Origin of the sequence: Actinomyces sp. HPA0247 (genome assembly GCA_000411415.1) — a bacterium.
Taxonomy (GTDB): Bacteria; Actinomycetota; Actinomycetes; order Actinomycetales; family Actinomycetaceae; genus Pauljensenia.
Genome location: KE150452.1, coordinates 222,683 through 308,199, shown reverse-complemented (window position 1 = coordinate 308,199; position 85,517 = coordinate 222,683). Strand labels below are relative to the sequence as shown.

The 85,517-nt window shown below is 64.3% G+C and carries 66 protein-coding genes, 5 tRNA genes and 1 pseudogene; 45 read left to right on the top strand and 27 right to left on the bottom strand.

The features are described from left to right. Window positions 1-366, top strand: a 366-nt coding sequence (locus HMPREF1478_RS10900; protein ID WP_232207467.1) for an excalibur calcium-binding domain-containing protein, incomplete at its 5' end; no start/stop codon positions are given. Window positions 367-503: 137 nt separating this feature from the next. Here the strand turns inward: HMPREF1478_RS10900 and pepN are convergent. Both pepN and HMPREF1478_RS09420 read right to left on the bottom strand, forming a co-directional pair. Then, complete coding sequence (gene pepN / locus HMPREF1478_RS09425; RefSeq protein WP_016461842.1) at window positions 504-3,068, bottom strand: aminopeptidase N; 2,565 nt, start codon at window positions 3,066-3,068, stop codon at window positions 504-506. Window positions 3,069-3,183: 115 nt separating this feature from the next. Beyond that, the gene (locus HMPREF1478_RS09420) at window positions 3,184-5,217 is read right to left on the bottom strand and encodes a M13 family metallopeptidase (protein WP_016461841.1); all 2,034 of its coding nucleotides are present in this window, start codon (window positions 5,215-5,217) and stop codon (window positions 3,184-3,186) included. Between the two features lie 266 nt (window positions 5,218-5,483). On the opposite strand from HMPREF1478_RS09420, the gene glpA reads away from it, so the two are divergent. From glpA to HMPREF1478_RS09400, 4 genes are all read left to right on the top strand, one after another. Further along, the gene (glpA, locus tag HMPREF1478_RS09415; protein WP_016461840.1) at window positions 5,484-7,070 is read left to right on the top strand and encodes an anaerobic glycerol-3-phosphate dehydrogenase subunit GlpA; all 1,587 of its coding nucleotides are present in this window, start codon (window positions 5,484-5,486) and stop codon (window positions 7,068-7,070) included. After that, a complete protein-coding gene (gene glpB, locus HMPREF1478_RS09410; protein WP_016461839.1) occupies window positions 7,067-8,317 on the top strand; it encodes a glycerol-3-phosphate dehydrogenase subunit GlpB in 1,251 nt (416 codons plus the stop codon). Before glpA ends, glpB begins: the two co-directional genes overlap by 4 nt. Next, on the top strand, window positions 8,314-9,597 hold the full coding sequence (locus HMPREF1478_RS09405) for an anaerobic glycerol-3-phosphate dehydrogenase subunit C (protein WP_016461838.1): 1,284 nt from the start codon (window positions 8,314-8,316) through the stop codon (window positions 9,595-9,597). Before glpB ends, HMPREF1478_RS09405 begins: the two co-directional genes overlap by 4 nt. A 63-nt stretch (window positions 9,598-9,660) precedes the next feature. Further along, a complete protein-coding gene (locus HMPREF1478_RS09400) occupies window positions 9,661-10,416 on the top strand; it encodes an SDR family oxidoreductase (protein WP_016461837.1) in 756 nt (251 codons plus the stop codon). Window positions 10,417-10,501: 85 nt separating this feature from the next. Here the strand turns inward: HMPREF1478_RS09400 and HMPREF1478_RS09395 are convergent, their stop codons facing one another. Next, a complete protein-coding gene (locus tag HMPREF1478_RS09395) occupies window positions 10,502-11,545 on the bottom strand; it encodes a hypothetical protein (protein WP_016461836.1) in 1,044 nt (347 codons plus the stop codon). A gap of 200 nt (window positions 11,546-11,745) precedes the next feature. Between HMPREF1478_RS09395 and HMPREF1478_RS09390 the strand changes: the two genes are divergently transcribed. After that, complete coding sequence (locus tag HMPREF1478_RS09390) at window positions 11,746-12,465, top strand: hypothetical protein (RefSeq protein ID WP_016461835.1); 720 nt, start codon at window positions 11,746-11,748, stop codon at window positions 12,463-12,465. 42 nt (window positions 12,466-12,507) lie between these two features. On the opposite strand, the gene HMPREF1478_RS09385 is transcribed toward HMPREF1478_RS09390, so the two are convergent. The 8 genes from HMPREF1478_RS09385 to HMPREF1478_RS09345 all read right to left on the bottom strand — a co-directional run bounded on the left by HMPREF1478_RS09385 (window position 12,508) and on the right by HMPREF1478_RS09345 (window position 22,371). Continuing rightward, window positions 12,508-13,308, bottom strand: coding sequence for a sulfite exporter TauE/SafE family protein (locus HMPREF1478_RS09385; RefSeq protein ID WP_016461834.1), 801 nt, complete (start codon window positions 13,306-13,308; stop codon window positions 12,508-12,510). Continuing rightward, window positions 13,305-14,570: an anaerobic sulfatase maturase gene (locus HMPREF1478_RS09380; RefSeq protein ID WP_016461833.1), complete on the bottom strand. Its 1,266-nt coding sequence runs from the start codon at window positions 14,568-14,570 to the stop codon at window positions 13,305-13,307. Before HMPREF1478_RS09380 ends, HMPREF1478_RS09385 begins: the two co-directional genes overlap by 4 nt. Continuing rightward, window positions 14,567-15,784, bottom strand: coding sequence for an ROK family transcriptional regulator (locus tag HMPREF1478_RS09375; RefSeq protein ID WP_016461832.1), 1,218 nt, complete (start codon window positions 15,782-15,784; stop codon window positions 14,567-14,569). The genes HMPREF1478_RS09380 and HMPREF1478_RS09375 overlap by 4 nt, the downstream gene beginning before the upstream one ends. 153 nt (window positions 15,785-15,937) lie before the next feature. Beyond that, on the bottom strand, window positions 15,938-17,458 hold the full coding sequence (locus HMPREF1478_RS09370) for a sulfatase family protein (protein WP_016461831.1): 1,521 nt from the start codon (window positions 17,456-17,458) through the stop codon (window positions 15,938-15,940). A 42-nt stretch (window positions 17,459-17,500) separates the two neighbouring features. Continuing rightward, window positions 17,501-18,946 (bottom strand): sugar porter family MFS transporter, encoded by a 1,446-nt coding sequence (locus HMPREF1478_RS09365; RefSeq protein WP_016461830.1) that lies wholly within the window; start codon window positions 18,944-18,946, stop codon window positions 17,501-17,503. 310 nt (window positions 18,947-19,256) lie between these two features. Continuing rightward, entirely contained in the window at window positions 19,257-20,378 is a 1,122-nt protein-coding gene (locus HMPREF1478_RS09360; protein WP_016461829.1) for a hypothetical protein, read from the bottom strand. A 113-nt stretch (window positions 20,379-20,491) separates the two neighbouring features. Beyond that, the gene (locus HMPREF1478_RS09350) at window positions 20,492-21,364 is read right to left on the bottom strand and encodes a TIGR03943 family putative permease subunit (RefSeq protein ID WP_016461828.1); all 873 of its coding nucleotides are present in this window, start codon (window positions 21,362-21,364) and stop codon (window positions 20,492-20,494) included. Then, the gene (locus tag HMPREF1478_RS09345; protein WP_016461827.1) at window positions 21,361-22,371 is read right to left on the bottom strand and encodes a permease; all 1,011 of its coding nucleotides are present in this window, start codon (window positions 22,369-22,371) and stop codon (window positions 21,361-21,363) included. The genes HMPREF1478_RS09350 and HMPREF1478_RS09345 overlap by 4 nt, the downstream gene beginning before the upstream one ends. A 394-nt stretch (window positions 22,372-22,765) precedes the next feature. Here HMPREF1478_RS09345 and ileS point away from each other — a divergent pair, with 394 nt between their 5' ends. Continuing rightward, window positions 22,766-26,041 carry an isoleucine--tRNA ligase gene (gene ileS / locus HMPREF1478_RS09340; RefSeq protein WP_016461826.1) on the top strand — a complete coding sequence of 1,092 codons (3,276 nt, stop codon included), beginning with the start codon at window positions 22,766-22,768 and terminating at the stop codon, window positions 26,039-26,041. 118 nt (window positions 26,042-26,159) lie between these two features. On the opposite strand, the gene HMPREF1478_RS09335 is transcribed toward ileS, so the two are convergent. Both HMPREF1478_RS09335 and HMPREF1478_RS09330 read right to left on the bottom strand, forming a co-directional pair. Further along, window positions 26,160-26,639 (bottom strand): hypothetical protein, encoded by a 480-nt coding sequence (locus HMPREF1478_RS09335; RefSeq protein ID WP_016461825.1) that lies wholly within the window; start codon window positions 26,637-26,639, stop codon window positions 26,160-26,162. Window positions 26,640-26,962: 323 nt separating this feature from the next. Continuing rightward, window positions 26,963-27,469 carry a coiled-coil domain-containing protein gene (locus HMPREF1478_RS09330; protein WP_232207466.1) on the bottom strand — a complete coding sequence of 169 codons (507 nt, stop codon included), beginning with the start codon at window positions 27,467-27,469 and terminating at the stop codon, window positions 26,963-26,965. An 86-nt stretch (window positions 27,470-27,555) separates the two neighbouring features. Here HMPREF1478_RS09330 and HMPREF1478_RS09325 point away from each other — a divergent pair, with 86 nt between their 5' ends. The 7 genes from HMPREF1478_RS09325 (at window position 27,556) to HMPREF1478_RS10735 (ending at window position 36,100) form a co-directional block, all read left to right on the top strand. After that, a complete protein-coding gene (locus tag HMPREF1478_RS09325) occupies window positions 27,556-29,223 on the top strand; it encodes a bifunctional folylpolyglutamate synthase/dihydrofolate synthase (RefSeq protein WP_016461823.1) in 1,668 nt (555 codons plus the stop codon). A 120-nt stretch (window positions 29,224-29,343) separates the two neighbouring features. Next, window positions 29,344-30,336 carry a dihydroxyacetone kinase subunit DhaK gene (dhaK, locus tag HMPREF1478_RS09320; RefSeq protein WP_016461822.1) on the top strand — a complete coding sequence of 331 codons (993 nt, stop codon included), beginning with the start codon at window positions 29,344-29,346 and terminating at the stop codon, window positions 30,334-30,336. 28 nt (window positions 30,337-30,364) lie between these two features. Further along, window positions 30,365-31,006, top strand: a complete 642-nt coding sequence (gene dhaL, locus HMPREF1478_RS09315; protein ID WP_016461821.1) for a dihydroxyacetone kinase subunit DhaL — start codon at window positions 30,365-30,367, stop codon at window positions 31,004-31,006. Beyond that, window positions 31,003-31,761 carry a dihydroxyacetone kinase phosphoryl donor subunit DhaM gene (dhaM, locus tag HMPREF1478_RS09310; protein ID WP_016461820.1) on the top strand — a complete coding sequence of 253 codons (759 nt, stop codon included), beginning with the start codon at window positions 31,003-31,005 and terminating at the stop codon, window positions 31,759-31,761. The genes dhaL and dhaM overlap by 4 nt, the downstream gene beginning before the upstream one ends. Continuing rightward, window positions 31,758-32,228, top strand: coding sequence for a nucleoside-diphosphate kinase (gene ndk, locus HMPREF1478_RS09305; RefSeq protein ID WP_016461819.1), 471 nt, complete (start codon window positions 31,758-31,760; stop codon window positions 32,226-32,228). The genes dhaM and ndk overlap by 4 nt, the downstream gene beginning before the upstream one ends. 20 nt (window positions 32,229-32,248) lie before the next feature. After that, on the top strand, window positions 32,249-35,836 hold the full coding sequence (gene smc, locus HMPREF1478_RS09300; protein ID WP_016461818.1) for a chromosome segregation protein SMC: 3,588 nt from the start codon (window positions 32,249-32,251) through the stop codon (window positions 35,834-35,836). Window positions 35,837-35,938: 102 nt separating this feature from the next. Further along, complete coding sequence (locus HMPREF1478_RS10735) at window positions 35,939-36,100, top strand: hypothetical protein (RefSeq protein WP_016461817.1); 162 nt, start codon at window positions 35,939-35,941, stop codon at window positions 36,098-36,100. On the opposite strand, the gene HMPREF1478_RS10455 is transcribed toward HMPREF1478_RS10735, so the two are convergent. Both HMPREF1478_RS10455 and HMPREF1478_RS09295 read right to left on the bottom strand, forming a co-directional pair. Then, window positions 36,080-36,253 carry a hypothetical protein gene (locus HMPREF1478_RS10455; RefSeq protein ID WP_016461816.1) on the bottom strand — a complete coding sequence of 58 codons (174 nt, stop codon included), beginning with the start codon at window positions 36,251-36,253 and terminating at the stop codon, window positions 36,080-36,082. The two genes, HMPREF1478_RS10735 and HMPREF1478_RS10455, sit on opposite strands and share 21 nt — an antisense overlap. A gap of 393 nt (window positions 36,254-36,646) precedes the next feature. Continuing rightward, window positions 36,647-36,862 carry a DUF7455 domain-containing protein gene (locus tag HMPREF1478_RS09295; protein WP_007590381.1) on the bottom strand — a complete coding sequence of 72 codons (216 nt, stop codon included), beginning with the start codon at window positions 36,860-36,862 and terminating at the stop codon, window positions 36,647-36,649. Between the two features lie 236 nt (window positions 36,863-37,098). Between HMPREF1478_RS09295 and HMPREF1478_RS09290 the strand changes: the two genes are divergently transcribed. From HMPREF1478_RS09290 to HMPREF1478_RS09270, 5 genes are all read left to right on the top strand, one after another. After that, window positions 37,099-39,219, top strand: a complete 2,121-nt coding sequence (locus HMPREF1478_RS09290) for a DNA gyrase/topoisomerase IV subunit B (protein ID WP_016461814.1) — start codon at window positions 37,099-37,101, stop codon at window positions 39,217-39,219. A gap of 186 nt (window positions 39,220-39,405) precedes the next feature. Beyond that, window positions 39,406-40,344 (top strand): GNAT family N-acetyltransferase, encoded by a 939-nt coding sequence (locus HMPREF1478_RS09285; protein WP_083940096.1) that lies wholly within the window; start codon window positions 39,406-39,408, stop codon window positions 40,342-40,344. A gap of 18 nt (window positions 40,345-40,362) precedes the next feature. After that, on the top strand, window positions 40,363-41,385 hold the full coding sequence (locus HMPREF1478_RS09280; RefSeq protein ID WP_016461812.1) for an N-acetyltransferase: 1,023 nt from the start codon (window positions 40,363-40,365) through the stop codon (window positions 41,383-41,385). Between the two features lie 218 nt (window positions 41,386-41,603). Next, window positions 41,604-43,070, top strand: a complete 1,467-nt coding sequence (locus HMPREF1478_RS09275; RefSeq protein ID WP_016461811.1) for a sugar porter family MFS transporter — start codon at window positions 41,604-41,606, stop codon at window positions 43,068-43,070. Continuing rightward, window positions 43,063-44,013, top strand: a complete 951-nt coding sequence (locus tag HMPREF1478_RS09270) for a PfkB family carbohydrate kinase (RefSeq protein WP_016461810.1) — start codon at window positions 43,063-43,065, stop codon at window positions 44,011-44,013. The genes HMPREF1478_RS09275 and HMPREF1478_RS09270 overlap by 8 nt, the downstream gene beginning before the upstream one ends. A gap of 140 nt (window positions 44,014-44,153) precedes the next feature. On the opposite strand, the gene HMPREF1478_RS09265 is transcribed toward HMPREF1478_RS09270, so the two are convergent. Then, window positions 44,154-46,622, bottom strand: a complete 2,469-nt coding sequence (locus HMPREF1478_RS09265; protein ID WP_034475676.1) for a DNA gyrase/topoisomerase IV subunit A — start codon at window positions 46,620-46,622, stop codon at window positions 44,154-44,156. A gap of 67 nt (window positions 46,623-46,689) precedes the next feature. Here HMPREF1478_RS09265 and HMPREF1478_RS09260 point away from each other — a divergent pair, with 67 nt between their 5' ends. Continuing rightward, on the top strand, window positions 46,690-47,226 hold the full coding sequence (locus HMPREF1478_RS09260) for a DUF5998 family protein (protein WP_016461808.1): 537 nt from the start codon (window positions 46,690-46,692) through the stop codon (window positions 47,224-47,226). Beyond that, window positions 47,219-48,367 (top strand): alkaline phosphatase family protein, encoded by a 1,149-nt coding sequence (locus HMPREF1478_RS09255; RefSeq protein WP_034475614.1) that lies wholly within the window; start codon window positions 47,219-47,221, stop codon window positions 48,365-48,367. The genes HMPREF1478_RS09260 and HMPREF1478_RS09255 overlap by 8 nt, the downstream gene beginning before the upstream one ends. 66 nt (window positions 48,368-48,433) lie before the next feature. On the opposite strand, the gene sepH is transcribed toward HMPREF1478_RS09255, so the two are convergent. Next, entirely contained in the window at window positions 48,434-49,672 is a 1,239-nt protein-coding gene (gene sepH, locus HMPREF1478_RS09250) for a septation protein SepH (RefSeq protein WP_016461806.1), read from the bottom strand. 166 nt (window positions 49,673-49,838) lie between these two features. Between sepH and HMPREF1478_RS09245 the strand changes: the two genes are divergently transcribed. Genes HMPREF1478_RS09245 through HMPREF1478_RS09230 form a run of 4 tightly spaced genes read left to right on the top strand, consistent with a single transcriptional unit; the run spans window position 49,839 to window position 51,833 of the window. After that, window positions 49,839-50,141: a DUF4193 domain-containing protein gene (locus HMPREF1478_RS09245; protein ID WP_016461805.1), complete on the top strand. Its 303-nt coding sequence runs from the start codon at window positions 49,839-49,841 to the stop codon at window positions 50,139-50,141. Window positions 50,142-50,150: 9 nt separating this feature from the next. Continuing rightward, a complete protein-coding gene (locus HMPREF1478_RS09240) occupies window positions 50,151-50,783 on the top strand; it encodes a DUF3710 domain-containing protein (RefSeq protein ID WP_016461804.1) in 633 nt (210 codons plus the stop codon). Window position 50,784: 1 nt separating this feature from the next. Beyond that, entirely contained in the window at window positions 50,785-51,165 is a 381-nt protein-coding gene (locus HMPREF1478_RS09235) for a hypothetical protein (protein WP_016461803.1), read from the top strand. Next, window positions 51,165-51,833: a DUF3159 domain-containing protein gene (locus HMPREF1478_RS09230; RefSeq protein WP_016461802.1), complete on the top strand. Its 669-nt coding sequence runs from the start codon at window positions 51,165-51,167 to the stop codon at window positions 51,831-51,833. The genes HMPREF1478_RS09235 and HMPREF1478_RS09230 overlap by 1 nt, the downstream gene beginning before the upstream one ends. Here HMPREF1478_RS09230 and HMPREF1478_RS09225 read toward each other — a convergent pair. Further along, on the bottom strand, window positions 51,782-52,480 hold the full coding sequence (locus tag HMPREF1478_RS09225) for a potassium channel family protein (RefSeq protein ID WP_016461801.1): 699 nt from the start codon (window positions 52,478-52,480) through the stop codon (window positions 51,782-51,784). The genes HMPREF1478_RS09230 and HMPREF1478_RS09225 overlap by 52 nt on opposite strands. A gap of 2 nt (window positions 52,481-52,482) precedes the next feature. Further along, window positions 52,483-53,133, bottom strand: coding sequence for a potassium channel family protein (locus HMPREF1478_RS09220; protein WP_048677650.1), 651 nt, complete (start codon window positions 53,131-53,133; stop codon window positions 52,483-52,485). A gap of 105 nt (window positions 53,134-53,238) precedes the next feature. Here HMPREF1478_RS09220 and HMPREF1478_RS09215 point away from each other — a divergent pair, with 105 nt between their 5' ends. Both HMPREF1478_RS09215 and HMPREF1478_RS09210 read left to right on the top strand, forming a co-directional pair. Continuing rightward, window positions 53,239-55,317, top strand: coding sequence for an APC family permease (locus HMPREF1478_RS09215; protein WP_016461799.1), 2,079 nt, complete (start codon window positions 53,239-53,241; stop codon window positions 55,315-55,317). Beyond that, window positions 55,314-56,663 carry a class I SAM-dependent RNA methyltransferase gene (locus tag HMPREF1478_RS09210; RefSeq protein ID WP_016461798.1) on the top strand — a complete coding sequence of 450 codons (1,350 nt, stop codon included), beginning with the start codon at window positions 55,314-55,316 and terminating at the stop codon, window positions 56,661-56,663. The genes HMPREF1478_RS09215 and HMPREF1478_RS09210 overlap by 4 nt, the downstream gene beginning before the upstream one ends. Here HMPREF1478_RS09210 and HMPREF1478_RS09205 read toward each other — a convergent pair. Together HMPREF1478_RS09205 and HMPREF1478_RS09200 are read right to left on the bottom strand one after the other, a co-directional pair. Beyond that, window positions 56,660-58,501: a chloride channel protein gene (locus HMPREF1478_RS09205; RefSeq protein WP_016461797.1), complete on the bottom strand. Its 1,842-nt coding sequence runs from the start codon at window positions 58,499-58,501 to the stop codon at window positions 56,660-56,662. The two genes, HMPREF1478_RS09210 and HMPREF1478_RS09205, sit on opposite strands and share 4 nt — an antisense overlap. After that, complete coding sequence (locus tag HMPREF1478_RS09200; RefSeq protein ID WP_016461796.1) at window positions 58,498-60,498, bottom strand: alpha/beta hydrolase family protein; 2,001 nt, start codon at window positions 60,496-60,498, stop codon at window positions 58,498-58,500. Before HMPREF1478_RS09200 ends, HMPREF1478_RS09205 begins: the two co-directional genes overlap by 4 nt. 134 nt (window positions 60,499-60,632) lie before the next feature. Here HMPREF1478_RS09200 and dxs point away from each other — a divergent pair, with 134 nt between their 5' ends. After that, a complete protein-coding gene (gene dxs, locus HMPREF1478_RS09195) occupies window positions 60,633-62,534 on the top strand; it encodes a 1-deoxy-D-xylulose-5-phosphate synthase (RefSeq protein WP_016461795.1) in 1,902 nt (633 codons plus the stop codon). 10 nt (window positions 62,535-62,544) lie between these two features. Here the strand turns inward: dxs and HMPREF1478_RS09190 are convergent, their stop codons facing one another. The 3 genes from HMPREF1478_RS09190 to glgX all read right to left on the bottom strand — a co-directional run bounded on the left by HMPREF1478_RS09190 (window position 62,545) and on the right by glgX (window position 66,568). Then, on the bottom strand, window positions 62,545-63,789 hold the full coding sequence (locus HMPREF1478_RS09190) for an HRDC domain-containing protein (protein WP_016461794.1): 1,245 nt from the start codon (window positions 63,787-63,789) through the stop codon (window positions 62,545-62,547). Next, entirely contained in the window at window positions 63,790-64,314 is a 525-nt protein-coding gene (locus HMPREF1478_RS09185) for a DUF3000 family protein (RefSeq protein ID WP_016461793.1), read from the bottom strand. A gap of 142 nt (window positions 64,315-64,456) precedes the next feature. Further along, window positions 64,457-66,568: a glycogen debranching protein GlgX gene (glgX, locus tag HMPREF1478_RS09180; RefSeq protein WP_016461792.1), complete on the bottom strand. Its 2,112-nt coding sequence runs from the start codon at window positions 66,566-66,568 to the stop codon at window positions 64,457-64,459. Between the two features lie 153 nt (window positions 66,569-66,721). On the opposite strand from glgX, the gene HMPREF1478_RS09175 reads away from it, so the two are divergent. From HMPREF1478_RS09175 to HMPREF1478_RS09145, 7 genes are all read left to right on the top strand, one after another. Next, a tRNA-Gly gene (locus HMPREF1478_RS09175) sits at window positions 66,722-66,794 on the top strand. Window position 66,795: 1 nt separating this feature from the next. Beyond that, a tRNA-Val gene (locus tag HMPREF1478_RS09170) sits at window positions 66,796-66,867 on the top strand. Window positions 66,868-66,923: 56 nt separating this feature from the next. Then, window positions 66,924-66,996 (top strand) — tRNA-Gly (locus tag HMPREF1478_RS09165). Window positions 66,997-67,030: 34 nt separating this feature from the next. Further along, window positions 67,031-67,101: transfer RNA gene (locus HMPREF1478_RS09160), tRNA-Cys, on the top strand. Between the two features lies 1 nt (window position 67,102). Continuing rightward, window positions 67,103-67,177: transfer RNA gene (locus tag HMPREF1478_RS09155), tRNA-Val, on the top strand. Window positions 67,178-67,664: 487 nt separating this feature from the next. Further along, window positions 67,665-69,293 (top strand): DUF5979 domain-containing protein, encoded by a 1,629-nt coding sequence (locus tag HMPREF1478_RS09150; protein WP_016461791.1) that lies wholly within the window; start codon window positions 67,665-67,667, stop codon window positions 69,291-69,293. Window positions 69,294-70,029: 736 nt separating this feature from the next. Then, window positions 70,030-71,928 carry a DUF5979 domain-containing protein gene (locus tag HMPREF1478_RS09145; RefSeq protein ID WP_016461790.1) on the top strand — a complete coding sequence of 633 codons (1,899 nt, stop codon included), beginning with the start codon at window positions 70,030-70,032 and terminating at the stop codon, window positions 71,926-71,928. Between the two features lie 142 nt (window positions 71,929-72,070). Here HMPREF1478_RS09145 and HMPREF1478_RS09140 read toward each other — a convergent pair whose 3' ends face one another. The 3 genes from HMPREF1478_RS09140 to HMPREF1478_RS09130 all read right to left on the bottom strand — a co-directional run bounded on the left by HMPREF1478_RS09140 (window position 72,071) and on the right by HMPREF1478_RS09130 (window position 75,472). Then, on the bottom strand, window positions 72,071-73,840 hold the full coding sequence (locus HMPREF1478_RS09140; protein WP_016461789.1) for a glycoside hydrolase family 13 protein: 1,770 nt from the start codon (window positions 73,838-73,840) through the stop codon (window positions 72,071-72,073). Between the two features lie 19 nt (window positions 73,841-73,859). Further along, complete coding sequence (locus tag HMPREF1478_RS09135; protein WP_016461788.1) at window positions 73,860-74,633, bottom strand: hypothetical protein; 774 nt, start codon at window positions 74,631-74,633, stop codon at window positions 73,860-73,862. Between the two features lie 107 nt (window positions 74,634-74,740). Further along, a complete protein-coding gene (locus tag HMPREF1478_RS09130; RefSeq protein WP_016461787.1) occupies window positions 74,741-75,472 on the bottom strand; it encodes a hypothetical protein in 732 nt (243 codons plus the stop codon). Window positions 75,473-75,543: 71 nt separating this feature from the next. Here HMPREF1478_RS09130 and HMPREF1478_RS09125 point away from each other — a divergent pair, with 71 nt between their 5' ends. From HMPREF1478_RS09125 to HMPREF1478_RS10895, 10 genes and pseudogenes are all read left to right on the top strand, one after another. Beyond that, window positions 75,544-76,821, top strand: a complete 1,278-nt coding sequence (locus tag HMPREF1478_RS09125) for a carboxylate--amine ligase (RefSeq protein WP_016461786.1) — start codon at window positions 75,544-75,546, stop codon at window positions 76,819-76,821. 103 nt (window positions 76,822-76,924) lie between these two features. Beyond that, window positions 76,925-77,950 carry a lipid II:glycine glycyltransferase FemX gene (locus HMPREF1478_RS09120; RefSeq protein ID WP_016461785.1) on the top strand — a complete coding sequence of 342 codons (1,026 nt, stop codon included), beginning with the start codon at window positions 76,925-76,927 and terminating at the stop codon, window positions 77,948-77,950. Between the two features lie 72 nt (window positions 77,951-78,022). Continuing rightward, complete coding sequence (gene thrS, locus HMPREF1478_RS09115; RefSeq protein WP_016461784.1) at window positions 78,023-80,056, top strand: threonine--tRNA ligase; 2,034 nt, start codon at window positions 78,023-78,025, stop codon at window positions 80,054-80,056. A gap of 5 nt (window positions 80,057-80,061) precedes the next feature. After that, window positions 80,062-80,655 (top strand): HIT family protein, encoded by a 594-nt coding sequence (locus HMPREF1478_RS09110; protein ID WP_016461783.1) that lies wholly within the window; start codon window positions 80,062-80,064, stop codon window positions 80,653-80,655. Further along, window positions 80,655-81,281, top strand: a complete 627-nt coding sequence (pgsA, locus tag HMPREF1478_RS09105) for a phosphatidylinositol phosphate synthase (RefSeq protein ID WP_016461782.1) — start codon at window positions 80,655-80,657, stop codon at window positions 81,279-81,281. The genes HMPREF1478_RS09110 and pgsA overlap by 1 nt, the downstream gene beginning before the upstream one ends. Next, window positions 81,278-82,204 (top strand): phosphatidylinositol mannoside acyltransferase, encoded by a 927-nt coding sequence (locus tag HMPREF1478_RS09100; RefSeq protein ID WP_016461781.1) that lies wholly within the window; start codon window positions 81,278-81,280, stop codon window positions 82,202-82,204. The genes pgsA and HMPREF1478_RS09100 overlap by 4 nt, the downstream gene beginning before the upstream one ends. Further along, the gene (locus HMPREF1478_RS09095) at window positions 82,201-83,379 is read left to right on the top strand and encodes a glycosyltransferase family 4 protein (protein ID WP_016461780.1); all 1,179 of its coding nucleotides are present in this window, start codon (window positions 82,201-82,203) and stop codon (window positions 83,377-83,379) included. Before HMPREF1478_RS09100 ends, HMPREF1478_RS09095 begins: the two co-directional genes overlap by 4 nt. Further along, window positions 83,376-83,999, top strand: coding sequence for a hypothetical protein (locus HMPREF1478_RS09090; RefSeq protein WP_016461779.1), 624 nt, complete (start codon window positions 83,376-83,378; stop codon window positions 83,997-83,999). The genes HMPREF1478_RS09095 and HMPREF1478_RS09090 overlap by 4 nt, the downstream gene beginning before the upstream one ends. Window position 84,000: 1 nt before the next feature. Further along, window positions 84,001-85,296, top strand: coding sequence for a PrsW family intramembrane metalloprotease (locus tag HMPREF1478_RS09085; protein ID WP_016461778.1), 1,296 nt, complete (start codon window positions 84,001-84,003; stop codon window positions 85,294-85,296). A 15-nt stretch (window positions 85,297-85,311) separates the two neighbouring features. Next, window positions 85,312-85,517: pseudogene (locus HMPREF1478_RS10895) on the top strand (hypothetical protein); the annotation flags it as partial.

Here is an 85,517-nt window from a genome sequence, read left to right as displayed (position 1 = left end):
ATTGGCGGCACCTGGTACTACTTCAATGAGTCTGGTGCGATGGTGACCGGCTGGCTCAGCCAGGGTGGTGCCTGGTACTACCTCAACGCCTCCGGAGCGATGGTGACGGGCACCCAGTGGATCGGCGGTGAACGCCACTGGTTCTATGACTCGGGTGTGTGGTGGGGCCTCTACCCCGAAACGTCGGGTTCCTCCGCGAGTGGCGGTAGCGGCTCGTCGTCCTCTGCGTACTACAAGAACTGCGACGAGGTGAGGCGTGCAGGCAGGGCTCCGCTGCATAGGGGCGATCCGGGCTACAGTCTGGATCTCGACCGTGATGGTGACGGCATCGCTTGTGAGGCTCAACCCTGGCATCGGCGTCACTGAGTGAGTAACCCGGGCCTGGTCGTAAGCCGAGCCCGGGTTCTCCCTTGACATGGAGCCGTGACAAACCAACGCACGGAATGGTCAGACGAGGGGGCGTGGCCGCATGGCCACGCCCCCTGACGCTAACGAAAGGCTGATCAGCCCGCATCCACCGCCTGGTTGGCGATCTGACGCTCACACACGTCGATGAGCTCGCGGATGATGCGGATCGTGCCGGCGGAGGCATCCGCGTGAGCTTCGATCCAGGCCTTGCCGGAAGCGACCACGTCGACCTCGGGGGCGTAGCCCGCGATGGCGTTCGGGAACAGCAGCGTTGTGAGGTCTTCGGCGGTGTGGAAGGTGAAGGTCTCCCAGATGCCCGCCAGCGCTTCGAAGTATTCGCCCACGTAGGTTGCGTAGGCCGACGGGTTGGTGCGTGCCTGCGCCCAGAAGCCCGAGATCATCGCCCAACGGGTGTCGTTGGGGATGGAGGTGTCGGTCAGGACCTTGTCCCACACGTCGGCCTTGATCCATTCACCGGCGCGAGCCGCTCGAGCGGCGGCGGCATTCTGGTGGCCGGTCATCGTGTCGTCGGTGGCCTCCAGGGCTGCGATGTCCTCCTCGGTCGCAGCGTTGCCGCGCACGAGGGCGATCAGCAGGCCCCACTTGAGGTCAACGTCGAGGTCCAGGCCGTCCAGGGTCTGGGTGCCGTCGTAGAGGGCGCGGATGGCTTCAAACTGCTCGGTGCTGGTCGCGTTGCGGGCGGCGGCAGCGACGAGCATGCGCTGTGCATCGGAGCCGGAGGCAGCGGTGCGTGCCAGGAGGAGCAGGCGACGGCCGGTATCTTCGGCAGCCTCGGCGCGGAACTCGGGTGCGACGAAGGTACGCACGGCCTCGTCGATGTGACGCAGGGTGAGCGTCAGGAGGCTCATGTTGTCCTCGACGGGCACGGCGCGCAGCGCCAGGTTCAGGTAATCGCGCGCCGGCATCTCGCCGTCACGGGTCATGTCCCACGCGGAGGCCATGACGACGCCGCGGGTCAGCGAATCCGTGAACTTGGTGATGTTAGCAACCGCGAAGGCCAGGGACTGCTCATCGAGGCGTACCTTGGCGTAGCCGAGGTCGCCGTCGTTGACAAGGATGAAGTCCGGACGAGCGATACCCGCGGCAGCTTCGACCACCGTGGAGGCGCCGTCGACGTCGAGCTCCTCGCGGAAGACCTGCGTCAGCGTGCCCTCCTCGGTCAGTGAGTAGCCGGCCACGCCCATGCGGTGCGGACGCAGGGATGCCCCTTCGGAGAAAGCTTCCTGCGTGATCTCAAGGCGCTCGATCGTGCCGTCCTCGGCCGTGGTAATGACCGGACGCAGGAGGGTGACGCCGGCTTCCTCCAGCCAGACCTTCGACCACGAGGCCAGGTCTCGGCCCGAGGCCGCGGCCAGCTCGGAGAGCAGGTCGTCCAGCGTCGCGTTGGAGTAGGAGTGCTTCGTCAGGTACTCGTGCAGGCCCGCGAAGAACGCGTCGCGTCCCACGTAGGAGACGAGCTGACGCAGCACGGAGGCACCCTTGGCATAGGTGATGCCGTCGAAGTTGACCTCAACATCGGCCAGGTCGCGGATCTCAGCCGTGATCGGGTGGGTGGTGGGCAGCTGATCCTGCTTGAGGCCCCAGTCCTTGCGGACCATGAACCCGGTCCAGCCCTCGGTGTACTTGGTAGCCTCGGCCAGAGCCAGGTGGCTCATGAACTCGGCGAAGGACTCGTTGAGCCACAGGTCGTTCCACCACTTCATGGTGACAAGGTCACCGAACCACATGTGCGCCAGCTCGTGCAGGATCGTGTTGGCGCGAGCCTCCATCTGAGCCTCGGTGGGACGCGTACGGAACACGTAGGCGTCGCGGAAAGTCACGCAGCCGGCGTTCTCCATGGCGCCCGCGTTGTATTCGGGCACGAAGATCTGGTCGTACTTGGTGAAGGGGTAGGCGATGCCGTACGCGCCCTCGAAGAACTCGAAGCCGCGTCGAGTGATGTCGATGATTTCGTCGGCATCCAGGTGCTCAACGATCGAGGCGCGGGCGTAGACACCCAGGTCGATCGTGCGGCCGTCGGAGGAAGTGAGTGTGGCCGTCGTGCCCTCGTAGGGGCCTGCGACGATCGCCGTGATGTAGGTCGACATCACCTCGGTGGTCGCGAAGCGGTAGATCCAGGCCTCGCCCTCTTCCTCAGGGGAAGGGGTCGGAGCGTTCGAGAAGACCTTCCAGCCCTTGGGGGCCTTCACCGTCAGCGTGAAGGTGGACTTCAGGTCGGGCTGCTCGAAGGTGGTGTACACGCGGCGAGCGTCCGGAACCTCGAACTGCGAGTAGGTGTAGGCCTGGCCGTCGGCGGGGTCGACGAAGCGGTGCAGGCCCTCGCCCGTGTGCATGTACTGGCAGGACGCCTCAACTTCAAGGACGTTGTGCTCGGCCAGGTTCTCCAGCGCGATGCGGTTGTCCTGGTGAACCGTGAAGGGGTCCAGGGCGTTGCCGTTCAGCGTGATCGAGTGGACGTTGTTGGACACGAGGTCAGCGAACGTGGAGGCGCCTTCGCGCGCGTCAAACTCGATGCGGGTGAATGAACCGAAGTCGGTGTCTCCGCGCGTGAGGTCCAGTGAGATCTCGTAGCGGGTCACAGAGGAAATGATCGAGGCTCGCTCGGTCGCTTCCTCGCGAGTCAGGTTCAGGCCTGGCATGGGGTGCCTTTCCGTCGATGGAATGGGGGCGCTGTTGCGCTCAACATTCCTATGTTGTCATGTGTTGGGGGTGATTGCGCGGGGCGCGCCGAAATTTGTCGGCTGGGACACGCTTCTACCAGATGGTGACGCGCTGGGAGGGGTCGAGCCACATGTCGTCGTCAGAGGTGACGTCGAATGCCCGGGCGAAAGTGTCAAGGTTGCGAAGTACCTGGTTGCATCGGAACTCTGCGGGGGAGTGTGGGTCGATTGCCAGCATTTGGCGCGCAAACTGGGGGCGCGTGGCCGTCCGCCAGGCGCGAGCCCACGAGTAGAAGAAACGCTGCGGTCCCGAGATTCCATCGATGACGGGCGCCGTCTGGGGCGTGAGGCCCTGCTCTGCGAGCGCGGAGGCCCAGGCCTTCCATGCGATCGTCAGGCCGCCGAGGTCGCCGATGTTCTCGCCGATCGTGAGCGCGCCGTTGACGTGGGGGAGAGCGCGTTCAGTGTCCTCGCCCGCCTCGGATTCCTCGTTGTCGTGCTGCTCGAGGAGGATCGCGGGGGTGAGGGCGTCGTACTGCGCGATAAGTGCGTGAGTGCGTTCTTCGAAGGCAGCGCGGTCCTCGTCCGTCCACCAGTTTGAGAGGTTTCCCGCTCCGTCGTAGCGCGACCCCTGGTCGTCGAAGCCGTGACCGATCTCGTGGCCGATCACCGCGCCGATTGCCCCGAAGTTCACCGCGTCGTCAGCCTCGGTGTCGAAGAATGGGGGCTGGAGGATCGCGGCGGGGAAGACGATTTCGTTCTGCGTGGGGTTGTAGTAGGCGTTGACCGTCTGAGGAGTCATGTACCACTCGTCGCGGTCGACCGGGCGGCCCAGCTTGGCCCATTCGCGGTCGGTGGCGTGGGCGTTGGCGGCGCGCACGTTGTCGACGATGGAAGCCTTCGGATCCAGGTGCAGGGTCGAATAGTCGCGCCACTTGACGGGGTAACCGATCTTGGGGTTGAAGGTTGCCAGCTTGTCGAGCGCTTTGACCTTCGTGTCTTCGCTCATCCAGTCGAGGCCGCGGATCGACTCGCCGTAGGCATCGAGGAGGCGGCGCACCAGTGAGTCCATTGCCTCCTTGGCGTTGGGCGGGAAGTGGCGTGCAACCCACGCGCGGCCCATGGCCTCGCCCAGGTAGGCCTCGATGAGACCGAGAGCGCGCTTCCAGCGCGGACGCAGCTCTTGCGTGCCCGACAGCGTGCGACCGTGGAAGTCGAAGTTTTCGTTCACGAAGTCGCCAGAGAGGAGGGAAGCGTGGCAGTCGATGGCCGAGGCGCTCAGCCACTCCTTGAGGACGGACAGGTCGGTGGTGGCCCACAGGGCGGCGGCGGCCTTGAGGAAGTCGGGCTGGTCGACGTTGACGACGAGGCCGGCGACGGGCATGCGTGCGCCGCTCGCCCACGCGTCCCAGTCGAATCCGGGCGCGAGTGTGGCGAGCTCCTCCCACGGTGTGGGGTTGTCGGAGAGCAGGGGATCGCGGTTGGTCACGGAGTCGCGGTGGTGTGAGGCGAGCGCGGTCTCGAGCTCCATGATGCGCGTGGCCGCTCCTTCGGCGTCGTCCACGCCAGCGAGGGCGAGAAGACGAGCTGTGTGCGCGACGTAGGCCTGTCGGATCGGTGCGTAGTCCTCTTCGCGGTAGTAGGCCTCGTCGGGCAGTCCGATACCTGACTGGACGAGGGAGATCATGTAGCGGGAGGAGTCGTGGGGGTCCGTCCCCACGTATGCGCCGACGAGGCCTCCGATGCCCTCGCGCATGAGGCGGCCCATTTCGCGGGCGAGCTCCTCGTGGGTGGCGCACGCGTTGATCGCGTCGAGGTCGGGGCGCAGGGGGGTGGCACCGGCTGCCTCGATGGTGTCTTCGTCGAGGAATTGGGTCCACAGGGTGGCGATGCGATCGGCGTCCGGATCGTCCAGGGTGCCTGCCGCCGCGTCTTGAGCAATCGCTCGGGCATACTTTTCTGAGGCGTCGCGTAGCGCGTGGAAGGCCCCGTCCATGGGGCGATCCGCGGGGATCGTGTGCGTCGCCAGCCAGGTGCCGTTGACGTGGCGGTAGAAGTCGTCCTGGGGGCGCACCGTCGAATCGGTGTACTCGGTGTCGAGGACTCGTGCCAGCAGTGTATTCGTCATGCCTTAACTCTAGGGGGAGAGGGGCCGATGGCGTGGGATGAGTGTCCACGGGGCGTGAGTCATCCGAAATTACGTGATGTGCATGGTGTGTAATTCCCTGATTTTGCCCAGAGTTGTGCGGATGAGTGCGGATGTCATTTTGCTAGCACAGTGCCGTGCACATATGTGCAGAGTCGTGTGTGCATTCGTGCAATCGGGCTCATAAGGCGCATGATGGAGGCAGCAATGAGGCACTTCCTCATCAACAGGTGAAGGGATTTTTAACGGTGAAGACACTTCGCACTGACGTGTGTGTCATCGGTGGCGGATCCACCGGTGCCGGCGTCGTCCGCGACGTCGCCATGCGCGGCTTCTCAGCCGTCCTCGTCGATCGGGCCGATATCGCTCAGGGAACCTCGGGTCGCTTCCACGGTCTGCTCCACTCGGGTGGTCGCTACATTGCGTCCGATCCTGAGTCGGCCACTGAATGCGCCGAAGAAAATGAAATCGTCAAGCGCATCAACGCCAACGCGATCGAGGCGACCGGTGGCCTCTTCGTGGTGACGGCCCACGACGATGAAGAGTACGCGGACCAGTTCCTGGCTCGTGCAGCGGCTGCAAAGGTGCCCGCTGCGGAAATCTCCATTGCCGAGGCCCTGCGCCGCGAACCCCGGCTCGATCCGCGTATCAAGCGAGCCTTCGAGGTCCAGGACGGCACGGTTGATGGCTGGCAGATGACCTGGGGAGCGATCCGCTCCGCGCAGGCATACGGGGCGCAGGTCCTGACCTACCACCGCGTGACCTCCGTCGAACGCGAGGGCGATCGCGTCAGCGCCGTCATCGTTCACGACGAGCGCGGCGGCGAGGACGTGCGCATCGAATGCGGGTTCGTCCTCAACTGCGGCGGCCCCTGGGCCGGACAGATTGCTGCCATGGCGAACTGCCACGGCGTCGACGTCGTCCCGGGCGCCGGCATCATGATCGCCATGAATCACCGCTTGAGCCACTCAGTCATTAACCGCTGCGTGTGGCCCGCCGACGGCGACATTCTCGTGCCCGACCACACCGTGTGCATCATCGGCACGACCGACCTGAAGGCCGACGACCCGGATCGCCTCTCCATCCCCGCCGACCAGGTCCAGCAGATGCTCGACGCCGGTGAAGCCATGATCCCCGGCTTCCGCAAGTCCCGTGCCGTGCACGCCTGGGCCGGAGCACGCCCCCTCGTCAAGGACTCCCGAGTGTCCGCGACTGACACCCGCCACATGGCGCGCGGCATGAGCATCATCGACCACAACACGCGCGATGGCGTTTACGGCATGCTCACCATCGCGGGCGGCAAACTCACCACCTACCGCCTCATGGCCGAGCGCATTGTCGACATCATGTGCGAGGAGATGGGCGAGCAGCGCGCCTGCAAGACAGCCGACGAGGCCGTCCCGCCCGCCAAGGAAGCGCGCCTGTACACGATCGGCCACCGCCTCGACAATGTCGAATCGCGCAACGAATCCCCCTCCCACGAGCAGATCATCTGCGAGTGCGAGATGGCCACGCGCGCCATGCTCGAGAACGTCATGGACACCCTGCCCAAGGGGCAACTCGACGACGTGCGTCGCCAGATGCGCCTGGGCATGGGCCCCTGCCAAGGTGGCTTCTGCTCTCAGCGAGCCGCGGGCATCGCCCACGAGCGTGGAGATATTGACTCGATGCGCGCCAACTCCCTCCTGCGTCTCTTCCTGAAGAACCGCTGGATCGGCCTGTGGCCCATCATGTTTGGGAAGCAAGCCAGGCAGGCAGCACTGGACGCCTGGATCCACGAGGGCACGCTCGACGTCGAGCACCTGCCCGCACCCAGCGAGGAGGTTGTTCGATGAGAGACGTCGTCGTTATCGGCGCGGGCCTGGCAGGCCTGGCCGCAGCAATCAAGGCAGCTGACGCAGGCCTGAGCGTCACCCTCATCACGAAGGGCATCGGCGGCATCCAGCTCGGCACGGGCACGGTCGACATTCTCGGCTACCGTCCCGAGCCGGTCGAGGCGCCCCTCGAGGCGCTGGAAGCCCACGTGGCCTCCCGCCCCACCCACCCCTACGCGCACGTCACCCCCGACTTTGTCGGTGCATCCGTTGCGTGGCTTCGAGACCTGGTCGGTTCCGATGTGCTCATCGGCGATGAGGCCCGCAACGTGCGCATCCCCACCGGTGTCGGTGCGCTGCGCCCCACCTGCCTGATTCCTCCCTCCATGGAGGCCGGCATCCCCCAGGCGGGCGCGCGCTATGCGATCGTGGGACTGGCGCGCTTGAAGGACTTTTACCCCAGCCTCGTCGCCGAAAACCTGACGCGACAGAACGGACCTGACGGCGCACCGATCAAGGCGCGCGCCCTGTCCGTCGACTACGTCGTGCGCGAAGGAGAGGTCGACTCGACCGGCACCAACCACGCGCGCAGCCTCGACCGCGAGGAGAATCGCGCACGCTTGGCAGACCAGATTCGTCCCCTCCTGGAAGATGGCGAGATTGTCGGCCTGCCCGCCGTCCTCGGCCTCGACGACCCGAACGCGTGGCGCGACCTGGCGGATAAGCTCGGCCACCGAGTCTTCGAGATCCCGATTCAGCCCCCGTCGGTACCCGGCATGCGCCTCAACGCCCTGCTGACCCGCATCGCCTCATCCACGTGCCGCGTCATCCTCGGATCCCCGATCAAGGCCGTGCACACGGCAGACGGACGCGTGAGCGGAGTCGAATACGCCAGCGCGGGACGCTCCACGACCGTGGAAACCCGATCCCTCATCCTGGCCGCCGGCGGCTTCGAATCCGGCGCCCTCGACATGGACTCCTACGGCACCGTGCGCGAAACCATCTGCGGCCTGCCCGTCATGGGCGCCTCCGGACAGCTCCTGCACGCCGACTTCTGGGGCGAGGATCAGTCCCTCTTCCTGGCCGGCCTCGCCATCGACGACAACATGCGCGTCCTGAACGAGGAAGGCGCGCCCGTCTGCCCGAACCTGTACGCGGCCGGAGGAAACCTGGCCGGCGCTACCCGCTGGCGCGAAAAGAGCGGCGAAGGAATCGCGCTGGCCAGCGCACTCGCGGCCGTCGACTCGATCGTGGAGGAACTGAAATGACCCTGGAAATGTCAACGCTGATGGGACCGGGCGTGGAGGAAGAGGACGTCTTCGCCCTCGCCGGTGACGCCGCGCTGCGCGCAAGCCTCGACTCCTGCGTCAAGTGCACGATCTGCGAGACCCAGTGCCCCGTCATGCGCGTCACCGACCTGTTCGCCGGCCCCAAGTACTCCGGCCCGCAGGCCGAGCGCTTCCGCAAGGACGGGCAGATGGTGGACAAGTCCATCGACTACTGCTCCTCCTGCGGCACCTGCTCGCTCGTGTGCCCCCAGGGCGTGAAGGTCACCGAGATCATCCACCACCGCCGCACCGCCATGAAGGAAGCGCACGGTATTCCGCTGCGCGACCGTCTCATTGGCCGCACCTCCCTGATCGGCACCATGATGACCCCGGTCGCCCCGATCGCGAACTGGGCTCTCGACGTCAAGCCGATCCGCATGGCGATGGAGGCCGTTATCGGTGTGCACCGCTCGGCCCCCATGCCGCGCGCCTATGGGCGCACCTTCGAGTCCTGGTTCAAGAAGCACACGCCGCTGCCGAACTCCGGCACGCGCGGTCAGGTGATCTTCTTCCATGGCTGCGCCGGTCAGTACTTCGAGGTCGAGACCTCGATCCACTCGGTCATGGTGCTCGAGCACCTGGGATACGAGGTCCTGGTCCCCAAGCACGGCTGCTGCGGCCTGGCTCTGCAGTCCAACGGCCTGTACGACGACGCGCGCAAGTACGTCTCCAAGCTGACCAACGATCTGCGCAGTGTCAATCGCGATGCGCCGATCATCTCCGCGTCTGGCTCGTGTGGTGGCATGCTGCGCCACGAGGCCCACGAGATCCTCGAGATGGACACCCCGGAGCTGCGCGACGTGGGTAGCCGCACGTGGGATATCAGCGAGTTCTTGCTGCACCTGTACGACAAGGGTGAACTGGACACGAACTTCCAGCGCATCGACGTCACCATCCCGTACCACGCCCCCTGCCAGGTCAAGTCCCAGGGTCTGGGCAAGCCCGCGATCGAGCTCATGAGCCTGATCCCCGGCGTGACCGTCAAGGATTCCGAGCAGCCCTGCTGTGGCATCGCGGGCACGTACGGCATGAAGAAGGAGAAGTACGCGATCGCCCAGGCTGTGGGCGCCCCGGTCTTCGACTTCATCAAGCAGGTCAACGCCGAGCTGGCGGCCTGCGACACGGAGACGTGCCGTTGGCAGCTGCGCACGGCCACGGGCGCGAACGTCGTCCACCCGATCTGGCTGATCCACAAGGCCTACGGCCTGCCCAACGGCTGAGACACCAGCGAGTATCCCCGGGTGCGTGCGACGGTGCGTACCCGGGGATATTACTGTTGAGCTATGAGCACTTCTCGCCGCGTCGTCGTCACTGGAGCCTCCACCGGAATCGGGCAGGCCACCGCCCGCCTGTTGGCGCAGCGGGGGTGGAAGGTCGTCGCCGTGGCCCGGCGCCGCGAGCGCCTGGAGGCCCTCGCCGCTGAAATTGGCTGCGAATACTGGGCGGCCGACCTCACGGATGAGGCGCAGGTGGAGGAGATGGCCGCACACGTCCTGGCGGGCGGCCCCGTGGACGCGCTGGTCAACAACGCCGGTGGGGCAATCGGCGTGGACCGCGTCGCCGACGGCGATCCTGCCAGGTGGCGCGCAATGTTCGAGCGCAACGTGCTCACCGCCCTGCACTGCTCGCGCGCCTTCCTGCCGGGGATGCGCGAGCGCGGGGGAGACCTCGTCTTCCTGACCTCGACCGCCGCCCACGACACCTACCCGGGTGGCGGTGGCTACGTGGCCGCTAAGCACGCCGAGCGCGTTATTGCCAACACGCTGCGCCAGGAGCTGGTGGGCGAGCCCGTGCGCGTCATTGAGATCGCGCCGGGCATGGTGCGCACCGAGGAGTTTTCGCTCAACCGACTCGGCTCCCAGGAGGCCGCTGACCGCGTCTACGAGGGAGTCGCCGCCCCACTCGTTGCCGAAGACGTCGCCGAGGCGATCGTGTGGACCCTGGAGCGCCCCTCCCATGTCAACATCGATTCAATGATCGTCCGCCCGGTGGCCCAGGCGACGAACACGCTCGTGGCCAGGAATACCATCGGACAATAGGTCCGCTGAGTCTGTCGCATACATGGGACGAGGCCGGGGCCGCTCGCGCGATGGGGTGCGCGTCGCGGTCCCGGCCTCGCGTCTTTTACTGAGTCCAGCCCAGGATGCTCACGACGCCCGGGACGTCCTCGGTGGTCGTCGTGATCTGGGTGGCCTCGCCGCCTGTGACGGGGGCGACGAAGAGGTGTAGTGAGAGGTCGGAGTAGGGGTCCTTGGGCGACGCGTACAGTGCCATCTGCGTGCCATCGGGGCTCACGGCGAGCCATCCCTCGATGGTGTGAGTGCTCTCCAGGCTCGGCAGGCTGACCTTTGTCCAGTTGGAAACGAGCAGTGTCTGGTCCTCCGGGGTGGTCTGGGCGAGAGGCGTGCCCGGCTTGGAGTAGATGGTGCCTTGGTCGATCGTCAGGCACGTGCCGTCGGGGGTGACGGCGTCCGCGCCGAAACATCCAACGCCGGCCTCGTTGGCGACCCACACCGCGGTTTTGGTGCGACGGATAGACAGGTCGGGCATGACTTGGAATCGCGCGTAGTTTTCGACCGTAAAGTCGGTGGGAACGGCCTCGGGCGCTTCAGTTTCTGAGGGGAAACGGTAGATTGTACCGACGCGATCCGATGCGGCGTCCTTGTCGATGTGGGCCACGTAGATGGCTCCGTCGGGGCCGAATTGGGCGAAGTGATTGGACACGGGGGTGTGTCCGCTCGGCGTCGGGATCGCGTCATTGAGGACGGTGAGCGTGCCGTTCGTGGAGACCACGGCGACCTTTTCGTTCTCGCCGTCGTCGTTCGCGATGATCATGCGTGAGAAGTCGGGGGAGTAGCACTGCATATACTCACACATGTACCCCGGTGCGGACAGGTACTCGCTCGGGAAGGTGAAGGTACGCGTCGCCGTGATCGTGCCCGATTGCGGGTCGATGGCTCGCACGGTGGTGACTGTCGTGTCGATGCCGTAGTCGGCGGCGGCGAAGATAATGCCGGACATGGGTGCGGTCGACGGGTCTGTCGCAGCCGCGGAGGAGGCCTCGGCGCTCGCGGCGGGGGTGGAGGGGGTCGAGGCTGACCCACAGGCGCTGAGAGCGAGTGCGGTTGCCGTGGCAAACAGGATTGTGGCGAACGGTTTGATGGACATGTGTCACCTCGTGAGTGTGATCGTCGGGTGGCGAACGTTGCAGGATAGTTGTGAGCTGACAAATAAATCAAGCTCCAAAAAGTGATGTGCAACACCGGTTATTTCACAGTGTTTTCACAGTTTCGTCATAACGTCCGCTTATGTGTCGCTCCTAATCTGCGAGGCAATGATTCATGCATCAGCAGAAAGGAGCGTCCCCCATGGCGGACGACAACAAGAACCCGGCAGGTGACACCGAGCGCACCTCGATCCTGCCCCAGTCGGAGGCACAGAGCGCAGATCAGACCGAAGTTCTGCCCACTCACGTGTCCCAGGCGGAAACGGCACAGATGCCTCCCGTCGCCCAGGAGGACACCGACAATGCGTTTGCTGGCACGCCCCTGGAGTCCGTCGCGGGATCTTCCGCCGACGACCTATCGGGTGACGAGGCCGTGGCAGCTAGCGCCGCGACGCTCGAGCCTGCACCGAAGAAAACCTCGTGGGGTAAGCGCGCGGCCATCGCCGGAGCGGCAGCTGCCATCCTCTCCGTCGGCTTCGGCGCGGGCATCATTACCCATGCCGCCGTGATGGGGGATGGACAGGACTACTACGAGCAGGGATACGAGGACGGCTCCAACGATCGGGGTAACGGGACCGAGGATGAGGATTCCGGTCGCGGAAGTGATCAGCAGGGTCCGGGTAACGGCCAGCAGCAGGGGCCCGGCGGCCAGCAAGGTCCCGGTAACGGTCAGCAGCAGGGTCCAGGTGGTCAGCAGGGGCCTGGTAATGGCCAGCAGCAGGGGCCGGGCGGTGAGCAGGGCGATACCGGTAGCACCCGCCCGGGACCCCCTCCGGAGGGTGGTCGAGGCCCCGGCAGCAAGCCTGGAAGCCAGGGGAGTGCTGACACCTCAACCGAGAATGAGGGGTCGACCGCCAGCTAAGCGATGAGGGCGCGCGAGACGACATCTGTCTCGCGCGTCCTTTTACGCAACCGTGGCTATGAGGGTTGAGGCGGCTACGCCTACGAGGAGAGCCGCAAAAACGAGGCCGAGCACCCGGTTCGACACTCGCTTGGTGAGCTTGGCTCCCACGATGCCGCCTCCCATCGATGCCGCGGTGAACAGCGCGACCATGACCCCGGCCTCGGCGGTGATCGTCAGGGTCCCGGCGACCGTGCGTGAGGCCAGGCCGAAGGCGGCGGTGATGACCATGACCAGCAGTGACGTGGCGGATGCGCGTTTCATCGGGTAGCGCAGCGCCAAGTGCAGTGCTGGGACGATGGCGAACCCGCCGCCGACGCCGAAGAATCCCGTGAGGAAACCCGTCAGCGTCGCCAGGGCGACGACGCGGAACACGGTCGCGAGCGTCCAGGAACCCTTGTCGTCGCAGGTGGCCCCGGCCTCGTCCGAAGAGGAAGGGGCGGATGCGCGCAGCTGGGAGCGCACCATGAACACCGCGACCGCTCCCAGGAGAGCGCAGAACAACAACATGAGGGTGCGCGCCGAGACGAGCGGACCGAGCGTTGACCCCGCCCATGTGCCGACGAGGCCCGCGAGCGCGAAGACCGTTCCCTCGCGCCATGCGACATTCCCGCTGCGAGCGCGCGTCGCCAGCGAAACGGCGGCTGTCAGCCCCACGATGATGAGGGACAGGCCCGTCGCCTGGTGGGGGTCTTGGTCGAGGATGTAGACGAGGATCGGTACCGACAGGATGCCGCCACCTGCGCCGAGTGAGCCGACGACGATGCCGACGAATGCGCCGATGAGGAGCGCTTCAATGATCATTGGTGATTCCGGGTTGACGTGGACAAGGAAAGTCCGAGTGAGGAAGCGACTGTGGGATCCATGATGTCCGAGGCTGGCCTGCCCGCTGCGATCAGCATGCCCATCGCGCGTAGGGCCGGGGTGGCGTGCTCGTAAAACGCCCGGTATCCCTCGCACAGGTAGTTGTGCACGCTCTCACCCCGGCGGACGAATCTGTCTTTCGGACAGCCGCCCCAGCACAGTCGCAGGTGCGGGCAGGACCGGCACTCCTCATCGAGGTCGGGCTTCAGGCGTGCAAAGTCGCGCATCTTGTCCGATGCTGCCAGCTGCGCGAATGATGAGGAATTGATTGAGCCGACCAGCCAGTCCGGCTCCACCCAGTGATCGCAGGCGTACACGTCGCCGTTGAACTCCATTGCCATGTTCGCACCGCATTGGGGCGCGTGGACGCACACCGTGGCCGATCCAAAGAGAGCGGAGAGCGTCGAATCCATGTCCTGGATGAACACCTCGCCGACGTCGGCGGCGATCCACTGGTCGAACACCTCGCACAGGAAACGCCCGTAGGAGGCGGGGGACGTGGAACGGCTGGTCACGCAGTCCCCGTCCTGGCGGTACAGGAGCGCGGAGGTGCCAGACCTCCAGCCGCGCTCGGCCTGGGCCAGGTCGGCCGCGCGCACGCGCTCCACAATGGGGATGAACTGCAGGTAGCGGGCCCCAAGCTCGTCGCGGAAGTAGCGGTACACCCGCTCCCCGTGGTCCTCGTTCGCTGCGTTGACCGTGCACAGGATGTTCGTCTCCACGCCCGCGCGCGCGAGGGCCTCCCAGCCGCGCACAACCATCGCGTGCGTGCCGCGCCCGCCGCGGTTGAGGCGGTAGGCGTCGTGCAGGGGAGCGGGCCCGTCGATGGACACGCCCACGAGGAAGTTGTGGTCTGCGAAAAAGCGCGCCCACTCGTCGGTCACCAGCGTGCCGTTCGTCTGCAGGGCGTGACGCACGCGCTGGGTGGGCCGGCGGTAGCGCTCACACAGCGCAATGAGGCGCTCGAAAAAACCCAGGCCTCGCAGGGTCGGCTCCCCGCCCTGCCACAGCATCGTGACCTCGCCGTCGGGACTCGACTCGAGAAAGGCCTCCACGTAGCGCTCCAACGTCTGCTCCGACATGGTCTGCGCAGCCGTGTTATAGAGCAGCTCCTTAGACAGGAAGAAACAGTACTGGCAATCCAGGTTGCAGGCGGCACCCGTCGGCTTCGTGACAACGGAGAAAGGGATCGAGCGGGTCACGGCCTGCCCCCGTGATCGGTGCACGTGCGCATTGACGAGGCCGACCCCACCTCGCGGGTCGGAGCATCCTCAGTGTAACGGGGGAGGGGACCCTCATCTTCGGAGGGGTGAGCAGCGATGTACGCGCTGGCCTGAGCGGCGCCTAAGGGCCCCAGTGATGCCCCCACGACATCGATGTCCCACTCCATCACGGGAAGGAGCTCCTTGTACATGGAAGCCGTAATATCGGCCCGCAGAGAGGGAAAAGCGTCGACGACCTCACCCGCCACGATGATGGCTCGCGGATTAATGAGGAGCGCGGCCGAGCCGAGGACGTAGCCGACAGCCTCCGCCGCCCGGTCCAATGCCTCGCGCGCACGTGCATTGCCGGACAGGACGGCGCCGCGTAGCTCCGCAATGTCACCAACTCCAGCGCTCTCACACAACGCCGAAACGGAGGCCAACGTCTCCAGGCAACCGCGCTTGCCGCAGGCGCAGGGTGAGTCATTGGCGCCCACCGTCATGTGTCCTAGTTCTCCGGCCAGGCCGCCCGCTCCGCCAACCAGGCGGAAATCGGAGACGACGCAGCCGCCCACGCCGCCCGACAGGCGCAGGTAAATGAACGATGACATGTCCGCTCCTGCGCCCCACATGGCCTCCGCGAGCGCAGCCATGCGCACGGTGTTATCAACCACCGGAGCGGGAGACCACCAGCGACGCGTCAGAGCTGCGAGTTCCTCCACGCTCGGGTACGCATCCGAGGACAACCTCGCGTTACGCCCCATCGGAATCGGAGCGCCCACACCCACCGCGCGCACGGTCGACGTGTCAATACCCTGACGGGCCGCGCTCGCGGCCAGTGCTTCACAGGTTTGCTCGAGAGAGAGCTGGAGAGACGGGGAAGCGGGGGAAACGATATGGACAGCGGCAAGGACCGCGCCGCTGCGCGAGAGCATGACGCCCGCACACGACGTGCGCGTGACGTTGAGGCCGACGCAGTGGGCGGCCGATGAGTTGAGGGTGAGAAGCTGGGTGGGGCGGCCTCGTCCGGGGGCATTCGTACGCACCGGCGTCACCGATCCCTCATCGAGGAGGGTCGTGAGCGCGCGCCCCAGGTTTGTGCGCGAGGTGTCGAGTGCTTCGCACAGCTGGGAGCGTGTGGCCGGGGCTTTGGCCAGGTGAGCGACGATGCGGTCTTCCAGGGTTGGCAGGGGGCTGCGGGTGGGGTAGTGCATGTCTCTCCTTCCCGGCGCTTCGTCGTTGATGTCCGGTCGGTGCGTTTCGGCCTCGTTGATACTTTCTATGATACGCGTCACTGCGTGGGGTGTGCAGAGGGCGCGTTGCCTCGGCGGCGGAAAGTTGCATGTTCCCGCCGCCGAGGCGTTGCGTCAGTCGCTCGTGACCTCGTCGAGGTCGGAGCGAGCCGTGTTCACCAGCGGGATGTCGAAGTCCGTCATCGCCGCCATCCACTTGGCGAAGGAGTGATCCCCGCGCTCACGCAGCTGCAGGTAGAGGTTCGTGGCCAACTCCCTGCGGATCTCGTCGTAGACGGGCACGGGGTACACGTTGTTCATCTCGGCCGGATCCAGACGCAGGTCGTAGAGCTCGTTGATCGACTCGGGGTTGATGACGAGCTTGAAATCCCGCGTGCGCAGCATGCGCTGCTGGAGGGGGAAGTGATGGCCGTGGAACTCGCACACGATGTTCTCGCGCCAGCCCTCGACGTCCTCGCCGCGCGTCAGGTCCACGATCGAGCGGCCATCCTCGACCAGCGAGGTGTCCAAGCCGGCGATGTCCAGGACCGTGGCCGGCAGGTCGATGAGGGAGACGAACGCGTCCGAGCGGCCCACCGTCGAGACGCCGGGGATGTGGGCGATGAACGGGACGTTGTAGATGTCGTCGTACATCATCGGGCCCTTGTCGTTGAGGCGATGCGAGCCCGTGAACTCACCGTGGTCCGCGCAGAAGAACACCGCCGTGTCGTCCAGGATGCCCAGCTCGCGCGCCACGTCCATGATGCGTCCGATCTCGAAGTCGATCATGGCCGTGTAACCCCAGTAGACCGCGATGAGCTTCTTCCACTGCTCGTTCGTGAACGAGGACGTGGACCAGTAGGTCGCGTAGTTCTCCTGAATCGGGGGCTTACCGATGAGGGAGTCGCCGAAGTTTTCCGGCAGCTCGACGTCATTGGGATCAATGAGATCGAACCACTCGTCGGGCAGGAAGTAGGGCAGATGAGGCCCGAAGAAGTGCACGTCGAGGCAGAAGGGCTGAGAAGAGTCCTTCCAGTCGGCCGCGTACTCGCGCAGCTTCTCGATCGCACGGTCCGCCAGGAAGCGCTCGAAGGTAGCTTCCTCGGGCTGGTCAAGGCGCGCGGCGATGATGTGGCCGTCTCGTCCGCCGGGCAGCTTGCCGCGCCACAGGTCGTGGGCGCGCACGGGCGGGAGGTTGTTGGCCTCGAGCCAGGCGACGTACTTTTCGTTGGCCACCGGGTTTTCGGCGCCCCAGTAGGTGTCGTCGTCCGCGCCGAACTTGTCGGGCAGATTGTAGCCGCAGTGGTACTTGCCGACGATGCCGACGTTGTAGCCGGCGTCACGCAGCTCCTGCGTGTACGTCCACGTGCCCTCGGGGATCGAGACCTGGTAGGCGATGTTCCACTCGGGGTTGGCCAGCACCTGGTGCTTGCCCGGGCGCTTGCCGGTGAGCAGTGAGGCGCGCGCCGGCGTGCAGATCGCGGTCGGGGTGAAGCAGTGGGTGAAGGCGAAGCCCGATTCGCCCATCGCGTCGATGACGGGGGTGCGCGCGTGTGGGTTGCCCAGGCAGCCGATCGTGTCGGTGCGGTGCTGGTCGGTCATGATGACCAGGACGTTGCGCACGTTATCGGGAATATCCCGCGTGTTGTCAGTCATTGCAATGCCTTTTCGTCGTTGAAATCAGGGGATGGGCCGCTGCTACTGGGCGACTACCTTGTCCATGTCCTCAAGTTCGGCGCCGCTGGTCTCGGTGAGGAACTTCGCCGTGAAGATGACCGCGAGGACACCGAAGGCGCAGTAGATCCAGTAGGTGCCGGCGGGCGACCAGCCGATGAGTAAGGGGAAGAGGAGAACAACCAGGAAGTTCACGAGGAAGTCGGCGCCCGAGGCGAGCGACATGGCGCCACCGCGAATCGAGTTGGGGAACATCTCTCCCATGACGATGGAGAAGATGGGGCCCCACGAGGAGGTGAATCCCAGGAGGAAGGTGCACAGAGCCGCGACCGCCAGGAATGCCAGGACGGGGGAGTCTGCGACGTCGGGCTTGCCGTCGACGGTGGGGGCGATCGTAAAGACCGTTGCCACGACGCCGAGCGACACGAAGATGAGCGTGCCTCCGTAGATGAGCATGCGCTTGCGGCCCACGCGGTCCACCAACATGATGCCCGATAGGACGCCGACGATCTTGAACGCGGTGATGAGCAGCGTCTGGGCCAGGGCCATCGACTCGGTGAAGCCGACGGCGGCGAACAGGGAGTTCGAGTAGAAGAAGACGCCGTTGATGCCGGTGAGCTGCTGGAATGCGGCGATCGCCATGCCGACGAACACGAGGCCGCGCCACTGGGAGGACAGGATCTGTCCGATCGACAGCTTTGCGCCACCCGTGATCGTCAGGGACTGGGTGATGGCCGTGACTCGATCAGCAGGGTCTTCCTCGCCGGACAGCTTGGCCAGGATCTGCTCGGCTTCCTTGGTGCGCCCCACGGAGACGAGGTAGCGCGGAGACTCGGGGATCTTCGCCGTGAAGATGACGAAGAGGAGGGCCGGGATGATGAGGCACGCGAAGAGGACCTGCCAGGTCATGAGTCCGCCGAACGCTGGCTTAGCAGCACCGCCCGTGATCGAGACGACCGCCGTGTTGATGAGGCCAGCGAAGAACAGGCCCAGGATGATCGCGAGCTGACGGAAGCCGATGAGACGTCCGCGGATCTCAGCGGGAGCGATCTCCGCAACGTAGCCGGGGGCGACCGTGGTCGCCGCGCCAAAACCGATGCCGCCGACGATGCGGGTCAGGAGCAGGAAGGGGTAACCGAAGCTGCCCAGGAGGGGAGAGATGGGGCCGAGGAGGGCCTCGAAGAGCAGGAAGGGGCCGACCCACATGAGCGTGGTCTTGCGGCCGATCTTGTCGGAGATGCGTCCCGCGGCGAGCGCGCCGATGAGGCCGCCGATGACGCCTGCTGCGCCTGCAACGCCCTGCAGGATTGGGCCAAGCTCGAAGGTGGATCCCACCGCCTTGATGGCGGCGTTGAGGACCATGCCTTCGAATCCGTAGAAGAAGGGCCCGAGGGTGGCGATCAGAGCGAGGGACGTCGCGTAGCGCCTCGCTTGCTTTTCGCGGGGAGTAAGTGTTGTTGTCGATGACATGTCTTCATCCTTGAAGGTGAGATGGTGCGCCCGCGCCTGCCGTGTGCGCTTCATTCACCGTACGCGCGCCATTTTGTGTCCGAGGTAACGGGCATAAACAATCTAAGTGATCCGCACCACTATTAATTGTGCATTTAGCGCGACTGAATCACAAACTCCGGATTCGGCGCATCGGTCACCTCAACCGAATCGGCATCGATGCTGAACGGCTCCACCTCTGAGTGCGTCGCTCCAGTCGCCTCAACAATCACGCGCTCTCGGATAGACGTGGATTGTGGGGGCGGTGTTCACCTCGCGACGAATGGTGGGATCAGTCGAGCCAGGCGACTGGACCATAGCCGTTGATACCGTCATCCACGACGGGGATCGTGTGATCGCCGGTCCCATCAACGTTGAGGATGTGCAGATAATAGTCTGTATGCGTTTTGTCCCACATGACAAACGCGAGCTGCTGAGCGTCGGGACTGACAATAATCCTGTAGCCGTCGAACAGTCGATATTTCCTCGGGTCGTCGTAGGGTTTGTAGAGACTCTTTTCCTCGTAGTAGTAGCCCTGCTCCACTTTGATGCGAGTAGCAGCGTCCGTCGCGGTGTAGCTGAAGATTCCGAGGCGGTCGTCTAGGTCGAAGCACTTGTTATCTTTTGAGATGCTCGAGTTGATGGTTGCGCACAGGTGGTTCACGTCGTTTCCTTGCGCCCATCCCGTATCTATGTCCGTCGTGAGATCTGTTCCAGCCAGCAAATTGAGATGACGATCTCGGGGGTCTGACGGTTCGATAGTGAGCACGAGTTCCGGCGTTGAGCTGCCGATTGCGACGCGATAATACATGGAGCGTGTGCCGTCATCTTCAAGGTATTCCCGCATGAAGTAGAAGTAATTGTCGGCTGAGAAGGTTGGGGCAGTATCGTAATACTCTGCGTCTTTGTCGAGGAGCGGCACCATGGCAGATACGTCCGTGATGTTATCGTCGGTATCGTAGTATCCGACGTGCTCGGCAGACGTCAAACTCTTGGCCCATATGCGCGTGTGGTACGAATAATCACGGGAATAGCAGTCGTTAAAGGCGCAGTCGTGGCCAGTGATGAAATCGTCGTTTTCGTCGACAGGTTTCGATCGAAAAATGCGCATGGCGACCACCTGCCCCGTGGTGGGGTCGATTGCTCGGAAGCGTGCGTCAGTTCTGCGAGGGTGATAGGGGTCGACGAGGGAGTCCCCGATGATGAGTCCGTGCATCGGTTTGTCCTCGAGCGGGTCGCGAGCTACGGTGCTCGGCGACGGGGAGGCGGGTTGTGCGCTCGGTGTCGTGGGCGTAGGTGTCGTCGTGGTCGCCGGGGATGGTGCTGCCTCTGGCGCAGTGGTCTTGGGAACGCAGGCGCTCATTGCGAGCACGCAGGAGAAGGCGAGTGTGACGGCGAGAGCGTTGCGGAACATGGCGACCCTTGGCATGTAACTGTTGATTCGATGGATGAGAGTATACGTATCTCTGACCGCGCGCGGGGCTGTTTGGAGATATGAGCCGACGCCCGGATTGTCGCCTCAGCATGTCAGCGCGACTGAACCACGAACTCCGGATTCGGTGCATCGGTCACCTCAACCGAATCAGCATCGATGACGAGCGCCTTCGTGCCGCGCAGGCGCAGCGTACCGCTCACGTGAACCCAGCTATCCGCCTCGGGCGCGGGGCCGGACCATCGAACAACGAAACCAATCGGGTATGCGTCAGCAGCACAGCACCAGATGGCCATGCGGGCCACCGCGAAGCTGTCATCCTCCGTCACGCGAGGAATCGACGCCTGTGCGCGAGCCGCCTCCGGGCTCATCACAAAACCAACGAGATCGATGTGATCACCGTCGTGCGCGCGCCCGTGAGCGATCAACTCCTCAACCTGATCGTAGAAGTTATCTGTCGTCAGCTCCAGCTTCCCCGACGACGAGGCCGATGCGCCGTCCCCGCTCTGCGGAGTAGCGCCCGCACTCTGCGGAGTAGCGGTGGGGGAGGCCTCCCCCTGGGTGGTGGACGTCGACGCAGAGTCGTCCCCATCGTCTCCAGCGTCGAGACCGGGGCTCGTGCCTGCGTCGGCTGCGCGAGCGTTCCATGCGGTCGATGCCAACTCCGAGGGAGAGACTCGGAAAGGCAGAACGAGGAGAGCACTCGCAAGGAGTGCCACAAGGGCGCGCGAGAGGGCACGATGAGTGTGAGTGCTGTCGGTGTGCTCGTGGTTGCTGGAGCCGAGCCGAGCGGACAGGGCAAGCGAGCATGCGAGCAGACAAACTCCCGAGGCGATAATCCCGAGACGCGCGGAAGACGGGACGAACGACGCATAGCGACCCGACAGTGACAGCCATAGCAAGCCAGCGCCGAGGCAAGCCAACGACAAGGACTCGGCGACCGGGACCAGACGATCCACAACCTTCACGACAGCACCCCCGCCCACCAAGCGCAGCCGATCACGGTGGCAGCAGCCACGCTCACCGTCACGAACAAGCGGACCACAAACGCGCCCCGGAACTGGGAGGCCAGGAGAGCCACGTTCTTCACATCCATCATCGGCCCGTACACCATGAAACCCATCAGCGCGCCAGTGGGCGCCAACGAAGCGAGAGAACGGGCAATCACTGCGTCAGAGGATGAACACAGAGACAACGCAAAACCGGCACCCATCATCAGGGCCAGTGCAGCGGGAGCGGGAAGCCCCGCGAGCAGAGAAGACACTGGCCACAGCACTTGAGCCAGCGTCGACGCCGCAACGCCACCCAGCAGATACGGGAGAATCCTGCCAAAAGACTGCCCCGTCGCGCCCAGCACGCCCGAGAAGGACCGATCCGGCACCGCACAGCCACCCGCGCAGCCGCACGCGTCGCCGTCATGGAAGGCACTATCCGCCCGCAGCGCTCGCGGAGAAGCAACCAGCATCGATAGGCCAACCGAGAGAGCAACAATAGCGCTCAGTCCGATACGCGTGGCGACCAATGACCACGAGCCAAACGCGTAGTAGGTCGACGCAATCACCAGCGGGTTGATAGCGGGAGAAGCCAGCATGAGGGTCGTGGCTGCCGAGAGTGGAACACCCTTGCGCAACAGGGAGCGGAAGATCGGTACCGCCGAGCAATCGCACACCGGAAGCAAGAAAGCGACGATGAGTGCTGTCGCTACGGAAGCGAGCGGGTTCGTCGGAAAGACGCGAGCGATCAGAGCGGGGGAGACGAAAGCCTCGATGAGCTCAGCAACGAACACGCCCAGGAGCAAGAAAGGAATCGCCTGCAGCGTCATGCCGACGGCGATCGTTGCTGCGCGGCCGACGGGTAGACCTGTTCCAGACAGAGTCCCCTGCGCCGCCCACACGGCGACCAACGCAATGAGAAACAGTACGCCAATGAACGCACCCCAGGGGCGCGCAGGGCGTCTCGTATCCGTCGAACTCACCCCACAACTCTAGGACAGGAGGCCCACGCCTCCTTGGTCACGCGCCGACTACGGCCCACCAGACCATCGTCTGCGCGTGCGTCGCCGAGCACTCGCGGGTGCGCTGTGGGCAGGCAGACGCTCCGCCCGGTGGGCGCCGCGCATTTTCTTCGCTACACTTGTTTCTCGCTATGATCCGGCCCGCTCCAGCGGGGTATCACCGGGGAGCATCCGGAAGAAAGAGGAACGCGAAAGCCGGCCACGGCCTCGTCCCCTCCAGTAGAACCGGACGGGAGGGCCCGATACAGCCCCAACGAAGCGGCCGCGCCCGGTGTGGGAGCGGCAAGCGGGGTGGTACCGCGGGTGCCGGCGACGCCGGTCCTCGTCCCTGTATAGGCGCGAGACGAGGACACTCATGACGAAGCACGGCTTCTACCCCCGCCACCGGCAAGACGAGGTGGACCCCAGCCCTTCCTTCCCCACGATGGAAGAGGGCACCCTGGCGTTCTGGGCCAGCAACGACACCTTCCGCAAGTCCATCGAGATGCGCGACGCCGGCGAGAATGGCTCCAACGAGTTCGTGTTCTACGATGGCCCGCCTTTCGCCAACGGCCTGCCCCACTACGGTCACCTCCTGACCGGCTACGTCAAGGACGTGGTGGGCCGCTACCAGACCATGAAGGGCCACCGCGTCGAGCGCCGCTTCGGCTGGGACACGCACGGCCTGCCCGCCGAGCTCGAGGCCCAGCGCCAGCTCGGCATCGAGGACGTCACCGAGATCACCCGTGAGGGTGGCGTCGGCATCGAGGCGTTCAACGCTGCCTGCCGCTCCTCCGTCCTGCGCTACACGAAGGAATGGGAAGAGTACGTCACCCGACAGGCACGCTGGGTGGACTTCGAGAACGACTACAAGACGCTCGACATGTCCTACACCGAGTCCGTGATCTGGGCGTTCAAGCAGCTCTATGACAAGGGCCTGGCCTACCAGGGCCACCGCGTCCTGCCCTACTGCTGGAACGACCGCACGCCCCTGAGCAACCATGAGCTCAAGATGGACGATGACGTGTACCAGGACCGCACCGACAACACGGTGACCGTGGGCCTGCGTCTCGAGACGAAGCTGCGCGAGGACTCGGCGCGCCCCGAGCTGGCCCTCATCTGGACGACCACGCCCTGGACCCTGCCCTCGAACTCGGCCGTCGCCGTGGGCCCGGAGATCGAATACTCCCTCGTCGAGGTGGCTGCCGACCACGAGGGCGTCCTCGCGGGCGAGCGCGTCCTTATCGCCACCGACCTAATCCCCGCCTACGCCAAGGAGCTGGGCGAGGAACCCGCCGTCGTGGCCACCTACAAGGGCTCGGAGCTGGTGGGCATCCACTACTACCCGATCTACGACTACTTCGACACCCCCGAGCGCCGCGCAGAGGGTGGCGCCCCCGGCCCCAACGGCTGGTCGATCATCGCCGCCGACTACGTGACGACCACGGACGGCACCGGCCTCGTCCACCAGGCCCCCGCCTTCGGTGAGGACGACATGTGGACGTGCATGGAGTACGGCATCGGCGTCGTTCTGCCCGTCGACGAGGGCGGCGTCTTCACCTCCGAGGTGAGTGACTACGAGGGCATGCAGATCTTCGACGCGAACCGCTACGTGGTCGCCGACCTGCGCGAGCAGGGTGGCCCGATCGCGCGCCGCGCCCCCGAGATCCGCGCCGTGCTGGTGCGCGAGAAGTCCTACGTGCACTCCTACCCGCACTGCTGGCGCTGCCGCAAGCCCCTCATGTACAAGGCCGTGTCCTCGTGGTTCGTCCGCGTGACCCAGATCCGCGACCGCATGGTGGAACTCAACCAGGAGATCACCTGGACCCCCGCTCACACCAAGGACGGCATCTTCGGCAAGTGGCTGGAGGGTGCCCGCGACTGGTCGATCTCGCGTAACCGCTTCTGGGGTGCGCCGATCCCCGTGTGGGTGTCGGATGATCCGGCCTACCCGCGCACGGACGTCTACGGCTCCATCGCGGAGCTTGAGGCCGACTTCGGCGTGAAGGTTACGGATTTCCACCGTCCGTTCATTGATCAGCTCACGCGCCCAAATCCGGATGACCCGACGGGCAAGTCGACGATGCGTCGTATCTCCGACGTGTTCGACTGCTGGTTCGAGTCCGGTTCGATGCCCTTCGCGCAGGTGCACTACCCGTTCGAGAACCAGGAGTGGTTCGAGAATCACTACCCGGGCGACTTCATCGTCGAGTACATCGGTCAGACGCGCGGCTGGTTCTACACGCTGCACGTCCTGGCGACCGCGCTCTTCGATCGCCCCGCGTTCCGCTCCTGCGTCTCCCACGGCATCGTCCTGGGTGACGACGGCCTGAAGATGAGTAAGTCGCTGCGTAACTACCCGGACGTGGCCGAGGTGTTCAACAAGTACGGCTCCGACGCGATGCGTTGGTTCCTCATGTCGAGCCCGGTCGTGCGCGGCGGCAACTTGATCGTCAAGGAAGAGTCGATCCGCGATACGGTTCGCCAGGTGCTGCTGCCGATCTGGAACACGTACTACTTCTTCACGCTGTACGCGGGTGCCTGCAACAAGGGTGAGGGCTACGAGGCCAAGCGTATCGATCTGTCCTCGCCCGAGGCCGTGGCCGCGCTGGCGCAGATGGATCGCTACCTGCTGGCCCACACCCGTACCCTGGCCGAGGACGTGCGCGGCGCGCTGGACGCCTACGACGTTGCCGGCGCGTGCGAGGCGGTGCGCGACTACCTCGACGTTCTGACGAACTGGTACGTGCGTACCCAGCGTCAGCGCTTCTGGGACGAGGACAGCGCGGCGTTCGACACGCTGTACACGGCTCTCGTGACGCTCATGGAGCTGGCGGCGCCCCTGCTGCCGCTGCTGAGCGAGGAAATCTGGCGTGGCCTGACGGGTGGGGAATCCGTGCACCTCGTTGATTTCCCCGTCATCGACGAGGCCGTGGATGCCCCCGAGCTGGTTGCCGCCATGGATGAGGTTCGCTCCATCGTGTCGGCTGCCCACGCGCTGCGCAAGACGCATCAGCTGCGCGTGCGCCAGCCGCTGGCGTCCCTGCAGGTCGTCTCCGAGCACTTTGCGGCCCTGGAGCCCTTCGCGGAGCTGATTGCTTCCGAGGTGAACGTGAAGTCCGTGGTGTTCTCCGCTCCGGAAAACTCGGGCCTGAGCGTTCGCACCGAGCTGGCCCTGAACCCGCGCGCTTTCGATCCGGCCGTCCGTAAGCTGACGAGCCAGCTGTTCAAGGCGCAGAAGTCCGGGCAGTGGGAGGTCGTGGACGGCGAGTGCCGTTTCGCCTCCGTCGAGCTGGACGGGGCGCCGCTGGTGCTCACGGGCGACATGTTCTCCGTGTCCACCTCCGTGGACGCCGCCGAGGGCCAGGTCGCGGACGTGCTGGCGTCGGGCACCTTCGTCGTGCTCGATACGGAGCTAACCCCCGAGCTCGAGGCCGAGGGCTACGCCCGCGACGTCGTCCGCGCCGTTCAGGACGAGCGTAAGAACGCTGGCCTGCACATCGCGGATCGTATCGACCTGTCGCTGACCGTTCCCGCCGATCACGTGGCCGACGTGGAGACCTGGCGCGACATGATCGCCGCCGAGACCCTCGCTCTGTCGCTTGAGGTCGAGGCCGGCGACAAGCTTCACGTTCGCGTCGCCAAGCACTGAGTGCTGTTACTGAGGCGGGCGGGCTGTGTGAAAGCGCGGCCCGCCCGCCTGTATAGGTTGGGGCCGGGAGGAAAACCTCCCGGCCCCAACCTTGTGTGTTGATCAGATGGAATTTTCGTTAGGGAACATCGATGTCAGCACGCTCCAAGATGACCTTCTTGGTGACTCCCAGCGCTGTCACGCTGTAGGAGATAGTGTCGTCGGAGTAGGTGAAGGTCTTGGTCTCGTCAGAGGATGCAAGAATTGCAGATCCGGTTTTTTCTGTATCGTTGACGGAATCCCACGTGTACGGTGTCTTCGAATCTGTCGGGGCAATGAAGCTACCCGCCCAGTACAGAGCGTCACTGTCGGACGTGTGCCAGTAGATCTCGATGGTGTCAGCGGTGACTCTAGCGATCTGGTAGCTGTCTTCGTTCGGGTTCTTTCCTTTCCAGGTGCCCGTCAGGTTCGCCGGTGTGGCCGGGGATTCGGTAGTAGGTGCGGCCGAGCTAGCTGGCTGGTTTGGCGTGTTCGAAGCCGAGCTTTCAGTAGTGTTTGAGCATGCTCCGAGGGTAGCGAGTGCAATGATGCACGCTCCAGCAATGATCGCTTGTTTCATGGGTGCCTCCGTGGCAATTGATGCGTGATGGGGTCACGCGCCTGCGTGGATTGCGTGGATGATGACACACTAACCTGAATAGTTAATGTGTAATTACTGTTGTGACGGCGTGTTGTTCATACCCGTGAAGCAGTCTGAGAATGTGGAGGTAGCCTCGTGGCCATTTTGTCGTTCGGAGTGCTGCAGTGCCTCCGGAAAGTGGTGGTGACGATGATGCGGATAGGTTACGAGCATGTGGATAGGTTAATAACCTATCCGTATCTGCATAACCTATCCGCAAGTGCACAACCTATCCGCATGAGCTAGCGTCACCGGGGAAACGGTCACCTATTTGCCGACGCTCTGCGGGCCGCGTCGATTGCCGCCTTCGCCGTCTTGAGGTCGACGCCGGTGCGGTCCTTGTAGTTCTTGACGGCGTAGATCATCCTGCCCTCGGCGATCATCTGGATCTCCACCGCGTTCAGCTCCGGGAGCGAGACTGAGGCCGGGGAAGGGGTAGCAGGAACCGGGGTGGGGGCTGCTGCCTCGAAGGCGGGGGAGGCGGATCTGGCGAGCGCCGTGACCCCGGCGTCCGCGTAGGCGGCACGCAGTCGCGCCTCGAGGTTCGCGACCTGTTCCTTCAGCTGGCGGTTTTCGGCTCGCAGCTCTTCGATTTCGCTAGCCTGACCAAACCACTTACCCACGTGCTGCCTCCTTGAGGGGATTACCTTGATGTAAGCAATCCTATGCGTCTTCGCCAACCTGGTGCCGACGATCGGCCTGCGGCGAATACGAAGGTTCGCGGAGAAACCCGCCCCGGCCTCGTCGATGACGATGCGCGGACTGTGCACGACAACGCGCCGTGACCGGTGGAACAAGCCGCCCGCGCGACCCAGCCCGGTAAAATAGCGAAGACACTGTGAGTAGCGGAGGAAACATGGCAGGCGAATCGTTCTTCGGACAAGACCCCACCCACGACGAGCAGGGCGGCATCCCGGCCGACCTGATCCCGTACCTGGAAGCGGCCGACGAAGTCGAAGACACGGAGGCGGGGGAGAGCGTCGACCCTCAGGCTGAGGAGAGCGAACGCGAGGCCGCACTGCGCGCCCTCGTCGAGAACTCACTGCTGCTGGGCCCCGACCCCTCGGTCCTCGCCGAGATCGAGGGCGAGGTGGATGAGGACTTCGCCGATGATGCGGCAGAGGCATGCGACGAGCGCGCCTCCCACGAGGCCGCGCTGGCGAAGGCCGAGGACGAGGTCGCCCTTGACACTCGCGTGCAGGAGATCTACCAGTCCATCGTCGCGCGCGCGCCCGAGCACGACATCGACCCCACGCTCGACCGCGTCAAGCTCGCTCTCGATATCCTGGGCGACCCGCAGAACTCCTACCCGTCGATCCACATCACGGGCACGAACGGTAAGACCTCTACGTCGCGCATGATCGACTCTCTGCTGAGCGCTTTCGGTATGAAGACGGGCCGATTCACGAGCCCGCACCTGCTCGACGTGCGCGAACGCATCTCGCTGGAAGGCCACCCGATCACGCGTGAGGGCTTCGTGCGTGCCTGGGAGGATATTGCCCCGTACGTTGGCATGGTCGACGAGCGTAGCCAGGAAGAGGGCGGCCCCCGCCTGTCCTTCTTCGAGGTCTTCACGATCATGGCGTACGCGGCCTTCGCGGACTACCCGGTCGATGCGGCCGTCGTCGAGGTCGGCATGGGCGGGCGCTGGGACGCCACGAACGTCATCGACGCAGGCGTCTCCGTCATCACGCCGATCGCCCTGGATCACACGAAGTGGCTCGGCTCCACGATCGAGGAGATCGCCCACGAAAAGGCAGGCATCATTAAGCCCGGCCAGGTCGTCGTCATCATGGCTCAGGAGGAGGAAGTCCTCGACATCCTCCTCGAGCAGGCGCGCGCTGTCGACGCGATCGCGCGCGTCGAGGGCCGTGACTTCGAGGTCATGGATCGTCAGATGGGGGTCGGCGGTCAGATGGTTACCATCCGCACGCCCTCCGCGGTCTACGAGGACGTGTTCGTCCCGCTGTTCGGCCAGTATCAGGCGCATAACGCCGCAGCGGCGCTCGTGGCCGTCGAGGCCTTCATGGGCGGGCGCGGTCTGGACGGTCGCATCGTCGAGCAGGGCCTCATGAATGCCTCCAGCCCGGGTCGCATGCAGGTCGTGCGTCATTCGCCCACGATCATCGTGGACGCCGCGCACAACCCCGCGGGTGCGGCCACCCTGCGCGAAGCCGTGGAATCCTCCTTCGCCTTCGCGCGGATCGCGGGCGTGTATGCGGCGATGGGGGACAAGGACGTCGAGGGTGTCTTGTCCGAGGTCGAACCGTTCATCGATCACCTTGTCGTGACCCAGATGCCGGGAGAGCGTGCCGCGGATGTTGCGCGCTTGGCTGAGATCGCAGGGGAGGTCTTCGGTCCCGACCGGGTAGATGTGCGCGAGTCGCTCGCCGACGCGGTCGATCGTGCAGCGGAGATTGCCGAGGCCGGGGCCGAGCCCGCAGATCGCAGCGGAGTTCTCGTGTTTGGCTCGGTCATGCTGGCGGGCGAAATGCTGGCACTCGCTGGCCACTCTCCGCGCTAGGATGTCATCCAACCAGGGCGGCCGCATCGTGGCGGCCGCCACGGTTGGGAAATCGTGCTCGATGGTGGCACGATTGATCATGCGTACAAGTACAGATGAGCAATGTCGCAAGGAGGCATCATGAAGAAGCTCGTCAATGATGTTCACGCCGTCGTTCGCGAAACCCTCGAAGGTTTCGCCCTCGCCCACCCTGACCTCGTCGACGTCCACTACTCGCCGGATTTCGTGACCCGGCGCGCCCCCAAGGCCGAGGGCAAGGTCGGCCTCGTCTCCGGTGGTGGATCCGGACACGAACCCCTGCACGCGGGTTTCGTCGGTGAAGGCATGCTGGACGCGGCCGTACCCGGCGCGGTTTTCACCTCGCCCACCCCTGACCCGATTCTGGAGGCCACGAAGGCCGCCGATCACGGCGCGGGCGTCCTGCACATCGTCAAGAACTACACGGGCGACGTCCTCAACTTTGAGACCGCCGCCGAGCTGGCCGACATGGAGGACATCAAGGTTTCCACGGTCGTTGTCAACGATGATGTGGCCGTCGAGGATTCCCTCTACACGGCGGGTCGCCGTGGCGTCGCCGGCACCATCTTCGTGGAGAAGATCGCGGGCGCCGCGGCAGAGCGCGGTGACTCCCTCGAGGAAGTCACGCGGATCGCAACCAAGGTCAACGATCAGACTCGCTCTATGGGCCTGGCCCTGGGGCCCTGCACGGTGCCCCATGCTGGTAAGCCCTCCTTCGAGCTGGGCGAGGATGAGATTGAGCTGGGCATCGGTATCCACGGTGAGCCCGGATACCGCCGCGGTGCGATGGAAAGCGCCGACGCTCTCATCGCCGAGCTCTACGAGCGGGTGCGCGAAGATCTCGGCCTGAGCGAAGGTGAGCGCGTCGTCGCCCTGGTCAACGGCATGGGTGGCACCCCCATCTCCGAGCTCTACATCTGCTTCCGTGCACTCGCCGCCCTCCTGAAGAAGGACGGCATCGAGATCGCCCGCCAGATGGTCGGCAACTACGTCACCAGCCTGGAGATGCCCGGCGTCTCCGTAACCCTCATGCGCGCCGACGACGAGCTCCTCGAGCTCTTCGACGCACCCGTGAACACGGTCGCCTGGAAGTAAGCAACGAGGCAGGACAAGGAGAATCACAATGAGCCTAGATGCAGCGTGGGCACAGCGGTGGATCGAGCTGGCGGCGGCAGATATCGCCGAGCAGCGCGACTATCTGGTGGACCTGGACCGAGCGATCGGGGACGGCGACCACGGCGAGAACATGGATCGCGGATTCAAGGCCGCGCTCGAGGCCCTGGGCCAGGCCCAGCCGGGCAGCGTCGCCGAGGTACTCAAGACCGTCGCCAAGACGCTCATGTCCACGGTCGGCGGCGCCGCCGGACCCCTGTACGGGACCGCGTTCCTGCGCGCATCGAAGGCCGCCGGTGACGGCGAGCTGGACGGCGCCGGCGCTGCCGCGGTGATCGCGGACGCGCTCGAAGGGATTCAGGCGCGCGGCAAGGCCACCACGGGCGAAAAGACCATGGTGGACGCGTGGACACCCGCGCTCGAGGCAGCCCGCGCAGCCGCTGAGTCCGGTAGCGACGCGACCGCCGTCTTCGAGGCCGCCGCCACTGCCGCCGAGGCCGGAGCAGCCGCCACCGAGCCGATGCGGGCCACGAAGGGACGCGCCTCCTACCTGGGAGAACGCTCCATCGGGCACCTCGACCCGGGCGCCGTCTCCACCTCCCTCATCCTGCGAGCCGCCGCGCGCGCGGCGGGTGAGGTTGGCGCAGCATGAGCGTGCGCGTCTCTTATGTGATCGTTTCTCACTCTGCCTCCCTGGCCTCCGGCGTGTGCGAGCTCGCCGCCCAGATGGCCCCCGACGTTCACTTCGAGGCTGCCGGAGGCACCGACGACGGCCGCATCGGCACGTCTTACGACCGCGTGGAGGCAGCCCTCGAGGCAGCCCTTGCGGCCGTGGACGGGGAGGGCAGCGGCGTCATCGTCCTGACCGACCTGGGGTCAGCCACGATGACCATCGAATCCGTCATCGACATGAGCGACGAGCCCGAACGTATTCGCTTCGTCGACACCTGCCTCGTCGAGGGGGCCGTCGCATCCTCCGTGCGCGCCCAGCTCGGCGAAGATCTCGACCAGGTCGCCGACGTTGCAGCCGCCCTGGCCCCCCGCGTGGACAACGTACCCGCCCAGGAGGCACCCAGCCCCGCTCCCGCGCAGCCCAGCGGGGGAGCGGGAGGGGCCACGGCCTCGTCGATGTGGGCGCAAGGGGACGCGGTCGTCGCGGACCCCGTCGGCCTGCACGCGCGCCCGGCTGCCGCATTCGTGCGCCTGGCGGGCACATTCGACGCCGAGGTCACCGTGAACGGGGCGGATGGCGGGTCGGTCCTCGAGCTCATGGCTCTGGGCATCACCCAAGGTCAGAGCGTCCACATCGAAGCCAATGGGGCCGACGCCACAGCCGCGGTGGCAGCGCTGACAGATATGCTTGAAAGCGCAACACCGCAACCGCCAGAATCAAAGGAGACAATGTGAGCGCTAAGAGTGTTCTGCTGGAGCCCCAGCACCTTCTCGACCCCACCCTCGAGCACACCCTCATCGTCGTCAAGCCCGACGGCTACGCCCGCGGCCTGACCGGTGAGATCCTGCGCCGCATCGAGGCCAAGGGCTACACGATCAAGGGCCTCAAGCTCATGGTCGCCTCCCGCGAACTGCTTGCTGAGCACTACGCCGACCACAAGGACAAGCCCTTCTTCGAGGGCCTCCTGGAGTTCATGAGCTCCGGCCCGGTCGTCGCGATCATTGTCGAAGGCCAGCGCGTCGTCGAGGGCATGCGCGTCCTCATGGGCTCGACCGACCCGACGACGGCACCCGCGGGCACGATCCGTGGCGACCTTGGTCGTGCATGGAACAGCCCCCACATGGAGAACCTGATTCACGGTTCGGACTCTGTGGAGAACGCAACGCGCGAAATCTCCCTGTGGTTCCCGGAGATTTACTGAGTCACGGCTAACCTGCAAGGGTGTACCTCAAAAACCTGACGCTGCGGGGCTTTAAGTCCTTCGCCAGTGCGACCACGCTTGCCCTTCAGCCGGGCATCACGTGCGTCGTCGGCCCCAACGGGTCGGGTAAATCGAACGTCGTCGACGCGCTCGCCTGGGTCATGGGCGAGCAGGGTGCTCGCGCTCTGCGCGGCGGGCAAATGGCGGACGTGATTTTCGCGGGGACATCTGGGCGCGCGGCGTTGGGGCGCGCCCAGGTGGACCTCACGATCGACAACACCGACGGGCTACTCGACATCGAGTATTCCGAGGTGACGATCAGTCGCACCCTGTTCCGTGGGGGCGGCTCCGAGTACTCCATTAACGGAACTCCGGCGCGCTTGCTGGATGTCCAAGAGCTCCTGTCTGACACGGGCATGGGCCGTCAGATGCACGTCATCGTCGGCCAGGGACAGCTCGACGCGATCCTGTCTTCCACGCCGGAGGAGCGTCGCGGCTTCATCGAGGAGGCCGCGGGCGTCTTGAAGCATCGGCGCCGCAAGGAGCGCGCGCTCAAGAAGCTGGCCGACATGGACGCGAACCTCGTGCGCGTCCTGGACCTGACGAACGAGATTCACCGCCAGCTGGGGCCCCTGGCCCGCCAGGCGCGGGTGGCCCGGCGCGCCTCCCTCATTCAGGCGCGCGTGCGCGACGCGAAGGCCCGCCTGCTCGCCGATGACCTGTCCTCTGCGCTTTCCAAGCTATCGGTGCTCGAGGCATCGGATGAGTCTGCGGCCGAGCGCCGGGCTTCGCTCGAGGAGCAGATAGCCGCCGCGCGCGCTGAGCTTTCGCGTCTGGAGGATGCGGAGCGCGCGTCCTCGCCTGCGCTCGACCAGGCGTCCTCCGACTGGCAGTCCCTGACCACGATCACCGAGCGCCTGCGTGGCACGCTGATGGCCGCGACCCAGAAGGTTTCCCTGCGTGCGACCCCCGAGCTGCCCCCGGGCGGCGAGGATCCCGACGTCCTCGACGAGCGCGCCCGCGTCGCCGGTGCCGAGGACGCTGCGCTGGTCGCTCACGTCGAAGAGGCGCGCAGTGCCCTGACGTCCGCGACTCGCGCGCGCGAGGCCGCCGAGGACGCCGACGATTCCGCGTCCCGCGAGCTCGCCCGCGTCAACCGCGTCATTGCCGATCACCGCGAGAAAGTCGCGCGCCTGACCGGAGACGCGTCCACCGCCGCGTCTCGCCTGGAGGCAGCGATCGCCGAGGCCGACCGCGCGTGGGGCGCATACCGCGCGGCTCAGGAGCGCGCCGAGGCCGCCGAGAGGGCCGTGCCTGCGTCGTCTGTTGGAACCGTTGACGTGGACGCTTCTGGCGCTGAGGGAGCCTCATCCGAGGAAGAAGACGACGGGGGAGCGGCCCGCGCACACGCCGAGGCCTCTGCCCGCCGCGACGCCGCGCGCGCCCGCGTGGACGAGCTGCTCGGCGTCGAACGCGAGGCCCGCGCTGACCGCGCGCGCTGGGAGGCCCGCCGCGACGCCCTTGAGCAGCTGCTCGCCCCCGAGGACGGCACCGCCGAGCTGCTGGGACGCCCCGGTGTGCTCGGCCAGGTCGCGCCCCTCCTACACGTCACACCCGGTTTCGAAGACGCCGTCGCCGCCGCGCTGGCTCCCTTCGCTGACGCCGTCGTCGTCGACTCCTTGGCCCGAGGCCTGGGCGAGCTGGACGCTGCCCGCGCGGCCGGGCGCTCGCTGCGGTTGGTCGTGGCATCTGATTCTTCAGGTTCTTCCGACGATCCTGCGGATAGGACCGGCGGTGGCGCCCGCGCCGAGCTGCCCGAGGGCGCGACGTGGCTCGCCGACGTCGTCGCCTGCGAGGGGGCCGCCGCGCCGCTGGCCTCTCTGTTGGATGGGGTTGTCGCCTGCTCGCTTGAGACCGCCGCGGCTGTGCTCGATGTGCTCGGCGTGCGCGCCGTCGTCACGTCGGGCGGCGACGTGCTGCGCTCCTGGTCGGTGGAGGGGGGCCGCCAGGCGTCCTCCGTACTGTCCGTGCGCGCTGACTACGAGGAGGCGTGCGCGCAGGCCGAGGCCGCGCAGGCCCGCATGGCCGAGGTCTCCGAGCAGCTCAGCGAGGCAAACGCACACCTGGACCGCTGCATCCGCGAGGCAAACGACGCCCTGAAGGCGCTGCGCGAGGAAGACGCACAGCGCGCCAAGGAAGCCCAGGAGCTGGCCCGCGCCCAGTCGGCCGCGCAGGCAGCCCGAGCCGAGGCCGAGCGCGCCCACGATGTGGCTCGCCGCGCCGACGAGCAGGTCACGTGGGCCCGTGAGCAGGATGTGGCCGCCCGCGCACGCCTTGACGGCGCCGACACCGTCGGCCCGCCCGAATCACTCGAAGACGCGCAGGCCCGCGCGGATGCTGCCTCCCGCGCCGCGCGCGAGGCCCGCGAGGCCGAAAACGAGGCTCGCCTGAGCCTGCGTGCCCTCGAAGAACAATCGCGGCGCGCCGCCTCCCGCGCCCGCTCCCTGCGCCAGGCCGCCGCAGCCGAGCGCGAGGAACGCGCCCGCTACGCCCGGCGCGAGGCCGCGCGAAAGACGGAGCTGGCAACGGCCTCGGACGTGGAGGCAGCCGCCCGCGTCGCCCTCGAGGCCGCCGAGCGAGCCCTGTCCCAGGCCGCCGCCGAGCGCGACCGCCTGAGCGAGCGGCGCTCCCAGGTCTCCCAGGAGGTCTCGGACGCCCGCCGCGCCCTGGACCGGCTGAGCGCGGAGCTGTCGGAGGCCACGGCCTCGGCTCACCAGGGGCAGATTGCGGCCGAGCAGACTCGCCTGCGCGTCGAGGATCTGCAGCGGCGCGCCCTGGAGGAGCTGTCCCTCGAGCCCGAGCAGCTGCTCGCCGAGTTCGGGCCGCAGATGCTGGTGCCGATGCTGCCGCTCGACCCCGATCAGGTCGAGAAGGCCGCGGCTGTCGAGCCGAGCGCGTATGTGCGCGCTGAGCAGGAACGCGCGCTCGCCAAGGCGCTGAAGGACTTGGAGAAGCTGGGGCGCGTGAACCCGCTGGCGCTCGAGGAGCACGAGGCGCTGGCCTCGCGGCACAAGTTCCTCGTGGACCAGGTCCAAGACCTCAAGGCATCGAAAGCGGACCTGCTGCGCATTGTGCAGGACGTGGATCGCCTGGTGGAGGAGGCCTTCGCGTCGGCCTTCGCCGAGACGCGCGAGCAGTTCGAGCACGTGTTCGGCGTGCTGTTCCCGGGCGGCCAGGGCGACCTGGTGCTCACCGACCCGGATGACATGCTTTCGACGGGCATCGAGATCGAGGCCCGGCCCGCGGGCAAGAAGGTCAAGCGCCTGTCCCTGCTCTCGGGCGGCGAGCGTTCCCTGGCCGCGATCGCGTTCCTGGTCGCGATCTTCAAGGCGCGTCCGTCCCCGTTCTACGTCATGGACGAGGTTGAGGCCGCCCTGGACGACATGAACCTGACGCGCCTGCTCGCCATCTTCAAGGAGCTGCAGGAGACCTCGCAGCTGATCGTCATCACCCACCAGAAGCGCACGATGGAGATCGCGGACGCCCTCTACGGCGTCACCATGCGCGACGGCGTCACGACGGTGGTGTCCCAGCGTCTGGCGGACTAGGGGGCAGCGTTCTCGCGCGGATGGAGCCGTTGCATCTGGTCGCAATGGCCGCGCCTTCACAGAAAATGATGACAGAAATATTTGGACCTGAGAGGAGAGGCAATGAGCACGAAACCAGAAGAAACCTACCGCCTTGCTGGAGGAATCACTGTTACCGACGCCGATCTTGAAGCAGATGCGCAGCGCTTCGAAGCGGGCGAATGCGACGGAGCGTGGAAGGTTCTCCCGGTGCGCCCGACGCTCTCAGGCTTCGATCTTCGTTAGCGTGCCGTGCGTGAGCTCGTAGATAGTGCCCACGTAGGGGAGGATCGAGCGATCATGCGTCACCATGAGGGCACGAACCTCGGCCTGACGCGCGGCCTTGTCCTTCTGGCCCTTGAGCTTCGCGACCAGCTCAAGCTGATCGCCGATGCGCATGTAGGGGTGGGCTTGTCTGCACGTTGTTGGTCGTTCGTTCAACCGGCTTTGTCGAGGCTACGTAGTGTCGTTCGTCGTGGAGTGAGATTGTTGCCGGGATTGCTGATTGTTGATCTGGATAGGATGCGGCCTTCTGGATAGGTTATGAGCATCTGGATAGGTTAATAAGCTATCCAGATCTGCGTTTCCTATCCAGAACTGCGTTTCCTATCCAGAACTGCGTTTCCTATCCAAGAGAGTGGGCGTATTCGGCGGAGCGCAGGCTCACTCATGCGCACGTTGACCCGCCGGGTGGAGCAACGGCGGTTCGAGTATGAAAACGCGGGCGGGGACCCCGTCGGTCCCCGCCCGCGCCTCACAGCCGTGCGTCCCGCCGCTGCGGGAGGCTCGCTCTCAGTCGTTCATGAAATGACGCTCGTCCAGGATCTGCGCGCCGCCGCCCACCAGCGAGGGCAGGTGTTCATTTGCGTGGTGGCCGCAGAAGTACAGCTGGCCACCCGAAGGCATCGTCGCACGAACCCAGGCGCGAGCGCCGCAGGCGTCGCAACGATTCGCCGCATTCAGCTGCGGCTCGTCCAGTACGGGGCGTTCAAGAGTCTGTGCGTTCATGCTTCCATCACACACCATCACCCCGCGCCGCGCACCCCTGTTCACCCGGGGCGCAATCGACCGCCCGACCGCTGGCACAGTGGAACGGGGGAGTGGAAAACCCTCCAACCACAGACCCGATCCGCCCCGAAAGCGTGCCCACCAGCGCGATCCGGCCCCGGCCTCGTCAATCGTGGAAAGCATCCCAGAACCCGCGCCACGCGCACCGTTGGCCACAAACGAGCGTTGACCCACATATGATGCACATCGTGACTCCTACCGACGCATCCGACTACAACGCACGGCACCTCTCGGTCCTCGAGGGGCTCGAGGCCGTGCGCAAGCGCCCCGGCATGTACATCGGCTCGACCGACCACCGGGGCCTCATGCACTGCCTCTGGGAGATCATCGACAACGCGGTCGACGAGGCCCTGGAAGGCCACTGCGACACGATCGACGTGCGCCTGCACCCCGACCACTCCGCCTCCGTCGCCGACAACGGCCGAGGCATCCCCGTCGACATCGTGCCCGGACAGGGCCTGACGGGCGTCGAGGTCGTCTACACCAAGCTCCACGCCGGCGGTAAGTTCGGCGGCGGCTCCTACGCGGCCTCGGGCGGCCTCCACGGCGTCGGAGCCTCCGTCGTGAACGCCCTGTCGGCCCGCCTCGACGTGCAGGTCGACCGCGGCGGCAAGACCCACGAGATGTGCTTCCGCCGCGGCGAGCCCGGCGAATTCGACGACTCGAAGCAGCGCACCCCCAACTCGCCCTTCACGCCCTTCGTGGACGGCTCGACCCTCAAGACGGTCGGCAAGGTGAAGAAATCCCAGACCGGCACGCGCGTGCGCTTCTGGGCGGACTTCCAGATCTTCCCGTCGACCGAGGGCTTCTCCTGGGAAAACCTGCTGGCGCGCGCCCGCCAGACCGCGTTCCTCGTGCCCGGCCTGACCATCAACTGCTACGACGAGCGCGGCGAAGAGGAACTCCACGAGAGCTTCCGCTTCGACGGCGGCGTCGTCGACTTCGCGAACTGGCTGGCCTCCGACGGCCCCGTCACCGACACGTGGCATATCACGGGCGAGGGCACCTACAACGAGACCGTGCAGGCCCTGGACTCCGAGACCGGGCACCTGCGCGCCACCGAGGTCGAGCGCACCTGCGAGGTCGACATCGCGCTGCGCTGGGGCATCGGCTACGACACGACCGTCCAGTCTTTCGTTAACATCATCGCCACCCCCAAGGGCGGCACCCACGTCACCGGCTTCGAGCAGGCTGTCCTCAAGACGCTGCGCGCCGCGATCGACAAGAATGCGCGCAAGCTGAAGGTCGGCGCGAAGGACGGGCGCCCCGAGAAGGATGACGTCCAGGCCGGCATGACCGCCGTCATCACCGTGCGTTTCCCCGAGCCTCAGTTCGAGGGCCAGACGAAGGAAACGCTGGGCACGCCCCAGATTCGCACCGTCGTCAACCGCGTGGTCTCGGACTGGCTGAAGGCCAAGTTTGCGTCCTCCAAGCGCGATGACAAGCAGCAGACCTCCCTCCTCATGGAGAAGGTCGTTGGCGAGATGAAGGCCCGCGTCTCCGCGCGCATCCACAAGGAGATCTCGCGCAAGAAGAACGCGCTCGAGACCTCGTCCCTGCCCGCTAAGCTCGCGGACTGCCGACTCGAGGACGTCGAGGAGACCGAGCTCTTCATCGTCGAGGGCGACTCCGCCCTGGGCACGGCCAAGGCTGCGCGTAATTCTCAGTACCAGGCCCTCTTCCCGATTCGAGGCAAGATCCTCAACGTGCAGAAGGCCTCGACCGCGGACATGCTGGCCAACGCCGAGTGCGCCAACATCATCCAGGTGATCGGCGCGGGCTCGGGTCGCACCTTCGACCTGTCGCAGGCTCGATACGGCAAAGTCATTCTCATGACCGACGCCGACGTCGACGGCGCGCACATCCGTACCCTGCTGCTGACCTTGTTCTTCCGCTACATGCGTCCCATGGTCGAGGCTGGCCGCATCTACGCCGCCGTCCCGCCCTTGCATCGCATCGAGGTCGCGGGCAAGGGGCGCAAGAAGCGCGAGTACATCTACACGTACTCTGAGGACGAGCTGCATCGCAAGCTCGCCTCCTTGCGTCGCTCGGGGCGCACTTGGAAGGAGCCCATCCAGCGCTACAAGGGCCTGGGTGAGATGGACGCCGACCAGCTGGCGGAGACCACGATGGACCGGGCGCATCGCTCGCTGCGTCGTATCACCTTGGCCGACGAGGAGGCTCTGCGTCAGGCTGAGGACGTGTTTGAACTGCTCATGGGGTCGACCGTGGGCCCTCGTAAGGAGTTCATCGTCGAGGAGTCTGCGGGGCTGGATCGCACGCGTATTGACGCGTGACGCGAAGCGGAAAGCGCTGATTCATTGCACAAACGTTCAGGCCTGTTGGTCATATGTCAGGTCCCAGTGTGACTAAAGGCCCTATCAGCCGGTAGGATGTTACGCATGACAGGACTTGCGCAGCGCCTCACGCCGCCCGGGTCCGTCCCGTACCCGGGCAATCACCTCGGGTTGCGCTGGCGGCCCCTGATCGGCCGCGACGCGCCCGCCGTGTATGCACTCATCTCCCTGATCGAAGACGACGATAACGCCATCCGGCGCACGTCCGTCGACGATATCGCGGACATGATGGAGGGCGAGAACGGACGCGACTGGGTCGACACGATCGTCGGCCTCGATGCGAAGCGAAACATTTGCGCGGTGGCATCCGTGCGCGTGCTACGCGGCATCCACGAGGCTGCGACCGCCATCGTGAGCGCCTACATTCACCCGCACTGGCGTGGCCGAGGCGTGGGCCGAGCCCTGCTGTACTGGCAGGACGGACGCGCTCGCCAGATGCTCGTCGAGGCATTCGGCGCCGAGTCCGAGGTCCCGGTGTCCATCTCGAACCTCGTCGACGCGCACATGACCGACCGTCGCCGTCTCTACATCGCTGCCGGTTTCTTTGCCAAGCGCACGTACCAGGTCATGTACCGCGACCTTGCCGGTGGTGAGGTCGCCCCGCAGCCGCGCCACGGCTACCGCGTCCTGCCGTGGACTCAGGTTCCGCAGGAACAGATCCGTGCGATCCACATGGAGGCTTTCCAGCAGGCGTTCCGTTCACCGCTGCGTGCTCTGTGGTGGGATGACGCCATGAATCACTTCGATCCGCGGTGGTCCTTCGTCGCTGTCGACTCCGAGGGTGAAGTGGTCGGCTACGCGATCACGGGTCGTCCCGCGCAGCGCTGGGTGGCCACGGGTCGGCCGGAGGCGTACATCTACCTGCTGGGCGTTGCTGAGGCTCACCGTGGCCGTTCCGTGGCGACAGCTCTCGTTGGGCACACGGTCGCGGCAGCGTCGGCCTCGGGAGTGAGCCGGATCGGCCTGGATGTCGATATGTCGAGTCCTGACGGCGCGCATAATATCTACGAACACCTTGGCTTCGTTGATGAGGCCGCCGAGGTTTATTACACGATCGACCAGTAGAGCCGGAAGGAGGCGAGCATGAGCATTCCTCTCGCACAGCGAGCAAATGCCCCCGAGTTCGTCCCCTTCCCGGGCGAGCATCATGGGATTGAGTGGGAGGAGCTGACGCTTGCCCACCACACAGGTCTTGCTGCCCTGTTTGCTCGCATGGAGGCCCGCGATAACCCGCCGTATCGCACGAGCCCGGACGAGGTCGAAGAGATGCTCTCGAGCGCCTCGCAGTGGCGTGGCCTGGTCGGTATTGCGCGCAGAGGAATTGCAGCAGGACGCATCGTTGCTTTCGCGCAGGTCGTCTTGCGTTTTCCGGGGCGTGTGGAGTGCGTGTGCGTTGGGGGAGTGGATCCCGACTTCCGCCGCATTGGCCTCGGTAATGCGATCGTGGACTGGCAGGAGGGAACCGCGCGCCAGATGCTGGCTGGGGTCGAGGGGGACGGTCCCGCACAGATCACCTGCCACGTCGAGACCGGACAGGATGATCTCGAAGCGCAGCTGAAAGTCCACGGATTCCGTTGGACACGCACCTACTACGAACTGCGCGCGTCGCTTGAGGGGCTGCCGCAGCTGCCCGATCTCGGTTCGTACATGAGTGTCGAGGCCTGGGATCCCCAGTGGGAGGAACCCGCCCTACGTGCGGCGAACCGTCTCAACGAGTTCGAGTGGGGGCGTCCCCCGCTCACGCAGGAGCAGTGGATGCAGGGGCGCACGGCTTTTGCCCCAGAATGGTCGTTTGTTGCTGTTGACCGCACCGGTGATCGACCGCGCGTCGCAGGGTTCCTCCTAGCTTCCCGCTACGAACAGGACTGGGCGGCCCTCGGTTGGCGCGAGGGGTATATCGACCAGTTGGGCGTTCTGTCTCAGTGGCGTGAGAGTCGTGTCGCGGATGCACTGATCCTCGCCTCGATGAGGGCGCAGAAACGCGATGGAATGGACCGCGCGGCGACGGGCGTGGGGTCAGCGAATCATACGGGTGCCCTCGCCATTTATGACTATCTGGGCTTCCGCACGGTGGGCCAGACGAGGCTGTACGCGATTGAAATTTGATTGTCGTTTCACATGGTGGATATTTCCTCATATCTTCTTGTGTAAGCGTCGTTACTTTTTTCTTTCTTGCGGACGCATTCGTGCGCGACAGGTCAGGGCTTTTCGTGTAATCGCTGCCTAGGTCCTAATTGTCCGACCAATTGAATTCATAGGCTCGCGTCAGAGGCAGGAACGGCCTCGGCGCCACGTGCGTCCCATCTCCACAGCGCGGAGCTAGCATGACAACAAAGACGTCAGCATCATCGACTTCCATTCCGCCCTTGGTCATTCGAAGCGCGATCGTCGCATCCCTCGGAGGCCTGCTCTTCGGTTTTGACACTGCCGTCATCTCGGGTGCGGAAGAAAAACTCACCGAGCTTTACGCCCTCTCCTCCATGGGTGAGGGCATGATCGTCGCCATCGCGACCATCGGCACCATTTTCGGCGCCATTATCGCCGGTAAGCTCGCCGACCGCTTTGGACGTAAGCCCGTCCTCTTCTGGATTGGTATTCTCTTTGGTGTCGGCGCCCTGGCAACCGCCCTGGCACCGGTTCCTACACTGAGTCCGGTCGGGGACGGTAAGTTTGTGGCGGCGTCCTCTTTCCCGATTGCCTTCTTCATGATCTTCCGCTTCCTCGGAGGCATCGGCGTCGGCCTGTCCTCCGTGGTCGCTCCCATCTACACCGCCGAAATCGCCCCCGCCCGCGTGCGCGGACGCCTGGTCGGCCTGGTCCAGTTCAACATCGTCTTCGGTATCCTCCTGGCCTACGCCTCCAACGCGGTCATCCGCGAAATCGCGCACGAAGACACCGCGTGGCGCTGGATGCTCGGCGTCATGGCGGTGCCCGCCGTCTTCTTCCTGATCTTCCTGGCCACCGTCCCCGAGACGCCGCGTTGGCTGCTCGCCCACGGGCACGAGGAACGCGCCGTGGAGATTTCCGAGCGTCTCACCGCCTCTCAAGCCGAATGCGACGAGCAGATCGGCGAGATGAAGGCGCAGATCGCCGAGGACGCCGCAGGCGGCAAGGTCGCTTTCTTTACGCGCCGCTACCGCAAGGTCATCCTCATGGCCTTCTGCATCGCGATGTTCAACCAGCTCTCGGGAATCAACGCGATCCTCTACTACGCGCCCAAGGTCATGAAGCTCGCAGGTGGTGAACAGGTACTCGGACCGGCATTCCCCTATGTCGCATCCGTCATTGTCGGCCTCATGAACCTGATTGCCACGATGGCCGCCCTGACCGTTATCGACAAGCTTGGTCGCCGTCAGCTCATGATTGTTGGTTCTATCGGCTACCTCGTGTCGCTGGGCTTCCTGTCGGCCATCATGTTCGCCTACAAGGGAGGAGCGTTCGAGCAAGGCAGCGCTGTCCCGGTGTGGCTGATCCTGATTGGTCTGCTTGCATTCATCGCCTCTCACGCGTTTGGGCAAGGGTCCGTCATCTGGGTGTTCATTTCGGAGATCTTCCCCAACCGCGTGCGCGCGCGTGGCCAGTCCCTCGGTTCGCTCACGCACTGGGTGTTTGCTTTCATTACCACCTATGCCTTCCCTGTGCTCACGGATAAGCTCGGCGGTGGATTCGCCTTTGGACTGTTCTTCCTCGCGATGGTTGGTCAGCTATTCTGGGTCCTGAAGGTCATGCCCGAAACCAAGGGCATCCCGCTCGAAGAAATGGAAGAGAAACTGGGGTTGACGAATGACTAGGATCGTGAACATCGGGGAAGCTCTCATCGATGAGATCACCCGCCCGAACAGTGAACCCGTCGAGGTCGTCGGGGGATCGATGCTCAACGTCGCAGCCGGACTGACCCGGCTAGGGCATGAATCCGAACTGGCAACATGGTTCGGCCGCGATGCCCGCGGCAACAAGGTCCGCGCTCACGCCGAAGCGGCGGGGGTGACCCTGACTCCCGGCTCCGATGGGGCTGATTTCACGACGGTCGCCCATGCGACTCTTGATGAGCGAGGCCGCGCCACCTACGAATTCGATCTGTCGTGGGACGTGCCCTCCGTGGAGGAACCCGACACTGTCGGACACGTGCACACCGGCTCCTACGCAGTCGTCCTCGAGCCGGGCGCCGACAAGGTCCTGGCCGCTGTTAAGCGTCAGGCTATCCGAGGCACCGTCTCCTACGATCCGAACATCCGCCCGGCCCTGCTGGGCACGCCCGACGAGGCCCGCCCGCACATTGAGGCGATCGTGGCCCTCTCGGACGTCGTGAAGGCGTCGGATGAGGACCTGGAGTGGCTGTACCCGGGCCGCCCCGTTGAGGACGTTATCCGCGAGTGGTCGCAGTCCGGTCCGTCGCTGATCCTGTGCACGCGCGGCCCCTGGGGCGTCTACATCAAGGCCGCCGCCGAGCGCGACATGCTTGTCGTCGACCCGCTGGACGTTGAGCTGGTGGACACCGTGGGCGCGGGTGACTCGCTCATGGCTGGCCTGATCTCGGGTCTGGTGGATGCGGGCCTCCTGGGCTCGGGCGAGGCGAAGCAGCGTCTGCGCGAGGCCTCGTGGGACCAGATCCTGCCGGCCATCCACCGCGGCATCATCACCTCCGGCATCACCATCCTGCACCAGGGTGCCTACTCGCCCACGCGCGAGGAGGTAGCCGACATCCTGGCTGCTGATCGGACGCTGCGAGGCTGATGGGGGAGCGTTCCTCAACTGATGGGTGTGGGCCCGGCCGTTTGGCTGGGCCCACACCCATATCATCATGACGACAGAGAAAGTGGTGGGGTGGCCGGGAGCAATCCCGGCCACCCCACCACTCAAAAAACAGCGGAGCATCAGCCAATCGACGCGATCGCGAAGGTGATCGGCACACCCGAGCCGTCGCGGCGCTCGTCTTCCGCGGGCAGCTCGATGGGGGAACCGTCCGCGGACGCTGCGCGGCCCGGCTTCGTTCCCACCCAGGCGATATCGAGCCGATCCTCGCCGCGCAGGAAACGCTGGCAGCGCACGCCCTGACCACCTCGGCCCTTCGCCGGGTAGCACTCGAAAGGCGTCACCTTGACGGTCGTCTGACCTGTGCCAGGCAGTGCGCCGAGCGCCGCGGCGACCGTCACGACGACCGCATCGATAGGTGCCTCGACAACCCAGAATCCCAAGGCCTCGGCGCCTGCGTTGAGCTTCATGCCCGCCATGCCACCGGCCGTGCGGCCCTGCGGGCGCACCTTCGCGGCGGGGGTGCGCAGCAGCTGTGCGTCCGACGAGATAAACACGAGGTCCGCCCCATCCGTGCAACGATCAAAGCCCACGAGACGGTCCCCGTCCTCCAGGGCGATGACCTCCCACTCGTCGCGCTGAAGCACATCCGGGCGCAGGCGCTTAACGGTTCCACGGGCCGTGCCCATCGCGACCACGTCGGTGCCCTCGGGGTCCAGCAGACCCACCGCGGGAACGTCCGTGTGTAGCAGCAGGGATGCGGGCATCGCCCCGGCGAGCGACAGTCCTGTCTCGAAGCGGGGGAGCGCCGGCAGGTCCACGACGTCAATACGGTGCGCGACACCGTCCTCCGTCACCACCGCCACCTGCGAGCGGGCAGTCGATGGCAGCTGCGCACGCCACCCGTCCGATGCGGCGCGCGGCCCGGGTTCCAGCGGGTCCCCACCCTCGACGCGGGCGAGCGCGCCCGTCGACGAGAGGACCACGACGCACGGGTCGTCCGGAATCTGAAGGTCCAGGCCCTTGCCCGAACGAGATACCGAGGGCAGCGCAGCCAGCGCGGCGTCGTCGGCTGCGGCTCCCACAGGCGTCCCCGTCGAGGCCAGCAGCAGCGTACGACGCGGCGTACCCAGGCGATCTGAGACCTCGCGCAGCTCTTTCTTGACGAGCGCGCGCAGCAGCTGCGGATCCTCCAGGATTTCACGCAAGGAAGCGATCTTCGCCAGCAGTTCGTCGCGCTCGGTCTCCAGCTCGATGCGCGAGAACTTTGTGAGGCGGCGCAGGCGCAGCTCGAGGATGTAGTTCGCCTGAGCCTCGGACAGGTCGAAGGCCGTCATGAGTCGCTCGCGAGCGATCTCCGCGTCGTCCGAGGACCGAATGATCGCGATGACGTCGTCGATGTCCAGGATCGCGATGAGCAGGCCCTCGACCAGGTGCAGGCGATCCTCGTACTTCTTCAAGCGGAAGCGGCTGCGGCGCGTCGTCACGTCCAAGCGGTGATCCAGGAAGACCTGCAGCATCTCCTTGAGGCCCAGGGTGCGCGGCTGGCCACCGACCAGAGCCACGGCATTGATCGAGAAAGAATCCTCCAGCGGAGTGCGCTGGTAGAGCTGCTGGAGCACGGCCTCGGGGTTGAAACCGTTCTTTACCTCGATGACCAGACGCAGGCCGTGAATGCGGTCCGTGAGGTTCTGCACCGAGGAGATGCCCTTCAGGCGACCCGCGTTCGCGTTTTCCTTGATCTTCTCGATGACCTTTTCCGGGCCCACCATGTAGGGTAGCTGCGTCACGATAATGCCCATCTTGCGGGCGGTCACGCGCTCGATCTGGACCTTCGCGCGGGTCTTAAACGCGCCTCGACCAGTCTCGTAGGCCTCCTTGATCCCATCGAGGCCCACGATGACGCCGCCCTCTGGCAGGTCGGGGCCGGGAATGTAGCGCATGAGGTCGGCGACGGACGCCGAGGGGTTATCCAACAGGTGGATAGCGCCCGCGATCGTCTCCGAGAGGTTGTGCGGCGCGATGTTCGTCGCCATGCCCACCGCGATGCCCGAGGCGCCGTTAACGAGCAGCTGCGGAAAAGCGGCCGGCAGGACGTCCGGCTGCATGAACTGATTGTCGTAGTTCGGGACGAAATCGACCGTGTCCTCGTCCAGACCCGTCACCAGGTCCAGCGCAGCGGGCGCCATGCGCGCCTCGGTGTAACGCGCGGCAGCCGGGCCATCGTCGAGAGAGCCGAAGTTACCGTGCCCATCGACCAGGGGGACGCGCAGGTTAAACGGCTGAGCGAGGCGCACCAGGGCCTCGTAAATCGCGGAATCGCCGTGCGGGTGAAGCTTACCCATGACCTCGCCGACGACGCGCTGGGACTTCACGTGTCCCTTGTCGGGGCGCAACCCCATCTGATCCATCTGGAACATGATGCGGCGCTGCACGGGCTTAAGGCCGTCGCGCGCGTCGGGAAGTGCGCGCGCGTAGATCACCGAGACGGCATACTCCAGGAAGGACCCACGCATCTCATCAGACACGTCGATCTCTGAGATGTTCTCGTCCTTCTCGGGAATATCGACGACCTGGTCCTTCTTAGCCATACGCGCCATTATTGCGCGGGTCGGCGCTCATTTCGACTGGCGCGCCGCTTCGGGGCACAATTGGAGGATGGACACATGGACCCGTATCGAACGTGGGGGCTTTTACCCCAAGGCGGTGCAGCGTGCGCTGCGCCGGGCTCTGGGCAGCGCGGAGCCGCTCGCGACGCTGTGCCAGGTGGACACGGGTTTTGACCGGGGGTCGGTGTTCCGCCACCTGACGATCGCCTCGTTGACGGATCGTGCGATCGTCCAGCTGCACGTCGACGAGATGGACGGCGGTTCCGCGACGATTGCGACGGCCGTCCACCGCGTGGGAGACATCGCCGGATACTCGACGATGGAGGTCTACACGGACCCCGAAAACGCCACAGGTTTGTCTGAAATGACGATTGCGCTCGACCTGAAGGGTGCGCGCCGCCTCGAGCTTGAGCCCGCCCACTGTGACGACCCGAATTGCATGGCGGACCACGGTTTGACAGGTTCGTCCTTCCCCGACGACCTGACCTTCCGTATCTCGGCGGCAGCCGACGGGCGAGATGCACTCGATGAGGCCATGGCGTTCGTGGATCGACTGGCACAGCTGATGGGGACCCACAGTGAGTGAGGGCGCAGTGACGCTGCATCTGCCCGGCGCTGACCTGCCTCGTGTTGGTGATCCGCTCATCACGGACGTTGTTGCGGGTGGCCTCGCCACGATCGATCCCGCCCTGCCCGGCGCGTCCACTCAGGCCGCCGCCTCACTCGGTATGGAGACGGGCGCCCACCAGCTGCTTCTGATCCTCGTGGATGGCCTCGGGTATGAGCTTATTGAGGAGTACGTGGGTCACACTCCGACGCTGCGCCGCGTGCGAGGCGATGTTCGTTCGATTCATACGGTGGTCCCCTCGACGACGGCAGCGGCGATCACCGCCTTTGGGACGGGAGAGCGTCCGGGCGCCACGAACATGGTGGGCTTTTCCGTCGCATATAGGGGCACCGTCATGAACCTGCTCGCCATGGAGGGCGGTCCTGCGCCCAGCGAGTGGCAACCGGTCCCCACGTACTTTGAGCGCCTGGCCGCCGCGGACGTTGCTTCTGCGGTCGTCTCCCCGGCGCGTTTCGCGGGCTCCGGTCTGACGGGGGCAGCCCTGCGGGGAGCACGTCACGTGCCCGCAGAGACGCTTGATGAGCGCGTCAGCGCTGCCCTGCGCGAACTGCGCGCCGGCACGCCCGTTGTGTACCTGTACTGGTCTGAGATCGACCACGCGGGCCACGGATCGGGCGTCGGTTCGGACAGTTGGATCGCCAATCTGGAAGAGTTCGATGCCGGGCTCGCGCGCCTGCTCAGGTCGCTGCCTGCGGGCGTGCGGACTGTCATGACGGCCGATCATGGAATGATCAACGTCGATGCGTCGCAGATCGTCGATGTGGCGTCCGCCCCCGCCCTGCGCGAGGGCGTGCGCATCGTCGCGGGAGAGACTCGAGCCGTGCACGTTCACGCTGATGCAGGACGTGCCGACGAGGTGGAGGCGCGCTGGCGCGATGTCCTGGGAGAGAGCGCATGGATCGTCTCAGGAGAGGCGATCAGCGCCCTCATCGGCGCCGGCGACGGTGCGGCGGTCATCGGAGATTTCCTCGTGCTCGCACGAGGCCGTGGCGGAGTCGTCGACTCGCGCACGCAGAGCGCATCGGCGATCGCAATGCCGGGTGTCCACGGGTCGCTCACCTCAACGGAAATGCGCATCCCGGTCGTGGTTCTGTCCTAGGAATTCACCGGGAGGCGGCAAACGGCCGCTCTGCGCTAAGAGCGACCGCCTGCAGAGAACGAGTGCTTAGGGCTTTGATCCGAACAGGATCTCGTCCCAGCTGGGTACTGACCTGCGGTTTTTCTTTGAGGATGCGCGGGCCATACGCGAACCGGTGATGCCCTGCGCGGGGACGGCCCCTGTCGCGCCTTCTTCAGCCTTGTCGGACGTCGAATCAGTCGGCGCAACGGCCTTCATAGGAATCGCCGGGGTCTGCAGCTCTTCAGCCTGTGGTTCGGTGGTTTTCTCTTCGTCGGAGGAGCCAGGAGCCTCCGATAGCCACGGGAGGACGCCCGACGAGGCCGGGGCCTCGTTCCTGGGCGAGCGCGACGCAACGGGGATGGATCCGGTCGCCGCGGGGCGAGCCGACGGGATCTGGCCGGTTGCGGGGAACAACCCATCCTCGGACGCTTGGGCCGGTGCTTCGGCCTTTGTACGCGCGGAAGCGAGTGAATAGATGCGCGCAGAAATGGGGCCTGTAGAAGCATCTGGTTCGGTGGCCTCGGGTTCTTCTTCGCTGGCGATCGCAGCGAGGTACTCGGCTTCCTCGTCCACCTCGTCGTCCAAGTCCAAGTCGATCTGCTGACGCTTGCCGCGCACAGCGTTGAGCTGATCGAGGATCGCCTCGCGGTTACGCAGATCCTCCTCGTCTGGATCAAGGGCGGCAGTAGACGTAGTGCGCGGCAGGGGAGTGAAGATCGACGCCGTCGGGGACGCGGATACCTGCTCGGTCAGCCACTGCGCCTCCTGGTCGATGGCCTCGAGGGCCCCGGAATTCGACAGATGCCAGTGCGCAGCGTGCTCTGCTGCGCCCTGCACGAACGTGACGATAATCTGCCAGGGCTCTCCGGCCTCGCGCGTGGCAGCCCACTCCAGGGAGGTGGGATCAACGCCACGAGCCGCCAGACGATCAACGACAAGATCGCCCATCGTCGGACCGCCCTCACCGATGCGAACGGCGCGCGCACGGGTGAGCGCATAGTCCTTTTCCGCCTGAACGGGGGCCTCAAAGCGCTCCACGGCGCTGACTTCCATCCCGTGCTCGGAAGCGATTTCCGCAGGAGTAGCACCCGCACGCAGCAGTGCCTGAATGTCGCGAGGAGCCAAGGTGGGACGAGCGGGGGCAAGCTCCACTCGCGGACGGTCACGGCGCGTCGCACCGCGGAGCTCGTCCGAGATCAACACCGAGTAGCGTTCACCCTGGGCATCGGTGAGCACCAGGGACTCGCCATCGGCGCTGGTCCCGAGCAATTCGAGCTCAATCATCACTTCCTCCTCATACGTCTAGGTCGAATCGTCTCAAATAATGCCGAGAATGTCGCGTAGCTGGGCGCGTGTCACACATACGATGGCACATTCCTCTCACAAGTGTTATCCTCCCTGCGCATAGACCACTCGCGCAAACCGGCTCGAGAGGCGAAAGGGGAGAACCATGGCAACCGATTACGATGCGCCGCGCAAGAACGAAGACGAGGTCGCAGAGGACTCGATCGAAGAGCTGAAGTCCCGTCGCAACGACGCCGGCTCCGCTGAGATTGAGGAAGACGAGAACGAGGCCGCCGAGAATTTTGAACTTCCCGGCGCTGACCTGTCAAAGGAAGAACTGACCGTTCACGTCGTTCCCCGTCAAGAAGACGAGTTCACCTGCTCGCAGTGCTTCCTCGTGCACCACGCGTCGCAGCTCGACCACGTGGACGCCAGCGGCGCTCCCGTGTGCACCGAGTGCGCGATGTGAGGTAGGACGATGTTCGGACGCAAGAAGAAGACTGCAGAAGACGACGTCGAAGAGGTTGAGGTTCTGCCTCGCCTCAGCGACGAAGACGCGGAGATCTGGAGCGAGCCCGGCCCTCGCAACTACGGTGAGGTCGACGCCTCCGAAGGCTACGTCGACATGGGATCCATCCTGTTCCCGGCGGTTCAGGGCATGCAGCTGCGCACGCAGGTCGCTGACGACGGTACGACCGTCCTGCAGATCCTGGTCGTGCTCGGTAGCTCCGGCATTCAGATGAGCGTCGCCGCCGCGCCCCGATCCGGAGGCGTGTGGGAGGAGCTGCGCGAAGAAATCCGCAAGGGTTTCGAAGAGCAGGGCGCCAAGGTCGCCGACTATCCGACGCGCTACGGAGACGAGCTGCTCGTCGATATGCCGATGCAGATGCCCGATGGTCGTTCTGCGACCTCCCGCATGCGTATCATCGGTCGCGAAGGCGACCGATGGTTCGCGCGCATCGATATCCTCGGCCCGGCTGCCGCGAACGCCGACGCCGGCGTCGAGATCGAGAAGGTCATCGATCGCATTATCGTGCGACGCGATGACCACCCGCGCACGCGCCTGGAGCTGCTCCCGGTGCACCTGCCCGCGGGTGCTCAGGAGGCCTGACATGGCATCGTGGATCGCTCGGGTCGGCGCCGCGCTCGGCCTCGATAAGGATGCGCGTTCTCTGGACGCAGCTCTCGACGAGGACTCGGCGCGCGCCGCCCGCGGGGTCACGCCTATCCGCGACGTGACGGACCGCTCGCACGTGCTCGTCTTCGGCACGCTCCTCGGCATGACCTACCCGCCCGAGGAAGGCACTCAGCGGGTGCTCGTCGCCACGCTCTACGACGGCACCGACACTCTGGAGCTGCGCTGGCCTGGGCGCACGTCCATCCCCGGGCTCAGCGTCGGCCAGCGCCTCGAAGTTGAGGGCACTGTCGGGCGTACGGGGGACCGCCTCGTGATTATCAATCCCCTGTATCGCGTCATCGCAGGGGAAGGCTGATGCCCACTCCGCGTTGGATGGACCAGGCAACCTCCGAGGACTTCTCCTGGTCAGACGCGCTCGGAGGTACGCGCGGAGTCATCGAGGCGACGGCTCCCGGCCTTGTTTTCGTGATCGTCTTCGTCGCAACCCGCGCCCTCGTGCCGACACTGGTAGCGGCGTCGTGCGTGGCGTTGCTCGCCTGTGTGCTCCGGCTTGTCCAGAGACAGGGGCTCCAGCAGGCCCTCTCGGGGCTGTTCGGCGTCGCCATCGGCGTCATTTTTGCCGCGGCCACGGGACGCGGGGAGAATTACTTCGCGTGGGGCATTGCCACGAACGTGGCCATGGCCCTCGCCTTCGCCCTGTCCGTCCTGCTCAGGCGAGGCCTCGTCGCCCAGTTCTACGGGCCACTGACGGGCCTGGCTAAGGGATGGCAGTCCGACCCGGCACGCGCGGACCTCGCGCGCAGGTGCAACCTACTCACGTGGATGTGGGCGGGAATCTTCGCGGCGCGTGTCGCAGTCCAGGCCCCTCTCTGGCTCGGTGGCCAGGTCGCGGCGCTCGGTATCGCCAAGCTGGCCCTGGGCCTCCCGCTCTTCGCCCTGGGCGCCTGGGCCACCTGGTGGGGGCTGCGCGGCTACTCCTCGTCCTCGGAGGATGCCTCGGACTCAGGAGAAGCGACCAACTGACGAAGCTTCGTCAGCTCCTCGGCATCCGCATCGGGGACGAGCAGGAGTAGCTCGTCCGCGGCCTCGAACACGTCATCGGCGCTCGGAGTGATCGGACGGCCATCGCGCAGGAGCGCAGCTAGCACCGAGCGCGCAGGCAACTCGAGGGAGTGGACGCGCTTGCCGACGACCGGAGAATCGTCCGGCAGGATGAGAGCGTGCATAGATACGGCAGCGGTATTGAAAGAGAACAGGCGCACCGGGATACCCACCGACACGGCCTCTTCGACGAGAGACGTCATGATGCGCGGCGTCGACACCGACACATCCACACCCCATGCCTGATCAAAGAGCCACTCGTTCTTCGGGTTGTTCAGGCGGGCGACGACGCGAGGAACCGCAAACTCCGTTTTGGCCAGCAGAGAGATGACCAGGTTCGCCTTGTCGTCCCCCGTGGCTGCAACCATCACGTCGGCCTCGGCCACGCCAGCGTCGCGCAGGGCATCGGGCGAGCACGCATCTGCGAGCACCCAGTCAGCGTCAGCAACCGAGGAAATACGCAGCTTTTCGGGCATGTTGTCGATCAGGGTAATGTCGTGACCGTGAGCGAGGAGCTCCAGGGCAACGCTGCGCCCGACCGAACCGGCTCCAGCAATGACGATCTTCATGCTCACTCCTCCGTCTTGGGCGGGCTGGCCAGCTGATCGCGCAGCGCGGCCGTATCCGTCCCATTGATCGCAAAGTACAGTTGGTCGTGCTCCTGAACGACCAGGTCAGGCGATGCCGTGCGAATCGACCCCAGGCGCGAGGTGAATGCAATCCGGCACCCCGTCAGCTCCTCGACGAGCTGGAAGCTCAGCCCATACCAGGGCGCAGAGGGCGTTGCGTTGACGAGAGCGACCTCACCGGTCGGATGTGACCAGATCAGTGAGGCATCCGGCGGCAGCAGGCGACGCAGGACCGACTCCGCAGTGCGCTGGACAGACGCAACAGTGGGAATGCCGAGGCGCTCATACAGGTAGGCGCGAGTCGGGTCATAGATGCGCGCAACCACGTGTTCAACGTGAAAAACCTCACGAGCGACGCGCGCGGCAATAATGTTCGAGTTATCACCCGATGAGACTGCCGCAAACGCATACGCCTCCTTGATGTTCGCTTGACGCAGGCAGTCACGGTCCATGCCCACGCCCGTCACACGACGGCCGGAAAAGTCCGGTGACAGGCGAGAGAAAGCCTTGGAATCCTGGTCAATAACCGCCACGGAATGACCCGCAGCGTCCAACGTCGATGCAAGGCGAGCGCCGACGCGCCCGCAACCCATGATCACAAAGTGCACGACTACCAAAGTACTCCGGTCCCCGCGTAATAGCCATGCGTGAAGTTTCGGCGTTCCCATGCTCGGCAACGTGGACTAGGCTTGTTATTCGTGACGAACTTGTTGGCCTACGCAAAGCGCGTGCTCATCGGACGCCCGATGCGATCGGACGCGATGGGCCACCAGCTTCTCCCCAAACGTATTGCTCTGCCAATCTTCGCGTCGGATGCGCTCTCGTCGGTCGCCTACGCGCCCGATGAAGTCCTCCTGACGCTTGCGCTCGCCGGATCCATGGCCGCCCTTCAGTCGGTCTGGGTGGGCGTTGTTGTTGCTCTCGTGTTGGCTGTCGTGGTCGCGTCCTACCGCCAGACGGTTCACGCCTACCCCTCAGGTGGCGGCGATTACGAGGTTGTGACCACGAACTTGGGTCGGTCGTGGGGGCTCCTCGTCGCCTCGGCCTTGTTGGTCGACTACATCCTCACCGTTGCCGTCTCGATTTCGTCGGGCGCCAACTACATCACGACGGCAGTCCCCGCGCTCCTCGGCCACGAGGTTCCCATCGCGGTGGCGCTCGTCATTATTCTGGCGACTCTGAACCTGCGCGGTACACGCGAGGCCGGTGGCGCGTTTGCCGTGCCCACCTACCTGTACATGGGCGCGATCGGCCTGATGGTCGTCGTCGGTTTCGCAAAGATGGCAACCGGGCACCTGGGTGCGGCTCCGACGGCCGCCTACGAGCTCGTTGCTGCCCCCGCTCACGCGGACGGCCTCGCCGGACTCGCGGGCGCTTTCCTCCTCATGCGCGCCTTCTCGTCGGGTTGCGCGGCCCTCACCGGCGTTGAGGCGATCTCTAACGGCGTGCCGATGTTCCGCCGCCCCAAGTCGCGCAACGCGGCCACCACGCTGGCGATGCTCGGCCTCATCGCGGCTTCGATGATGATCTCAATCCTAGTGCTGGCCCGTGCGACCGGCGTGAAAATCGTCGACGACGCGGCGAGCCAGTTGACCTATCAGGGCGCGCCCGTCCCGGAGAAAACGCCGATCGACCCGGCGATCTCTCAGATTGCGTCGGCTGTTTTCGGACAAGGGTCGATCCTGTTCATTGTGATCACCGTCGTCACCGGCTTCATCCTGGTTCTCGCCGGTAACACGGCGTTTAACGGATTCCCGACGCTGGCCTCGGTCCTGTCGCGTGATTCTTTCCTGCCTCACCAGATGGTGCGCCGTGGCGATCGCCTGTCGTATTCGAACGGCATCGTCGTTCTGACCATCGCGGCGATCGCGCTCATCGTCGGCTTCCAGGCACAGACGACACGCCTGATCCAGCTCTATGTCGTCGGCGTCTTTATTTCCTTCACGCTCTCGCAGCTGGGCATGATCAAGCACTGGAACAAGCAGTTGCGTTCGCGTCAGTCCGGTCAGGAGCGTATGGCCGTTCTGCGCTCGCGCGCCGTCAATATCGTTGGCTTCATGATGACGGGCATCGTGCTCCTCATCGTGCTGGCCACGAAGTTCACGCACGGCGCGTGGATCACGTTGCTCATGATCGCCATTGCTTTTGGCGTCCAGATTTCGATTCACCACCACTATGAAACCGTTCGCACGCAGCTGCGTGTGGACGACTGGAACGCTCGGCGTGCGCTGCCCACTCGCGTGCGCGCCCTCGTGCTCGTCTCCTCGCTGTCACGCCCCGCGATGCGTGCGATCGCGGCTGCTCGCGCGTCGTCACCAACGTCGATCGAGCTCGTGTCCGTCGTCGCGGACGATGAGGAAGAAAACAAGATTCTGCGCCAGTGGAAGGCCTCCGGTGTTCCCGTGCCTCTGACGCTCCTGTCAGCGCCCTACCGTGACATCGCATCGGTGATCTTGCAGTACGTGCGGGGGCGTCGTCGCTCGATGCCCACCGAGATGCTGGTGGTCTACATGCCCCAGTTCCTCGTCACCCACTGGTGGGAGAACTTCGTGCACAACCAGTCCGCGCTCCGCCTGCGCGCCGCGCTCCTGGGTGTCCCCGGGGTGGTGATTACCATCGTTCCGTGGCAGCTGGGCGAGGACGACGTCGTTGAGGGACGCCAGCGTGTCAACGACCCGTTCTTACGTGTCGGAGCACCGGCACCGAGTGAGTCGAATCCCCGCACTGAACAGCCCGGCGACGCCAGCGCCGATGCTACCGCCGAGGAGAGCGCATGAGTCCCCGTCCGTCCCGTCGCCGTCCCTCCCCGCGTCGACGCCCCGTCTCCGCGCAGCCACGGGAGGGGATTGGCGAGATTCTCGAGCTGACGGTCGGGGAACCCGCTCACGGTGGAGCGTGCGTCGCCCGCGACGAGAGCGGGCGCGTTGTCTTCGTGCGCCACTCGGCGCCCGGTGAGGTAGTCCGTGCGCGCGTGAGTGCCGTCCAGAAGAAGCTCGCATGGGCGGATGCCGTGGAGGTTCTTGAGCCGTCACCTGATCGCGTCGAGTCCGTCTGGCCCCAGGCGGGTCCGGGTGGCGTTGGCGGCGGCGAGCTCGCTCACCTGACTCCGGGTGCTCAGCGTGATTGGAAGTCTCGCGTGATCGCCGGGCAGCTGCGCCGCGTGGGCGGCGAGGCCCTGGCCGAAGCCGTGGATGCCCTCGGGGGAGTGCGCGTCGCACCTGCGCCCGGCGACGAGGACCCGAACGATCCGCTGACCGGTCGCCGCTCGCGCATCGATGTTGTCATCGACGCGGATGGCCGTGCTGGTATGCACGAGTTTCGCGGCCGCCGAGTGATTGCGCTCGATGATATGCCGCTGGCTGTTCCCTCGATCCGTGAGCTCGGCCTGTTCGACGCGGATGCGCCGTGGCGTCGCCTGTGGAAGCCGGGGGACCGTGTGCGCGCTGTGGCCCCGTCCGGTGGCGATCCCGTCGTTCTGATCGGCGATGACACCTACGCCGCTGACGGCGTGCGTATTGACGCCGACGTCTTGCGTTGGAACGTGCCCGTCGGCTCCGGTGTCGAGTCGTACTACGTGCGCCCCTCTGGTTTTTGGCAGACGCACGCGCGCGGCGCCGAGGTGCTTGCGAACGCTGTGCGTGCTGCTGCGTTCGGTTCGGACGAGGCTGGGGCTGGCCGTGCGGTCATGGAACTCTACTCGGGGGCGGGCCTGTTCTCCGTGCCGCTCGCGCGCGCTCTTGGCGAGACGGGGCGTATGGTGACGCTTGAGGGTGACGAGGCCGCCGTGCGTGACGCGGGCGAGAATCTCGCAGCCTTTGATTGGGTGGATGCGTTCGCTGGCAACGTGGATCGCGAGGGTATTGTCGACCTGGCCGGCCAGCTCGGCGCTGTGCCCGACGTAGTCGTGGCGGACCCGCCGCGTGCCGGCGCCGGTGCCGAGGTGTGCGAGGCGATCACCGCCACGGGTGCTCCTCGCGTCGTCCTGGTCTCGTGTGACCCCGCAGCGGGTGCGCGCGACCTGCGCGCCCTCACCGAGGCCGGATACGAGCTCGAATCACTGCAGGCGTGGGACCTCTTCCCCCACACCCACCACGTCGAGACGGTGTCGGTTCTGAGCCGCTAGCGGGTCTTCCTGCGCTCTAGCATGCGCGAGCCCCACGACGTCTGCGTGCGCGCCTCGATTGCGCGGCGCTGATCGCGGTACATGCGATCCACCAGGTCGCGTTCGGATACCCAGCCCACGACGTGTCGATCCATATCCACGACGGGCAAAGACTGCAGGCCTGTGCGCCGCAGCGCCCCGAGAACCTCGGACGGGGGAGCGGAGGCGGCCACGGCCTCGTCGATGAGAGGCAAATCCGCCAGGGGAGCATCCAGAGAACCATCCTCCTGCGTGAGCTCAGCCAGGCGCAACGAGGACACGAGGCCGACGAAACGCCCTTTGTCGGACACGACGGGCAGAACCGTCTCCCTCGTGCGGCGCAGGGCAGCGATGGCGGAGGCAGCGCTCGTGGTCGATGCCAGTGTCTCGGGGACCTCCATCATCCACTCGGACGCCGCGCGGGTACCCAGCAGAGTGCCGTCGACCGGGTCGTCAAGCACGTCACCGCGGCGGCGCAGTTTCTCCGTGTAGATCGTCGCGCGCGTGAGGAAACGCGACGCCCCCGTCGCGATCACGACTGCGAGCATCATCGGCAGAATCAGCGAGAACTGGCCGGTCATCTCCACGATGATGAGAACGGCCGTCATGGGGGCACGTGCGGCGCCCGCGAAAGCGGCACCCATGCCGACCACGGCAAAAACACCGATGGGAGAATCCGATAGCGGGGAGACAATGTTTCCGAAGGCCGCACCAGCCATCGCACCGATGAAGAGCGTGGGCGCGAAGACGCCGCCCGAACCGCCCATACCGATCGTGAACGACGTGTAGACGGCGCGCCCCAGCATGAGGGCGAGAAGGAATGCGATCGAGAAGTTTCCGGCGATCGCCTCCTCCTCCAGCGGATACCCCGAGCCGTACATGTACGGGAACGCAACGAGAGCGACGCCGAGGGCGAGACCGAGGACACCCGGACGCGCCCACTCAGGTAGGTGCGTGCGTGCCCACACCCAGTCAATCGCGTCCTCTGAGGCATACAGGAGCTTCGAGAAGCCCAAGCCGCACAGGCCAGCAACGAGGCCGAGAACAGCAACCCACCACATGTCCGACATCGACGCGAACGTCAGGTTGTCGGCGACGTGCACGACCATCTCATCCCCCTGCAGGATGCGTGCAACCACCGACGACGTGACGGCGGAGAGGACGACGAAACCGAAGGTTTCGGCCGTGAATTCGACGAGAATAACCTCAAGAGCGAAGACGGCACCCGCGAGAGGCGCATGGAATGTGGCCGCGATGCCAGCCGCCGAGCCGCACGAGGCCAGCAAGACCACGCGGGAGACGGGCATATGCAGCCACGAGGCAATGGTGGAACCCAGCGACGCTCCGACCTGAACGATCGGGCCCTCGCGGCCAGCGGATCCGCCCGAGCCGATAGTCAGTGCCGACGCAATGATCTTCACGATCGCAACGCGCCCCGGGATGCGCCCACCCTTACGACGCACAGCGAGCATCACCTCGGGGATGCCATGGCCCTTCGCAGAAGGGGCGAAGCGCTGGATCAGCGGTCCGTACAGGAGACCAGCGATAGCGGGGGAGAGGAGGAGAAAGAGCCAAGGTGCCCACCCCCAGACGCCGTGCGACTGACCGATGTGGGTCGTGTACTCGTCGAAACCTGTCGACACCCAGGTCCATGCGCGGATCGCAAGGTTAAACAGGACGGCTGCTGCGCCGACGACGCCGCCAACGAGTGCAGCGGCGACGCCGAGCAGGGAACGATGCGCGGCGACCGTCTGGCCGACGCGTAAGCGAGTCCCCGCAGCCGGTTCCTCTGGCTGCGGGGACTGTACTGTGTGTGTCACAGGTTTGCGATCTCCACGTGAATGGGGGCGTCAATGGCGATGCCCCAGATGGTCCGGTAGAAGGACAGCTCCGACTGCCATGCATCCTTGATGTTGATGGCCGAGCGGAAGCAGTGTCCCTCACCCTGATAGAGCTTGAGGGCAACAGCATTGCCGTTCGCCCGCAGCGCCTCGTACATTTCCTGGGCCTGCGAGGCGGGGACCACCGGGTCTGCGGTGCCCTGCAGGAGCATGAGAGGCGCCTTAATGTCGGACACTCGGTTGATCGGCGAGCGCTGCGCCCACACCGGATCCGACCTGTCGTCCGTACCGAGCAGAATGCCATCGTAGTGCGACTCAAACTTGTGGCTGGTTTCGGCCAGCTTCGCCAGGTCCGCGATGCCCGAGAAGGAAGCGCCGGCGGTGAACACGTCAGAGGATGCCAGCGCGTTGAGCACGGTGAAGCCACCGGAGGAACGGCCGCGGATCGCGATCCGCTTGGGATCGACGCGCCCCAGATCAACGAGGTACTGGGCGCCGTCAATGCAGTCCTGAACGTCCATGACACCCCAGTTGCCGTTCAGACGCTGACGGTAGGGACGCCCGAAGGAGGTCGAACCGCGGAAATTCACGTCCAGAACAGCAAATCCACGGCTGGTCCAGTACTGGAACGGCACCTGCAGGCCGGGGCGTGCAGCCTCGGTCGGGCCGCCGTGCACGTTCACGATGAGGGGCGGAAGCTCACCCTCAGGGGCGGTGAAATCAGGGTTCACGGGCGCGTAGTAGAAGCCGTGAGCCTCCTCGCCGTCCGAGGTCTTCCACGTCAGCATCTCGGCCGTGGAGACGAGGGCGGTCGGGACCTCGGCCTCTGAGGAAGGACGCAGTACCTTGGTCTTACCACGCGATACTTCGATGATGGCGGGCGTGTGGGTGGCGGAGTCGGCAAGGAAAACGACGCGACCATCAGCGGCTGCCACGTTACCGATGGGCCACCAACCGGTCGCCCACTCTTCGGCCATGCCGTTGTCGATACGCACAGTTCCGATGTGCCAGACCTGGTCCTCAGCCCACGAACACACGAGGTAGTCGTTGTCGTAGTTATCGTAGGAGTGCAGGCCGAGCTGCCAGTGCGGGTGCGAGAATGCGCGATGTCCGGGGTGCAACGCACGGGTGCGCAGCCGCGAGGTCCACGCGTTTGCGTCCTCGCCTTCCTTCCACACGAAGCCCTGGGTGCGGTACAGGTTTGCCCAGCCGGAGGAATCATCCACGTGGATCAGGTCACCGTCAAGGGTCCAACGTGGCTCGTAGACGCACACGCCCGGGCGATCCACCAGGACAACCTCCTGGTCGATGGTTCCCTCGAAGGTCAGGGAGGCGACGCGCAGCTGAGAATACGTCCACGGCATGTTCGGGTGGTTCCAGGTGATCCACGCGATCTTTGTGCCGTCCGGGGACACCGTGGGTGCCTGCGCGAAGTCGGTGCCCTCGAACACCGTGATGATTGCGCTGTCATCGCGCGCGGCGGACCCATCGAGCGGAATGGCGACGATCTTGTTCACGGGCTCGCCCGGAGCTGAGTGGTCCTCGGCGACCGCGTACACGAGTTCGCGCACGTCAGCGATCCAGAAGTCGCCGTAACGGACCTTCGACAGGGTCGTGAGCGGGCGCACGACGCGGCGCGGATCGGCCGTATCAAAGGCGTACACGCGGCCATCGGTCTGATCGGAGAAGACGATGACGCCATGGTGAACGGCATACGCCTTACCGCCGTACTCGTGTACGCGTGTGCCGACGTCGGGCAGGCGAGAACCATCGATCAGGGGCAGAACTTCGCCCGTCTCACCCGTTGCACGACGGCGCAGCAGCGTGCCGCGACCGCCCTGGAGTGGATGTCCTTCAACCCAGTAGGTATCGGGTCCATCGACACGAACCTGGGAGAGCGTGACCGAACGGGCGGTGAAGGAATCGCCCGAGATGGGGGACTCCCACAGGCCGTGGGGTGCGACGGTGACGGACATAGTGCCTCCTTAAGCGGTACGGCGAGCCAACAGTGTCTATCTTAGTGCGCGTGCTTGTCGCCTGCGCGGGTCGAAGGTAGCTGACATGCACTTTGATCTGTAGGTGAGACGCTTGGGCAACTACACTGGTTGCTATGTCTGGAACACGAGAGTCGCGCGACCTGCTGTCGCGCTGCAGCGCACCGCGTGAGCTGCGTCGCCTGGAACGCGAGCAGCTGGACGATTTGGCGGCGGAAATTCGCGGGTTCCTGATTGACAACGTGTCGCGCACGGGTGGGCACCTTGGTCCCAATCTGGGTGTCGTTGAGCTAACGATCGGTTTGCACAGGGTGTTCCGGTCCCCGCAGGACACGATTGTGTTCGATACGGGGCACCAGGCTTACGTGCATAAGCTGTTGACGGGCCGTCAGGATTTTTCATCGCTGCGCTGCCCGGGCGGACTGTCCGGCTACCCGTCGCGCGCCGAATCTGAGCATGACGTCGTTGAGTCTTCGCACGCGTCCGCGTCGATCGCGTGGGTGGATGGTATTTCGCGGGAAAAGCACCGCCGGGGTGACCGTACGTGGACTGTCGGTGTGATCGGCGATGGCGCGCTGACCGGCGGCCTCGCGTGGGAGGCGCTCAACAACATTGCGACGGCGAAGAATCGTCGCATCGTGATTGTGGTGAACGACAATGGGCGCTCGTATGCGCCGACGATCGGTGGACTCGCCGATCATCTTGATGCCTTGCGTACCTCCGCTGGTTACGAGAAGGCGCTTGCCTGGGGAAAACAACATCTCCTCAGTCACGGCACGCCCGGCCGCGCGGCCTACGACGCGTTGCACGGCCTGAAGGCGGGTATCAAGGACGCTCTCATTCCCCAGGTGATGTTCGAAGACCTGGGCCTGAAATACATTGGGCCCGTCAACGGGCATGACATTTCTGCGGTGGAGACTGCGCTTCGCCGGGCGCGTTCTCTGAGCGAGCCCGTTCTCGTCCATATGATCACGGAGAAGGGGCGCGGATACACTCCCGCAGAGGAAGATATAGCGGATCGCTTCCACGCCGTCGGACCGATCCACCCGGAGACTGGCCTGCCCGTCGCTCCTGAGCGTTTTGGCTGGACCGGAGTGTTCGCCGATGAGATTTGCGCTCAGGCGGCTACGCGCGACGATATCGTCGGCATTACCGCGGCGATGATGCGCCCGGTCGGTTTGGGTCCGATGCACGAGGCCTACCCGGGTCGCGTGATCGACGTCGGCATCGCCGAGGCCGAGGCCGTGGCTTCCGCAGCTGGCATGGCCTACGAGGGTGCGCATCCCGTGGTCGCGCTCTATGCGACGTTCTTGAACCGTGGCTTTGACCAGCTCCTCATGGATGTTGCTCTCCATCGTGCGGGAGTGACGCTCGTGCTCGATCGCGCCGGAGTCACGGGTGCGGACGGCGCGTCGCATAATGGCGTGTGGGATATTGCCATGTGCTCCCTGATTCCGGGCCTGCGTCTGGCCGCGCCCCGTGATGAGGACACACTGCGTTCTCGCGTGCGTGAGGCGCTCGATGTTGACGATGCGCCCACCGTCATCCGATACCGCAAGGGTTCTCTGCCGGAGCCCATGCCCGCGCTTCGTAGCGTCGGGGGAGTGGACATTCTTGTCGACGAGGCCGGGGCGGACTCGCCCGCTCGAGTCCTCATCGTTGGTACCGGAGCATGCGCACCCGATGCGATTGAGGCCGCGCGTCGCCTGGTGGCTGACGGTATGAGCGTGACCGTCGCGGATCCGCAGTGGATGATCCCAGTGCCGCAGGAGTTGACAGCGATGGCTCACGATTACGATTGCGTGGTCAGCGTCGAGGATGGCATCGTCCAGGGCGGTTTTGGTTGGTCACTGCGCGATACGTTGGCGGAAGCGGGCGTGCCCGTACGATGCCTCGGCGTGCCGCAGGGATTCCCCGAGCATGGTGATCGAACGGCGTTGATCGCGCGCTTCGGCTACGACGCCGACGGCATTGAGCGTGCCGTGCGCGAGCTGATTGAGCGACTCTCCGCCTGCTAACGATCCCTGGTCAGACGCCGAGCGCGTCGCAGATTGGGTCGAGCGTCAAATCGATCTGCCAGTCGCGCGCACCGCGATTGACCATGCGTTCTTCGACCTCATCGCCAGACGGACGCGATGGGTCCAGGGGAGCCCACGCGAGGTAGCGCTGCACCTGGGGCGCCAGGACCACCTCGGGCGCGAGCCCCAGACTCGACGCGACCGAGGCGACAGCGTTGCGTACCGTTCCCAGGCGCGCGGCCGAAGCCTCGTCGATTCGGTTCCACTGGCGAGGCTCCGGGATCGACCCCGGTTGAACGGGCTTGCGCTTGGGAGGCAGCTCATCCTCCGTCATGGCGGCCACGCTGGCCAGTGCCCGCATCCACTCGTCTTCGTACTGGCGGGCGACGGGGGAGCGGAACTCGCTGATGCTCATGAGGGCGCGCCTATTGCGCGGAGGATTTGAGGCCGCGCGAACAAGGGCCGCGTTGCGCACGAGGCGGCCCGGGCTCAGGTCGATACGCTGAGCAATCGACTCGCGCGTCTCCCACAGCGCTTTGAGCACCGCCAGGCCACGGCGCGATCGAATCTTTCCCGCGCCGGGAACGGAACGCCACCGATCGGGCTTAGGGGCAGGAGGAGTGACCGATAGCGCATGGGCAAACTCCTGCTGTGCCCACTCCCAGCGGCCCATCTCATCGAGCCTCTTCGACAGGCGATAGTAGAGTTCGGTCAGCAACTCGACGTCGAGGGCCGCGTAGCGCAGCCACTCCTTGGGCAGCGGACGCACCGACCAATCCGATGCCTGATGATCCTTCACGAGGCCTAGGCCGAGAATCTGCTCGGCGACGGCCGCCAGGCCGAAACGCTCCAGGCCAATCAGGCGAGCGGCAATCTCAGTGTCGAAGAGAGCCGGGGGACGAAGTCCCACCTGGCGGAGATTTGGCAAGTCCTGCAGGCAATCATGCAGAAGCCAGACGTCTTCCACGCCCGGCTGAAGCGCAGACAGGTCCGGCAGTGCGTGTGTGTCAATGAGGAATGTGCCCACGTCCTCACGTCGAATCTGGACGAGGTAGGGGTCTGCGCCGTAGCGGAAACCCTGAGCGCGCTCAACATCGACGGCGATCGGGGTCGACCCGACGCTCAGCGCGCGGGCGGCAGCCTCAAGATCCTTCCGAGTGTCAATGACGGCAGGGGTCCCCCCACGCGGCTGCGCAATAAGCTCCGGATTATCCGTATCGCCCTGCGGCAAGCCGCCGCCATTGTTGACCAGCACTCAGACTCCTTCGAGATGACGGGCAGGCACAATCCCTGCCGTCCGACGCATCACATCCGCCCATCCGGACAGATGCTCACCAAGATACTCACTGTACGGCGTCCATGACGCGCGGACCTCAACGAACAGGGATGATCCGCGTAGCTCGAGACCACCGAAAGCTTCACTCATTTCCCGCGTCACGGTGCCCGTCATGTCATGGAATCCTGCCCCTGCGCTCTCCAAGCAGTCCAGCGTCCAGCCCCAGATCCCCTCCGACAGCATCGGATCGCCGATCATCTCGGCATCTACCTGGGCGCGCAGCTGAGAGACGATGCGGAACGTACCATTCCAGCCGAGCTGCTCGATAGGATCGTGCAGGATCACCATGCGACCACTCGATAGGGGCTGTCCGGCCTCGTCCTCGTCCGTGGTCCGCATCGCGAGTGCAGCCGTGTAGGGCGCCAGACGACGAGGCGGGGGGATCTCCTCGAGGAGGATGTGCGGCAGGTGGTCCGCCTGCCGCAGGGACAGCAGAGCCCGCATAAACTCCTCGGGCACCGCGTTTTCATTCACAAATCAAATCGTACGGGTGTCCACACGCCTTTTGGGCCAGACGCGCCGCCAACCCCCAGGTCGATAAATAGCCGGTACACGTACCCGGAAGTTGGCGGTTTGTCTTACTCGTTTATAGCCCGCGTGGGTTGCGCAGGATGTACGACGTGCGAGGCCCAACGTGCACGACGTCGCCCGAGTGGTACTCGGCGCGATCATCGTCACCCGCCGTGTCAACAACGGTGTGCCAGATGTGACCGTACTTCGTGTCGGGGAGCGTGAAATCGACGGGCTCCGGAGCCGCGTTCAGAAGTAGGAGGAAATCGTCATCAAGGATCCGGCGCCCATTTGCATCGGGCTCTCGAATGGCGTCGCCGTTGTAGAACACCATCGTCGATCGTGCCCACGGCTGGTTCCACTCCTCCTCCGTCATGTGGGTACCGCCGGGGGTGAACCACTCGATTTCGCCGAGCTCTGACTCGCCGCCGCGCTCGGCCGGTCCTTCGAGGAAGCGCCGACGGCGCATGACGGGGTGATCGCGGCGCAGGTGGATGAGGTGGCGGGTGAATTGCAGGAGCTTATGGTCGCACTCGTCCAGATCCCAGTTAATCCACGAGATCTCGTTGTCCTGGCAGTACGCATTGTTGTTGCCGCGCTGGGTGCGCCCGAGCTCGTCGCCATGGGCGATCATGGGCACGCCCTGGGAGAACATGAGGGTCGTCAGGAAGTTGCGCTGCTGTCGGTAGCGCAACTCGATGATTTCCTGATCGTCTGTGTCGCCCTCTGCGCCGCAGTTCCATGAACGGTTGTCGTTCGCTCCATCCGCGCCGCCTTCGAGGTTCGCCTCATTGTGCTTTTCGTTGTAGGAGACGAGGTCGCGCAGCGTGAAGCCGTCGTGTGCAACCACGAAGTTGATGGACGCCATGGGCTTGCGGCCCGTCGAGCCATACAGGTCCGAGGACCCTGCGAGGCGCGAGGCGAAGTCGGGCAACGAGGAGAATTCTCCGCGCCAGAAGTCGCGCACCGTATCGCGGTACCTGCCGTTCCACTCGGACCACAGTGGTGGGAAGCCGCCCACCTGGTAGCCGTCAGAGCCGACGTCCCACGGTTCGGCGATGAGCTTGACCTGCGAGACGACGGGATCCTGGTGGATCAGATCGAAGAAAGCGGACAGGCGATCGACTTCGGCGAACTGACGTGCCAGGGTGGAGGCGAGGTCGAAGCGGAAGCCATCGACGTGCATCTCCGTGACCCAATAGCGCAGCGAATCCATGATGAGCTGCAGGACCTGAGGGGAACTCATCAGAAGAGAATTGCCCGTGCCCGTCGTATCGAAGTAGTGCTGACGGTCCCCGTCGACGAGACGGTAGTAGGAAGGATTGTCGATGCCGCGGAACGACAGGGTCGGTCCCATGTGGTTGCCCTCGGCCGTGTGGTTGTAGACGACATCGAGGATGACTTCGATGTTGGCCGCGTGCAGCGCTTTGACCATTGCCTTGAACTCAGAGACCTGCGCGCCCGGTTCCTTCGTCGCCGCGTAGCCATTGTGCGGGGCAAAATAACCGATCGTGTTGTAGCCCCAGTAGTTCGACAGTCCCTTCGCCTGCAGGGTCGTGTCGTTCGTGAACTGGTGAATCGGCATGAGCTCGACCGTGGTGATGCCGAGCTTCTTCAAGTGCTCAATGATCGCAGGGTGCGCCATGCCGGCATACGTTCCTCGCAGATCCTCTGGGACCTCCGGATGACGCATGGTCATACCCTTGATGTGGGCCTCGTAGATGATCGACTCAGAGTAATCGTGGCCGGGGCTATGGTCGCCTTCCCAGTCGAAGAAGGGGTTGACGACGACCGAATGCATCGTCGCGTCGGCGGAGTCACCGCCTTTAAGAGTGAGCGGGTCGTCGGCCTGATAGGAGAGAAGATCGAGAGAATCTGTCAGCTGACCTTCAATCGCCTTCGCATAGGGGTCAAGAAGGAGCTTCGAGGAGTCGCATCGTAGGCCATTCTGGGGGTCCCAGGGGCCGTCAATGCGGTATCCGTAGCGCTGTCCGGCGCGCACCTGAGGCACGTAGACGTGCCAGACGTAGGCGTCGACCTCCGTCATGGGGATACGCATTTCATTGAGATCGTCATCCAAGAGGCACAGTGTCACAGACGTCGCGACCGAGGAGTAGATCGCGAAGTTCGTACCGGTTCCGTCAAAGGTGGCACCCAGGGGGTATGCCTTGCCAGGTCGCGTTTCCATACCGTCAAGCCTCCCACGAATATGCTGAGACGGGCTATAATCCGCGCAAAAATGGTCATGTGACTTGGATAACGGCTGTTTGGTTTTGCGTTCGGGGTGGATCGTCTGTTAAGGTTTTACCCGTTGCGAAGAACGGTTGACGTTCTGAGAAACGCGGATGTGGCTCAGTTGGTAGAGCATCACCTTGCCAAGGTGAGGGTCGCGGGTTCGAGTCCCGTCATCCGCTCGGGCGATTGGCGCAGCGGGAGCGCGCTTCCCTGACACGGAAGAGGTCACTGGTTCGATCCCAGTATCGCCCACGGTCATCCTGGTAACAGGATCGGCGGGCTTTTGCCCGGCCGCACATGCGGTTCACGCGGATGTGGCTCAGTTGGTAGAGCATCACCTTGCCAAGGTGAGGGTCGCGGGTTCGAGTCCCGTCATCCGCTCTCAATCGGGAATCCACTCGATCCCATTGGGTGTGGTGGGTTGGCCGAGAGGCGAGGCAGCGGCCTGCAAAGCCGTATACACGGGTTCGAATCCCGTACCCACCTCGGGCGATTGGCGCAGGGGTAGCGCGCTTCCTTCACACGGAAGAGGTCACTGGTTCGATCCCAGTATCGCCCACCAGTCAGCCGGATCTAACGATTCGGCTTTTTGTTTATCTGGCTCCCACCTTTCCGGTGGGAGCTTTGTCGTGTGTGTGTGGCAGTGGGTATGCGCTGTTGGTTCTTGCTCCTGTGCAGTGTTGGGGTTCCTAACGGCATGGTTGGCCGGCTGGGAGAGCGTCGACTGTCCGTGTGGTCGGGGAGCTAACCGGTGAATTGGTGTCGGCTGAGCGCCTCCTGTTATCCGTTCGGTTTGTTTCCTGAACAGCAGGTTAGTTTGTCGGACTCTCGGTGCCACTGTTGTCAACGTTGGCGACACGCCCGAACAACAAATTTTGTCACTTTATAAAGTAGCTTGAAAACTCAGCGAGAATTGCTTTTGTCGATCCCGCATTTTTCGGTGTTTTCAGAACGTATTTTTTCCATTCTTGACCGTATTGCAGGTGATTGGCATAGACTGATTCGGTATGCGGCGACGCCGTCGCTCATCCCGTTGACAGGAGTTTTCTATGGTTGCCCTGAAGCGCCGTCACTTCGGCGTCCTTCTTGCGACTTTCGCATTGGTTCTGAGTTTCTTCGGTCTGGCGCAGTTCGTTGGCGCCCAGGCCCCTGCTTCCGCGGCTCCCTTGAGCTGCCCGGCGCCGACTACGGATGTGAGTGCCAAGGTCACGCTGGATTGGGACAACGCTCAGCTTGTCGACCACAGCGGTCGAGAGACCCATGCCGTTGGTGACTGGTGGGACCTGGGCATCAAGCTCCCGTGGCAGACACAGGGACGCGTGAAGGCGGGCGACTACTTCACCTATGACGCGTCGATCGTGAACTCCGCGACGGGCCAGAGCGTCCTGCGCCCGAACATTACCCGCCAGTTTGAGGTTGTCTCCAATAACGGCGTTGTCGTCGGCTGTGGTACCTGGGGCACTGACGGCAAGGTGACCGTCGTTTTCAACGAAAAGGTCGAGTCTGCCGCGCAGTGGTACGGCCACGTTTCTACGAACGGCCTCACCTACTACACGGGCCCCGGAGATGAGACCTACAAGGTGAAGCTGGGTCAGAAGGTAGAGCGCGAGCTGACCATGCTGCGCCGTACGCCCGGCGTGGCGCGCTACCAGAAGGATGGCTGGCTGACCCTTTCGGACAGCGAGGATGGGGATGAGAATAAGGCCATCATGTGGCGCGTCGTCTTCCCTGCTGGCGATACGGCCGTGACCGGCGCTTCGATCGTTGACGAGGTCCCCGCGGGCTCCAACTGGAACTTCAACTGCGATGTCGTGAACGAGTACACGAAGAACCATACCTACCTCGTGACTGACCCGACGACATCCGCCGGTTTGAACCAGGGCAATGACACCTCGCACGGCGCTTTCGGTGCCGCTGCGCAGGTCGACTGCTCGTCGACGAAGGTGACCGTCACGCTCGCCGAAATCCCGGCGAACCAGTCCGCCATCATTCTTCTGCCCGGCCATGTTGCCGGCGCCAAGCGCGCTGGCGACATCAACGGTCTCTTCTCGAACACTGTGAACTTCAATGTCGCGGGCGTGAAGATCACTGAGCCCATCACGAAGGTTCTACGCTACGGCGCATCTGCCGACGCCTACGCCCACCAGACTTTCTCTGTGACCAAGAAGGTGGAGGGTGACCTGCCCGAGTCCGCGAAGGACCTCGAGTACACGCTGTCGATCACTCTGAAGAACGATGCTGATCCCTCGGTGAACAAGACCTTCGAAGCGACCCTCAAGGCTGGTGAAACCTACACCTACCCCACGTCGCTCCCGCTGGGCACCGTTGTCACCGTTTCTGAGGGTGACCTGCCCGCCGGTGCCGACATCACGTGGGTTGATGGCCAGAGCCGAGTCTTTGAGACCGCCGATGGTGTCACCCTCTCTGCGAACAATCGTGAGGCCACCTTCACGCTGAGTGATGATCAGGTCTACTCGTTGACGCTTACGAACGTTCTGGCGCCGACTCCGACCCCGTCGGCCACGCCCTCGACTCCTGCTCCGACCCCCTCGACCACGCCGTCGCCTGCACCTCAGCTGGCGAAGACCGGTACGGATGCTGCCGGACTGGGCGTCTTGGCAGGAATTGTCGCAATTGCTGGCCTGTCCCTCGTGGCTGCCAAGCGTCGCGGTCACTGATGTGATTGGTCAGTGGGGCGTGTGAGCGCCTGACTAACTCTCGCTGGGCGGGATGAGCGTTGCTCATCCCGCCCACTTTTTTCTCCGTTGTGGTGTGTCAGGGGCGAGCTGGCAAGCAGCGATTCGCCCACAAGCGGAGGGGGGAGCGCAGGTGTTTATTTCTCGCATGTGGAACGAGAATAGCTGAATTGTTACGGCTTCCTGTTGAATGGTTCTCGAACTCTTCGGGGAGATGGGGTAGAGAGGCGTCAAAAGACGAAAGTCCTGTCAAAACGGCAGGCTCCTTGTTGCGTTGCATGTCTGATGAGTGGATGCAGCGGGTGCATCGATGCTGCAACAGGTTATGCGTGCGTGTTATGGGGGACTGAATCGCCTGGTTCAAGCCGATTTCTATCGATTGTTCGTGATAGTCAGCAGGGTGAGAGAGGGTTGTCGCCCTGTGGTGGTTGGGCTCAACAATCGTCAGGAATGGCAGATAATGTGATGAAGCACATTTTTGAGTCGCATATGCGTTTGTGCTGGTCAAGCCTGATTGACCTGCTGTGCGGGAAATTAAAATGGGTGATTTACTCAGTGCTTTCTGAATCTATAGATATACAGGTAAGAGCTGTTTGACAGCAAAATTATATCGAAATAGTTTCTCTCTGATTGTGCAATTGTGGGCTATTTTGTGTCGTTACTCTATAATTATGTGCTTGAGGCGACATAGCCTCACGCCCATCGACAGGAGTAATTTATGGTCGCGTTCAAGAGCAGTCGGCTTAGCGCACTTCTTGTGGCTTTTGCATTGGTACTGACTTTCTTTGGTGCTCTGCAGCTATCTACGACCGGCACTGCGTCCGCTACGGCACTCGCATGCCCCGCCCCGACGACGAACGTCAATGACAAGGTTGATCTCGACTGGGACAACGTGCAGCTGGTCAACCCCCAGGGGAGTCAGGCCAAGACGGTTGCTGATCTGTGGGATCTCGGAGTGAAGCTTCCTTGGAAGACAAAGGGGGCTGTCAAGGCCGGTGACTTCTTCACCTACGACGCGACCGTCGCCGAGGCCGGTAGCGGCCAGCCAATCCTGCGACCCACCGCTGAACGCACCTTCGACGTTCGCTCTGCAAACGGTGTCGTCGTTGGTTGCGGTACGTGGGGGACCGACGGCATTGTCACCGTTGTCTTTAACGAGAATGCCGACTCTGCTGCGCAATGGGCCGGTTCCGTCACGACGAGCGCAATGGTTCGCTATACCGGACCCGCGAAGGAGAACTTCCAAGTTCAGGTCGGCAACAAGGTATTGGCAAGCACGCTCAATATGGTCGTGAAGCCGACTGGTGAGGCCCGCTATGCCAAGGAAGGCTGGCTCGGACTGAACGACAGCGAAGACGGTGACGAGAATAAGGCCATCATGTGGCGTGTCATCTTTCCTGCCGGGGAGCAGTCCGTCACCGGAGGATCGATTGTTGACGAGGTTCCTGCAGGTGAGGACTGGTCCTTTGACTGCGCGACAGTGACCGACTACGTCAAGAAGCACACCTTCGTCGTCGTTGATCCGACCACTCCCGAGGGTAAGCGTCAGAGCAAGGACACGTCCAACGGCGCCTTTGGCGCAGGCTCCACAGTTACGTGCACCCCGCAGAAGGTTACGGTCAACTTCCCGACGATCCCTGCTCACCAGTCCGCGATCGTTGAGATCCCGAGCCGTGTTGAGGGTGCTACGCGTGCCTCAGATGTGGCAGGTAAGTTCACTAATACGGTCAACTTCACTGTTCCGGGTAAGAATGTCGCGCCTGTTACCAAGGTTGCGCGTTTTGGCGCGGTGGCGGACGCCTTCGCCCATCAGACCTTCTCGGTGGTCAAGAAGGTTGACGGCGAGCTGCCCGAGGGGGCCAAGGACCTCAACTACACCCTCAACATCACCCTGAAGAATGACGCCGATCCGTCAGTGAACAAGACCTACCAGGCGATCGTGAAGGCGGGCAAGAAGTACACCTATCCAGGAACGTTGCCCCTTGGTACGCAGGTGACTGTCTCCGAGGGCGAGCTTCCTACCGCCGATGGTGTCACCTGGAACGAGGCCGAGAGCCGCATCTTCGGGACCGCGCAGGGTGTTGCTCTCAAGGCCGGTAACCGCGAGGCGACGTTCACGCTGAGCGAGGATAACGTCTTCGCGCTGACGCTCAACAACAAGCTCGCCCCGACGCCGACGCCGACGCCTACTCCGACGCCGACGCCGACACCTACTCCGACGCCGACGCCGACACCTACTCCGACGCCGACACCGACGCCTACTCCGACGTCGACGCCCACACCGACGCCGTCGGAGAGTCCGACGCCCACGCCGACTCCGACGCCGACGCCTACGCCGACTCCGACGCCTACGCCGACTCCGACTCCGACGCCCACGCCCACGCCGTCGGAGAGCCCCACGCCGTCGGAGAGCCCCACGCCGACACCGACGCCAACGCCCACGCCGTCGGAGAGCCCCACGCCGACACCGACGCCAACGCCCACGTCGACCCCGTCGACACCTCCGACGCCGCGTCTGGCGAAGACGGGCACAGATGCGGCGAGCCTCGGCTTCCTGACGGGCCTCGTGGCAATTGCAGGAGTGTCGCTGGTGATCGCGCAGCGCCGTCGCAGCTGACACATTCCCTGAAAGAAGCGCGGATGAGAAGACGACCTCTTCTCATCCGCGCTTTTCCGCGTGATCCTGCCGCATGTGCGCGAGCGTACGGCTATCGGGATACGGATAGACGCACCGAGGAGCGTTTCCGATCGCGAGGCGCTCACAGAGCGCGCACGTAGACGCGAGCCTCCCACGGTCTCATCGATGCGCATGGGGGGAGGGAACAATCCTCCTCGTTCTGCCCGTCAGGAGAACCACCTGCGCCCGGCTCGTCCACATTGCCCAGGTACAGTGTCCAGCGTGACGGCGTCCACGCCTCGTCGGGGGAGGGGAAGTACGGCGCACGAGCGGTACCCGAGAGGTTCACCATCACGAGAACCTCGCTGCACGACGTGCGGCGACAGTACGTGAAGAGCGCGGGATCACCGACGTCGATCCGATCGAATGTGCCGTCAGTCAGTGCGGGAATGCGGTGGCGAGCATCGATCAGCGCCTTGTAATACGACAGGATTGAGCTGGGATCCTGCATTTGCGCCGCGACGTTGATCCGAGAAGCCGACGGCGGGATGCTGATCCAGGGATGGGCGGAGGTGAAACCGGCGGTGGGGGAGTCGTCCCACTGCATGGGGGTGCGCCCGTTATCGCGCGACATCGCGGCCACCCCCGCTGGTATGTGGTCATCGCTGCAACTGGCCAAATAGTTGAGGGATTCAATGTCACGGAAATCGGAGGGTGCCGAGAAAGAACCTCCGAGCATCCCTATTTCCTGACCCTGATAGATGAAAGGTGTCCCGCGCTGCAGCAAGTAAGCTGTCGCGAGGGCCGTAGCCGACTCTCGCCAATACGCCTCAGCATCGCCGAATCGGGCGACCGAACGAGGCTGATCGTGGTTCTCCAGATACAGAGCGTTCCAGCCGCGTTGTCCGAGCGTCTCCTGCCAACGAGTGAAGACATCGGCGAGCTCGCCCTCCTGAAGGGGGCGAGGAGAGAACTTCCCGTCTTCGAGCCCCACATTCATGTGTTCAAACTGAATGAGCATGTTGAACTCACCGCGCTCCGGCGCGCAGAACAGCAGCGCGGACTCAGGAGACGCGTTCGAGGCCTCGCCGACCGTGAAGGTACCCGGATGGTGGGCGAACGTTCGCGCGTTCATCTCCTGTAAGAACTCGTGCAGGCGAGGGCCATCCGCGTAGAGCTCATGCCCGACACCGAATGGGGCGCGAGCCGGGCCACCATCGGGGAGCCCTGGTGCCTTAGAGATTACGTCGATGGCATCCACTCGGAAACCGTCAACGCCACGGTCCAGCCACCAGTTCATCATTTCGTAGACGGCTTCGCGCACCCGGGGGTTCTCCCAGTTCAGATCGGGCTGCTCGCGGGCAAAAAGGTGCAGGTAATACTGGCCTGATCGAGGGTCGAACTCCCAGGCCGACCCACCAAAAAACGACTCCCAGTTGTTCGGCTGCGCACCGGGTGTTCCCGGCTCCATGCCGGGGCGTGCGTCACGCCAGTAATACCAGTCGCGGCGCGGTGAATGAACGGACGAGGCAGACTCGAGAAACCACGGGTGCTCGATTGACGTGTGGTTGACGACGAGATCCATCACAATGCGCATACCGAGCTCATGCGCGCGTGCGACCAGACGATCAAAGGCCGCGAGGTCCCCGAAGAGTGGATCGATATCTCGATAGTCCGAGATGTCGTAGCCGTTGTCTGCCTGCGGAGATCGATAGATAGGGGAGATCCACACGATGTCGATGCCCAGATCTGCCAAGTAGTCCAGGCGCGAACAGATGCCCTCTAGGTCGCCGATGCCGTCGCCATTCGTATCCTGAAACGATCGGGGGTAAACCTGGTAGAGGACGGCGTTTTTCCACCAGGGTGAGGCGCTGGTGTACGTGTCGGGGAGCAGTTCCGGGCGGTGGATCATGAGAACTCGCGGGGGCGACTTACTTCGTATCGAGCGTTGCGTTGGCGATATACCGTCCGTTGCTCAGATCCTGGATGGCATTGCAGGTGAACGCGAACGTGCCATTCTTGCCGGATGCGATCGTCCCTTCGAAGGTGCCCTTCATGACGTACTGCGGATTGCCCTGGTCGGTCTTACCATCGCGCTGAATCGTCCATTCCGTGAGGTTCCCCGATGCCGCGGACTTACTGAGAGCGCTCTTGCACTCGGCGAGAACACTGGACTCCTCGCTATCGGTGAGTGGGTCGTTCCCGTTCTTGTCTCGAGGCTTGGAAGAGCCGTGCCCGGAGCCGGACGATGATCCCGACGAGGAACCGGACGACGAGCCCGAGGAGGACCCAGACGAGGAATCCGTGGGGGCTGATGCCGTCGGTGTTCCAGACGCGGGTGCCTGCCCCGATGACCGAGGTCTGTTGCTCGTCGCGACCGCAGCAAAAACGATCATGAGGAGGATGACGAGGACGGCAACGATAATGCCGATGATGAGTCCTGCGTGCGAGTCTTTCCTCGGTGGCATACCACCGCCAGATCCGTAGGAGGGGCCACCGGCGGGCTGCATCTGGGGCAGGACAGGCGGTGTGCCATAGTAGGCGCCCTGGCTCTGCCCATATCCCGTGCCCATCCCGCCCGCGGACCGAGGCGCAGACGGTGCTCCGTACGTTGCCCCACCCTGCGTGCCGATTGGATACTGACCGTTCGGCGCCTGAGGGCCGCCCCATTGAGATGACTGGTTGGGGCCGTAGGGGTTGGACATGGGGACTCCCTGATGTCGATGGAGCGAGACGTTCGGAGAATGTGGCCGATCCTCCAGTCGCTGAATGCCTCGGAAAGGTAAGACGAGCAACTGGACGGGCGTTGTTTCTACTGGAAGGTCGTCTCAATCAGACCCGTCGCCGGGTCATAGTCTGCCTTGCAGTTGAAATCGCCGTCGACGGCCTCGTTGTTTTTGGCTTTCCTGCCGGTCACGTGACCCGTGTACTCGTAGGTTTGCTTACTCGAGGTCGAGGAAACAAGGGTGAGCTGCTGATTCGTGATCAATGCGCCCTTGATTGCCGTGTTGATCTGGCTCTCGCAGGTGGACTTAATCATCTTCTCGACTGCCGGGTCGGATCCGCCATTCGATCCATTCGAGCCTTTCGAGGAGCCCGTGCCGGTGCCAGTTCCCGACGTCGGTGAAGGCTTGGAGCCGTAGGTGGGCGATGAAGAAGGCTGGCTCGTGGGCTTTGATCCGTATGACGGAGAGCTTGACGATGTGGGCGAGGGGCTTGCTGAACGGTCGTCTCGAGCGGAAGACGAGGCGTATGCGAACACGACATAGATGACTATTGCCACGACGAGGGCAACGACAAAAGAGCCAGCAATGATCGCGATGATCTTTCCGTTGTTGGAGCCCGAAGGCTGCGGGCCCATCGGCCCGCCAGGGTAGGCGGGCTGGCCGTACGGGGAAGCACCGTAGCCGACCTGAGGAGACTGCTGGGGGTAGCCGCCCTGCTGGTTTCCGCCCTGAGGATAGCCTCCCTGCTGGGGGTATCCGCCTGCGCCCTGCTGAGGCTGGAACGGCTGTTGATTGTGCTGCGAAAATGGCGAACTCATAGCGAACTTTCGTCGAGGTGAGAGAGGTCTCAGGGATAGTTCTGTATCCTACCAGGCGCTAGGCTTGTGGCATGACAATCGACTACCTGACCCGGCCTCGCCCCCTGGCGCCCCGCGACGACATTCTGCCTGTCATCATCGGTGGAGACTTCGGCGTGTATGGAATCGGGCGCTGTTTCAACGAAGCATTCGGTTGCCGATGCATCTGCGTCGGCTCCCAACCCACGGAGTCGATCACGCGGTCACACTTTTTTGATGTCCGGCACGTGAGCGCCCACGCGAGCGATGCGCAGCTCCTCGACGTCCTGATGAGCATCGCCGGTGAGCATGCGGACAAGAAACTCATCCTGATGGCGAACCACGACATCTTCTCGGCGTTCGTTGCTCGGAACATGGAGATGCTCTCGCGCCACTACGCGCTGCCGTTCCCCACAGAGGAGGTCATGGATCGACTCACTGATAAGGAAGAGTTTGCGCGCGCGTGTGAGCGCGCGGGGATTGACTCGCCGGGCACGGTCGCGGTCGATTTTTCCGACGTTGACGACGAGGCCTGGGTCGCCCCGGACATTCCGTTCAGTTTCCCGGTTGTCGCCAAGTCCGCAAAGGGCGAGCCCTACGACGTTCTCGATTTCGACGGTAAGCGCAAGATCTGGTTCATCGATACGCCCGAGGAGCTGGCGCAACTCTGGAAGACCCTGAAGGATGCAGGATTCCGCGATACTTTCCTGGTCCAGGAGCTGATCCCCGGGGACAACACGGCGATGCGATCGATCACGGCCTATGTCGACTCGCATGGGAAGGTGACGCTCATCGGTTCGGCCCGCGTCCTGCTGGAGGATCACGCCCCCACAATGATCGGCAACCCGGTTGCCATGATCACCGAAGACTTCCCCCAGCTGTGGGCCGACGCATGCACGCTGCTCACCGAGAACGGGTATCGCGGATTCGCAAACTTTGACGTGAAGATCGATCCTCGCGACGGTCGTGCCCTCTTCTTCGAGGTCAACCCTCGAATTGGCCGTAACAATTGGTATATGGCCGCTGCTGGTGCGAACCCGATGATCCCGATGGTCGCAGACCTTATCGACGGGCAGGAATGTGAGCAGGTTCAGGCCAAGGATGAAATCCTGTATACCCTCGTTCCGGACTCGCTGCTCCTGCACTACATCACCGATCCCGAGCTGCGAACGCGCGTCACACGCATCATCCGTGAGGGGCGCCGCTTCGACCTGCTCCTGAACCCGACGGAAAAAGATCTGCGACGTAACCTCACCGTGTGGCTCCAGAAGCAGAACCATCGTCGTAAGTTTGCCCGCTACTATCCGGAGCCTACCGAGACGTCCTACTGACGTCACCTCTTTTCCGTGCCTAGCCCCGGCCTCGTCGGCGGGGGAGTAGGCCCTGATAGACTGACCCCCTACGCGACCGATAATTCCGACCAACGAGGACACCATGACGACAACCGCACTCGTGCCCATTTCCAAGGACGATAAGATCGCTGCGGTCTCTGGCTTCCAGGACCGTTCACTTCCCATCGAGCAGACGTGCGTGTGGGAGACGTTCGAGGAATCCCAGGGACACGGGGTGTGGGGTCGCTACGCGTGGTGCGAAGACGACTCGAAGATCGCGTTCATCACGCTCTACAAGTACTCCGTGCGCGGCGTCCACTACTTGTGGGCCAAGTGGGGACCGGCATGGGTGAAGGAAGCGACCCCCGAGCGCGAAGCGGCACTGCGTGCCGACCTCCTGCGTGAAATCAAGGCGAAGGATAAGTCGGTCGCCTTTGTGCGCCTGCACGCCATCTACCAGCACCCCGATCTGTGCATGCCGCTGCAGACAATCTCCTACGACCGCACCGTCGTCATCGACACCAGCGGAAAGAGCGAGGAGGCAATCCTCGCCGCCATGCCCAAGGCCGGCAAGCGCTCCATCCGCTCGGGCCTGAAGAAGGGCAAGGCCGAGGGCATCACCTTCCACGAGGACACCGCGAACGCGGCCGAGGTCATTGACGAGTACTACGCCGTCATGGAAGAGACCGCCCAGCGAGACGGCTTCCGCCCGCACCCCAAGGACTACTACCTCACGCTCCTGACGATCCTCGGCCCCAAGCACGCGCGTATCTTCTCGATGCGCGACGCCGAGGGCAACATCTTGTGCTGGGACTTCTGCCTCGTCGAGGGAATCCGCGCGCAGGCCGAGTACGGCGCCTCCACCGAGGCCGGCCGACGCCTGCGCCAGCCCCCGGTCCTGGACTTCCTGGCCGCCGAATTCCTCGCCCGTGACGGCGTGCGCGAATTCGATCTCATGGGTGCGCACTCGCCGCGCTGCCCCGAGCTCTACAGCGTCGGCAAGTACAAGAGCGCGTTTGCCTCACACTTCACAGACGTTCCCGGCGGATGGGACATGCCGATCAAAAAGGCGACCTATCGCGCCCTCAGCGCGGCGAAAGCCGTCAAGGACTGGCGTGCCCGCTCCTGAAGCGTTCGCGCCACGGGGATAGAATCCCACTAACAACACAATTTCGCGTACCTCATGAAACTAGGAGACACAGTGCCCGATATCTCGCTCGTCATTGACGGACATGAACAGACCGTACCGGCGGGGACCACGGGCACGACGTGGTTCGAGAAGTCTCGCGATGTCGTCGCTATCAAGGTTGACGGAACTCCGCGCGACCTCGAGACTCCCTTCGAGGAGGGCACGACCGTCGAGGCCATCACGCTGGCTAGCGAGGACGGCCTAAACATCCTGCGTCACAGCGCTACGCACGTGCTCGCCCAGGCCGTCCAGGACGTTTTCCCGGACGTGAACCTCGGCATCGGCCCCTTCATCACCGACGGTTTCTACTACGACTTCGGCAACATCGACGCAGTCACCCCGGAGCTGCTGCGCGAGCTCGAGAAGCGCATGAAGCGCATCGTCAAGGAGGGGCAGCGCTTCGTGCGCCGCGAAATCTCCGAAGAGGAAGCAGTCGTCGAGCTCGCCGCTCAGCCCTACAAGCTTGAGCTCGTCACCACCAAGGGTAAGGGCGCAGAGGGCGCTTCCGTCGAGGTTGGCGGCGCCACGCTCACCATGTACGACAACGTCCGACGCGACGGCTCCGTCGCGTGGAAGGACCTGTGCCGCGGTCCCCACCTGCCCTCCACCAAGCTCATCGGTAACGGCTTCGCGCTGACCAAGGCCTCGGCTGCCTACTGGAAGGGCGATCAATCGAACGATCAGCTCCAGCGCATCTACGGCACCGCGTGGGCCACCAAGGAAGACCTCGTCGCCTACCAGGAGCGCATCAAGGAGGCCGAGCGCCGCGATCACCGTCGCCTCGGCGCCGAGCTGGACCTGTACTCTTTCCCCGAGGAGATCGGCCCCGGCCTCGTTGTCTTCCACCCCAAGGGCGGCATCCTGCGCCACGAGATCGAGTCCTACGTGACCGACCGTCATAAGAAGGCCGGTTTCGACTTCGTGCACACCCCCGAGATCTCCAAGGGCGGTCTCTTCCACACGTCGGGCCACCTGCCCTACTACGCGGACACGATGTTCCCGCCCATGCTCGTCGATGAAGAGCGCGACGAGGACGGCAACGTGACGAAGGCAGGCCAGGAGTATTACCTCAAGGCCATGAACTGCCCGATGCACAACCTCATTTTCCGTTCGCGCGGCCGCTCCTACCGTGAGCTGCCCCTGCGCTTCTACGAGCTGGGCCACGACTACCGCTATGAAAAGAGCGGTGTCGTCCACGGCCTGACCCGCATGCGCGGCTTCACGCAGGACGACTCGCACACCTACTGCACCCCGGAGCAGGCCTCGGAGGAAATCCGCAGCCAGATCGAGTTCTTCCTGTCGATCCTGTCCGCCTTCGGTCTGAAGGACTTCTACCTCGAGCTGTCCACGCGCGACGAGGACGGTAAGAAGAAGGACAAGTTCATCGGCTCGGACGAGGATTGGGCTGCCGCCACGAAGGCCCTCGAGGATGCCTGCGCTGCGACCGGTCTCGACCTCGTTCCCGATCCGGGTGGCGCCGCCTTCTACGGTCCCAAGGTCTCTGTCCAGGTCAAGGACGCGATTGGCCGCACCTGGCAGATGTCGACGATCCAGTACGACTTCAACCAACCTGAGCGCTTCGACCTGGAGTACACGGCGGCCGATGGTAGCCGTCAGCGCCCCGTCATGATCCACTCCGCGAAGCTCGGATCCGTCGAACGTTTCATCGGCGTTCTCACCGAGCACTACGCGGGTGCGTTCCCGGCGTGGCTGTCTCCCGTCCAGGTGCGTCTCATCCCCGTCGCCGAGGCCTTCGATGACTACGTCAAGGACGTCGCTGCCAAGCTGCGTGAGCGTGGCGTGCGCGTCGAGACCGACCTGTCGGACGACCGTTTCGGTAAGAAGATCCGCAACGCCTCCAAGGACAAGGTTCCCTTCACGCTCATCGCGGGTGGCGAGGACGTCGAGGCTGGCGCCGTGTCCTTCCGCCTGCGTGACGGTTCGCAGCACAACGGTATTGCCGTTGACCGCGCGATCGAGCTGATCGTTCGTCATATCGAGGCACGCAACAACGCGGACCAGATCGACGGCCTCGACGAGGCGTGAGAGACATGAGCCGCGACGCCGGTTCCGACTCGATCGGTACCCCGAACGGCCCGTTGCCCACCGAGGACGCCCGCTCGCTCGCGGGTGTCCCGGACGGCTTCGGTCGTTTCTGGACCCCCTATCGGATGGCCTACATCCGCGGTGAAGGGAAGCCTTCGGATGCCTCGGATGTCGGATGCCCGTTTTGTACGGCACCCGGTAAGGACGACCAGTCGGGCCTGATTGTCTACCGGGGACGCACCTGCTTCGTCCTCATGAATCTGTTTCCCTATAACTCCGGGCACCTGCTCGTGTGCCCGTACCGCCATGTCTCCGACTACACGGAGCTCACCGACGAGGAACGCATCGAGCTGGGTGACCTGACGGCCACCGCCATGCGAGTGACACGTGCCGTCGCTGCCCCGGCAGGCTTCAATCTGGGGATGAACCAGGGTGAGGTCGCTGGGGCCGGTATCGCGGCTCACCTGCACCAGCACGTTGTTCCGCGCTGGCTGGGGGATGCGAATTTCCTGCCGATTATCGCTCAGACGAAGGCCGTCCCCGAGCTGCTTGAGGACGCCCGCGCCCGGCTGGCCGCCGCCTGGCCCAAGGAGAACTGATGCTCGGAAACCACGGACGTTCTATCACGAGGGCTATCTTCACTCCGCTCGCACGCGTCCTAGCGCGCGCGGGGGTGACGCCCAACATGGTGACGGTTGCCGGAACGGTCGCGACCGTCGCAATCGCTGTCATCTGCATCCCGCAGGGGTGGATCTGGCAGGGAGGTATCGCTCTCGCGGTCGTGATGTTCGGCGATTCCGTCGATGGGACGCTTGCACGCATGACGACGGGTGGCACTCGCTTTGGTGCCTTCCTTGATTCGACGCTCGACCGGCTGGGTGACGGCGCCGTGTTTGGCTCCCTGACTGCGTACGCGGTCTTCCAGATGGACAACACGTTCGTGCGCACGTGGTCGATCATTGCCGGCATCTGCTCGATCGTGGGCGCGGCTGCCGTCCCCTATGCTCGCGCGCGTGCGGAATCCGTAGGTGTCGTGGCCAAGTTGGGTATCGCCGAGCGAACCGACCGGCTCATCATCGGCATGGGAACGGCCATGCTCATGAGTCTCGGCCTGCCGGAGTGGGTGTTCGCGTGCGGCCTGACGTGGGTGGCGTTTGCCTCATTCGTCACGGTGTGCCAGCGCATTTGGTTTACTGCCCGCCACATTGACGAAGGAACCCAGTGAGTTTCTCACCCCTGTCGCTCGCTTTTTCTGTTGCGCCCCGCCTTCCGCTACGCCTCGTCATGCGCATGGCGGATGCGGGTGCATTGATCGCGGCGAGACGTGGGGGAGCCATGATCGAGCGGCTTGCCTCCAACATGGTACGGTTAACCGGAGAAAATCCATCGGATGCTCAGGTACGCGATGCGGTTCGCTCCCATATCCGCAACTATGCCGAACAGCTGATGCTCGGATCGCGTCGCGGTGAACCGTTGCTCGAGGGAGTGTCCTTTGAGGGATTCGAGGCCTTGGCACAGGCGAGTGAGGATGGACCTGTTGTCCTCGCCCTGGGACATTCGGGCAGCTGGGACCGTGCAGGTGCGTGGGTCTGCGCGCACGGCCGTCGCATCGTCACCGTCGCTGAGAAAGTTGAGCCTCCGTCACTCTTTGAGCGCTTCGTTTCTCTGCGCGAAGGACTGGGTATGGAAGTTATCGGCGTCGCGAAGGGTGAGTCTGTCTTCTCGACTCTCGTTGAACGAGTGCGCGGGCGGGGCGTGATTGTGCCGCTTCTGGCGGATCGGGACATTTCCGGCTCGGGTATCGAAGTGGATTTTGGGACGCAGCGGGCACTCGTCGCCGCGGGGCCTGCCGCGCTGGCGACAAAGCTTGAGCGCCCACTGTTCGCGGCGTGCATTACTTACGAGAACGAGAGCCCGACAGGGGCCGATGTGCGTGTGCGTTGCGTCGGACCGATCAATGCAGATGGACGGGAGCGCCCCGACCTCAACCGCGTCGAAGCTCTCACACAGGCGTGGGTGGATCATTTTGCCGCCATGATGGCGACCAAGGCGCAGGACTGGCACATGATGCAGCGCGTGTATGTGGAGGATCTTGACCCCGAGCGCCTGGCGCGCGCGAGGGCCGAGCACGAGAGGAAGAATCGATGAAGATCGGAATCGTGAACCCCTACTCCTGGGACGTGCCCGGGGGAGTGGGCTTCCATATTCGCGACCTTGCGTTGAAGCTGCGGTCCCGCGGACATGACGTTCAGGTGCTGACGCCGTCGACCTCGGAGGACCTGCCCGAGTGGATCACATCCGCTGGGTCGTCAGTGTCGATTCCCTTCAACGGTTCGGTGGCGAATATTTCTATCAAGCCCAAGGCACTCGCGCGCACCCGTCGCTGGCTGGCGGACAACGATTTCGATGTCGTGCACGTCCATGAACCCGTTGTGCCTTCGGTGTCGATGGCTGCTGCGATGCTGTCGAGTGCACCTCTCGTGGGTACGTTCCACGCGGCGCTTGGACGCTCGGTGTCTCGCGCGATTGCGTCGGCTCCGATGCGTCTGTACATGGAACGCATTGGCGTGCGCATCGCCGTCTCCGAGGAAGCTCGACGTACCCTGATTGAGCACCATGGGGGAGATGCCGTCATTATCCCGAACGGCGTGGAAACAGCATCGTTCCGCACGGCTCAGCCCCTCGATCAATGGGTTGCGACGGACGAACGACCGGTCATCGTGTTCCTTGGCCGCCTTGATGAGCCGCGTAAGGGATTGGGTATTTTCGCCGGTGCGATCGAGCGGGTTCTCGAGGCCATCCCCGGCGCGCGTTTCTTGATCGCCGGGCGCGGAGATGCCCCCGATATTCGCGCGGCTGTGGCGCGTTTCGGTGATTCGGTCTCGTTCCTGGGTGGAATCAGCGATGAGGAGAAGGAATCCCTCCTTGCTGGTGCATCGATCTATGTGGCACCGCAGACTGGTGGAGAGTCTTTCGGTATCGTCCTCGTCGAGGCGATGGCGGCCCGAACCACCGTTGTGGCCTCCGACATTCCGGCCTTCCGAGCCGTTTTGGAGGATGGTCGAGCGGGTGCACTCTTCGACACCGGTAGCAGCGACTCGCTTGCTTCAGCGCTTGTGGAGCTGTTGGGTGACCACGAGCGACTCGATGCCCTCGCGGATGCGGGGCAGCGTGCGTCCGCGCAGTACGACTGGGAGGTCGTGGCGGATAAGGTCTTTGAAGTCTACAAGCTCGCTATCGCCATGGGCAGTCCCGCGGACTCAGGTTCGAGGCGCGCGCGTGACCTGATTCGTGGGCGCGACGACGAGGAGTACCTCCGATGATTCACGTCTCTCCTTGGACCGTCGTTCTGATCTGTGTGAGTCTCGTCGTGGCAGCCCTCGTTGCCGGCGTCGCCATCACGCGTGCGCGTCGACTCGATCGCCTCCATCAGCGCATCCTTGCCTCGCGCGACGCGCTTTCACGACTGCTGCTGCGTCGTGCCTCGGAAGCGGAACTGCTGGCTCACGCGGCGGGTCTTGAAAGCGCGGGTGGCCCCAGCCTCGTCGATGCCGCACGCGCGTACATCCAAGACGGTGGCGATCAGCTCACGACAGACGGGCTCGACCGGCGCACAAGCGCTCAGCGTCAGGCCGATCGCGTCGAGGTCAGCGCCCGGCTCGAGCGAGCATCGGCGTTGACACGCGCGATCCGAGAGACGCTCACACCCGACGTGCGCGCACGTATTGAAGAGGACCCGCAGGCAAAAGCGAGACTCGAGGCACTCGACGCGACGTGCTACCGTATCGAACTCACCCGAAACGTCCACAACGTCGATGTCACGGGAGTCCGCGCCTTGCGTTCCGCACGAATGGTAAAATTGCTCCGGCTCGCCGGACACGCGCCGGTGCCCGAGCCCATTGACTTTGATGACGACACACATATCGGCGGACGGGGATACTGACATGAACACGACCCACTGGGGAGGGCCGGGAGAAGACTACCGCCTGAAGAAAATCAGCAGCGTCAACGTCGACATGGTGAACGGCATGTCCGCGCCCGCCCCCGACGATGCTGCGCCCGTGTGGCAGACGCCGAAGGCGCGGCATTCGTTTCCGTGGCTTGAGGTCATCATCACGACGGTCAGCACCATCGGTTTCATCGCGCTCGTTATCTTCTGGCTGAGCCCGGCGTCATCGGGTGTCGTATCCCTCGTCCGGACGAGCCTTCTCGCGCTCCTTCCTCTGCTCATCGTCGTCAGCTTCATCCTGTTCATCGACCGCTGGGAGCCTGAGCCGTGGAAGACGAAGGGTGCTCTCTTTCTCTGGGGAGCGGGGGTTGCCACGATCTCTGCCGGTATCCTGAACACGGCCCTTCAGGAAAACATCGTCCTCTCGATCGGTGACGTCAATCAATCCAACGCTCTCGCCGCCACCTTTATCGCTCCGCTCATCGAAGAGACCCTCAAGGGGTTGGGTGTTCTCATCGTCGTCATCGTGCGTCGAACCAACATCAATTCGATTATCGATGGCGTCGTCTACGCGGGTTTTTCTGCCTGTGGATTCATGTTCGCCGAGGACATCCTGTACTTCGTCCGGGTCGATGATCCCGCAGACAGCGGTCTCCTGTTTACCTTCATTATGCGAGGAATCGCCAGCCCCTTCGTGCATGCCATGGCGACCTCGATGACAGGTATCGGCCTCGCCCTGGCGCTCATTAAGTTCAAGCGCGGCTGGTCGAAGACCGGCATTGTCCTTGTGTTCTGGTTCTTCGCGATGGTCGTCCACTTTGTGTGGAATGGAACCGCGTCGTTCCTGGGTCGCTACTTCGTCCTGATCTATCTCGGGATCGAAATGCCAGCCTTCGTGATCTGGGCGGTCACGCTCATCATTTTGTCCCGGAAGGAAGCCGAGAAGATCCGCGTCGGACTCGTCCCGTACGTGCGTACCGGGTGGCTCATTCCCGGCGAGGTCACGATGGCCACGGACAGGCGAGCGCGCAGGGCCGCCCTCAAGTGGGCACGCAGTGGCGGACGCGAGGCCAAGCGAGCCATGCGGTCCTTCCTCGTCAACCTCGCCTCGCTGGGCATGGATCAGCGACTCATGGCCAAGCACGGTCCTGACCGCGCACGCATCGATAACGATGAACGCATGCTGGCCGAGGCCGTCGAGAATAGGCGCGAATTCCTGCGTCTGACGTCTATCGCCGAGCAACAACAGGACGTGACCGACGCCGTGTCCCGCCTCGCACAGGCACGCTAAGAAAGAAGAAGAACTATGAGCAACAATTTCCCGCATTCCATGCCTCCGCAGGGCAATATGCCGCCGAATCAGCAGCAGAACCAGTCGGCTCTGGGCGGTCAGTATGGTGCGCCGGCGGGTTCGGGTTATGCTCCCGTTCCTCAGCCTCAGCAGGGTCAGTTGGCTCCGGGTGGCCAGTATGGTGCGTCGGCGGGTTCGGGCTATGCTCCCGTTCCTCAGCC

What these genes read in the sequence shown, in the direction of transcription:
- pepN (WP_016461842.1), bottom strand. Translation starts at nt 3,068, where the DNA reads ATGCCAGGCCTGAACCTGACTCGCGAGGAAGCGACCGAGCGAGCCTCG.
- HMPREF1478_RS09420 (WP_016461841.1), bottom strand. Translation starts at nt 5,217, where the DNA reads ATGACGAATACACTGCTGGCACGAGTCCTCGACACCGAGTACACCGAT.
- glpB (WP_016461839.1), top strand. Translation starts at nt 7,067, where the DNA reads ATGAGAGACGTCGTCGTTATCGGCGCGGGCCTGGCAGGCCTGGCCGCA.
- HMPREF1478_RS09405 (WP_016461838.1), top strand. Translation starts at nt 8,314, where the DNA reads ATGACCCTGGAAATGTCAACGCTGATGGGACCGGGCGTGGAGGAAGAG.
- HMPREF1478_RS09400 (WP_016461837.1), top strand. Translation starts at nt 9,661, where the DNA reads ATGAGCACTTCTCGCCGCGTCGTCGTCACTGGAGCCTCCACCGGAATC.
- HMPREF1478_RS09395 (WP_016461836.1), bottom strand. Translation starts at nt 11,545, where the DNA reads ATGTCCATCAAACCGTTCGCCACAATCCTGTTTGCCACGGCAACCGCA.
- HMPREF1478_RS09390 (WP_016461835.1), top strand. Translation starts at nt 11,746, where the DNA reads ATGGCGGACGACAACAAGAACCCGGCAGGTGACACCGAGCGCACCTCG.
- HMPREF1478_RS09385 (WP_016461834.1), bottom strand. Translation starts at nt 13,308, where the DNA reads ATGATCATTGAAGCGCTCCTCATCGGCGCATTCGTCGGCATCGTCGTC.
- HMPREF1478_RS09375 (WP_016461832.1), bottom strand. Translation starts at nt 15,784, where the DNA reads ATGCACTACCCCACCCGCAGCCCCCTGCCAACCCTGGAAGACCGCATC.
- HMPREF1478_RS09370 (WP_016461831.1), bottom strand. Translation starts at nt 17,458, where the DNA reads ATGACTGACAACACGCGGGATATTCCCGATAACGTGCGCAACGTCCTG.
- HMPREF1478_RS09365 (WP_016461830.1), bottom strand. Translation starts at nt 18,946, where the DNA reads ATGTCATCGACAACAACACTTACTCCCCGCGAAAAGCAAGCGAGGCGC.
- HMPREF1478_RS09360 (WP_016461829.1), bottom strand. Translation starts at nt 20,378, where the DNA reads ATGTTCCGCAACGCTCTCGCCGTCACACTCGCCTTCTCCTGCGTGCTC.
- ileS (WP_016461826.1), top strand. Translation starts at nt 22,766, where the DNA reads ATGACGAAGCACGGCTTCTACCCCCGCCACCGGCAAGACGAGGTGGAC.
- HMPREF1478_RS09335 (WP_016461825.1), bottom strand. Translation starts at nt 26,639, where the DNA reads ATGAAACAAGCGATCATTGCTGGAGCGTGCATCATTGCACTCGCTACC.
- HMPREF1478_RS09325 (WP_016461823.1), top strand. Translation starts at nt 27,556, where the DNA reads ATGGCAGGCGAATCGTTCTTCGGACAAGACCCCACCCACGACGAGCAG.
- dhaK (WP_016461822.1), top strand. Translation starts at nt 29,344, where the DNA reads ATGAAGAAGCTCGTCAATGATGTTCACGCCGTCGTTCGCGAAACCCTC.
- dhaL (WP_016461821.1), top strand. Translation starts at nt 30,365, where the DNA reads ATGAGCCTAGATGCAGCGTGGGCACAGCGGTGGATCGAGCTGGCGGCG.
- dhaM (WP_016461820.1), top strand. Translation starts at nt 31,003, where the DNA reads ATGAGCGTGCGCGTCTCTTATGTGATCGTTTCTCACTCTGCCTCCCTG.
- HMPREF1478_RS10735 (WP_016461817.1), top strand. Translation starts at nt 35,939, where the DNA reads ATGAGCACGAAACCAGAAGAAACCTACCGCCTTGCTGGAGGAATCACT.
- HMPREF1478_RS10455 (WP_016461816.1), bottom strand. Translation starts at nt 36,253, where the DNA reads ATGCGCATCGGCGATCAGCTTGAGCTGGTCGCGAAGCTCAAGGGCCAG.
- HMPREF1478_RS09295 (WP_007590381.1), bottom strand. Translation starts at nt 36,862, where the DNA reads ATGAACGCACAGACTCTTGAACGCCCCGTACTGGACGAGCCGCAGCTG.
- HMPREF1478_RS09290 (WP_016461814.1), top strand. Translation starts at nt 37,099, where the DNA reads ATGATGCACATCGTGACTCCTACCGACGCATCCGACTACAACGCACGG.
- HMPREF1478_RS09280 (WP_016461812.1), top strand. Translation starts at nt 40,363, where the DNA reads ATGAGCATTCCTCTCGCACAGCGAGCAAATGCCCCCGAGTTCGTCCCC.
- HMPREF1478_RS09275 (WP_016461811.1), top strand. Translation starts at nt 41,604, where the DNA reads ATGACAACAAAGACGTCAGCATCATCGACTTCCATTCCGCCCTTGGTC.
- HMPREF1478_RS09270 (WP_016461810.1), top strand. Translation starts at nt 43,063, where the DNA reads ATGACTAGGATCGTGAACATCGGGGAAGCTCTCATCGATGAGATCACC.
- HMPREF1478_RS09265 (WP_034475676.1), bottom strand. Translation starts at nt 46,622, where the DNA reads ATGGCTAAGAAGGACCAGGTCGTCGATATTCCCGAGAAGGACGAGAAC.
- HMPREF1478_RS09260 (WP_016461808.1), top strand. Translation starts at nt 46,690, where the DNA reads ATGGACACATGGACCCGTATCGAACGTGGGGGCTTTTACCCCAAGGCG.
- sepH (WP_016461806.1), bottom strand. Translation starts at nt 49,672, where the DNA reads ATGATTGAGCTCGAATTGCTCGGGACCAGCGCCGATGGCGAGTCCCTG.
- HMPREF1478_RS09245 (WP_016461805.1), top strand. Translation starts at nt 49,839, where the DNA reads ATGGCAACCGATTACGATGCGCCGCGCAAGAACGAAGACGAGGTCGCA.
- HMPREF1478_RS09240 (WP_016461804.1), top strand. Translation starts at nt 50,151, where the DNA reads ATGTTCGGACGCAAGAAGAAGACTGCAGAAGACGACGTCGAAGAGGTT.
- HMPREF1478_RS09235 (WP_016461803.1), top strand. Translation starts at nt 50,785, where the DNA reads ATGGCATCGTGGATCGCTCGGGTCGGCGCCGCGCTCGGCCTCGATAAG.
- HMPREF1478_RS09230 (WP_016461802.1), top strand. Translation starts at nt 51,165, where the DNA reads ATGCCCACTCCGCGTTGGATGGACCAGGCAACCTCCGAGGACTTCTCC.
- HMPREF1478_RS09225 (WP_016461801.1), bottom strand. Translation starts at nt 52,480, where the DNA reads ATGAAGATCGTCATTGCTGGAGCCGGTTCGGTCGGGCGCAGCGTTGCC.
- HMPREF1478_RS09220 (WP_048677650.1), bottom strand. Translation starts at nt 53,133, where the DNA reads ATGGGTTGCGGGCGCGTCGGCGCTCGCCTTGCATCGACGTTGGACGCT.
- HMPREF1478_RS09210 (WP_016461798.1), top strand. Translation starts at nt 55,314, where the DNA reads ATGAGTCCCCGTCCGTCCCGTCGCCGTCCCTCCCCGCGTCGACGCCCC.
- HMPREF1478_RS09200 (WP_016461796.1), bottom strand. Translation starts at nt 60,498, where the DNA reads ATGTCCGTCACCGTCGCACCCCACGGCCTGTGGGAGTCCCCCATCTCG.
- dxs (WP_016461795.1), top strand. Translation starts at nt 60,633, where the DNA reads ATGTCTGGAACACGAGAGTCGCGCGACCTGCTGTCGCGCTGCAGCGCA.
- HMPREF1478_RS09185 (WP_016461793.1), bottom strand. Translation starts at nt 64,314, where the DNA reads ATGCGGGCTCTGCTGTCCCTGCGGCAGGCGGACCACCTGCCGCACATC.
- glgX (WP_016461792.1), bottom strand. Translation starts at nt 66,568, where the DNA reads ATGGAAACGCGACCTGGCAAGGCATACCCCCTGGGTGCCACCTTTGAC.
- HMPREF1478_RS09150 (WP_016461791.1), top strand. Translation starts at nt 67,665, where the DNA reads ATGGTTGCCCTGAAGCGCCGTCACTTCGGCGTCCTTCTTGCGACTTTC.
- HMPREF1478_RS09145 (WP_016461790.1), top strand. Translation starts at nt 70,030, where the DNA reads ATGGTCGCGTTCAAGAGCAGTCGGCTTAGCGCACTTCTTGTGGCTTTT.
- HMPREF1478_RS09140 (WP_016461789.1), bottom strand. Translation starts at nt 73,840, where the DNA reads ATGATCCACCGCCCGGAACTGCTCCCCGACACGTACACCAGCGCCTCA.
- HMPREF1478_RS09135 (WP_016461788.1), bottom strand. Translation starts at nt 74,633, where the DNA reads ATGTCCAACCCCTACGGCCCCAACCAGTCATCTCAATGGGGCGGCCCT.
- HMPREF1478_RS09130 (WP_016461787.1), bottom strand. Translation starts at nt 75,472, where the DNA reads ATGAGTTCGCCATTTTCGCAGCACAATCAACAGCCGTTCCAGCCTCAG.
- HMPREF1478_RS09125 (WP_016461786.1), top strand. Translation starts at nt 75,544, where the DNA reads ATGACAATCGACTACCTGACCCGGCCTCGCCCCCTGGCGCCCCGCGAC.
- HMPREF1478_RS09120 (WP_016461785.1), top strand. Translation starts at nt 76,925, where the DNA reads ATGACGACAACCGCACTCGTGCCCATTTCCAAGGACGATAAGATCGCT.
- HMPREF1478_RS09110 (WP_016461783.1), top strand. Translation starts at nt 80,062, where the DNA reads ATGAGCCGCGACGCCGGTTCCGACTCGATCGGTACCCCGAACGGCCCG.
- pgsA (WP_016461782.1), top strand. Translation starts at nt 80,655, where the DNA reads ATGCTCGGAAACCACGGACGTTCTATCACGAGGGCTATCTTCACTCCG.
- HMPREF1478_RS09095 (WP_016461780.1), top strand. Translation starts at nt 82,201, where the DNA reads ATGAAGATCGGAATCGTGAACCCCTACTCCTGGGACGTGCCCGGGGGA.
- HMPREF1478_RS09090 (WP_016461779.1), top strand. Translation starts at nt 83,376, where the DNA reads ATGATTCACGTCTCTCCTTGGACCGTCGTTCTGATCTGTGTGAGTCTC.
- HMPREF1478_RS09085 (WP_016461778.1), top strand. Translation starts at nt 84,001, where the DNA reads ATGAACACGACCCACTGGGGAGGGCCGGGAGAAGACTACCGCCTGAAG.